Source organism: Nostoc sp. 'Lobaria pulmonaria (5183) cyanobiont' (genome assembly GCF_002949795.1).
Lineage (GTDB): Bacteria > Cyanobacteriota > Cyanobacteriia > Cyanobacteriales > Nostocaceae > Nostoc.
The window spans coordinates 1-115,343 of record NZ_CP026692.1 but is presented as its reverse complement, the minus strand read 5'-3'; the positions used below and the strand labels follow the sequence as shown (position 1 = coordinate 115,343).

The 115,343-nt window shown below is 42.3% G+C and carries 90 protein-coding genes, 1 other RNA gene and 4 pseudogenes; 47 read left to right on the top strand and 48 right to left on the bottom strand.

Translation table 11 applies throughout. From position 1 onward, the window contains the following. Window positions 1-410: 410 nt before the first annotated feature. Window positions 411-1,367, bottom strand: coding sequence for an N-acetylmuramoyl-L-alanine amidase (locus tag NLP_RS00470; RefSeq protein ID WP_104904678.1), 957 nt, complete (start codon window positions 1,365-1,367; stop codon window positions 411-413). A gap of 569 nt (window positions 1,368-1,936) precedes the next feature. Between NLP_RS00470 and NLP_RS00465 the strand changes: the two genes are divergently transcribed. The 5 genes from NLP_RS00465 (at window position 1,937) to NLP_RS00445 (ending at window position 11,629) form a co-directional block, all read left to right on the top strand. Beyond that, window positions 1,937-3,091 (top strand): L-histidine N(alpha)-methyltransferase, encoded by a 1,155-nt coding sequence (locus NLP_RS00465; protein ID WP_104904677.1) that lies wholly within the window; start codon window positions 1,937-1,939, stop codon window positions 3,089-3,091. 8 nt (window positions 3,092-3,099) lie between these two features. Beyond that, window positions 3,100-3,708 (top strand): hypothetical protein, encoded by a 609-nt coding sequence (locus tag NLP_RS00460; RefSeq protein WP_158680238.1) that lies wholly within the window; start codon window positions 3,100-3,102, stop codon window positions 3,706-3,708. 87 nt (window positions 3,709-3,795) lie between these two features. Next, window positions 3,796-7,485, top strand: a complete 3,690-nt coding sequence (gene bchH, locus NLP_RS00455; protein WP_104904675.1) for a magnesium chelatase subunit H — start codon at window positions 3,796-3,798, stop codon at window positions 7,483-7,485. Window positions 7,486-7,972: 487 nt separating this feature from the next. Continuing rightward, the gene (locus NLP_RS00450; protein ID WP_104904674.1) at window positions 7,973-8,413 is read left to right on the top strand and encodes a hypothetical protein; all 441 of its coding nucleotides are present in this window, start codon (window positions 7,973-7,975) and stop codon (window positions 8,411-8,413) included. Window positions 8,414-8,968: 555 nt separating this feature from the next. Further along, entirely contained in the window at window positions 8,969-11,629 is a 2,661-nt protein-coding gene (locus NLP_RS00445; protein ID WP_104904673.1) for a HEAT repeat domain-containing protein, read from the top strand. Between the two features lie 100 nt (window positions 11,630-11,729). Here the strand turns inward: NLP_RS00445 and NLP_RS00440 are convergent. After that, window positions 11,730-11,924: pseudogene (locus tag NLP_RS00440) on the bottom strand (Uma2 family endonuclease); the annotation flags it as partial. A gap of 567 nt (window positions 11,925-12,491) precedes the next feature. Here NLP_RS00440 and NLP_RS00435 point away from each other — a divergent pair. Continuing rightward, window positions 12,492-19,109: a HAMP domain-containing protein gene (locus NLP_RS00435; protein ID WP_104904672.1), complete on the top strand. Its 6,618-nt coding sequence runs from the start codon at window positions 12,492-12,494 to the stop codon at window positions 19,107-19,109. A 16-nt stretch (window positions 19,110-19,125) separates the two neighbouring features. Here NLP_RS00435 and NLP_RS32610 read toward each other — a convergent pair whose 3' ends face one another. Further along, entirely contained in the window at window positions 19,126-19,272 is a 147-nt protein-coding gene (locus NLP_RS32610) for a hypothetical protein (RefSeq protein WP_158680236.1), read from the bottom strand. Further along, window positions 19,269-19,547: a hypothetical protein gene (locus NLP_RS00430; protein ID WP_234017143.1), complete on the bottom strand. Its 279-nt coding sequence runs from the start codon at window positions 19,545-19,547 to the stop codon at window positions 19,269-19,271. Before NLP_RS00430 ends, NLP_RS32610 begins: the two co-directional genes overlap by 4 nt. A gap of 181 nt (window positions 19,548-19,728) precedes the next feature. On the opposite strand from NLP_RS00430, the gene NLP_RS00425 reads away from it, so the two are divergent. The 3 genes from NLP_RS00425 (at window position 19,729) to pstS (ending at window position 23,130) form a co-directional block, all read left to right on the top strand. After that, entirely contained in the window at window positions 19,729-20,469 is a 741-nt protein-coding gene (locus tag NLP_RS00425; RefSeq protein ID WP_104904671.1) for a cytochrome c biogenesis protein CcdA, read from the top strand. A 29-nt stretch (window positions 20,470-20,498) separates the two neighbouring features. Next, entirely contained in the window at window positions 20,499-21,896 is a 1,398-nt protein-coding gene (locus tag NLP_RS00420; protein WP_104904670.1) for a cytochrome c biogenesis protein, read from the top strand. Between the two features lie 154 nt (window positions 21,897-22,050). Next, a complete protein-coding gene (pstS, locus tag NLP_RS00415; protein WP_234017142.1) occupies window positions 22,051-23,130 on the top strand; it encodes a phosphate ABC transporter substrate-binding protein PstS in 1,080 nt (359 codons plus the stop codon). Window positions 23,131-23,167: 37 nt separating this feature from the next. On the opposite strand, the gene queF is transcribed toward pstS, so the two are convergent. The 6 genes from queF to NLP_RS00385 form a co-directional block, all read right to left on the bottom strand. Continuing rightward, window positions 23,168-23,581: a preQ(1) synthase gene (queF, locus tag NLP_RS00410; RefSeq protein WP_104904668.1), complete on the bottom strand. Its 414-nt coding sequence runs from the start codon at window positions 23,579-23,581 to the stop codon at window positions 23,168-23,170. Between the two features lie 80 nt (window positions 23,582-23,661). Further along, window positions 23,662-24,063: a hypothetical protein gene (locus NLP_RS00405; protein WP_094350338.1), complete on the bottom strand. Its 402-nt coding sequence runs from the start codon at window positions 24,061-24,063 to the stop codon at window positions 23,662-23,664. 159 nt (window positions 24,064-24,222) lie between these two features. Continuing rightward, window positions 24,223-24,606 carry a phasin family protein gene (locus tag NLP_RS00400; RefSeq protein WP_104904667.1) on the bottom strand — a complete coding sequence of 128 codons (384 nt, stop codon included), beginning with the start codon at window positions 24,604-24,606 and terminating at the stop codon, window positions 24,223-24,225. A gap of 25 nt (window positions 24,607-24,631) precedes the next feature. Then, window positions 24,632-24,728: signal recognition particle sRNA small type (gene ffs, locus NLP_RS00395), an RNA gene on the bottom strand. 37 nt (window positions 24,729-24,765) lie between these two features. After that, a complete protein-coding gene (locus NLP_RS00390) occupies window positions 24,766-25,032 on the bottom strand; it encodes a YciI family protein (RefSeq protein ID WP_104904666.1) in 267 nt (88 codons plus the stop codon). 141 nt (window positions 25,033-25,173) lie between these two features. Beyond that, entirely contained in the window at window positions 25,174-25,509 is a 336-nt protein-coding gene (locus NLP_RS00385) for a KGK domain-containing protein (RefSeq protein WP_104904665.1), read from the bottom strand. Window positions 25,510-25,625: 116 nt separating this feature from the next. Here NLP_RS00385 and NLP_RS00380 point away from each other — a divergent pair, with 116 nt between their 5' ends. Then, window positions 25,626-26,192: a 2'-5' RNA ligase family protein gene (locus tag NLP_RS00380; protein WP_104904664.1), complete on the top strand. Its 567-nt coding sequence runs from the start codon at window positions 25,626-25,628 to the stop codon at window positions 26,190-26,192. Here NLP_RS00380 and NLP_RS00375 read toward each other — a convergent pair. Further along, complete coding sequence (locus NLP_RS00375) at window positions 26,103-27,548, bottom strand: NB-ARC domain-containing protein (RefSeq protein ID WP_104904663.1); 1,446 nt, start codon at window positions 27,546-27,548, stop codon at window positions 26,103-26,105. The genes NLP_RS00380 and NLP_RS00375 overlap by 90 nt on opposite strands. A gap of 447 nt (window positions 27,549-27,995) precedes the next feature. On the opposite strand from NLP_RS00375, the gene NLP_RS00370 reads away from it, so the two are divergent. Both NLP_RS00370 and NLP_RS00365 read left to right on the top strand, forming a co-directional pair. Then, window positions 27,996-28,751, top strand: coding sequence for a hypothetical protein (locus tag NLP_RS00370; protein ID WP_104904662.1), 756 nt, complete (start codon window positions 27,996-27,998; stop codon window positions 28,749-28,751). 216 nt (window positions 28,752-28,967) lie between these two features. Then, window positions 28,968-29,792 carry a peptidoglycan-binding domain-containing protein gene (locus NLP_RS00365; protein ID WP_104904661.1) on the top strand — a complete coding sequence of 275 codons (825 nt, stop codon included), beginning with the start codon at window positions 28,968-28,970 and terminating at the stop codon, window positions 29,790-29,792. Window positions 29,793-30,151: 359 nt separating this feature from the next. Here NLP_RS00365 and cobO read toward each other — a convergent pair whose 3' ends face one another. The 3 genes from cobO to NLP_RS00350 form a co-directional block, all read right to left on the bottom strand. Further along, window positions 30,152-30,829, bottom strand: a complete 678-nt coding sequence (gene cobO, locus NLP_RS00360) for a cob(I)yrinic acid a,c-diamide adenosyltransferase (protein ID WP_104904660.1) — start codon at window positions 30,827-30,829, stop codon at window positions 30,152-30,154. A 357-nt stretch (window positions 30,830-31,186) separates the two neighbouring features. Then, the gene (locus tag NLP_RS00355; RefSeq protein ID WP_104904659.1) at window positions 31,187-31,642 is read right to left on the bottom strand and encodes a GFA family protein; all 456 of its coding nucleotides are present in this window, start codon (window positions 31,640-31,642) and stop codon (window positions 31,187-31,189) included. A gap of 138 nt (window positions 31,643-31,780) precedes the next feature. Further along, window positions 31,781-33,049: a plasmid pRiA4b ORF-3 family protein gene (locus NLP_RS00350; protein ID WP_104904658.1), complete on the bottom strand. Its 1,269-nt coding sequence runs from the start codon at window positions 33,047-33,049 to the stop codon at window positions 31,781-31,783. A gap of 194 nt (window positions 33,050-33,243) precedes the next feature. On the opposite strand from NLP_RS00350, the gene NLP_RS00345 reads away from it, so the two are divergent. From NLP_RS00345 to NLP_RS00330, 3 genes are all read left to right on the top strand, one after another. After that, entirely contained in the window at window positions 33,244-33,780 is a 537-nt protein-coding gene (locus NLP_RS00345; protein ID WP_104904657.1) for a nucleotidyltransferase family protein, read from the top strand. 1,053 nt (window positions 33,781-34,833) lie between these two features. Next, the gene (locus tag NLP_RS00335) at window positions 34,834-35,226 is read left to right on the top strand and encodes a carboxymuconolactone decarboxylase family protein (RefSeq protein ID WP_104904656.1); all 393 of its coding nucleotides are present in this window, start codon (window positions 34,834-34,836) and stop codon (window positions 35,224-35,226) included. A gap of 54 nt (window positions 35,227-35,280) precedes the next feature. After that, the gene (locus tag NLP_RS00330; RefSeq protein WP_104904655.1) at window positions 35,281-36,096 is read left to right on the top strand and encodes an alpha/beta fold hydrolase; all 816 of its coding nucleotides are present in this window, start codon (window positions 35,281-35,283) and stop codon (window positions 36,094-36,096) included. Between the two features lie 3 nt (window positions 36,097-36,099). On the opposite strand, the gene NLP_RS00325 is transcribed toward NLP_RS00330, so the two are convergent. From NLP_RS00325 to NLP_RS00300, 6 genes are all read right to left on the bottom strand, one after another. Continuing rightward, window positions 36,100-37,686, bottom strand: a complete 1,587-nt coding sequence (locus NLP_RS00325; protein WP_104904654.1) for a hydantoinase B/oxoprolinase family protein — start codon at window positions 37,684-37,686, stop codon at window positions 36,100-36,102. An 81-nt stretch (window positions 37,687-37,767) separates the two neighbouring features. Continuing rightward, a complete protein-coding gene (locus NLP_RS00320; RefSeq protein ID WP_104904653.1) occupies window positions 37,768-39,918 on the bottom strand; it encodes a hydantoinase/oxoprolinase family protein in 2,151 nt (716 codons plus the stop codon). A 59-nt stretch (window positions 39,919-39,977) separates the two neighbouring features. Continuing rightward, a complete protein-coding gene (locus NLP_RS00315) occupies window positions 39,978-43,271 on the bottom strand; it encodes a leucine-rich repeat domain-containing protein (protein ID WP_104904652.1) in 3,294 nt (1,097 codons plus the stop codon). Between the two features lie 279 nt (window positions 43,272-43,550). Next, window positions 43,551-43,778, bottom strand: coding sequence for a hypothetical protein (locus NLP_RS00310; protein WP_104904651.1), 228 nt, complete (start codon window positions 43,776-43,778; stop codon window positions 43,551-43,553). Window positions 43,779-43,838: 60 nt separating this feature from the next. Beyond that, window positions 43,839-46,649 (bottom strand): ATP-binding protein, encoded by a 2,811-nt coding sequence (locus NLP_RS00305; protein ID WP_199784733.1) that lies wholly within the window; start codon window positions 46,647-46,649, stop codon window positions 43,839-43,841. Between the two features lie 289 nt (window positions 46,650-46,938). Beyond that, the gene (locus NLP_RS00300) at window positions 46,939-49,212 is read right to left on the bottom strand and encodes a glycoside hydrolase family 65 protein (RefSeq protein ID WP_104904649.1); all 2,274 of its coding nucleotides are present in this window, start codon (window positions 49,210-49,212) and stop codon (window positions 46,939-46,941) included. Between the two features lie 524 nt (window positions 49,213-49,736). Between NLP_RS00300 and NLP_RS00295 the strand changes: the two genes are divergently transcribed. Both NLP_RS00295 and NLP_RS00290 read left to right on the top strand, forming a co-directional pair. Then, window positions 49,737-52,382, top strand: coding sequence for a sensor histidine kinase (locus NLP_RS00295; protein ID WP_104904648.1), 2,646 nt, complete (start codon window positions 49,737-49,739; stop codon window positions 52,380-52,382). Window positions 52,383-52,793: 411 nt separating this feature from the next. Beyond that, a complete protein-coding gene (locus NLP_RS00290; RefSeq protein WP_104909715.1) occupies window positions 52,794-54,002 on the top strand; it encodes a glycosyltransferase family A protein in 1,209 nt (402 codons plus the stop codon). Here the strand turns inward: NLP_RS00290 and NLP_RS00285 are convergent. The 10 genes from NLP_RS00285 to NLP_RS00230 all read right to left on the bottom strand — a co-directional run bounded on the left by NLP_RS00285 (window position 53,950) and on the right by NLP_RS00230 (window position 63,588). Then, a complete protein-coding gene (locus tag NLP_RS00285) occupies window positions 53,950-54,678 on the bottom strand; it encodes a Coq4 family protein (RefSeq protein ID WP_104904647.1) in 729 nt (242 codons plus the stop codon). The two genes, NLP_RS00290 and NLP_RS00285, sit on opposite strands and share 53 nt — an antisense overlap. 201 nt (window positions 54,679-54,879) lie before the next feature. Then, window positions 54,880-55,470, bottom strand: a complete 591-nt coding sequence (locus NLP_RS00280) for a class I SAM-dependent DNA methyltransferase (RefSeq protein WP_104904646.1) — start codon at window positions 55,468-55,470, stop codon at window positions 54,880-54,882. Beyond that, complete coding sequence (locus NLP_RS00275) at window positions 55,467-56,216, bottom strand: PIG-L deacetylase family protein (protein WP_234017141.1); 750 nt, start codon at window positions 56,214-56,216, stop codon at window positions 55,467-55,469. Before NLP_RS00275 ends, NLP_RS00280 begins: the two co-directional genes overlap by 4 nt. After that, window positions 56,206-57,330, bottom strand: coding sequence for an acyl-CoA dehydrogenase family protein (locus tag NLP_RS00270; protein WP_267894957.1), 1,125 nt, complete (start codon window positions 57,328-57,330; stop codon window positions 56,206-56,208). Before NLP_RS00270 ends, NLP_RS00275 begins: the two co-directional genes overlap by 11 nt. A gap of 724 nt (window positions 57,331-58,054) precedes the next feature. Next, on the bottom strand, window positions 58,055-58,750 hold the full coding sequence (locus NLP_RS00260; protein ID WP_104904643.1) for a helix-hairpin-helix domain-containing protein: 696 nt from the start codon (window positions 58,748-58,750) through the stop codon (window positions 58,055-58,057). 24 nt (window positions 58,751-58,774) lie between these two features. Next, window positions 58,775-59,116, bottom strand: coding sequence for an NINE protein (locus NLP_RS00255; protein ID WP_104904642.1), 342 nt, complete (start codon window positions 59,114-59,116; stop codon window positions 58,775-58,777). A gap of 675 nt (window positions 59,117-59,791) precedes the next feature. After that, window positions 59,792-60,187, bottom strand: a complete 396-nt coding sequence (locus NLP_RS00245) for a hypothetical protein (protein ID WP_104904640.1) — start codon at window positions 60,185-60,187, stop codon at window positions 59,792-59,794. A 184-nt stretch (window positions 60,188-60,371) separates the two neighbouring features. Beyond that, window positions 60,372-62,324: a tetratricopeptide repeat protein gene (locus NLP_RS00240; protein ID WP_104904639.1), complete on the bottom strand. Its 1,953-nt coding sequence runs from the start codon at window positions 62,322-62,324 to the stop codon at window positions 60,372-60,374. Continuing rightward, window positions 62,321-63,091 carry a hypothetical protein gene (locus NLP_RS00235; protein WP_104904638.1) on the bottom strand — a complete coding sequence of 257 codons (771 nt, stop codon included), beginning with the start codon at window positions 63,089-63,091 and terminating at the stop codon, window positions 62,321-62,323. The genes NLP_RS00240 and NLP_RS00235 overlap by 4 nt, the downstream gene beginning before the upstream one ends. Continuing rightward, window positions 63,088-63,588 (bottom strand): hypothetical protein, encoded by a 501-nt coding sequence (locus tag NLP_RS00230; protein ID WP_158680234.1) that lies wholly within the window; start codon window positions 63,586-63,588, stop codon window positions 63,088-63,090. Before NLP_RS00230 ends, NLP_RS00235 begins: the two co-directional genes overlap by 4 nt. 328 nt (window positions 63,589-63,916) lie before the next feature. Here NLP_RS00230 and NLP_RS32600 point away from each other — a divergent pair, with 328 nt between their 5' ends. Both NLP_RS32600 and NLP_RS00225 read left to right on the top strand, forming a co-directional pair. After that, complete coding sequence (locus tag NLP_RS32600; RefSeq protein WP_158680233.1) at window positions 63,917-64,054, top strand: hypothetical protein; 138 nt, start codon at window positions 63,917-63,919, stop codon at window positions 64,052-64,054. A 151-nt stretch (window positions 64,055-64,205) separates the two neighbouring features. After that, window positions 64,206-64,556 (top strand): hypothetical protein, encoded by a 351-nt coding sequence (locus NLP_RS00225; protein ID WP_104904636.1) that lies wholly within the window; start codon window positions 64,206-64,208, stop codon window positions 64,554-64,556. A 413-nt stretch (window positions 64,557-64,969) separates the two neighbouring features. On the opposite strand, the gene NLP_RS35735 is transcribed toward NLP_RS00225, so the two are convergent. Continuing rightward, complete coding sequence (locus NLP_RS35735; RefSeq protein WP_104904635.1) at window positions 64,970-69,493, bottom strand: DUF4347 domain-containing protein; 4,524 nt, start codon at window positions 69,491-69,493, stop codon at window positions 64,970-64,972. 626 nt (window positions 69,494-70,119) lie between these two features. Between NLP_RS35735 and NLP_RS00215 the strand changes: the two genes are divergently transcribed. After that, entirely contained in the window at window positions 70,120-71,472 is a 1,353-nt protein-coding gene (locus NLP_RS00215; protein WP_104904634.1) for a histidine phosphatase family protein, read from the top strand. Window positions 71,473-71,795: 323 nt separating this feature from the next. Next, window positions 71,796-73,100 carry a dihydroorotase gene (locus tag NLP_RS00210; RefSeq protein WP_104904633.1) on the top strand — a complete coding sequence of 435 codons (1,305 nt, stop codon included), beginning with the start codon at window positions 71,796-71,798 and terminating at the stop codon, window positions 73,098-73,100. Window positions 73,101-73,224: 124 nt separating this feature from the next. Here NLP_RS00210 and NLP_RS00205 read toward each other — a convergent pair whose 3' ends face one another. From NLP_RS00205 to NLP_RS00195, 5 genes and pseudogenes are all read right to left on the bottom strand, one after another. Further along, window positions 73,225-74,316: a hybrid sensor histidine kinase/response regulator gene (locus NLP_RS00205; RefSeq protein ID WP_104904632.1), complete on the bottom strand. Its 1,092-nt coding sequence runs from the start codon at window positions 74,314-74,316 to the stop codon at window positions 73,225-73,227. A 270-nt stretch (window positions 74,317-74,586) separates the two neighbouring features. After that, the gene (locus NLP_RS32595) at window positions 74,587-74,760 is read right to left on the bottom strand and encodes a hypothetical protein (RefSeq protein ID WP_158680232.1); all 174 of its coding nucleotides are present in this window, start codon (window positions 74,758-74,760) and stop codon (window positions 74,587-74,589) included. 328 nt (window positions 74,761-75,088) lie between these two features. Then, the gene (locus NLP_RS00200; RefSeq protein WP_104904631.1) at window positions 75,089-78,427 is read right to left on the bottom strand and encodes a PAS domain S-box protein; all 3,339 of its coding nucleotides are present in this window, start codon (window positions 78,425-78,427) and stop codon (window positions 75,089-75,091) included. Window positions 78,428-78,687: 260 nt separating this feature from the next. Beyond that, a complete protein-coding gene (locus NLP_RS35430; protein WP_267894902.1) occupies window positions 78,688-78,783 on the bottom strand; it encodes an endonuclease in 96 nt (31 codons plus the stop codon). Window positions 78,784-78,823: 40 nt separating this feature from the next. Continuing rightward, window positions 78,824-79,120 (bottom strand): annotated as a pseudogene (locus NLP_RS00195) (endonuclease). Between the two features lie 202 nt (window positions 79,121-79,322). Between NLP_RS00195 and NLP_RS00190 the strand changes: the two are divergent. The 4 genes from NLP_RS00190 (at window position 79,323) to NLP_RS00175 (ending at window position 82,258) form a co-directional block, all read left to right on the top strand. Then, complete coding sequence (locus tag NLP_RS00190) at window positions 79,323-80,084, top strand: DUF4886 domain-containing protein (protein ID WP_104904630.1); 762 nt, start codon at window positions 79,323-79,325, stop codon at window positions 80,082-80,084. Window positions 80,085-80,418: 334 nt separating this feature from the next. Further along, complete coding sequence (locus tag NLP_RS00185) at window positions 80,419-81,114, top strand: HupE/UreJ family protein (RefSeq protein ID WP_104904629.1); 696 nt, start codon at window positions 80,419-80,421, stop codon at window positions 81,112-81,114. Window positions 81,115-81,270: 156 nt separating this feature from the next. Further along, on the top strand, window positions 81,271-81,834 hold the full coding sequence (locus tag NLP_RS00180; protein WP_104904628.1) for a hypothetical protein: 564 nt from the start codon (window positions 81,271-81,273) through the stop codon (window positions 81,832-81,834). A 46-nt stretch (window positions 81,835-81,880) separates the two neighbouring features. After that, the gene (locus NLP_RS00175; protein ID WP_104904627.1) at window positions 81,881-82,258 is read left to right on the top strand and encodes a DUF2358 domain-containing protein; all 378 of its coding nucleotides are present in this window, start codon (window positions 81,881-81,883) and stop codon (window positions 82,256-82,258) included. 179 nt (window positions 82,259-82,437) lie between these two features. Here NLP_RS00175 and NLP_RS00170 read toward each other — a convergent pair whose 3' ends face one another. Next, on the bottom strand, window positions 82,438-82,632 hold the full coding sequence (locus tag NLP_RS00170; RefSeq protein WP_104904626.1) for a hypothetical protein: 195 nt from the start codon (window positions 82,630-82,632) through the stop codon (window positions 82,438-82,440). Between the two features lie 126 nt (window positions 82,633-82,758). On the opposite strand from NLP_RS00170, the gene NLP_RS00165 reads away from it, so the two are divergent. The 4 genes from NLP_RS00165 (at window position 82,759) to NLP_RS00150 (ending at window position 88,412) form a co-directional block, all read left to right on the top strand. After that, a complete protein-coding gene (locus NLP_RS00165) occupies window positions 82,759-83,136 on the top strand; it encodes a hypothetical protein (RefSeq protein WP_104904625.1) in 378 nt (125 codons plus the stop codon). 136 nt (window positions 83,137-83,272) lie between these two features. Further along, complete coding sequence (locus NLP_RS00160) at window positions 83,273-83,554, top strand: hypothetical protein (RefSeq protein ID WP_104904624.1); 282 nt, start codon at window positions 83,273-83,275, stop codon at window positions 83,552-83,554. A 106-nt stretch (window positions 83,555-83,660) separates the two neighbouring features. Continuing rightward, window positions 83,661-84,848 (top strand): TRC40/GET3/ArsA family transport-energizing ATPase, encoded by a 1,188-nt coding sequence (locus NLP_RS00155; protein WP_104904623.1) that lies wholly within the window; start codon window positions 83,661-83,663, stop codon window positions 84,846-84,848. 255 nt (window positions 84,849-85,103) lie between these two features. Beyond that, window positions 85,104-88,412, top strand: coding sequence for a GAF domain-containing protein (locus NLP_RS00150; RefSeq protein ID WP_104909714.1), 3,309 nt, complete (start codon window positions 85,104-85,106; stop codon window positions 88,410-88,412). Between the two features lie 155 nt (window positions 88,413-88,567). Here the strand turns inward: NLP_RS00150 and dnaN are convergent, their stop codons facing one another. The 3 genes from dnaN to NLP_RS00135 form a co-directional block, all read right to left on the bottom strand. Next, window positions 88,568-89,731, bottom strand: coding sequence for a DNA polymerase III subunit beta (gene dnaN, locus NLP_RS00145; RefSeq protein WP_104904622.1), 1,164 nt, complete (start codon window positions 89,729-89,731; stop codon window positions 88,568-88,570). Between the two features lie 521 nt (window positions 89,732-90,252). After that, on the bottom strand, window positions 90,253-91,260 hold the full coding sequence (locus NLP_RS00140; RefSeq protein WP_104904621.1) for an LLM class flavin-dependent oxidoreductase: 1,008 nt from the start codon (window positions 91,258-91,260) through the stop codon (window positions 90,253-90,255). 102 nt (window positions 91,261-91,362) lie between these two features. Beyond that, the gene (locus tag NLP_RS00135) at window positions 91,363-92,253 is read right to left on the bottom strand and encodes a type I restriction endonuclease (protein ID WP_104904620.1); all 891 of its coding nucleotides are present in this window, start codon (window positions 92,251-92,253) and stop codon (window positions 91,363-91,365) included. A gap of 173 nt (window positions 92,254-92,426) precedes the next feature. Between NLP_RS00135 and NLP_RS00130 the strand changes: the two are divergent. The 17 genes and pseudogenes from NLP_RS00130 to NLP_RS00055 form a co-directional block, all read left to right on the top strand. Then, window positions 92,427-92,712 (top strand): annotated as a pseudogene (locus NLP_RS00130) (IS1634 family transposase); the annotation flags it as partial. Window positions 92,713-92,905: 193 nt separating this feature from the next. After that, a complete protein-coding gene (locus NLP_RS34485) occupies window positions 92,906-93,745 on the top strand; it encodes a serine/threonine protein kinase (protein WP_234017139.1) in 840 nt (279 codons plus the stop codon). A gap of 54 nt (window positions 93,746-93,799) precedes the next feature. Beyond that, complete coding sequence (locus NLP_RS00125; protein WP_234017138.1) at window positions 93,800-98,221, top strand: AAA family ATPase; 4,422 nt, start codon at window positions 93,800-93,802, stop codon at window positions 98,219-98,221. A 135-nt stretch (window positions 98,222-98,356) separates the two neighbouring features. Continuing rightward, window positions 98,357-98,566, top strand: coding sequence for a sensor histidine kinase (locus NLP_RS32590; protein ID WP_158680229.1), 210 nt, complete (start codon window positions 98,357-98,359; stop codon window positions 98,564-98,566). Beyond that, window positions 98,563-99,192, top strand: a complete 630-nt coding sequence (locus tag NLP_RS00115; RefSeq protein WP_104904618.1) for a response regulator transcription factor — start codon at window positions 98,563-98,565, stop codon at window positions 99,190-99,192. Before NLP_RS32590 ends, NLP_RS00115 begins: the two co-directional genes overlap by 4 nt. Window positions 99,193-99,396: 204 nt before the next feature. Continuing rightward, window positions 99,397-99,942: a DsbA family protein gene (locus NLP_RS00110; RefSeq protein ID WP_104904617.1), complete on the top strand. Its 546-nt coding sequence runs from the start codon at window positions 99,397-99,399 to the stop codon at window positions 99,940-99,942. Window positions 99,943-99,995: 53 nt separating this feature from the next. Further along, the gene (locus tag NLP_RS00105) at window positions 99,996-100,502 is read left to right on the top strand and encodes an NAD-dependent epimerase/dehydratase family protein (RefSeq protein WP_234017137.1); all 507 of its coding nucleotides are present in this window, start codon (window positions 99,996-99,998) and stop codon (window positions 100,500-100,502) included. Window positions 100,503-100,602: 100 nt separating this feature from the next. Further along, window positions 100,603-101,253 carry a nitroreductase gene (locus tag NLP_RS00100; RefSeq protein ID WP_104904616.1) on the top strand — a complete coding sequence of 217 codons (651 nt, stop codon included), beginning with the start codon at window positions 100,603-100,605 and terminating at the stop codon, window positions 101,251-101,253. A 244-nt stretch (window positions 101,254-101,497) separates the two neighbouring features. Further along, window positions 101,498-101,905: a hypothetical protein gene (locus tag NLP_RS00095; protein ID WP_104904615.1), complete on the top strand. Its 408-nt coding sequence runs from the start codon at window positions 101,498-101,500 to the stop codon at window positions 101,903-101,905. A 126-nt stretch (window positions 101,906-102,031) separates the two neighbouring features. Then, a complete protein-coding gene (locus tag NLP_RS00090) occupies window positions 102,032-103,087 on the top strand; it encodes a catalase family protein (protein ID WP_158680228.1) in 1,056 nt (351 codons plus the stop codon). A gap of 245 nt (window positions 103,088-103,332) precedes the next feature. Then, complete coding sequence (locus NLP_RS00085; protein WP_104904614.1) at window positions 103,333-104,151, top strand: MIP/aquaporin family protein; 819 nt, start codon at window positions 103,333-103,335, stop codon at window positions 104,149-104,151. Window positions 104,152-104,369: 218 nt separating this feature from the next. Next, a complete protein-coding gene (locus NLP_RS00080; protein ID WP_104904613.1) occupies window positions 104,370-104,906 on the top strand; it encodes a universal stress protein in 537 nt (178 codons plus the stop codon). Next, a complete protein-coding gene (locus NLP_RS00075) occupies window positions 104,887-105,048 on the top strand; it encodes a hexameric tyrosine-coordinated heme protein (protein ID WP_234017136.1) in 162 nt (53 codons plus the stop codon). The genes NLP_RS00080 and NLP_RS00075 overlap by 20 nt, the downstream gene beginning before the upstream one ends. A gap of 45 nt (window positions 105,049-105,093) precedes the next feature. Continuing rightward, window positions 105,094-105,552 (top strand): transposase, encoded by a 459-nt coding sequence (locus NLP_RS00070; protein WP_104904612.1) that lies wholly within the window; start codon window positions 105,094-105,096, stop codon window positions 105,550-105,552. 117 nt (window positions 105,553-105,669) lie between these two features. After that, the gene (locus NLP_RS00065) at window positions 105,670-106,362 is read left to right on the top strand and encodes an alternative oxidase (RefSeq protein ID WP_104904611.1); all 693 of its coding nucleotides are present in this window, start codon (window positions 105,670-105,672) and stop codon (window positions 106,360-106,362) included. Between the two features lie 395 nt (window positions 106,363-106,757). After that, complete coding sequence (locus tag NLP_RS00060; protein ID WP_158680227.1) at window positions 106,758-107,312, top strand: hypothetical protein; 555 nt, start codon at window positions 106,758-106,760, stop codon at window positions 107,310-107,312. Window positions 107,313-107,397: 85 nt separating this feature from the next. Next, window positions 107,398-107,616, top strand: a complete 219-nt coding sequence (locus tag NLP_RS00055; protein ID WP_104904609.1) for a hypothetical protein — start codon at window positions 107,398-107,400, stop codon at window positions 107,614-107,616. Between the two features lie 426 nt (window positions 107,617-108,042). On the opposite strand, the gene NLP_RS32585 is transcribed toward NLP_RS00055, so the two are convergent. From NLP_RS32585 to NLP_RS00035, 4 genes are all read right to left on the bottom strand, one after another. Beyond that, window positions 108,043-108,186 carry a hypothetical protein gene (locus tag NLP_RS32585; protein WP_158680226.1) on the bottom strand — a complete coding sequence of 48 codons (144 nt, stop codon included), beginning with the start codon at window positions 108,184-108,186 and terminating at the stop codon, window positions 108,043-108,045. Window positions 108,187-108,257: 71 nt separating this feature from the next. After that, complete coding sequence (locus NLP_RS00045; protein WP_199784732.1) at window positions 108,258-109,223, bottom strand: quinone oxidoreductase family protein; 966 nt, start codon at window positions 109,221-109,223, stop codon at window positions 108,258-108,260. A gap of 55 nt (window positions 109,224-109,278) precedes the next feature. Then, window positions 109,279-110,157 (bottom strand): aldo/keto reductase family oxidoreductase, encoded by an 879-nt coding sequence (locus tag NLP_RS00040; protein WP_104904608.1) that lies wholly within the window; start codon window positions 110,155-110,157, stop codon window positions 109,279-109,281. 40 nt (window positions 110,158-110,197) lie between these two features. Then, the gene (locus NLP_RS00035; protein ID WP_104904607.1) at window positions 110,198-110,758 is read right to left on the bottom strand and encodes a DsbA family protein; all 561 of its coding nucleotides are present in this window, start codon (window positions 110,756-110,758) and stop codon (window positions 110,198-110,200) included. A 619-nt stretch (window positions 110,759-111,377) separates the two neighbouring features. On the opposite strand from NLP_RS00035, the gene NLP_RS00025 reads away from it, so the two are divergent. Beyond that, a complete protein-coding gene (locus NLP_RS00025) occupies window positions 111,378-112,316 on the top strand; it encodes an NADP-dependent oxidoreductase (RefSeq protein WP_104904606.1) in 939 nt (312 codons plus the stop codon). Between the two features lie 13 nt (window positions 112,317-112,329). On the opposite strand, the gene NLP_RS35900 is transcribed toward NLP_RS00025, so the two are convergent. From NLP_RS35900 to dnaA, 4 genes and pseudogenes are all read right to left on the bottom strand, one after another. Next, window positions 112,330-112,515: a LuxR C-terminal-related transcriptional regulator gene (locus tag NLP_RS35900; RefSeq protein WP_442946680.1), complete on the bottom strand. Its 186-nt coding sequence runs from the start codon at window positions 112,513-112,515 to the stop codon at window positions 112,330-112,332. An 87-nt stretch (window positions 112,516-112,602) separates the two neighbouring features. Continuing rightward, window positions 112,603-112,794, bottom strand: a pseudogene (locus NLP_RS35895) (AAA family ATPase); the annotation flags it as partial. Next, the gene (locus NLP_RS00010) at window positions 112,782-112,970 is read right to left on the bottom strand and encodes a hypothetical protein (RefSeq protein WP_158680225.1); all 189 of its coding nucleotides are present in this window, start codon (window positions 112,968-112,970) and stop codon (window positions 112,782-112,784) included. The pseudogene NLP_RS35895 and the gene NLP_RS00010, both read right to left, overlap by 13 nt. A 684-nt stretch (window positions 112,971-113,654) precedes the next feature. Next, window positions 113,655-115,037, bottom strand: a complete 1,383-nt coding sequence (dnaA, locus tag NLP_RS00005; RefSeq protein ID WP_104904604.1) for a chromosomal replication initiator protein DnaA — start codon at window positions 115,035-115,037, stop codon at window positions 113,655-113,657. Between the last annotated feature and the right edge of the window lie 306 nt (window positions 115,038-115,343).

The window sequence follows — 115,343 nt, the reverse complement described above, 5'->3', positions numbered from 1 at the left end:
TATGTTCAGAAAGGTGAAACCCGGAAAACATCTTCAGATTCAGCGCGTTCTTCGGAAGATTTTTAAGAATGCACTGCTTCGGGAAGGTATTGTAATTCCTGTGCGGGCTGAAAGTGTTGAATTTCCTATTTCTGAAAAGACAACGCACTCTTACTAATCATTTTTTATTGGGATTATTTAGCACATAGGCAATGATTTAAGAATTACAAATTGTGCCAGAATGATTGACAGTTTGGGTGCTTGCCAAAGATATAATTGTAAGTTTGCTAAAATTATCCCCTTCACTTATTCATTAAGCAAAACATTTCTGTTAGTGGATAGCTAGGGTTTAGCCCGTTCCGAGTTCTGAGTAAAGAAGTCAGATTCCCAACTTCTTTACTCAGCACTCCTACTACCCCAGTCTCTAGTCTCTAGTTCCCATCAGCCGAACCAATTAATTTCTGCCAGCTAGCAGGCCCGATAATTCCATCAGCATCTAAACCATTTTGCTTTTGAAAGTTCTTAACTACAACTTCTGTTTGCGGGCCGTAGACGCCATCATTATCAACACCTAAACGGTATTGCAAGTATCTGACAACTGCATTACCAGCATGGTTTGGTCTAAGTATTCGTTTTGCCAAAATTTGATTTATGGCATTCCATGTAGCTGAGTCAGCAATTCCAGTTGACTGAACCCCAACAATAGTCTGAAATTTTTCTACAGCAGATTTGGTGTTAGCCCCTGTGAAGCCATCTTCCATTAACGCCTTACCATTTTTATCAGTTATTTTTAGTTGATTTAAGGCTTTTTGCAGTCTGATAATCGTGGTATCTACATTATCTTCTTCATCTGGTACAGGGTTAACAGGAACACTTGCCACTTTACCAGTTAAGCCTTTGACAATCGCATTAGCCATTGCTTCTGGATTATAAAGATTCATATCTTTTTGCGAATCCACAAAGCAACCTTCTACAAGAATCGCAGGCATATCTGTATTTTTCAGAACAAACAAGTGGGAACCACTCTTAACACCACGATTAAAAAATCCTAACTTGACGATTTCATCTAATACAGGTTTAGCGATTTTTCTACCTGTCTCGCTAGTTGCAAATACTTCGGTGCCATTAGCTTGCCCGTTAAAGGAGTTAAAATGAATCGAGACGTAAATATCTACTTTACTTCCATTAGCTGTAGAACATCTTTTTGAGAGGGAGTCACGGACTGTACTAGCACTACTTGGTCTACATACTACGACTTCATTTCCTAAAGCTCTTAACTTGGCTATAACTCTATTACCTACATCTAGAGTTAAATTATCCTCAAATTTAATTCCTCTAGCTCCTGTGTCTGGTGGACAATTGTGCCCGCTATCAATTCCGAATTTCATGATTTCATCCTCAATTTACTTGTTTTTACACTAGTCCAAAACTCTTATAATTATATAAACAAAGTTTGGTGAATAGCTTTGTTTAAATACTTGTTAGCAATGGCTGCATTCTTTTCAGCATTCCTACGCTATTAAACCAAAGAAGTTTTTGTCCGAACCTGAACAGCAACTTTTATTTGGTAAAATCTACTAATTCAAAGCTATATTTTAACCAAAAACACAACTATTATAATTTATCAATATCGAGAATAACCAGTAATTTATTGCAATTATTGCAATAAATTGAAATCTAGCAATTGCCTACCATTCTTTAGATAATAACGCTTTCTAAAAGTGGAAAGCCATGACAAAAGTACTTAGTTAAATGCCCAAATCCCGAAACCGAACGCGCTCCCTGATGTGAAGCTGGGTTTATAAGGTCGTAAACCCTTGACAGACTCTAACCTTGGCTTCTTGTTAACCCTGAGCAGCTTAACACATAATGCTTTACAGTATTAATGAATACGCGATCGCTTCTAGACACCTGTGCGAGATTTATCAAATAAACTGCTCAAGAAACGAGGCTCAACATGGGATCTTTAAATTTTGTGAAGCTACTGGAGAATTCCATCAATGAACCCGGCTTAGGGTGGACTCTCTGCTTTATAGGGGAAGATCAATCTAACAAACTTGCAGAACTCACGCAGGAATTGAGAGGAGAATTTTCTGCGACAGGCGATGGAAAAGAGATTTTGTCAGGTTTTTCCTATTGGGGAATAGGCCCAACGATCGCCTGGGATCATGCCTGTAACGATCGATTCTATCTCGTGATGAAAGAGAGTATAGAATCTTTTAGATATCGATGGCATCAAATTAATGCTAATAATATCAAAGATCAAAAATATCATTATGTAAGTTTAGGCGTAGGCACGGGTGAAAAAGACCAACACATTTTAAGTTTATTGTTTCACGCAAATCCCGATTTCCTCTACTTTCCAGTTGATATGAGTTCGGAGATGTTAAGGTTAGGTGTACAACGGGCAACTAGAGGATCGCAATTGCAAGGTAGCCATGTGTTGCCAATTCAAGTTGACTTCTCAATTGAGAGAAATGTTGACGAGTTACGAAAACTACTAGATAGAGTTATCAATAACGGTTCCGTGCTATTTTCGCTATTGGGGAACACATTAGCTAATTTTCAACAAGACACAGAACTTTTGCGAACTATTTCTAAACTAATGCGAAGTGAAGATAGGCTACTCTTAGAAGTAGCTATCACTGAGGAATTAAGCGAAGAAGCGGCACAAAATGCAGCGAAAGAATATGCAAAAACTAAATCATTTAAAGAGTTTGTCACCAGCGCGTTGCTGCAAAATAGTGATTTACATATCGACTTAAATAGTGTATTTTTTGAAGGTATTGTAGAAGCTGATAGAGGAATTTTAATAAAAATCCTCTATCGCAATCTAACTGGAAACAAAATTGAAGTAACGTTACCTGATCGGTCGGTAATGAATTTTGAAGACCAAGATACGATTCGTTTATATCTGACTCGGAAATATACTTCTAATGGCATCGAGAAAACTATATCAGACTGCAACCTGGTGCTTGTTGATAGGCTACACACAGTATTAGAACCACGTTTAAAGAATGGATTTGGCATGGATTTAATCTTAATTGCCCCTGACTCTTCAGGAATTAACAAGAATCCTTCTGTAGCAAATGATATATGGTCTAAAAGGTAAAATGTGATATGAGTATGAAAAACCTAGTGAGTTTTATCACGTTTTTCCCTCTACTTCTGGGATTTCTTCTAGCCGCCGTCTGGTGGACTAGAGATGAAAAAAATTTGGAACCAATACTAACAGGTCTGGGATTATTAGCCACAATTACCGGGATTTTTGGCGAACGATGGGCATCAGCTAACGAAAAGAGGATAGAATTTCTGCGTGCCTTACTGAATGAATGCAGATCAAATGACGTAATTTTATCTGATGAGCGATTTAATCCAAACTCACACAGACCGGGACGACCGATAGTTTTTCCGCGATTAATTATATCAGTTACCGAAATAGCGATCGCTTCTGATGTCTTTGCAGAACGTCAAGATAGAGAGTTGTTTTCGCTTATACATCAATGGCGGCATACTGCTAATGAGTTTAACCGAAGATTAGATATTACCGAGTTGCGTACATTCACAAATTTGTCATCACAAGAAATTCGTTTGCTATACGAAGCGCTACAGCAGTCAAAAGAGTTCAATGATGCACTTAATTTAACTCAACATATCACAACTTTTTTGCAATCAAAATATCCTAAAGGCAGTGGTGATAGTGAAGTCCTAACTCCTTTGAGGAATTAATCACCGCAATCTCTGGGTAGATATTTAACAATCAGCCTGAAAGCACGTTTAAGATCAAAGTAAAGAAATATTTCGTAGCTTACAGGCATGAAACGCATCGTCTTGATTGCTGGGTTTGAATCATTCAACGCTGACTTGTACAGAAAAGCAGCCTTTTTGGCTAACTCTCGCTGTCCTGAGTTGGATATTCGAGTATTTAGCGATCGCGATCTTACCAACAAACGCACTGAGGTAGAAACAGCACTTGATGGCGCTGATGTGTTTTTTGGTAGCCTACTATTTGATTATGACCAGGTTGTGTGGTTGCGCGATCGCATTTCCCAAATTCCCATCCGTCTAGTCTTTGAGTCAGCCTTGGAATTGATGAGTTTAACCAAGCTGGGTGACTTTGCCATTGGCGACAAACCCAAAGGAATGCCCAAACCAGTTAAATTCATCCTCGACAAATTTAGCAATGGACGCGAAGAAGACAAACTTGCTGGTTACATCAGCTTCTTAAAAATTGGCCCCAAACTACTGAAATATATACCAGTGCAAAAAGTCCAAGACTTACGCAACTGGTTAATTATCTATGGTTACTGGAATGCTGGGGGTTCAGAAAACGTCGCTTCATTATTCTGGACACTGGCAGAAAAATACTTAGGTTTAAAAGTCGGCGATATTCCCCCGCTAGTCGAAACCCCTAACATCGGATTACTCCACCCCGACTATCAAGGGTTTTTTGAATCACCCCGCGAATATTTGGAATGGTATAAAACCTATTGTGGAGACGCGATGAATCGCGTCTCTACAAAACCGATTATCGGGATTTTACTCTACCGAAAACACGTCATCACCAAACAACCCTACATTCCCCAACTAATTCGCAGTTTTGAAAAAGCTGGGTTAACTCCTTTGCCCATTTTCATCAACGGCGTAGAAGGACACGTGGCGGTACGAGATTTAATGACAACCAACTATGAAATTCAACAACGACAACTAGGTAATATAGAGACTCCCTCACTATCTAATGAAGCAGTAAAAGTGGATGCGATCGTTTCCACAATTGGCTTTCCTTTGGTGGGTGGCCCGGCTGGTTCAATGGAAGCAGGGCGTCAGGTGGAAGTAGCAAAGCGCATCCTCACTGCCAAGAATGTACCTTATATTGTTGCCGCACCACTATTAATTCAAGATATTCACTCATGGACGCGCCAAGGTATCGGCGGATTGCAAAGTGTGGTGTTATACGCCTTACCCGAATTGGATGGGGCTATTGATACTGTTCCCCTTGGTGGTTTGGTAGGTGAAAATATTTATCTGGTTCCCGAACGGGTGGAGCGATTAATTGGTAGGGTAAAAACTTGGGTGGCTTTGCGGCAAAAACCTGCATCAGAACGCAAGATTGCGATCATTTTATATGGGTTTCCTCCCGGTTATGGTGCTGCGGGGACAGCTGCATTATTAAATGTGCCGCGTAGTTTGCTGAAGTTTCTCCATGCACTCAAAGAACAAGGTTACACCGTGGGGGATTTACCAGAAGATGGGGAAGAATTGATTCGCTGGGTGAAAGAAGCGGATGAAATTGATGATACAAAAAATATCCCTACGTCTGTTAACGCCCACACTCTAGAAAAATGGCTGGGATATCTGCAAACCTCCCGCATCGAAAAACAATGGAAATCTCTCACGGGAACTGGAATTAAAACTTATGGCGATGAATTCCAAATTGGCGGTGTGCAATTAGGCAATGTGTGGATAGGTGTACAACCACCTTTGGGGATACAAGGTGATCCCATGCGCTTAATGTTTGAACGAGATTTAACGCCCCATCCGCAATATGCTGCTTATTATAAATGGTTGCAAAATGAGTTTCAAGCTGATGCTTTAGTTCACTTTGGAATGCATGGGACGGTGGAATGGTTGCCTGGTTCTCCGTTGGGGAATACGGGTTATTCTTGGTCGGATATTCTGTTAGGAAATTTGCCTAATCTATATATATATGCGGCGAATAATCCCTCTGAGTCGATGTTGGCAAAACGTCGCGGTTATGGTGTGTTGATTTCTCATAATGTGCCTCCTTATGGGCGGGCAGGTTTGTATAAGGAATTGGTGGCGTTGCGAGATTTGATTTCAGAGTATCGTGAAGATCCACAAAAGAATTATGTCTTAAAGGAAGGAATTTGTAAAAAAATTGTGGACTCTGGGTTGGATGCTGATTGTCCGTTTGAGGATGCTAAACGGTTGGGTATTGCGTTTACGCCGGAGAATGTGCGGATGTTTAGTGTTCGTGCTTTTGATGATTATTTGGTGGGGTTGTATGAATATTTGCAAGTTTTAGAAAATCGGTTGTTTTCTTCTGGGTTGCATACTTTGGGGGAAAAGCCGAATGAGGAGGAGTTGGGGTCGTATTTGGAGGCTTATTTTGGGGGGGAGGAAGAAGTAAACGAACCGCAAAGGCGCAAAGAACGCAAAGAAGAAAGAGAAGAAGAAGGAAGAGTAATAAGGGATTTGTTGATGCAATCTACGGATGAGTTAACGAATTTGTTAAGGGGGTTGAATGGGGAATATATTCCGCCTGCGCCTGGTGGGGATTTGTTGCGGGATGGGGCTGGTGTTTTGCCGACTGGGAGGAATATTCATGCTTTAGATCCCTATCGGATGCCTTCACCTGCGGCGTATGAACGGGGACGAGAAATTGCTCAAAAAATTATTGTCCAGCATTTGGATGAATATGGTAAATATCCCGAAACGGTGGCGGTAATGTTATGGGGATTGGATGCGATTAAAACTAAGGGTGAATCTTTGGGGATTCTGTTGGAGTTGGTGGGGGCTGAACCTGTTAAGGAAGGAACTGGTAGAGTTGTTCGTTATGAGTTGAAGCCGTTGGCGGAGGTTGGACATCCCCGCATTGATGTGTTGGGTAATTTGTCTGGGATTTTCCGGGATAGTTTTGTGAATATTATCGAATTGTTGGATGATTTATTTCAACGGGCGGCTGATGCTGAGGAACCGGAAGATCAAAATTTTATTAGAAGACACGCCTTAGCTTTGAAAGCCCAAGGTGTGGAAAATGCATCGGCGAGATTGTTTTCTAATCCGGCGGGTGATTTTGGTTCTTTGGTGAATGATAGAGTGGTTGATGGGAATTGGGAATCTGGTGAGGAGTTGGGGAATACTTGGCAAAGTCGCAATGTGTTTAGCTATGGCAGAGAAGATAAAGGTCAAGCTAGACCGGAAGTGTTGAATACTTTGTTAAAAACTAGCGATCGCATTGTTCAAGAAATCGATTCGGTAGAATATGGTTTAACTGATATTCAAGAATATTACGCCAATACCGGCGGTTTGAAAAGGGCGGCAGAAAAACAAGGCGGGAAGAAGGTTACAACCAGTTTTGTGGAAAGTTTCTCGAAGGATACTACACCGCGCAATTTAGATGATTTACTGCGAATGGAGTACCGCACCAAGTTGGTAAATCCCAAATGGGCGCAAGCGATGGCAAATCAAGGTTCTGGTGGTGCTTTTGAAATTTCCCAACGGATGACGGCGTTGATTGGTTGGGGTGGTACTGCCGATTTTACCGATGATTGGGTATACGATCAAGCCGCAGAGACTTATGCGTTAGATGCAGAGATGGCGGAGAAATTACGTAAGGCAAATCCTGAAGCTTTTCGCAATATTTTAGGCAGAATGTTGGAGGCGCATGGGCGGGGTTTCTGGGAAGCTGATGATAAGAAGTTAGATAAGTTGCGCCAGTTGTATGAGTTGACAGATGAAGAGTTGGAAGGAGTGACGGTTTAGTAATAAAGCGATCGCTCTTACGCTTGAGACTGTGAAAATTTAAACGTTTAGTAATAAAGCGATGGCTCTTACGCTTGAGACTATAAAAATTTAAACCTTTGCAGCTAAGATTACTTCATGTATAAGAAAGGCTTAAGTTTTTCTTGTAAATGTATAAGTCATTGCTGCAAACGCTTAATACTTTGCAACAAATGCTTTTCCATGTATAAGAAAGGCTTAAGTTTTTCTTGCAAATGTATAAGTCGTTGCTGCAAATGTTTAATACTTTGCAACAAATGTTCTTCCATGTATAAGAAAGGCTTAAATCATTGCAGCAATTGTTGTAACAAACTTATGAATCTATTTATTACCTGGAATAAAATATAGTCTAAGTGAAATTAACTAAATTTTTTGAGATGCGATCGCAACTGATTTGCTATATTTTCCCATGACAATTAAAAAATAGTGGTATAAAACAGTACTACTAACTTAGTAGCAGAGATGCATTATGGCACGTCGTAAAAGAAATTCCACCGTTTTAGAACGAGCCGATCGCCGGATTGAAAGTTTACAATCTATCAGTGTAGAACTTGACTTTGGACAAGGATTGACTATACAAGCTTACACGGTGACAATTAACGATCTCCGGTCTAAGCTTGCTGCTTACAACACTGCATTATCTACCATTGACAAACTTACAGATGACGTGAATAACGCCGAAAAGGTTGTAATAGCGATGTCAGAACAAATGTTACTAGGAGTTGGCAGCCGTTATGGTAAAATCAGCCCAGAATACGAGATGGCGGGTGGTGCTAGACGAGGTAATACCAAGAAGAAGCGAAGCGTACTAGGCAATTCCAAACCCACCAATTCTTTAGCAGCCAATTCTGTTGAGGTTTCTTCTGCAAATGGATCTATGAATGGGGTATCGGGTGCGATCGTCAGTTGAGTAAAATCCAATAGGGTTTAGTGTCAACTTAAGCTCAAACACTCAATTTACCCTGGTTTGAGATCCCCCAACCCCCTTAAAAAGGGGGCACTAGTTCCCCCCTTTTTAAGGCTACGGTGTGTGTATACACAAGTTGAATTACCCCCCTTAATCCCCCCTTAGAAAGGGGGGAAACAAGAAAATCTAGTTCCCTCCCCTTTCCAAGGGGAGGGTTAGGGTGGGGTAATTTGAGAACTTGTAGTGATTCGATAACTTGTGTGTACACCGTAGCCTTTCCAAGGGGAGGGTTAGGGTGGGGTAAAACTGACGCGAAAAACCAGGTGAGTAAACTATTTCAGACTTGTGTATACACTGTAGCCTTGGCAAGGGGGGTTAGGGAGGATCGAAAATCTAGGTAGTACATCAAAAAATTTTGAAATGCTTATCAGATATTCTTCAAGTTGAGCGCAGCCCGCCAATTACTTCGTTTGTAGGACGGGCATCATAAAAAGGATTGAGCGTTTTATTGTGTAGTATATAAAAGAGCGCTTAAAAGTCCTCGGTCAATTGACTACTATGGTTGCAGACCACAGCATAGATTTTCAAACGTATCTAGAATCTCTGAGCGAGGATGACACATATAGAGATTGGCAAGATTTATACACGCCAACTGATGCCATAGACCGTCAAAGACTTGAACCCAAAAAATCGCGCAGACGCTTAGATTTGAGTTTGATGGTGCAAACAGTACCACAGCAACGAGAAGGTGAAGCACCAGACAGAGAAAAAATTGAACGGTTGAATATCCTCGAAGGGTTACTGAAGTATGCACCCGTCCATGTATTGCTAGTAGGAAGACCGGGTTCAGGCAAATCTACAGCTTTAGAACGTTTGTTGTGGGAAGAAGCCGAAAAGTGCAAGGGAGCATGGGAGCAGAGGAGCAGAGGAGAAGCGGAAAAGCTGACAAGGATTCCCGTGCTAGTGGAGTTAAGGCGCTACAAAACTTCGGTGCTGGATTTAATTCGGGACTTTTTGACTCGCTATAATTTAAACCTCAACAGGATAGAGATTGAAAATCTACTGTTTACAGGGCGATTTTTGTTAATTGTAGACGGTTTGAATGAATTATCCAACGATGAAGCTAGGCGAGATTTAGACGGATTTAGGCAGAAATACCGCCGAACGCCGATGATTTTTACTACGCGGTATTTGGGGGTGGGGGGTGATTTAGGTATTGAAAAAAAACTGGAAATGCAACCTCTCACAGAAGCGCAGATGCAGCATTTTGTCCGCGCCTATTCAGAGGTGGGTGATGAAATGCTGCGACAGTTGGCTGGACGCTTGCGAGAATTGGCGGAAACGCCGCTGTTATTGTGGATGCTGTGTGAAGTATTTAATGATGCTAAACAAATTCCTACTAGTTTAGGTGAGCTGTTTCGTTGGTTCTCTGGAGAGTATCACAAACTCAAGGAAAATGTACCAATTGCTGAAGGGTTACCTGAGTGGGAGGCTGATTTATTGCAGCATCTAGCATTTGTAATGATGCAAGGCGATAATTTGACTGAGTTGCGATTAACTATTTCTAAACAGCAAGCTAGGAATGTTTTAGCGGCATTTTTACAGAACAAAGTAGCTTTTAGTGAGAATTGTGCAAGAGAATGGCTAGAAGATTTGCTCAAGTATCACTTAATTCAATTGCGAACAGACGACCAGATTGAATTTCGTCACCAGTTGATTCAGGAATACTACGCCGCAGAATTTCTACTCCAACACCTTGATAATGTTAGTGATGAGAAGTTAAAACGGGATTATCTGAATTATTTGAAGTGGACAGAACCCGTGGCATTGATGTTGGGGTTGGTGAATGATGAAAGGCAAGCAGTGCGAGTGGTGAAGTTAGCCTTAGATGTGGATTTAAGGTTAGGCGCAAGGTTGGCAGGAGAGGTAAAGCGAGAGTATCAAGCTCAAACGGTTGGTTTAGTTGCTCAGTTAGAAGTTGACCAAGAACTCAAAATTCGGCTTTTATGCATAACACACTCTGACATAGCAAGATTACACTTACGCCAAGTGTTAATGACAAATGGACATGAAATCTACTGCCGTTATATTCTTCTTAATGCAAAAGGTGAAAGTAGTCATAATCCCATCTTTGTTCTAAATTTACAAAAACTTGCTGGTGATATTGAAGTTAGTATTACCTCTACCGAACAAATCCCAGAAGATGGGATTATTTGCAATACAAAAATAAATAAGTTTCAAGGTTACACGCAAATTAATTCCAACAATTCTGGTTGGTCTAAGTCATTCGCTGCATCTGAAGAAAGCATTAGGCACTCTGCAATTTCTTCTCTTGTTTATAAAGGAAGACCATTTGGATATGAGTTAGAAGACTGCTTTTGGTTTGGAGTGGATGACAGTGTAATAGAACGAGTTGGTATTGAACGGGCAAATTATTTACTATTTGAAGCTTTAGTAGATCAATCCCCTGATATTCGTAACTGTGCTGTGTCAATATTAGGTTTAATAGGCAATGAAGCAGCAATACCTACTTTATGTCAAACTTTAGAAGATGAAGATGATGAAGTAATTAGTAGTTCGGTAAATGCTTTAAAGCAAATTATTAAACCTGAGTTACTTACTCTCTTGTCGAAAAATTTATTAATGACTTCAACATGTACAAAAGAATTAATAGATGGTGTACTTACTAAAATTTCTCAAATCCAAGAGAAGCGTGGTTACTACAACGATACTATTGTGACTTCTTCACTTTCGGAAGAGAATCCGTCCAATAATTTACTCAATACTCTAAACACACTTAATCAAACACTCAAAAATATGTCAGAAACTCCTAAAAATGATTTCACAGGCGCTACCTTTGGCACTATCGTAGGCAGTGTTACAGGAAATATCCAAGGTGATAACATTGGCACTCAAAACAATTACGCGTCTACAAAAGATATTGCTAAATTAGAAACTGTGCTTGAGCAGTTGCTTGAGAAAATGGAGCAGGATAAACCGACTGTAATCGATGCTCAACCTATTGTTGCTCAAGCTGTTGAGAGTCATCCAGTACTTAAAAATAGGCAAGCGATTGAGCAAGTTATCAAAAATAATCCAATGCTCAAAGTACGTTTGCAAAGAGCAGTGACAGCAGCAGGTATTGAAACTGTAAAGATTTTATTTGCTCCTGCTGGTATTGCGATTGAAGCGATTAGGGCTTGGAATGAACCTAGCTAGTACCGCAAGGCGGAAGTCAAAAGTCAAAAGTCAAAAGTCAAAAGTCAAAAGTATTATGGAATAAGCTCTTTAGGGCTTTTCAATGGTCTGTTTATTTACGCGTTATCACCCGACTGTGGGGTTTGCCATGTTGCTCATGTCTTACAGGAGATGCGATGTAAACGATTCCTTCAATCAGTTCTGCTTTCTTGATATGAGGTGCAGCCGCATAACGCCGTTCAAATTCAGGGCGAGTTAGGCGATCGCCACTTTCAAGCGGAGGCAGATGTCTCTGGGGTGAGTACTCTCTAACCATTTGCCAATCCTTGGAGTTGCCGCAATACGGTTCGGTTAACCTGTTTTTCTCTCGAAGATCCCCCCAACCCCCCTTAAAAAGGGGGGCTTTTTCTAATCTTTACCCCCTTAAAAAGGGGGTCGCCGCAGGCGGGGGGATCTTATCCGAACCGTATTAGGAGTTGCCGGATACTTTTGACTTTAGCAAACCTCTGTTATCAGTTAGGATTTATTGATTTGCTGCTTTCCTCAAATTCCAAAAATCATAAAATGTAATGTTAATTGTCATCGTCTGTTCTACTGTGCGATCGCTTACTTGCCCAAGTTAGGCATCGCCGACAATTGATGCTGCATAACAGACGCCAACTCGCTATCATTGGCTAAGTGGGATGCCAGATACATCGATGGCAATACCATTTAGTTAGCAGTCTTTGTCAACTGCTTACACTCGCACCCATAAAAATTAGTTTGATCCACTTTCTATTCCCTGCTCTGTATTGTGATACGCATTACCTAAAAGTTATCTCACTAGGTACGGGGTGCAAAAAATACAAAAAATTCCTCAAGATTCAAGATTAAGGATAAGGCTATGGCAACCGAACAGTTAACTAGAGACAGCGACAATCTCGATTTAAATCAGCTGTTAAGAACGCTGAATGCTGTTAAACAGGGTGACTTCTCTGCTCGGATGCCCATAGACCATACTGGTGTAGCAGGAAAAATAGCTGATACGCTCAATAATATTATCGATCAAAATGAGCGGATGGCGGCCGAACTACAACGGATTGGTAACGTTGTTGGCAAAGAAGGCAAAATTGCCGATCGCGCCTCTCTCGGAGATGTTCGGGGTTCTTGGTCAGATTGTGTTACTTCTGTCAATACTCTAATTACAGATTTAGTTCAACCAACAGCTGAAACTACGCGGGTGATTCGGTCAGTTGCCAATGGTGACTTATCCCAAACGATCGCTACAGAAATTGATGGCAGACCCCTGCAAGGTGAGTTTCTCCAAACTGCTAATATCGTCAACACGATGGTAGATCGGCTCGGTTCCTTTGCATCAGAAGTTACAAGGGTTGCCCGTGAAGTGGGAACCGAGGGTAAATTAGGTGTCCAAGCCGAAGTGCAAGGTGTGGCTGGCACTTGGAAAGATTTGACTGATAACGTTAACTTGATGGCGGGTAATCTTACCGGACAGGTGCGAAATATTGCCGAAGTTGCAACTGCGATCGCAAATGGTGACTTATCCAAAAAAATCACTGTTAATGTTAAAGGCGAAATTCTCGAACTTAAAAACACCGTCAACACGATGGTGGATCAACTGAATTCTTTTGCGAGTGAAGTAACGCGAGTTGCGCGTGAAGTGGGAACTGAAGGGAAGTTGGGCGTGCAAGCCGAAGTTAAAGGAGTCGCCGGAACTTGGAAGGATTTAACTGACAACGTTAACTTGATGGCAGGAAATTTGACTGCTCAAGTCCGTAATATTGCGGAAGTAACAACGGCAGTAGCGAATGGCGACCTTTCTAAGAAAATCACTGTGGATGTCAAAGGTGAAATTTTGGAGTTGAAAAACACCGTCAACATCATGGTGGATCAACTGAATTCTTTTGCATCGGAAGTCACAAGAGTTGCGCGTGAGGTGGGTGCAGAAGGAAAATTGGGCGGTCAAGCAGAAGTTCGCGGGGTAGCGGGGACGTGGAAAGACCTGACCGATAGTGTGAATTTCATGGCGGGAAGCTTGACGGCACAAGTGCGGAATATTGCGGAAGTGACAACGGCGGTGGCAAATGGCGACTTATCCAAGAAAATCACTGTGGATGTGAAAGGCGAAATTCTGGAGTTGAAGAATACCATCAACACAATGGTGGATCAGCTTAATTCCTTTGCATCGGAAGTAACAAGAGTTGCGCGTGAGGTCGGAACTGAAGGGAAGTTGGGCGTTCAAGCAGAAGTCCGGGGAGTAGCAGGTACTTGGAAAGATTTAACTGATAACGTTAATTTAATGGCGGGTAATCTCACCGGACAGGTGCGAAATATTGCCGAAGTTGCGACTGCGATCGCCAATGGCGATTTATCTAAGAAAATTACCGTCGATGTCAGAGGTGAAATTCTTGAACTCAAGAATACCATCAATATCATGGTGGATCAACTCAGTTCTTTTGCAAGTGAAGTGACGCGGGTTGCGCGTGAGGTGGGCAGTGAAGGTAAACTGGGCGTGCAAGCAGATGTGCGTGGTGTGGCTGGCACTTGGAAAGATTTAACCGACAGCGTGAACTTCATGGCGGGAAGTTTAACGGCACAGGTGCGAAACATTGCCGAAGTGACTACGGCGGTTGCAACAGGCGATTTATCTAAGAAAATCACTGTCGATGTCAGAGGTGAAATTTTAGAACTCAAAAATACCATCAACACAATGGTGGATCAACTCAATTCCTTTGCATCAGAAGTAACAAGGGTTGCGCGTGAGGTGGGAAGTGAAGGTAAATTGGGCGTACAAGCAGAAGTGCGCGGTGTGGCAGGCACTTGGAAAGACTTGACCGACAGCGTGAATTTCATGGCTGGAAGCTTGACGGCTCAGGTGCGAAATATTGCGGAAGTGACTACTGCTGTGGCAAATGGCGACCTATCTAAGAAAATCACCGTTGATGTCAAAGGCGAAATTTTGGAGTTGAAAAACACCATCAACACAATGGTGGATCAACTCAGTTCCTTTGCATCGGAAGTGACGCGGGTTGCACGGGAGGTAGGAACGGAAGGCAAATTGGGTGTGCAAGCAGAAGTTAGAGGAGTAGCAGGTACTTGGAAAGACTTGACCGACAACGTAAATTCAATGGCGGGGAACCTCACTGACCAAGTGCGAAACATTGCCGAAGTTGCAACTGCGATCGCCAATGGTGACTTATCTAAGAAAATTACTGTTGCTGTCAAAGGCGAAATTCTCGAACTCAAGAATACCATCAATATAATGGTGGATCAACTTAATTCCTTTGCAAGTGAAGTAACGCGGGTTGCCCGTGAGGTGGGAAGTGAGGGTAAATTAGGTGTACAAGCAGATGTGCGCGGTGTGGCTGGCACTTGGAAAGATTTAACTGACAGCGTAAACTTCATGGCGGGAAGTTTAACGGCACAGGTGCGAAACATTGCCGCCGTCACCACCGCCGTAGCTAATGGCGACTTATCTAAAAAAATCTCCGTTGATGTCAAAGGTGAAATTTTAGAGTTGAAAAACACCGTCAACACGATGGTGGATCAACTCAATTCCTTTGCATCGGAAGTTACAAGAGTTGCGCGTGAGGTGGGAACTGAAGGGAAACTGGGCGTACAAGCAGAAGTTAAAGGTGTAGCCGGCACTTGGAAAGATTTAACCGACAGCGTAAACTTCATGGCGGGAAGTTTGACGGCGCAAGTACGAAATATTGCCGAAGTTACCACCGCCGTAGCTAACGGCGACTTATCTAAAAAAATCACCGTCGATGTCAAAGGTGAAATTCAGGAACTTAAAAACACCATTAATACAATGGTGGATCAGCTGAATTCTTTTGCATCGGAAGTTACCAGGGTTGCCCGTGAGGTGGGAACGGAAGGTAAATTAGGCGTGCAAGCTTACGTCAGAGGAGTGGCTGGAACTTGGAAAGATTTGACCGACAACGTGAACTCGATGGCAGGGAACCTCACCGGACAAGTTCGCAACATCGCTGAAGTTACGAAAGCAGTAGCTAATGGCGACCTTTCCAAGAAAATTACCGTCGATGCCAGAGGCGAAATTTTAGACTTGAAGAACACCACCAACACGATGGTAGATCAACTTAGTTCCTTTGCCAGTGAAGTAACGCGGGTGGCGCGGGAAGTGGGAACTGAAGGGAAGTTGGGCGGACAAGCGCAAGTTCAAGGTGTCGCGGGGACTTGGAAAGATTTGACAGATAACGTGAACTCGATGGCGGGGAACCTAACGGCACAAGTGCGCGGTATCGCCAGAGTTGTAACGGCAGTTGCTAACGGTGACTTGAAACGGAAACTGATGTTAGATGCCAAGGGAGAAATTGAAACCTTGGCAGAGACAATCAACGAGATGATTGATACCCTCGCAACCTTTGCCAATCAAGTAACCACAGTGGCGCGGGAAGTGGGAATTGAAGGGAAATTAGGGGGACAAGCGAGAGTACCTGGGGCGGCTGGAACTTGGAAAGATTTGACAGATAACGTCAACGAACTCGCTGCTACACTGACAACTCAGTTGCGATCGCTCGCCGAAGTTGCTACAGCTGTAACTAAGGGTGATTTAACTCGTTCAATTGCCGTCGAGGCACTAGGGGAAGTTGCCATCCTCAAAGACAACATCAACCAGATGATTGCCAATCTGCGAGAGACAACACAGAAAAACACCGAACAAGACTGGTTGAAAACTAACTTAGCCAAGTTTACCCGAATGCTGCAAGGGCAGCGAGACTTGGAAACTGTATCTAAACTAATTCTCTCCGAACTAGCACCCTTGGTAGGAGCGCAACACGGCGTATTCTTCCTCATGGAGTATGGGGAACATACACCCTATTTGAAATTAATTAGTAGCTACGCTTACCGCGAACGCAGACATCTAGCTAACCGCTTCCACTTGGGTGAAGGTTTGGTGGGACAATGCGCTTTAGAAAAAGAGCGGATACTGCTGACGGAAGTGCCAAGTGATTATGTCAGAATTTCCTCTGGTTTAGGAGAAGCCACGCCTTTGAATGCTGTGGTATTACCTGTACTTTTTGAAGGACAGGTGACAGCCGTGATTGAATTAGCATCCTTCCGCCGCTTTAGCGAAATTCATCTGACATTCTTCGACCAGCTTACCGAAAGTATTGCGATCGTCCTCAACACGATCGCCGCATCGATGCGAACTGAAGAATTACTCAAGCAGTCGCAATCTTTGGCTGAAGAACTCCAAACTCAGCAAAGCGAACTCCGCGAAACCAACAAGCGCTTAGAACAACAAGCCCAATCACTCAAAACCTCTGAGGATTTACTCAAAGGACAGCAAGAGGAATTGCAACAAACCAACGCCGAATTGGAAGAAAAGGCAGAGTTGTTGGCAATGCAGAAGAAAGAAGTTGAGCGCAAAAATCGGGAAATTGAACAAGCAAGAGTCTCTTTAGAAGACAAGGCTGAACAACTCGCCCTCTCTTCAAAATACAAATCAGAATTTCTCGCCAACATGTCCCATGAACTGCGGACACCGCTAAACAGCTTGTTGATTTTGGCGAAATTATTGACAGATAATATCGATCACAACCTCACCGCCAAGCAAGTAGAATATAGCCAAACAATTTACTCAGCCGGTACTGATTTGTTAGCATTGATTAATGACATTCTGGATCTCGCTAAAATTGAATCTGGAACCATGTCCATTGACATGACCCAAATGCCATTGGCAGAGTTGGGCGAACAAATTGAGCGTACCTTCCGACAAATCGCTCAGAGCAAAGGACTTGCTTTCGCAATTGAATTTACTCCCGAATTGCCAAATAGCATCTCTACAGATGTCAAACGCATACAACAAGTGTTGAAAAATCTCCTCTCCAACGCTTTTAAATTTACAGAGCAAGGGGAGGTACGCTTACGGATTGCGGTGGCCAAGCTAGGGTGGAGCAACGACCATCAAACCTTAAATAGTGCCGAGATTGTGATTGCTTTCTCAGTCAGCGATACAGGCATTGGCATTGCCCCCGAAAAACAGAAAGTGATTTTTGAAGCATTCCAGCAAGCCGATGGCTCTACCAGTCGCAGATACGGCGGCACCGGATTGGGCTTATCAATTAGCCGCGAAATCGCCCGTCTCTTCGGCGGCGAAATTAAATTAATCAGTCTACCAGGTGAAGGTAGTACCTTTACGTTCTATCTACCACAATTCAGTGCTGAGTTACGAGCGCTGAGTCCTGAGTTGACATCAAAACCACTCCTCACTCCCCACTCCCTACTCAGTACAGACGCGATTAATCGCGTCTCTACCCACTCCTCACTCATAAATGACGATCGCACTACTATTGAAAGAGGCGATCGCGTGTTACTAATTGTCGAAGATGACGTTAATTTTGCGCGTATCCTGCTAGATATGGCGCAACAACAAGGATTTAAGGTGATAGCTGCCCAAACCGGTAGTACAGGTTTGATGTTAGCGCAGCAATTCCTACCTTCAGCCATTTTGCTAGATATCCGGCTGCCAGAAATGGATGGTTGGACGGTATTAGATCGTCTCAAACATGACCCAAATACCCGTCACATTCCCGTACATATCATGACCGTTGAAGAAGGGAGACAACGCGGTTTACAACTAGGTGCGATCGCATATCTGCAAAAGCCCTTAACCAGCGAAACAATATCCGAGGCGTTGACCAAAATTAAAGGTTTTGTTGAGCGCCAGGTGAAAAATTTATTGGTAGTCGAAGATGATGATACTCAACGGCTGAGTATTGTTGAGTTGATTGGTAACAGCGATGTTTTGACCACAGCAGTGGCTAACGGTGCAGCAGCTCTAGAAGCTATTCGCAGCCAGCATTTTGATTGCCTGGTTCTCGATTTAGGGCTACCCGACATGACCGGGTTTGAACTGATTGAGCAGATAAAGCTTCTACCTAACGGCAAAACTTTACCAATTATTGTCTACACAGGTAGAGAAATTAGTAAAGCTCAAGAAACAGAACTCAGACGAATTGCCGAGACAATCATTATTAAAGATGTGCGATCGCCCGAACGTCTCCTCGATGAAACAGCATTATTTTTACACCGAGTCCAAGCAAATTTACCTGAACCGAAGCGCCAAATACTCGAACAACTGCATTCACAAGACTACTTACTCACTGGCAAAAAAGCGCTAATTGTAGACGACGATATGCGGAATATCTTCGCCCTGACCAGTATGTTGGAGCGTTATCAAATAGAGGTTATATATGCTGAAAATGGCAGAGAGGGGATTAACCTGTTAGAAAATACACCAGATATTGATGTCGTTTTGATGGACGTAATGATGCCAGAAATGGATGGTTACGAAACAACACGCGTAATCCGTCAAAACGATCGATTTAAGTCTTTGCCGATTATTGCACTGACTGCTAAAGCCATGCTAGGCGATCGCGAGAAGTGTATTGAAGCCGGTGCATCAGACTACATTACTAAACCCGTAGATACTGAACAATTGCTGTCGCTGTTGCGTGTTTGGCTATATCGTTAACCGGATCTGGAAAACCTCACTTCCATTCCTTTTCCCTAGTAAAAGAGAGGTTTAGAATTTCCTCCTTCACCAATTCCTCTGGATCTACAGGCTTAAAGATATGCTGTTGAAATCCCACAGCGATCGCTTGTTGACGATCTATCTCACCAGGATAAGCAGTCAAAGCGATCGCCCTTCAAAATCCTCCATAATTAAATAAGGGATTCCCCGATCTATCTCTAAGGCGTAGACTTTGAGTGCGGCGGCAGTATTTAACCTTTGAGCGATCGCATACTCATGTTTAAGTTGTTCGATATTATTGGGTGTACACTGTTCTGGACGTAGCCCTTTGATAATTACCGGACACCGATCTTTAACCTTAATTCCACGGTATATGACTGCTTTTACCCCTGCTTTTAACAAAGTGACAATTTTAAATCCGGGTAATGCAATCGTCATGCCAAATACTCCAGCCGTGCTTCTTCAGGGATAATCCGAGCTTAATTGTATTTTAGATACATTTCCTTGGGCAGATGAAATTTAGATAATATCAGGTTCGGATAATCACTTCTGCTGACTCCAAAACCAAAAGTAAGCTAAAATTCAAGCAGAGTAAGCATTTCCCGCTCAGAAACTCCCCATGTTTGATAACCTGCAAACCCAAATTTACCAACTAGAACAATTTGCCAACAGCCTCGTTTCTAACCAACTGACACACCTTAGCGTGGTGAGTATTGGTATCATCTTTGCAGCTGGTTTGCTCACCAGTCTCACACCCTGTATGCTTTCCATGCTGCCAATTACCATTGGTTACATCGGCGGTTATGAAGCCAAAAGCCGCCTTCAAGCAGCTGCCCAATCAACTTGGTTTGCTTTAGGTTTAGCAACTACACTAGCAGGGCTAGGAATATTAGCAGGTTTTGTCGGAAAAGTCTATGGTCAAGTGGGAATTGGTTTGCCGATTATTGTCAGCATTATCGCCATTCTCATGGGGCTGAACTTATTAGAAGCACTGCCTCTGCAATTTCCATCCTTGGGTGAAACCAATTGGATTTCGCCGGATTTGCCAGCAGGATTGCGTTCCTATTTGCTCGGACTAACTTTCGGCTTAGTCGCATCTCCTTGTAGCACACCTGTTTTAGCTAGCTTGCTGGGTTGGATTGCCAATACACAAGACTTAATTTTAGGTGCTATTTTGCTACTTTCTTACACAGCTGGTTATGTAGCACCATTGATTTTGGCAGGTACTTTTACAGCTTCAATTAAAAAATTACTGGAATTGCGTCGCTGGTCTGGTTGGATTAACCCAGTTAGTGGGGCGCTGTTGGTAGGATTCGGTGTATTTTCCTTAATTTCTCGGATTCCCCTCGGCAGTTTTTAATATCAATACTTTGTTATATTTTACACATAATGACAATAGATGATTCGGCGTCCAAAGAATTAAAATGGTGGGCGATACCTGGGCAGTTCTTACGCCAAGAGCTTTTGCCTGTACTGACTAACTTACGACTAGCGATCGCACTACTGCTATTGATTGCCATCTTTAGCTCCACCGGTACTGTAATCGAGCAAGGTCAGTCACCCGCATTTTACCAAGCCAATTACCCAGAACATCCAGCTTTATTTGGTTTCTTAACTTGGAAGGTAATTCAAGTAGTTGGATTAGACCACGTATATCGTACCTGGTGGTTTCTAGCATTACTCATCTTATTTGGCACTAGCTTAACTGCTTGTTCATTTACCCGTCAGTTACCAGCCTTAAAAGCTGCCCAGCGCTGGAAATATTACGAAGAACCCCGACAATTTCAAAAGTTAGCTTTAAGTACAGAACTAGATACTGGTTCCCTGAATTACCTCAGCGAAATATTACAGAAACACCGCTATAAAATTTTTCCAAATCAAGAAAAAGAAAATCTCCTTTATGCCCGCAAAGGAATAGTTGGACGCATCGGCCCAATTATCGTTCATATTGGCATCGTCGCTATTTTGCTAGGGGGAATTTGGGGGGCGATGACTGGGTTTCTCGCTCAGGAAATGGTTGCTAGTGGCGATACATTTCAAGTGACAAATATTGTCGATGCTGGCCCTTTAGCCGCAAAAATCCCGAAAGATTGGTCTGTGCGCGTCAATCGTTTTTGGATTGATTACACTCCATCTGGCGGCATTAATCAATTTTATTCAGATATGTCTGTCTTGAATAATCAGGGAAAGGAAATTGACCACAAGAAGATTTTTGTCAACGAGCCTCTGCGCTATCATGGCATAACTTTCTATCAAACTGATTGGGGAATTGCAGGTGTTCGCGTCCAATTTAACAACAGCCCGATTTTTCAGTTACCGATGGCGCAATTGAACACTAACGGTAACGGGCGCATTTGGGGAACCTGGGTTCCGACTAAACCGGATTTGAGTGAGGGTGTCTCCCTGTTAGCGAAAGACTTGCAAGGAATGGTATTAGTTTATGATGTTACTGGCAAACTTGTTGATACAGTCCGTGCGGGGATGTTCACTGAAGTTAATGGCGTGAAGCTGAAAATTTTGGATGTCATTGGTAGTACTGGCTTACAAATTAAAGCCGATCCAGGCATACCAATTGTTTACACAGGGTTTGGCTTGCTAATGCTGGGTGTGGTAATGAGTTACTTTTCCCACTCGCAAATCTGGGCATTGCAAAAAGGCGATCGCTTGTATGTGGGTGGCAAAACTAATCGCGCTCAAGTTGCCTTTGAACAAGAAGTTTTAGAGATTTTAGATCGGCTGAGTTCACAGCCAAAAGGTGAGGAGAAAGAGACGGCGATTGAAGTTTAAACGCAAAGGGGCGCAAAGGAAATCGCAGAGGTACGCAGAGGATTACTTTGCGTACCTTTGCTTTTCCAAGTTATTTACAATCAATTACGCCCACACAGCGACAAATTAGGAAATTAGTAGAGGTATTTATTAAACATTGGAACAAAAAATTTCTATGTCTGCTAAACTTCAATCTAAGGGACGGGTTTGCCTTCTACCTTTAATCGCTATCTTGTTAAGTATTGCTTCTTGCGCTGCCGAGCAGAAAAATATAAAGCGTGTTTCTCTTATTGGTACTGGGGCAAGTTTTCCCGCACCTTTGTACGAGCATTGGCTTTCAGATTACAACCAGCAAAATCCCAATGTAGAAATTAACTATCAAGCTATAGGAAGCAGTGCCGGAGTGCAACAGCTCATCGACGGTACTGTAGACTTTGCAGCTAGTGATGTGGGAATTACAAGCGAACAAGCAGCCAAGATAAAACGGGGAGTCATCGCTTTACCAATAACTGCTGGTTCTATTGTGCTAGCTTATAACCTTACATCAGTTGCACAGCAGTCGCCTCAAGTGAATGTGCCAACTGCTCTAAAGCTACCACGCCAAGTTTACGTAGATATCTTTCTCGGAAAAATTACGAATTGGAATCATCCTAGAATAGCCGCAGCTAATCCAGGTGTAAGTTTGCCCGATTTACCAATTCAAGTTGTACACCGAACAGATGGTAGTGGAACTACAAGCGTGTTAACGCAACACCTAAGCACTATAAGTCCAGAATGGAAAAGCAAAATTGGGGCTGGTAAATCTGTAGCATGGCGAGTGGGAATTGGTGGAAAGGGTAATGAAGGTGTTACCGCCCTGATTCAACAGATACCAGGAGCTATTGGCTATGTAGAATACATTTACGCCAAACAAAATAAGCTTCCTGTGGCTGCTTTAGAAAATAAATCTGGTAATTATATTACACCGACACCAAAATCAGTAGCACAAACTTTAGAAGCTGTGAAATTACCAGATGATAACTTGATTGCTTTTATCACCGATCCTATAGATGCTCAGTCATATCCTATCGTCACTTACAGCTGGCTTTTAACTTATCACCAATATCCTAACCGAGTCAAAGCTCAAGCGCTGAAAAATTTTATCGATTGGGCTGTGATTGACGGGCAAAAATCCAGTTTGGAACTTGGATATATTCCTTTGTCTAAAAAAGTTGTGCTTCAAGTGCAATCTGCTGTCAAGAAAATTGCTGAATGAAGCTGATTAATGCCATCTGCATTCATCAATGATAATGTTACTTTTGGTGACGGACTTCAACCACGGTATGTACATTCCCACGAGGCGTAAAATCTGCTTTCACCGTGACTTCCAAAGGGTCACAAGCAGCCACAAAATCATCTAAAATTTGATTAGCAGATTCTTCGTGGGAAATGTAGCGATCGCGGTAACTATTAATATAAAGTTTGAGCGCCTTCAATTCCACTACCCGTTCATCAGGCACATAGCTAACATAAATTGTCGCAAAGTCAGGATAGCCGGAAAACGGACATTTACAAGTAAATTCCGGCAAAGTAATGTTAATGTCATATCGCCTGCCCACACGCGGATTCGGAAAGGTAATTAGTTTACCTTCTGCAATGTCGCGTTCGCCATACTTCATTTCTTGGCTGGTTTGGGATGGACTTTCAGATAATTTATCAGTTGTCATTTGTCAGTTGTTAGTTTTTAGTTGTAATTTGTAATTTGTAATTTGTAATTTGTCATTTACTCCCCCTGCCCCTCTGTCTCTTAATACTCTTCCTTCTCCCAGTCTGGACAATTCTCATCTTCACAACCGTGGGGATGCATCGCACAAACTAACAAATTACCACCATAAACTTGGCCGTGGTAGTGACTACAACCGATACAGGCAGGATTTTTTTCAGATGTGGGTTCAACTGAATAAGGAAAACCCGGATCGACATCTGCGACAATGTCTTCCAGTTCCCAGTAAGCTTCCAACATCGGTTCAGCCAAATCTTGTAGATACTGATCGACTTCAGTAACAATATTATTGTGTACTTGCTCGCTGACTTCTTCCGTTAGCTCAAAAAATGCGTCTACCACTTCACTCATTCCCAGGAAGAAGCGCTCTACTTCATCAGCCACTGTTTCGACGATTTCTACTAAATCTTTTTGCCACTGTTCCATAAACTTGACATCTTTGCAGGCTATAAACAGGACGCTTTGTGTTATCTGGCTTGAAGCACTAAAATACACACTAAGCAATGTATCTTATCAAGTTTTTATCCGAAGTGTCATGTCAAAATGCCACTTATTACTGATATTTCGCTCAAAGAATGGTTTTTATTAATCGCGTTGCAATCGTTTTAACTCGTCTTGCAGGTTTAGCACTTCTTGGCGTAATTTATCTACATTTTCATCATTTGACGCCTCTTTCACCGTTGGCTCTTCATCTTCCTCTAAAATTTCAATGCGGCGAGGTTGAGAAGGGGGCGTTTTCTCAGAGGCTACACCAGATGGTTGGGCTTGTTGGGCTTGCTTCATCATATCTTCAACGAAACGGCGGGCTTCTTCTGTATTCATTTCGCCCTTGGCCACCATTTCATCTGCCAGTTTTTGGACTTGCGATCGCACTTCGGCTAATTTTCCCCCTGCTTTCTCACCTGCGTAAGAAGCTAATCCAACACCGAGGTAAAAAGCTTTTTGAACAATATCTCCAAAACCAGGCATGGTTGCTAACCGCTCCTAAAAATAGGGCGACCCGGAGACTACGCCTACCACAAGCCTCCCGTGTTGCTGCTACCTTCCGGTTCTGACAAGATTTGGGTGTTGCGATCGCATAGATCCAGGTCTTATATAAGCATAACATTAAAATTCAGTAAGTGTGTGTTATTCCATAACAATTCGCCATTCATAAAGCTGATAGTTGACGCAGCCGTATTTCACCAAGGGGTCATCAGCCACAATCACTTCTGCTTCCTCCTTTGAGGCTGCCTCAAACAGCAGCATCCCGCCTCTTTGTTCTGCCCAATAGCCTGTTCGCGCTTTGTGTCCTTTAGCAATCAAATTCTGAATGTAGGCTTTGTGAGCAGGTACATATTGGTCAAATGTAGGTTTATCGACTTTGCCTTCTTCAATTTTTACAAACCACGGCATTTGCTTCTTAACTCCAATTACAACAAACAACCTGCTTTAGTTATGACTATTTTTGAGTAGCAAATAAGTAGCAATATACACTAACTACACCGATTTACTGAAGATTTCACCAAAACAGCAGAAGCGACGCATCTGTGAATGTTAGACCTCTAAGTGCGATCGCAGATCATCCAGTGGAGATGCCGAATTCGTGGGAATCAGTGGTTTTGTTGGTGTGGGCTTGTCAGGAACAAATTCAAAGCAAATTCGGATTTTACCTTTCTGCCAGCCGCCACCCTGAGCCAGTAAAATCTTACAGTTCACCCCATTCGCAGCCCAGGCTTCAGCCTTGTCCTTTTGTAAACTGGTGTTATTAAATACCAAATTTGCCACAGTCTCCATCAATTCTTCACCTGTCGATGTTGAAGCCTCAGTAAAATTAGTATCCTGAGCCATAGAAACAACATCCTCATCGGACAGAATAATTTGATCGCTCATTTAATTTTCTTTTTCGGTAAACAACATGACGGAGCAAGCGCCAACTCGATCCGCCTTTCCTAAGTTTTCCCACTAACCACCAATTACTAAGCAATAAAAATAATTAATATAGATAGATGAGCCGTTTTTTTGTCGCCCTCCTACCACCGCAAGACATTCAAGACTACGCCAACGAGATTAAGCAGTACTTTGCCGATCGCTATGCTAGTAGCGGAGCGCTAAAGTCTCCGCCTCATATTACCCTGCAACCGCCCTTTGAATGGGCAGATGCTAACTTGCCACTGTTAGAAGCATCCTTGAAAGAGTTTGCCAGTGGACAACAGCCAGTGGCAATTACACTTAAAGGGTTTGATGGCTTTGTACCTCGTGTAATATACATTAATGTTGTCAGAAGTCAAGAGCTTTTAACTTTGCAAGCTGATTTAATGGTTCATACAGAAAGCAACTTGGGAATTGTTGATCAGGTTTCTAAAACCCGCCCTTTTGCACCCCATTTAACGGTTGCATTTCGGGATTTAACAAAGCAGAACTTTAAAGCTGCTTGGCCAGAATTTGAAAATCGTCAGTTGCATTTTGAGTTTACTGCTGACAAATTAACCTTGCTGCTTCACGATGGGAAGCGCTGGAATATTAAACGAGAGTTTAGTTTTTTCTCTGGTAGTAATCGAGGGATATTTTTGTGATGGACGCTGGCGATGTTGGATTTTGGATCTAATTTTGTTTTGGATTAATTGGTGATTTATATATTCTCTAGTCATGGGTGCTAGAGAGAAAAGATTAGCATTATTATCTACTAGAGAGCGCTCTTGTAAAGATTCCAAAGCATTTAGTAATTGTGGTGTTGGTATAGTAGGTGATATTTTCGATCGCAGTTCTGAAAGTGAGGCAGGCTGAGAATTACCTGCTAACCACTCAACAATCATATTTTCTGTAACTGACACGCGTTTAAAATGCTCTTTTAAAAGCTGGTGAATTTCTCCAAAAACTAATGTTTTTTGGGTTAAAAACTCCGAAATATTACCATCAAATAATTTATCAATTTTGTTAAAAGCTATATTTAATGCCAATGGATTACCGGCATAGCTTTCAACGAGTTGATGCAAATCACCAGTTGAACCCCAAAAAGCACCTTTAGTTTTAAAGATTTCTTCTACTTCTGTGATTTGTAAGCCTTTTAGTTGCAATGCCCTAACAGGTAAGTTTTCTCCTAGCAGTCGTCTAATTACTCTCGGCGTTTCCTGACTTGTAAGCACTAAGCAACTTTGATGAAGTGTTTGTGCCACTCGTCTGATAAGTTCGCTATAACCTTCATAACCTTGTTGATAGTATCCAATATCATATTTACCTGAAGCATCTTGTAAAATTGTCTCTAGATTATCTAATACCAATAAACAACGAGTATTTTTTAAATAATGAATCAACTGGGAAATTCTGTCGTCTAAAGTTTTTGATAAATTAGTTTCCTGCCCTTTGGATAAAAGTTTAATTAGATCGGCTAGCATATCTTTGACTGGTGGAGCATTGCGAAGACTGCGCCAAATCACAAACTCAAACTTATCTTGAATTTGCTCTGCTAGCTTTACTGATAAGCTAGTTTTGCCCATCCCATCCATTCCTAACAAAGTCACTAGTCGGCAGTGTTCTTCGATAATCCAGTGTTTTAGTGTTGTTAGTTCTGTTGTGCGTCCTAAGAATACAGAGATATCAGGTGCTTCGCCCCAATCAGTTAAATTTTGGATTGAATGCTGATTAGTGATTACTTCATCAGTCCGAGGTAGTTGATAATCACTTGATTCAAGTAATAAATTAAAAGCCCTGAAACAGATGTTTAGAGTTTGCTTGTCAACTCCTACTTGGCAATGAAATACCTTCATCAGTGTATCTGGATCTAAGCCAGTGCGATCGCTTAAATCTTCCAAAGTGTAACGTTTATCTAAGTTGTCCCAACTTTGTGCCTGACATTTCGCCGTTTGAAGTTTCTGAAATCCTTCAGGTGTAAGAATAACACCCCGTTTGCGCCTGCGTTGTAGTGGATTCATTACTGTCCCTTAAGTTTTGTACATACACTCATAAAGTAATAGTCAGTAGTTAGCGCCTGTAATATGCCGCCAAATATCTACTCCACTTAAGAGGGTGCTACAAAGATGAGATGTGCTTTTCCTGAAATCAGGTTTGTTAAATATTATGAATATTAGAAATATGAATGTAGAAACGTAGCGCTGTTAAGTTTCGACAAGGGTTCTGGATAACGCAGATTGAATTTCCCCAGATGTCTATATGTTACTGACGATGCATTTTTGGTAAAACTACTAGAGATGAGTCAGAAGTTTTGCTGAAGTTGTTGGTAGATGAAATCCTCACTGGGCAAAGCTTTGGAAAATTGCCGCCCAAAAAGTTTTAAATTTATTTCTTAAGTTCCTTAACTTCGGTTGTTAGCGCAGAGTTACACGTGCAAAATACAAAAAGTTTTCCAATTCAGAAATCCAGTGAAAAAGTTAAGTCGCATTTTAATAGTTATCCTCAGCTTTCTTCTTTGGCTAGGTGGGCTGAGTCCGGCTTTAGCTGATAACAAAACAGTATTAGGTATAACCACCCTTTACAGTACCCCGTCAGAACAAGGACAAGGAGTTACGGTCTATAAAGATATACTTCAATACGCAATTGCTACCCCTTTTGCTCCAGATTCACCGATTCCTGCTACTAAAGAAGAGTTTGATAAAACACTAGTACCACAACTGGTTAAAGCACTTGGAGATGGTTCTATTACGAAAGCTTGGTTCGACTTCCAAGCTGCGAAAGCTGAAAGTACTGGCAATAAATTATTTAGTGTTGATGCTCCTTCGGGAGAGAAACTATATAGTGTAGTAGCTGGAAAACCTTTGCAGCAATGTCCTTTAAAAATTCAAGATACTCAGATTGATTTATTTCTAGATTCAGACAATGCAGCTAAAAGAGCTAAAGAACTAGATGCCCAAGGTTACTTTATCTACGTTTCTCCTGTTGAGGAATTACGTAAAAAAGTACTTGATGCTCTGTACGATCAATATAGCAGTGGAAGTAATAATCCATCTTGTTTCTTAGTTAATGGCACTACTAAGAAAATTACAGTTGATTTCCAAAATATTTATACTTTACTTCCTTCTCAATTGCAGCAGCCAGCGAGAGAAAAACCACTCGTTTTCTTACCTAAGAATGAAAATGAGTTTTTATACGTTGTCAACGCCAGAGAGTCAGTTAGCTAGTACTTCACCAGATTAATTTTGATAACGTTTGTAGTGGGTAGAGCAGTAGGGGCGCGCAGATGTGCGCCCTGAACACGTAGTATCATTAATAGTTGAGAATAAGCGATCGCATCTCTTTCTTTTTCACTGTCTATAGTCGCATAGGTCGAACGTCTCAAAGAGTTGCAGCTTGTCGTCACACGTCGCTTAACTTTTAGAACGCCTTGCTAACAAGAAATGTTAGATTTATTTATTTCTACTTACCTAGTTTTTGTCAAACAAGATACATTAAATGGTAGTTTAGTCGCAAAGGAACCAAAACGTATGGCCGTTAGTAGCCCTGAAGTCATCCGTCATATATTGATTGGATTGGGATATTTAGCTCCTGAGATTGATCCTAAGCCGGATCTCACTAAATTTGCTCCCTGGAAGCGGAATAGCGACTTTTTGACAGACGATCCTACTGAAGAAGCGATTAAAAAGTTTCAGAAACAGTACTCACAAAAACTTACGGTTAATGGTAACGCTGATTCCGAGACTCGAACTGTAATGGAAGATACAGTCAAAGGGCTTCAGAATAGATTGAAGTTTCACGGTTTTGCAACCAATGCCGAAATTCCTCCAGACAAGCCTTTTTATGGACCAGCTACTTATACAGCAGTCAAGAAATTTCAGAAATCTCAGGGTTTGACTGAAAATGGTATTGCTACTTTTGAACAGCGCCAAATTCTACAGCAATCTAGTCTAAGAGATAAGCCTCAGCCCCAGTCACAAGTCAAGCTGATAGATTTGTGTGTCCAATTCAAAAAGAATCCTCAAAATCCTTCTTACATCGCAGCATTAAATAACTTACAACAAAATTTACCCAAGGATGTTTTACACAAAGTTACTAACAAATGGAGGGGGACAAACGATCAAAATCCTGAGATTGTCAAGCTGACGAATCTCTTTACTTATTATGATGACAATAATGCAAACCATCGTGATGCACTAAATCACTTACAAAGTCAGCTTACCCCAGCCATCTCTCAAGCATTTTTAAATCTTTGGAATAAGAAGTAACAAATGGGACTTACAGCAGAATTCAGAATTCAGAATTCTGAAGTAAAACACGCTTTCTACCTGGATAACAGACTTAGCTTGTGTACCTCATAACTTGAAATCTGCTGTATATAAGCGTAATCTGCTTTTCCACATCTGATACCAATTCAAAAAATGTTTACGACAGATAAGCCCACCCGCGCTGGCGCGCACCCCTTAGTAAGGGTAGGGTTGGTGAGATGTATTATCTATGTGTTGCATTCTTTTTTCAAATTGGTATGATATACGAGAATTAAAAACCAGGTTTCTGATCTCTGATGAGTAAGAAACCTGGTTTTTTAACAATTGTGAATTCTGAGTTCTGAATTCACAATTCTGATTTAATACTCAATTCCCGGTTGTGCTTTCACACCTTGATCGCGGAAAGGGTGCTTAACTAGGGTCATTTCGGTTACTAAATCAGCACGCTCAATTAAAGCAGGTGGTGCGCCTCTACCTGTGAGGATAACGTGTTTGTTAGCGGGTTTTTGTGCTAAACCTGCTAAAACGTCTTCTACTGGTAAGTAAGCCATTTTGAGGGCGATATTGATTTCGTCTAACAATACCAGTTGAAAGTCTGGATTGCGGATGTATTCTAATGATTTTTCCCAGGCGGCGCTAGCTTTGTCAAGATCGCGATCGCGGTCTTGAGTTTCCCAGGTAAAGCCTTCGCCCATTGCGTGAAATTCTATCTGGTCTTCCCAATAACTGAAAACCCTTTTTTCGGAAGGTTCCCAGCTACCTTTGATGAATTGAATGATCGCTACTTTATACCCATGACCGAGCGATCGCAACACCATCCCCAAAGCCGCAGTGGTTTTACCCTTACCGTTACCAGTATTTACAATAATTAACCCTTTTTCTGGTACAGCTTCTGCTATGCGCTTGTCTTGCACTTCTTTGCGTCGCTGCATCTTTTTGCGGTACTGTTCATCAGTCAGAGATGAAGACATTACCTGATCAATCAAGCGCCCAATTTGTTGGTCTGGGTTCAATTCTTGCGGTGTATCGTTTTTCATCAAGCTTGTCTAGAAATAACTGTTAAAAGTGTTGAAAATGAACCAAAATCGCCTTACTTATCTAATTTCACTTAAATTACTTGATTGAAAATATCCAGTAAGTTTTCATGTGAAATATTAATAGTGTGTTAGCTTTATTAATGATTTGCAGACAAGTGGAAATATATATGATACACAAGCTAAACTTATAATTTGAGTTTACTATTACTTTTTTAAATAATTTAATATGTTCATTAAAGCACTTTCCCAGTAAAATATTATCATTATCTTCTTTGGTACAGTCATGAGTTAGACTAACAACCAAGGGCATTGATTTAAGTATCAGGAAAATGATGTCTGATATCAGGAGTTATGCATTTATGGATGTTGTTGTTTCCATTTTTCCCATAAAGCCTGCGTATCTTCTGGTTGCCCGTCATAGTTGAGTAATTTGTCTGAAATTATCACCCATGACTGGGCACTACGTGTCCAAATATTACCCACTGGGCGTAACCAACTGGTATCATCTAAGGTTCCAGCTTTGACATTGATAGTATTTGCCTTGTAAGTCCTTTCATGGAACAATCGCGTTCCGCAGTCGCCACAGAACAGGTTGTTTACTTCACGTCCGCTATCATTTTTTCGAGTCCAAGCTTTCGGTTTTCCCTGAACAATCACAACAGCATCTCGTAATACTGTAAGAGACATACCAAAGGCACTAGAAGATTGTTTCTGACACTCTTTGCAGTGACATAAGTATAGAGTTAAAGGTTGAGCATGAATTTCATAACGAATATGTCCACATTGACAACCTCCAGTATATGGAAGATTCACAGCTTTTATCTCCTGACAATTTGTAATACTTTATTCTAACTAAAACTATTTCAATCTTAAAGCGGGTTTTAGTAGACACAAACAAAAGACACGGGGACACGAGGAAATTTTCATTATCTCCACTTTTCTAAATCTTCCTCATCCTTCATCTTCATCCAATTCATCATCCTCACTCCAATACTGTTGAGGTGCATTTCCGTAAACTTCTAAAATCTTCGGCTTCTTAATTTTGTTATCAGGTGGATTAATTGCTTCTAACTGCACATCAAATTTCCAGTTGTCACCAAAATCATAAAGATAGGTCATTTTCCCACCCGGTTCTAAAGACAAATCACCAATCTGCACTTGGTCGGCAAATGGCGGTGTTTCCATGTAGGCATGACCGATTTTTATTATGCGACCAAAATGGTCTTTATAACTAAACTCGTACAGGTGATCGTAATCAAAGTCAAAAGCATCGAGAATTATCTCTGCTAACCAGCTTAATGGTTTTTTTGCTGGTATGGCAATGCGTCGCCAAGCCTTAAAAAGGGATACTTTGAAAATATAAATACCATCAGTGAAGCCTTGCTTGGGAACAAGTAAATTATGCTCCCATTCAGGAAAAAATGGTTGAAAATGTGACTGCAATTTTCCAAAAGTTATATTTACATCATCCTGTAATTCTCCTCGTATACCTAATGGAAAGAGGAATTGCAACAGAGCATCACCAAAGGGTAAGCGTTGTAAACTAGTAATGCGCCACCCTTTGCCTTCTTGTGGTTTACCATGTTTGGTAGATAACAATCCAAATAACTCTAATAGAGCAACATTATGCAGTCCGGGGTAATAACTAATATTGTTTTGATCTTCATATTGAGGGAATTTTAAACCTTTATCTGGAACGCGAGGCCAAAGTTGAATACATCTAAATAAATTCCCTAAGGAATCTTGATGTTCGCCCAAAACTTCGTTATTTCCCCAAATCAACCAGGCTTCTAATAAGTTGAAATAGCGTTCTGTTGGATTGAGGTTTGACCATGATTGCAAAGTTACTGCGTCTAAAACTAAAACCTGCTTCTTCCCTTGGGATTTAATTTGGGCTATTCCAGAACTGCGTAATAACAGATATAGTCCATTAATGTAGGGATATGATTTTTGTACGGGGCGTTTGAGTTTAGTTTCAATTGGGTGACTTAATCGAGAATTAACTTCTGATAGTACTTTTAGCTGTAGAAGGTTATTAACACTACTAACTTCTACTCCATTTGGTTGTAAGAAATCTATCAGGGTTTGAAAGTCATGCAGAATCATACCGGGTTGATTTTCATCAATACTGAGTTCTTCTAGGAATTTTTGTTGTGACTCTGTTAGGGAAGGCAGTTCAGGATTGAGTGTGCGTTCTAGTCGCGCAAATAAATCTTCCATAAATAAAAATTCTAAATTCTAAATTCACAATTTTACCTTCTGTATAACCTGTTTTATTTATACTATTACTACAGAGTTTCTCCTGATAAACATTGAACTGCAAAGTGTCACAACAGGACTATCAACACCGTAAGTTTAATTAAATATGAATGATAATATTTTCACCTTTTACTTGACAATCCCATAAATTTGATATGAATAGTAACACTCGCTTACAAATGATTTTAGCTGATACACGTATTAATACAGTATTAACAGCGATCGCTCAACTAAATCTACCTAACTGGTGGTTAGCAGGGGGTGCAGTCCGAAACACCGTTTGGTCTTCAATTTTTGGCAATGACTGTGGGTTAGGTATTAAAGATTTTGATATTGCATTCTTTGATATAGAGGGAAACCGTTCCCAAGAACTAGCAGCAAAGGCGACTCTCACAGAACAATTTCCTGATGACGAGTTTGATGTCAAAAATCAAGCCAGTTTTGCTCGCTGGCGTTTTGGTAGCAGACCTTATACTAGTACAGAGGATGGCATTACAGATTGGCTGCACACCGCTACGGCTGTGGGAGTTCGACTAGATGCCCAAGGACAATGGCAATTTTTTACACCTTACGGATTGGATGACCTATTTGGTGGCATTATTCGACCTACGCCAACGCATACTCATAATTTGGATGCCCATAGTAAAGCATCTGGATTTTTACAAAAATGTCCTTATCTGCGGTTGGCGTAAAAGTTACAGTCAGATTTTAGCCACTAGTTTCCATTACAATGAAATGCTTTTTAATGTACAATCCCTGGATACAGAAGCGCAATGTTAATAATTTTCTAGCTACCCAACATTTGATGGGTACGATAAATATTTCAGTTCAAAACAATCAAGCAATGATGACTTCCTACCTCCATTAGCAAGTGTAAAAAGATAAGGGAAAAATTCAAATATCCCCCCCTTTTTATTTACTACTTAACCCAACAAATATAATGGAAAATAAAATATAGTTTAGCATTCAATAAGTTTAAGCTTGAGAAACTATTTTCATTCAGCCTTTATTTTGTTTGATGTATGAATAGAAAAGTTCGCGATCGCTCCGAGGATTTACAATTAAGCATGGACTATTTCCGCAACTTCCATTACTTACAAGAACAACAGTAATCCCGGATTTTGGACAAACTCCTAAGCAACTCGTGCTAACGACCCTAAATTCACCCCATAATCCCTCAAACTTTAAACGAGATTTCAACCAATTCTCTAGGTCTTCGGAAGCAGTTGAGCTTTTAGCAGTTCGATGAGAGCTATTTGAGCGCTCGTTTGCACATTGTGAACACACAAGCACCAAACCAGACTTCCATCGGGGAGAAACATTGGGAATAGAGGTGTCTAACAAGCGAGAATTTATTAAGAGCGATGGTTGCTGAGAATTGGATGAAAACCTTTTGAAGATACGTTTGAGTAATGCTTTGAGACGCTGGAGCAATTTCTTCATGGATAACCCTACCTATTTCTCTGACAGGATAGTGTAAATTTCCTGTTTAGTCTGTTCTACTAGAACGTCCAAGAAATGCTAGCCTATGCCAAGTCATTTATAGACCATATAAATGCCAAGGGGACATGATACAGCAGATTTTAAGGAAAGTGATGTACACAACGATTCGTCTGTTACCCAGATAGATATAAAGCGTGTTTTACTCCTGAATTCTGAATTCTGCTTATTACTATCTTTAATTGCAACTCAGTATTACAATCTAGGGGTTCCCACTCGCTGGGGAAACTATATGGAATTAAAACATGACTAACCTGATTGAATACGAACAAGCCAGCGATGAAGTACGTGCAGTGTATGACGACATCCGCGTTACACGTCAGAATGACTACATCAATAACTTCTGGAAAGCTATAGCCAACCATCCTCCCACGCTGCAACGAACATGGCAAGCGTTAAAAGAAGTGATGGTTAGCCCTGGTGAGATTGATCCACTGATGCGCGAACTGATTTATATTGCCGTGAGTGCGACGAATGGCTGTGAGTATTGCATCGCCTCGCACACAGCAGCAGCACGTGCCAAGGGTATGAATGATACTATGTTTGGGGAACTAATGGCGATCGCAGCCACAGCCAATATGACCAATCGCCTCGCCAACGGCTATCAAATTCCGGTGGATGAGAAATTCAAGACGTAGGAGTTTAGCTTAATCTATCCTACTTAAAAATAAGGTTTAGCAGAATTATTTACTATGCCCAAGGTTCAGATTAACGGAATTGATTTGTTCTATGACATTAAGGGAACAGGTGAGCCTTTGCTATTAATAGCTGGCTATCTTTGCGATCATGCTTATTGGTCGCTGATTATGCCATCGCTGGTTTCGCAGTATCAAGTCATTCGCTTGGATAACCGAGGTATGGGGAGAAGTTCTGCTCCCGAAAACCCCTATAGTCTCAAACAGATGGCTAGTGACGTTACAGCATTGCTCGATCGCATCGGAATTAATCAGGTACATCTAGCAGGCCATTCAATGGGTAGTCAGATAGCCCAAGAACTAGTGTTAGCACATCCTGAAAAAGTAAAAAGTCTGATGCTACTTTCATCTTTGGCAAAAGGTGATGCATTATTCAACAGCATCATCGAGACTTGGGGCGAACTTTCTAGTAATGTAGACCTAAAACTTTATGAAAAAGTCGTATTGCCGTGGATATTTACAGATGCTTTCTACTCAATTCCTGACATGATTGAAGGTCTGATTGAATTTGCCATCAGATATCCTTTCCCACCTGCACCTCATTCACTTTATCATCACAGCCAAGCCATTCTTAACAGTGACACAATAGACCGCCTCCAAAAAATTCATTGTCCTACCTTAGTTTTGGTTGGTAAACAAGATATTCTCACCCCGTTAAAGTTTTCCCAACAACTTGCTCAAGGTATTCCCAATGCTGAACTTGTAGTCATCGAACGTGGTGGTCATGGCTTCTTGATTGAGTCGCCGGATGCTGTGGTTTCAGCTATGCTCAATTTTATGGGGAAGTTGAAGCCAGCTTATACCAATTTTTGATTATTAAGATAATTTACCAAATCCACCGCCGCCAGGAGTTTCTATCACAAAAATATCTCCAGTTTTCATCTCTACTGTTGCTGTGCTATCTAAATTTTCTTCAATTCCATTTTGTCGTTGTATCCAGTTGCGTCCTACTTTTCCTGCTTCCCCACCATTTAATCCAAAGGGAGGAACCAGGCGATGACCAGAGAGAATATTAGCTGTCATCGGTTCTAGAAATCGAATGCGGCGGACAACTCCATTACCACCCGAATATTTTCCTTTGCCACCGCTATCGGGACGAAGACTAAAGCTTTCTAAAAGTACAGGATAACGGGTTTCTAAAACTTCTGGATCGGTCAAGCGGGAGTTAGTCATGTGGGAATGTACACCATCAGTACCAGCAAAATCAATTCCAGCGCCAGAGCCGCCGCAAATAGTTTCATAATATTGATATTGCTCATTACCAAAAGTAAAATTATTCATCGTTCCTTGAGAAGCAGCTATAACACCCAAAGCACCATATAAAGCATCGACAATAGTTTGAGAAGTTTCCACATTACCCGCGACTACTGCGGCTGGATAGGTTGGGTTGAGCATACAGCCAACCGGGATAATAATTTCTAGAGGATTAAGACACCCGGCATTGAGAGGAATATTATCATCAACTAAAGTACGGAAGACATATAAGACTGCTGCTTGAGTTACAGCTTTAGGAGCATTAAAATTACTATTTAGTTGTAGAGAAGTCCCTGTAAAATCAATAGTAGCACTACGGTTTTCTGGGTGAATAGTTACTTTAATTTGAATTTGTGCATCATTATCCATTTTATAAGTAAATGACCCATCCTTGAGAACTGCGATCGCACATCTAACAGACTCCTCAGCATTAGCTTGCACAAACTTCATATAAGCTTGAACAGTATCAAGCTTGTATTGGAAAACCATTTTACGAAGTTCTTGTACTCCCCGTTCATTGGCTGCAATTTGTGCTTTAAAATCAGCAATATTTTGGTCAGGGTTGCGAGCAGGATAAGTATGATTTGAAAGGTGCTGTCTGACTGCGAGTTCTCGAAAATTGCCCTCTTCAACCAACAGAAAATTATCAAAAATAATTCCTTCTTCTTCTACTGTGGTACTGTGTGGAGGCATAGAACCGGGAGTAATTCCACCAATATCTGCTTGGTGTCCGCGAGAAGCAACAAAAAATAGGGGTATTGGGCATTGGGCATGGGGCATTGGGGATGGATTATTTTCACTACTTTCCAAAAAAACAGGGGTAATTGCAGTGACATCAGGGAGATGTGTTCCACCGTTATAGGGATTATTAGATAGATAGACATTTCCTAGTTTGAAAGTGTCGCATTTATGATTAATTAAACTGCGGACACTTTCACTCATTGAGCCTAAATGTACAGGAATATGGGGAGCATTTGCTACTAATAATCCCGATGAGTCAAAAATAGCACAGGAGAAATCCAGCCTCTCTTTGATATTCACCGATGTCGCCGTGTTTTGTAACACAATCCCCATTTGTTCGGCGATAAATTGATAGAGATTTTTGAATATTTCTAAGCGGACGGGATCGGGTTGAGGTGTTATGTACATTTTTAATTCCTTAAAAAATTGTGTAGTAATCGCTTAAGCACTTTTTTAAACACTTGAGTGTTTACTACTAGCTATCACTGTCTACTTCGGCGGAAGCGAAATGTGCAAAATTTCGCCTATTGTAGAGAATCCGGCGCGGGTGTAAAGGCGTTCTAAAATTAGATGATTTTGTAAAGTTAATCTTGCTTGCCAATTAGGTTCCACTACAATTGTGCTAATTTTTTCCACAACGATCGCAGGCCCATTAATACTATCTTCTGGTTGTAAATCTTCCCGCCGATAAACAGGAGTATCGTGCCATCTATCAGCAGTAAACATCCTTACTGTCTCAACAGACACAGGGACTTCATTTAAAGGGCGAGTACGAATAATTAAAGGTTCTTCGGGAGTATCCATTTTCTGAATTACTTCCACTGAAGCGGATTCAACAATTAAGCTTTTCTCTAATTGAATAAAACCATAGCGAGATTGATGTTCACTCTCAAATTCTTGTTGCATCAATACCAAATCATCGGCAAAATTAACGGTCAAGGTAGAGTTAGTACCCTGATATTTTAAGTGAGCTTTTCGGATTACTTCTACTTGACTCAGTGCCTCATGTATTTCGCTTCTAGCTTGATTTTCTAAATATTCCATTAACTGCTGTAGTTGAGAGATTAGTGCTTGAGTTAAAGGTTGCTCAACTCCTCCTTCTCTAATCGCCCGGACATCAGCTAATCCCATTCCATAAGCAGATAAAACTCCAGCATAAGGATGTAGAAATATTTTTTTCATTCCCAAGGTATCGGCAATTAAACAAGCAACTTGCCCACCTGCACCGCCAAAACAACAAAGCACATATTGGGTAACATCATAACCGCGTTGCAGACTGATTTTTTTAATTGCGTTCGCCATATTTTCCACTGCGATCGCCATAAATCCTGCGGCTACTTCTTCAGGAGTAGAATGATTTAATGTAGCGGTTTGAATGTCTTGGGTTAATTGGGTAAATTTTTGAATAACAATATCTTTATCTAAAGGTAAATTACCATCAATGCCAAAAACTGAGGGAAAATATTGTGGGTGAATTTTACCTAACATTACATTGGCATCAGTAACCGCTAATGGCCCGCCACGTCGATAACAAGCAGGCCCAGGATTTGATCCAGCAGATTTAGGGCCAACACGATAACTAGAACCATCAAAAAAGAGAACAGAACCACCTCCAGCAGCAATGGTATTAATTGCTAATACAGGAACTCGCATCCGCGCCCCAGCAATTTCCGAATCTAGTTGTCGTTCATACTCTCCTTTAAAGTGGGCGACATCTGTACTTGTCCCTCCCATGTCAAAAGTAATAACTAACTCGAAACCTGCCCTTTTACTAGTTTGAACTGCGCCAACAATACCGCCAGCCGGGCCACTTAAAATACTATCTTTCCCTTGAAATTGTTCGGCTGCGACTAAACCGCCATCAGATTTCATAAACATTAATTTGACGCTGGGTAACTGACTCGCTACTTGGTTGACGTAGCGACGCAGAATCGGAGTTAAATAAGCATCGACTACTGTTGTATCTCCTCGGCTAACCAACTTCATTAATGGACTAACTTGATGGGATACAGATATTTGAGTAAAGCCAATCTCTTGGGCAAGCTGGGCTATTTGTTGTTCGTGTTCGGGATAGCGATCGCTGTGCATAAAAACAATAGCACAACTCCGAATTCCTGTATGGTAAACTACTTGTAAGTCACTTTTGACTTGTTCAATCTTTATAGGTATTAATTCATTTCCGTTAGCATCGTAGCGTTCATCTATTTCAATCACCTGTTCGTAAAGCATCGTTGGTAAAATTATCTGGCGCGCAAAGATATTAGGACGATTTTGGTATCCAATTCGCAGCGCATCTTTAAACCCTTTGGTTATCAGAAGAACAACCCTGTCTCCCTTTCTTTCTAACAGCGCGTTTGTTGCTACTGTTGTCCCCATTTTCACTACTTCTATCGCTTCAGTTGGAATGGGTTCGTTGCGAGCAATACCCATGATATCTCGAATACCTTGGATGGCTGCATCTTGATATTGTTCGGGATTTTCTGAAAGTAGTTTATAGACTATAATCCATTGCTGATTAGGCAGAGTCACAATTAAAAAACGTTCGGGATGTTTTGAAAGTCTATCGATAATTGCTTGATTATTAGTAACAGCAACAATATCTGTAAATGTACCACCTCGGTCAGCAAAAACCTTCAACATTTCTCTGTTTCCTCTATAATCATAAAAAATTACGAAATAGCTTTAATATCCGTTATCAATTAATATTCACCTACAAATTGAGGATGAACCCAGAGAAATTCACGGCGTTTGTTTTGCACCCGCACTAAACCACCAAAACTAGGATCTTTTTCTTTCAGAAGGGCGTGTAATTCTCGCAAAATCGAGCCTTGAGCGCGGATTGCATCGCCTTCCAAGAAGGAGGCATCGCTCTTGGACTTTCCAGCCAAAGCCATATCACTTCCCTTTAAAGTAGACTCAATGCTTTTCTGTCCTAAATCGAGTTGTTCTTCAATGGCTTTGTAGGTGGTATCATCCAGTATTAATTTAGTTGCCGAACCTGCCACAGGTAAGACTAAGCTTAGGGTTCCGGTCAAAATTCTGAGATAGGGGATTGCCTTGGTGAACCACTCACGCGGCAAGTCTAATTCATAGACTCCCTTTTTATTGTCATTGGGATTTAAGGCTGGAAGTGGCTGACGTGCGTGTTCGCACCAGAGGGTGAGTTGAAACTTCGCACTAATCCATTTGGGGCGATCGAAAAATTTCGGATCGATAGGCTGAAAGCTAAACAGGCGCGGGCCGTCTTTTGCTTCATCAGTGAGCATCTGCATTAGTTCTGCAAACTGCTGATCGACCTGGCTTAAAATGGTGCGTTGCTCCTGAGATAATACCTGAAAACGTGCTTGATCTAGACGATCGTACATAACCAAATCTTTGCGGATGACGTTTAACTCGTCTTTCACAATGTATCGGAACTGCTCAATACCAATTTCTTGGGATGGGGGTTGAGCAGTCGGCGCGTTATTCAGCAGTCGATCTATGTTTTGCCATTCACCGCACCCGGAAATGGGACATGGATACTCATCACGATTTTTCTTTTTACTTTCAATTAGTTTCTGCACCTCAAACAGTCCGGTTCCAGGGGCATTCATGCTGCAAGGTGCAATGCAGGGAACCATGACGTTACAACGCAACCCTTCCCAGAAATTCTCGACTAGCCATTTAATCTCTTGGGTTAGATAGGATAGGAACCTTTCTGGATAAGCTGCCCGCACTGTAATTTTTACATCTGTACTACCATACTCCAGCAATGCCCGACCGTTGTAGTCATTGTCAAGCATTAAGCCGCGTTGCCAGTGAATGCTGTTTTCGTAATTAGTCCGCCCCAGTGAGTATTTGTGCAACCGGACAATCAACTGGTAAAATAATCCTTCTGCCACTGCAAACTGTCCGCGACTGTCTACAATGCGGCAGATTTGTATCTGTTGTCTGTCTCCCGCTTCCGCTTGCTCTCCCCAATTGGGCAATGGCTCCGGGCGTGTGTCGGGAACGAGTTGAGCAATGAGGCTGGTATTGCTAGTTTCTGACCGATCTAATACCACTTTGTAGGATAAATCAAAGCGTTCCATCAGCCGCAGAAAGATTGGATGCAATTGTGAGGGGTAGCCTTCTTCGCCTGCAAACGGCGGATGGCTCCACAACTGGCCCAGATGCTGAAATTCTACCAAACCGTTGCGTTTGCGTGTCATTTCATCATCTAGCACGAAGCTGATCGCCTTTGCCAGCCAGTCGGGTTTGAGGATGACGATATCGCGTAGTGTTGGGTCGTAATGGTAATGGATGAAATGCCCTAGTGTATGGGAGATGCGAAGGAACAGTTCTGCTTGCTCCTCATCGATTCCCTGTTCAGCGCAGATGGCAATGACATCATCGTAGGGTAGATAGGCTTTGTCACTTGTCTGTAAGGTTTCCCGCACTCGTTGCCACTTTGCGGGAACGGAACGCCCCATTTCGGGAAGAGATGCAGCGACACGAGCAATAGTATCTTTTAATTCTGCAAGACCAGTGCAATGTGTCGTATCCTGGTTGGGTTTGCTGTCTATATGGAAAAAATCGATTACCGTATCTTTGCCGAATTGATCGAGAATTTCTTGTCTGTCAATGTCTGGTTGTCGCTGTCCGGGGCCACCGTGAGTTGCGACAACTAGCACCTTTGCCTCCGGTTCCCGATTCTTGATCAGCGTAATCCACTCTTTGACAAAGCCCTGCTGGGGGCCTTCTCGTGGTTTCCACACCACCAGATACACGGCTGGCGCACTGAAAAACAACTGGTGCGTTGGTCGATAAACCCGTTGACCGCCAAAATCCCAAGCATTAAGTGATATCTCTGTACCACTGTCGGGAGCGGTGACGATTACAGGCTTAATCTCAATTCCGTGAGTTGTGGGGCGACCATCCACCCATTCATCTCCCCGCAACGCACCTAACAGACAACTCTTGCCCACTTCACCCTCGCCAATTAGGATGAGCTTGGCTTCATTCAGCGTCACCTGGGCTTCTGCCTTTGCCCGCAGGTATTGGAAGACTGCTTCTGTGCCTTGTTCGTAAGCGGCTGCAAGGTCAGGGTTAAGAGGGTTGTCGCCGAGGTAAAGCCGTTGCAACCCAGTCAGGGATGCGATCGCTTCTGGCAGTTCGCTCAGTTGGTTATTGTTGAGGTAAAGCTCTTGCAACCCAGTCAGGGATGCGATCGCTTCTGGCAGTTCGCTCAGTTGGTTGTTGCCGAGGTCAAGCCGTTGCAACCCAGTCAGGGATGCGATCGCTTCTGGCAGTTCGCTCAGTTGGTTATTGCCGAGGTTAAGCAGTTGCAACCCAGTCAGGGATGCGATCGCTTCTGGCAGTTCGCTCAGTTGGTTATTGCCGAGGTTAAGCAGTTGCAACCCAGTCAGGGATGCGATCGCTTCTGGCAGTTCGCTCAGTTGGTTATTGTTGAGGTTAAGCTGTTGCAACCCAGTCAGGGATGCGATCGCTTCTGGCAGTTCGCTCAGTTGGTTATTGTTGAGGTTAAGCTGTTGCAACCCAGTCAGGGATGCGATCGCTTCTGGCAGTTCGCTCAGTTGGTTATTGTCGAGGTCAAGCCGTTGCAACCCAGTCAGGGATGCGATCGCTTCTGGCAGTTCGCTCAGTTGGTTGTTGCCGAGGTAAAGCTGTTGCAACCCAGTCAGGGATGCGATCGCTTCTGGCAGTTCGCTCAGTTGGTTATTGTCGAGGTTAAGCTGTTGCAACCCAGTCAGGGATGCGATCGCTTCTGGCAGTTCGCTCAGTTGGTTATTGTCGAGGTTAAGCTGTTGCAACCCAGTCAGGGATGCGATCGCTTCTGGCAGTTCGCTCAGTTGGTTATTGTCGAGGTTAAGCTGTTGCAACCCAGTCAGGGATGCGATCGCTTCTGGTATCTCAGTGAGTTCTATGTTGCTGAGATTGAGTTCTATTGCTCCCTCTTGCCGTGCCTTTTCAATGCGCTGCTCTGCTTCTTGATAAGCTTTATCTCTTGCCATGAGCAAATCCTTTCTCTCACTACCAAAATCGGAGTAATAGCCAGACTCTTATTCTAATGTCAAAAGTAGATTCAGCTTAGTACAGAATTTTGTTAATTTATAGCGAATTAAATTTGGCGATACCAGGACTTACGCAAAATAATGAAAAAACGAACCGCATTCGCGCAGCGTCTCGTCAGAGAAGGACGCAAAGGAGAGGCAGCGCGGTCTTGGGGGTTTCCCCCATGAGCGACTGCCGTCACAAAGGAATAAGAGTTTCAGAGAGTTATTGCGTAAGTCCTAGATACCTTGGATTGTTAATGCGTTGGCTTGGATTGTTAATGCGTTGGCTTGGATTGTTAATGCGTTGGCTTGGATTGTTAGTGCGTTGGCTTGGATTGTTAATGCGTTGGCTTGGATTGTTAGTGCGTTGGCTTGGATTGTTAGTGCGTCGGCTTGGATTGTTAGTGCGTCGGCTTGGATTGTTAGTGCGTTGGCTTGGATTAAAAACGCTACGCTTTTACGCAAGACTGCACCTGTTTATTTTATTTTAATTAAAAATTTAACTACGTCAGATGATGTTGACAATTAGATAGCTTCCTGATTTAGCGGAATTACAATGACAAATTCTGTCCCCTTTCCAAGAGCAGAAATACATTCTAATTTTCCCTGATGTTTTTGGGTGATAATCTGATGACTAATAGATAAACCTAACCCAGTACCTTTATCAACTGGTTTAGTCGTAAAAAATGGTTCAAATAATTGTTTTTGTACCTTTTCTGGAATGCCTGTACCATTGTCGCCAATGCAAATAACTACCTGATTTTCGCTAGTGAGTTTAGTCTGAATGCGTATCTGGGGAGTAGAGAGCGCTTGTTCCCTTACTTCCCACTCACCATTTTCTACTACTTCTTCTAAAGCATCGATCGCATTTGCGAGAAGATTCATAAATACTTGATTCAGTTGTCCAGCATAACATTCTAATAATGGCAGGTCGCCGTACTCTTTAATCACCTCAATTGCTAGATTGTTAGATTTAGGTTTGAGGCGATGTTCCAGAATCATTAACGTATTATCTAGACCTTCATGGATATTCACAGCTTTCATTTCTGTGTCATCTAACCGAGAAAAGTTTCGCAAAGATAAGACAATTTCTGTGATTCGTTCCGCACCAACTGTCATCGAAGTTAGCAAGTTTGGCAAGTCTGCAATCAGAAAATCTAAGTCGATCGCTTCTGTTTCTTTTTGAATTTCCTTTGCTGGATTAGGATAGTTTTTCTGGTATAATTGCAGCAATTTTAATAAATCTTGCATATATTGATTGGCATAGCCGACATTGCCATAAATAAAATTGATTGGGTTGTTGATTTCATGCGCTACACCTGCTACCAACTGTCCCAAACTCGACATTTTTTCACTATGCACCAATTGAGATACTAGCTGCTTTGCCTCTTGGCGCAATTGTGCTTCTGAGTATCGCAATATCTGCTCTGCTTGTTTGCGCTGGGTAATGTCATGAAGAATAACGACATATTCCTGAAAATCCCGATGGGGTCGGTCTGAGATGGAAACTTCCAGAGTTCTGTTTTTCCCATTACTAATTAAAATTTGTTCGCTCCGCTTTGTCCACTGCTCTGGATAGTAGACTAATGCGGGTAGCCATTTGTTGAGGTGATTTCCTGGCAACTCAGATGGGTTAACACCAAAAAACGATTCGGTGGCTGGGTTAGCTTGGCGGATAATGCCTCGATCGTCTACGACTAAAATACCATCTTGGGCGACAGTAAATAGGTGTTCGGCAGCAACTCTAGCTTCTGCGATCGCTACCACTTGCGGTAAACTTGTCCAACAAGCGATCGCTACTCCCACAAATGCCACGCTCATCAGTAGCACCACAAATATATTCTCACCGCCCGCAGTCGCCACTTTATTAAGTTTGACGCCAAATAACCAGCCAACTGCCACGGCGCTGCACAGTAAAAAAATTAGGATGCTCACCTGAAGAATTACTGAATCTTTGATAATTACTACAGGGCGCGTGCGATATCGCCGCATCCACCAATCAGGATGGAAAGCAGGGAAATCTATACGGCGAATTACTGCATCTATTCCCATAACACCAATGGGAAATAATAACCCAATCAGCAAGTTGAGCCAACCCCAAGCAAATCCGCCCACCAACAGCACCACAACTTCTAACAGCAGAATGCCCAAAGATATGCGTGGAAACAAAACTTCCGGGCGATCGCGCCGAAGCCAAAGCCCCAGATGCAGTAACATAAAGGATATAAACCAGCCAATGTTACCAACAGCCACGATTCGCGCCACATCTCCCCAAATCAGATAGATTAAGCACAACACCAGTGTTAATGTCAATGCTGGAACAAACACACCCCGACGGGAGACCACAGAAAATACTGGTGAAATGTGGTTATCTAACGCCAGTTGGTACAAAATTCGTGGGCAATTAGAAACCACCGTTGCCGAACCTAAAAGACTTGCAGCTACTAGCAAAAAAGAAACACTTACACCAGCAAATCTTCCCCAAAAGGGCTGGGAAGCTGCCACCAGATTCAGGAAAGCATTGTCTTTAAGGTTGGGATTTGTTGCTAACCGCATCACTACCCAAGACCCTCCCAAAAAGATGGGTGGCATCATCCAAGCGGCAACGTCTAGAAAGCGCAGCGTTTGAGTGGGGTTGCGGCTATCGGCGACAAAGGAAGAAGCTGTTTCACAACTGTAGGTTGCATAGGTAACGAAAAAGAACCACTTTGCCCAATCCACGAAGCTCAAAGATGACCAACTGCTAGGAAAAAACCCAGGACTAACGGGAGAAAACGCTAACCAGTCAAGACCTTGGATACAGAAGGTCATTAGTAATGCAAAGGCTGGAATTACAAAAAACAAATGTAAAATACTCAGGGCGCGAGTCCCACTAAACGCCACAATAAAAGGCAACAGTGTAAAGCTAATATCCAGAAATATGTCTGGACAGGTAATACCCAGCGCCTCCAAATTTACTTTAATTAAATCTCTGAGTACGATTGTATTCACTGACAGGTAAGAAACCCAATTGAGGAGATATCCAATTGCTGCATAGCGAGCTAGTCCTGGGTAGTTATGCAGTAGCTTGGTAACATAGTTAGGTGTTCCTCCAGCTACATTGATGAAATGCATACCTAAGCGTTTTACCTGATAGTTGAGCAGCATTCCAAAAATCACCGCAGGTATCCAGACAAAAATAGCTTGAGAACCGAGAGCAGCATGAATCGCTGGAACCAATGCTGTCCAAGAAATATGAGCTGTCAAACCAAAGCCCCAACTTTCAACAGCACTCAAGCTTCTAGTTAAGCGAGGGTAAGAAGATTGACCCAAAGTGGGATGAGGAGGATGGGACATGATTGGCAGTGTTCGGTGGGATAATGTAATTAAGCTTATTAGCTAGAGTTCCCATCTCTTAAATATTCAGAATAAAAACTTTGTGTACGGAATCATACTTAGATGTTACAACATCTAATCTTTCATCGGAGAAAATTCACTTTACAAGACCAGCGTTTATTGCCCTCATCCCCCAACCCCTTCTCCCAATTTGGGAGAAAGGGAGCCAAACCAATTTCAAAGTCCCTCTCCCAAGCTTGGGAGAGGGATTTAGGGTGAGGGTTTTTGATTCACGCAAGAAGTCTATTAGCTAATTTCCGAGCGTGTATTCTGCCAAGGTGGGAATTTTAACTTCTGTTTCGGCTTGTAAGTCGAAGTCATACCACTCGTTACGCCATTGCAGACGAAACTTCAAACGCGTCCAGTTAGGTGGTAGGTTGGGACAGGCAACGGGGCCAAATTGAGTCATCCGAATGCCGCCAAACCCGAAAACTACTGCTTGCCATACTCCTCCAGCACTGGCAGCGTGAATTCCTTCGGCTGCGTTATGCCTCACATCCTCCAAGTCTACCAAGGCCGATCGCAGAAAGTGTGTATAGGCTTCGGTTGGTTGATTGAGGTCGCAAGCTAAGATAGCGTTAATGGCTGGGCCTAATGAAGAACCATAACTGTGGTCGGTGCGTTGGGTGTAATAGTCCCAGTTGGTGGCGAGGGTGTTATAGTCGTAGCGATCGCGCAATAAATACAAGAGCATCAATACATCTGGCTGCTTGAGAATCTGCTTTTGGTTTGTGGCTTCAATTCCCAACAAACCTTGCAGAGATTTGCTGCGCGGTTCGTAATCAGCGAGGTTAACGTCTTCTAGCTGGAAAAAGCCTTCAAATTGCTCAATTAAACCCGTTTGAGCATCTTCATTGACAAATAGACGCTCTTGGATTTCCACCCAACGATGCAGACGCTCTGTGGTTAAGTTGAGTTTTTGCATCAGTTGTGCTGAAGTTTCAGGATAAGCTTGTTTGAGCCAATCCCACAGTGCCAAAGCTGACTTCAAGTGCCACTGTACCATAAGATTGGTGAAGGCATTATTATCGACGCGATCGTGATTTTCATCCGGACCAATTACATCTAGGATGTCATAGCTGTGGCGCTCTTGGTTCCACTGCACCCGACTTTCCCAGAAAACAGCCGTATCAAGGATAATTTCCGCGCCATAATCGCGCATCCAGTCATCATCATTAGTAGTCTGCCAGTAATGCAAAATTGCATAAGCGATATCAGCAGTGATATGCACTTCAATGTCACCGCACCAGATGCGAATTAATTCACCGTTGGCAGCCGGAACCCAGCGCGGAGTGACTTCATCGCCAGTAGTGGCACTTTCCCAAGCAAACATCGCTCCTTGATAACCTGCTTCTTGAGCTTTGCGTCTAGCTCCTGGTAGGGTGTGGTAGCGGTAGGTAAGTAAGTTACGTGCTAGGGCTGGTTGAGTTAAGGTGAGGAAGGGCAGGATGAATATTTCTGTATCCCAAAAGATATGTCCGCTATAGGCAAAACCAGAGAGGGTTTTGGGAGGAATGCTCACGCGGTTGTCGTGACGCGGTGTCACCGCTAGTAATTGGAAGAGATTGTAACGGACGCTCAATTGAGCCAAGCGATCGCCTTCTATAATAATGTCACTGTCTTGCCACACTTGCTCCCATGCAGCAATGTGAGCTGCCAATAGGGTAGTATATCTGGGTTCATCAGCAAGTCTTTCTAAGGCGGCTGCAATCGGGATTTCTGTCTCTCGTGAAGTAAACAAGGTGACAATTTTTTCTACAGTTACCGTTTTTCCGGGATATAACTCTAAGGTGGTTGTCAAAATGGGAGAACTAGAAGCATTTTCGATGCTCACGAGTGTAGTCTCGTCACTATCTACCACTAACTTGGCTGCCATCCCAAGTTGAATATTTGAGTGGAGAGTTTGACTGTTTAACCAGATAATCTGATCTATGCCACCTTGGTTTAAGGTTCGCCAATGTTTGACGCCTTGGGTATCTGGTTCGCTGTCAAATCCTGCTTCGACGGTAATTTCACCCTCAAAGTCTACCGATGTGATTTGAGCGCGAATCGCCAAAACGTGTTGGTCTGCTAAACTGGTGAAACGCTCGAAGTGAAAATCTAAAGTATGACCACTAGGACTACGCCACCGCACATCACGGCTAACTAAACCTAAACGTAAATCGAGCCGACGTTCATAGTTGAGAATCTCACCACTGTCCATAGTAAAGCGTTCGCGTAGCGTCTCCGTAGGAGATTCGCCTGCAAATTTTACCACTAATGGCAGCCAGTTGGGACAGTTTACAAGTTGAGTATAAGTAATTGCCACATCATCATAAACACCGTGGATGAGTGTGGCTGGAAAATCTTGGGAATACCCTTCCTCAAACGTACCTCGCACTCCTAACAACCCATTACCAAGAGTGAAGACAGTTTCTTTATGATGTAACTGCGTCGGATTAAACTCCGTTTCAATAACGTTCCAGTCAGTATTGTCAATTAATTGCTGATTTTGTTGAGAATCGTAAGTGGATACGTTGAGCATGAGCGATCTAAACCTCTGTCTTGGGGATGGCTGTGGGCAGGATGCAGTAAAATTAGGAGCAATCTTGAAGTGATTAACTCCTTTTCTTTAGCGCGTAGATTAAAAGATAGTCTTAACGCCAAAAAATACGCTTCTGATAACAGTAGCGTTTCAAATTTCATCTGTCTACAGTTAGATTTCTTTAAAAGTGCCAGTTAGAACTCATAAATCTTAATTAGCTACGAATTGATTCGGCTTTTCATCAATTTCTTTCATATTTACAATTAAGGCAAAACGCGATGAATCGCCGTCTCTACAATAATCAGCCCTTTGTAGAGACAGTGATTTACCGCATTTTTGTCTTTGTGATGGACGATTTGTGACTGGTAAAATTTACAGGTGCAGTTAAGTAACGTTTTGTTCTTTTACCAGAAGTGATATATTGGCACTTGACCCGACCGAGTACAAACTATGCATAAGCCCACAGGACAGCAAACTCTAGGTGTTGTACTCAATACTACACAATAGTGAGGGGGAGTGGGCAGATGAATAAAAATACTGGGCAAAGTAGTGTTTTTTCCCTGTTTAAAGGCGTACCTCTAAGTCGCATCTTGGTAGCGTTGTTTCTGCTGCAAATCTTGCTAGCTGTGGGATTGACTGCATACTTATCAATCCACAACGGGCAACAAGCAGTCAATGAGGTAGCTAGCGAATTGCGTCATGAAGTTGCCAATCGAGTCGAGCAGAATTTACAAACTTATTTGGCAACTGGGCGTCAGGTACTAGGCAGTAATCAAAATGTGATTAACATGGGGTTGCTGAAAATAGAGAATCTGGCAACTTGGGAGTCATACTTAATAGAGCAGTTAAAGATTTATCCAGATGCGTTGGCAATAACTGCAAGCAATGAGCAAGAATATCTAGCGGTGGAGAAGTTCAACGATCGCCAATCTTTACTCAGAAAAGCCGGAAAGTCAACTGGATACGATCTCTACACCTACATAATTGACTCTCAAGGTCAACGTACTCAATTACCAGAGGTGATAAAAAACTATGATGCGCGATCGCGTCCTGATTATCAAACAGCAGTTACCGCCAAAAAATTCAGCTTTAGTCAAATTTTTACACCCCGCACTGAACCAACACTCCTGATTAGTGCTTCTCTTCCCATTTATAACTCCCAAGGTGAATTACTCGGAGTCAACAGCACTCTCACTCACATATCACAAATTGGGGATTTGTTGCAAAACATCAAAGTTGGCAAGTCTGGGCAAATTTTTATTATCGAGCGATCGGGGCTATTAGTGGCAAGTTCCACAAGCGAAGAACCATTCCGCTTTCAAAATGGTAAACCTATTAGGTTAGCAGCTTCCCAAAGCGGGAATTCTTTGACTCAAGCAACCGCTAAATACTTAAAAACTAAATTTAGTAACTTTGACCAAATTCAAAGTTTACAGCAACTGGATTTTTCCTTGGACGGCAAACGGCAATTTTTAGAAGTTAGACCCTTCGAGGGCGAACCAAATGTCAACTGGTTGATTATCGTGGCTGTCCCAGAAGCAGACTTTCTGGGACAAATTAATCGCAACATTCAAACTACAATTTTTCTCTGTTTAGGAGCGTTGGCACTAGCTATTATATTGGGGATTATCACCGCCCGATGGGTTACTGTGCCAATTTTGCACTTTAGCAGGGCGACAAAAGATTTAACTGATTTTACCAACAGCGAAGACTCAGTGGTGATACAAGGCATTCAAGAACTAGAGGTGCTGGGTGGATCTTTTAATGAAATGGCGCAAAATTTACGCAAAACCTTTGCTGCACTGATTAGCAAAAATGAGGATTTAGAACTGCAAATTAAGCAGCGAACTCAAGAATTACAGCAAGAGATTCAAGAACGCATTAACAGCGAGCAAAAACTGGAAAAGCATCATCAAGTACTAGCAGAACTGACAAATCACGAAGCAGTTTTTGAAGGAAATTTAGAAACAGCATTCAAAGTTATCGCAGAAAAAGCAGCCAATGCCTTAGAAGTAGAGCGAGTAAGTGTGTGGTTATTCAATAGCGATCGCACCAAACTACAATGTATAAGTCTCTATGAACGTAGCAATCAGAGACATTCGGCAGGTTTAGAACGCAACCTTGCAGATTATTTAATCTACTTTAAAGCCCTGGTGGTTTCTCGTACCATTGCCGTTTCTGACACTCGCACCGATCCACGAGTACAAGAATTATGGGATAAATTGCTCGAACCAAATAATATTGTATCCCTACTTGATACCAGCCTTTGGGTTGGAGGCCAAATGGTGGGAACAGTATTATTTGAACAGGTTGATATTCCCCGGAAATGGGAACTGAGCGAGCAAAACTTCATTAGCTCAATCGCGGAAATTGTCGCCCTAACTTTAGAAGGATGCGATCGCAAACGTGCAGAATCCGCTCTGCGTGAGGCTAAAGAAGCTGCCGACGTGGCAAATCGTGCCAAAAGCACCTTTTTAGGAAACATCAACCACGATTTAAGGACTCCTTTAAACTCAATTCTGGGAATCACAGAGGCACTCCTCAAAGAGCAAGTGTATGGCCCTGTGAGTGAAGAACAGCGCCAGTCTCTAAATATGCTCGAATCCAGCGGTAAAAACTTACTAGAATTAATTAACCAAATCCTTGACTTTACCGACACCGAATCCAGCAAGATAGAGCTGCAACTAGCTGCTACTTCGATTCAGGGATTATGTGACTCCAGCCTAAGTTTTGTCAAACATCTGGCATTCCAGAAAAATATCCGGCTGAGGGTAGAAGTACCTGAAGAACTCGAACCCATTCAAGTTGATGAACCCCGCATCCTCCAAGTATTTATCAACTTATTGACTAACGCGATCAAGTTTACTAAAGAAGGAGGCGAAGTCTGGATTGAAGTTCAGCCAAGTTCCACCAATGAATATATCTTTTTTAGCGTGGTAGATACGGGTATTGGAATGCTTTCTGATGACCTTTTCAAATTATTTCAACCTTTTGTACAGGTTGAAACTGCCTCTAACCCTCGTTCTCCAGGCACTGGTTTAGGATTAGTAATGGTGCAAAAAATTGTCGAGTTGCATGGTGGAACTGTCCATGCCGAAAGTCAGTTAGGTAAAGGTAGTCGATTTACAGTCAAACTTCCTTGGAAAAAGGCGGGAGAATGGGGGGGTTAGGGACTTCCCAATCTAAAAATAATTAATCGCAAAGTGAGATGTTGTTAAGCTGTTCTTGAGCATGGCAAGAAAATATCTGCATAGTCGTCTTGGATGGAGGAATTGAGTAATTTAATTTTTGGAGTTACCTGAGAATTAATACTAATTCAAATGTACTTAGAATCTATTTTTCGAGTAACTCTGTTGTAAATGGACTCTTCTGCGATCGCAAACCAACGCTTTTGTCAGTCTAAAAGCATTTGCCCAAACCTTTCTGATTTCGTCAAACTCTAAAAGTTTTCGATCTACTTACTGTAGGTAGATTCCAAGTAAATCAAAGAACATTCAAAATAGTATTACAAATTACTAATAATTTCCGATTGTAGATGAATATCCTGTGTCGCTGTTCCTGGAGATGGAAAAATGGTTTTTATGGAAAGTAAGCGCTCACTCCTCGTTGCTGACTTTCCATCTGTACAACTTGATAAAGATTCTTCTCAAACTTTAGTACAAGTACCACCTTCACCACATTGTGAAGTTTGTGTAATTGTTCCAGTTTGCAATGAAGCTCAGACATTGGTAGCAACCCTTACTGCCTTGATACATCAAGTTGATCTCGAAGGACAGCTTTTAGATCCCAAACGCTACGAAATAATTTTGTTGGCAAATAATTGTAGCGATGATTCAGCAGCTATAGCCCGGAGTTTCGCGGGGCAACATCCAGATATAGCACTGCATGTAGTTGAAAAAACTCTGCCACCTGCACAAGCCTATATTGGTCGAGTGCGGCAGATTTTGATGGATGAAGCATACCGCCGTTTGTGTAGTTTAGGACGTACAAGGGGGATAATTGCTTCAACTGATGGAGACTCGCAAGTAAGCCCAACTTGGATTGCTGCCAACCTGTACGAAATTAACTGTGGTGCTGATGCTGTCGGTGGGCGAATTATCACTGAACGTGCTGGTCGTGCGGCTTTAGACCCTTACGCCAGAGCTTGCTTTCTGCGTGAAGTGGGCTACCGCTATTTAATTAGCGAATTAGAAGCTTATCTCGATCCCGACCCCTATGACAGCTTTCCCCGCCACTATCAACACTATGGAGCAAGTTTAGCAGTAACAGCAGAAATGTATGCACTGGCAGGAGGCTTACCGCCAGTGCGGACTCCTGAAGATGTGGCTTTTTATCGTGCCTTGGTACGGATAAATGCCCGTTTCCGCCACAGTTTGCTAGTGCGGGTAGTAACTTCGGCAAGACAAATCGGACGTACTAATGTCGGTTTAGCAAATCAACTGAATGAATGGATAGAAATGGGACGGCAACAGCAAGCATTTGTAGTCGAGCCAGCAGCGGCTATCGAAACTCGTTTTGTTGCACGTCGCCAATTACGACTGATGTGGTGGTGCGCTCTCAATGGCTATCAGCCATGTTATCCCAGTGTCACGTCCTTGGCAGAGATGCTGGGAGTTTCAGCCCAATGGCTTGTCGAGAAATTAACGCAATCTTATACCTTTGGTGAGTTGTTTGAACTAGTCGAAGAACGCCAGCAGGAAGAAGGAACTTGGACTTCGCGCTGGAAATACGTGGATATTAAACAAGCAATTGGGGATTTGCGCTTGCGTCTTGAGAGTTTGCGTCAGTAATTAGAGGAGTGACATTTAACTCCAATCGCCAGTCTGCTAGAGGCTTTTCCCAAGCCTCTTCCCACTTCTGCGCCAGAAAGGGTTTTGCCTGATACCCCAAATCGTAGCCCTGCTGAATGACACGTACAAGCGGGTTTAAATCGCTGTTCATCTTGATCGTATTCAGGGTTATTGCGGCAATCAACATCACTGCTAGCGGAGAGCGATTTTGCGCGAGCTGAAATGCTTGCAGGCCAATTTCCCCAACAGAATCGATGCCAAATCCTGTAACAGTATGCCAAATATCATGGGTTTGTCGCATACGCAGAGCTAAATAGCTCGCGTCATCAGTTAGCTCGACTTTGCGATAAAACTCTGGATGGAGGTTCCCTGCTCGCATATGAGAGGCATAGGCAAAGCCTAACGAATCAGATGGCAGCTTGAGTAACGCTTCTAGATTGGGAGTCGGTGCAATATATTGTTCTTCAAAAAGTTGAGCGATTTCAGGATGGGATTTGAGATAGGTAATCGCGGCAGCAGAGACTTCATGGTTGACTAAGGCAGCAGCAATATCAAAAACTGCGTTGATATCTATTCCGTTATCGATAAAGGCAACGAAACCTTGCAGACCTAAGAGAAGTTCTGGAGTAACTGATCGACTTATATCAGCATCGATAATGGAGGGAGGTTTTGACATCGGGAAACCTTAGATAATCAAAATGAATAATGAATTATAACTGGAGCGCAACTCCCACATTTGTTTTTGAAGATGCACTTAATTTTTATTAAACGAACCGCCATCTCTACCAGAGGCTTCCGCCAACGCGCAGCGTCTCGTAGAGAAGTACGCCAAGGAAGAAGCAATAATCATTAAGTGCAAGTTTACGGAGAATTTTTATCAGACTCGCTCGAATAAATCAAGTCGATATTCTTCCTCGCGTTGACCTTTTAAATGTCGCAGTTTATTGGGGGTCAACTCTAAAAACGAGTCATGAACTTCATCCCCACTCAACGGATAATCACGGGCATAGAGTGTCCAATGAACTAAAAGTAGATGTCCTCCAGGTTCTAAGTGTTCTAAAATGTACTGCTGCGATTTTTTCAGGTCTTCCCAGCTCCAGTAATAGCCAACTTCCGAGACTAGAGTCAAATCAAATATTTCATCAGGATATTGCGCTGGGACACGCAGAATCTGGAACTTGACATTGGAGAGATGCTGACAGCGCTCTTTTGCTCTATCCTGAGCTAGTTTTGATACATCAACTGAGAGGAGTGAGTCACAACGCTGTTGGAGTTTCTCAGTTAAAACGCCAATAGAACCGCCGATTTCAAAGGCAGACCGATAGCGCTCTTTGGGTAAAGCTGCGATTGTGGCAGCATATTTGTTAGCTTCGTATTCGCTTGTCTCAAATCTCCACGGGTCGAGGTTTTCGGTGTAGAGTTTATCGAAGTAGCTGGGTGGTAAGGAGTCGGATTGTGACGGGTTCATAGGTTTTCCTCTATATAAACTTCCCAAGGATGAGTGAAGTTCGCTAACATTTCGGAAGTCAGGCGAAAGCCTTCTGGGTCATCGTCAATTAAGTCTGTAATTTGGGAACGATAAGCAGCGATCGCTTGTTGTTTCAACTCCACTACTGCGCTAATATTTAACCGCCAAGTTGTCACCTCAAGAGATGCTGGCAAACTCCCGCGTTGCTTCCAGTCCCAATCCCAAATCGGATATTCAATCAATCGGGGGGATAAGCGCAAATCATCCAGTGCTGCTTTAATTAACTTCCAGGTTGCTCGATGGTCTGCGTGAGGGTCATATCGCCACGGTAAAAAGATAATTTCTGGGGCGACTTCTGTGATATAAGCACGACAACTAGCTACTGCACTTTGATACTGTGTTGTTATTGACCCATCTTGGATTCTCCAGAAGGTGACAGCATTTCCCTCTACACCTAGCAATTTCATGGCTGATAGCGTTTCCGCTTCCCGCAATTCCCGGAGTTTATTTGCGGGATATTTCAGAGAATGAGGGTGTGAAAGTGTACCATCACTGATGACTAATACTTGCAGATGACAATTTAAAGACCGTAACAGCGCGATCGCACCCCCACAACCTAATGTCTCATCATCAGGATGGGGTGCGACGATTAGTGCTGAACTACAAGCAATCTCGTTAATTGAACGCCAGGGCAAACCACTCGGATTGCTTAGTGGTAATCCAATCAAGCCAGATTTATTCATCATTCCAAAGCAAATCAGCAGGATTACTTTCACGCAGGACATACTGCCCTACATTTGCCAAGGATGCATCAAAAGCAGGTTGACGCAGATACAGAGTCAAATCTCGGATGATGCGTTCCATCGGATTTGGTGGCATTAAGCCACGAGTTCCAACAGAACGTTCGCACAACTGCATGACATCAATGCAAATTTGTTCAATTGCTGTCCTCACCATGTTTGCATAGGCAACGAGTTGGTCTGCTTGCGGCTGGGGAACTGTGGGATAGCCACCAAATATCGGTGCATACGCTGCTACTTTATCCGCAGCTCCCCGCAGCCAGAGATTACCATTTTCAATAGCGATCGCCATTCTGCCCAGCCGTTCTTTTTGATATGGATCGTTCGTATATTCCAACTCTTGGAGATACTGGCGAGTCAGGTTAAACAGTGCTTCTGCCCCACCTAATTGCACAGCCGCAAACCGAATCACCCCAACAGATAACCAAGGCTGTCGATAGTAATCTCCTGGCTGGCCGATTAAAGCGCTCCCATCCAACTCTACACCGCTAAAATCTACTTTATAACTAGCAGTAGCTCGCATCCCAGAAGGTTGCCACCAAGCTGGATCGCTAACTGTTGTCACTTCGTCCATCGGCACAATGCATATTTGCCAACCGCCATCTGGCAATACTCCATTCACGAAAGGACGTTCCACATAGCCTGCGCCAGTACAAAACGTTTTAGAACCTTCCAACCGATAACGTCCATTTTCACAAGGAATTACCTTCACACCATCTGAGGCTTCGGCATTCCAAACGCCAAATATTTTATGACGATCGCGGGCATCACGAGCGTAGCTTGTAATTTGTTCTCCAGTCCCAAAAGTCTGAATCAGTTGCAGGGCGTTGATATGTCCTTCATAAATTCGCCCAACTGCTAGATTGCCATGCCCTATCTGTTTTAATAGTCTTAGAAGCTCGTAGGTAACACTAGCATCTATTCCTGCACCCCATCCGCCTAATTCTTTCGCCAATGGTGCAGCCAACAACCCAGCCTTAGCAATTAACTCAAACTCCTGCTTGGGAAAAGCACCATTGTAATCTATTACACTGGCATTATTTGCACAATAATCAGCAATTTCTGTGGCACGTTTGAGATCCAGAGCAATGTTGGAATCATGCCATTTAGGAATGACGACATTCTGTGATAGTTGGATGCTAATAACCGACTCCTTTGTATAATCTTTATTTATGCATTGTTGATAATAATCAAATTAAGTCGTTTAATACCTCTATCTTTTGTGTGATTATATACTTAATTAAAAGAAGCAAAATTTCAATAACAAACTTTTTACTTATTCACAACTGATACAACGCCTCAACCGCGTCCTGACCGCTAGGACGTTAGTTGAACATGGGTATATTTATCAACCGAATCCAAGACAAGGTAATAAACTTATCAACATTGGTCATCTTTACTCGCTACTCTCGATTCTACCAAAGAAAGAGACTGATATATAACGCAGCTTAGAGGTTGTTTGAAAAGTATTTCATTGTGATTTTAGGCACTTTTAAATCCCCCCTAACCCCCCTTCAAAAGGTGGGAACCGGAATAAAAGTCCCCCTTTATAAGGGGGATTTAGGGGGATCTAGAACTTTTTATACCGACAATACGACTTTTCAAACATCCTCTTAGACAGTTCCCTTGTACAGTCAGGTTCAAAGGCAACGAAGTAAGTACAGAGCGTGATTAAAAAGGGACAGAAATCAAGCCGCAGTTATCAGGTTATGTGAAGAGGAATCATTAAGTATTTGAGTTCGGCTTCTTGATAAAGTTTTCACCCTTTTTTCTGACAAGCTGTACTAAGCTATATGACGATAAGTAGTAAACGGTAATCCAGTGCGCTGCTTGACATCAATCAAGGATTTATACTCACCTCGTTGTTTCCTTTCTGCTACAATTTGTTCTGCGATCGCACCATCTAATCCACAGGTAATTAATTCATCGGTTGAATAGGTGTTTAATCGTTTCCAAGAAAAATCAGCTTCTTTTTTGTAGTTGTAGCCAAAAGTAATTAGTGGTGTAATTCGAGTTACCTGCTTTTCGGGAATTCCGGCTATTTCGATTAACTCTTCTACATGAGTGAAAACATATCCCTCATTCATCAAGGATTCGATGTTATTTGCATAAACTATCGGTAGCCCTAAATAATTAACTAGTTCATGTTTAGAGCATTCATTAATATCTACTTTTTCACGAGTATTCGCAACTAACTTTGCTAACTCTTGTTCTTCAGGAATTGGTAAATTCTTTGGATAGGTTTTGATTAAATAAGATTTTTTGAGATAAAAAGCAATACCAATTTGCGCCATCCAGATTGCGAAGGCTAAACTATTTACAGATAAAGCTAAAACAGAGGTGCTAATCCCGATGACAATCCAAGTATTAGTCTTGGATTTATAACCTGCATAGGCAATAGCAAATCCTCCCAATGTCGGAATTAATGATAACCACACCCAAGCAGGAGTTTGTTGGAACCAAGATTTAGATTGGGACATCACAAATCGACTGATAATTTTAATTTACAAATGTTTCAAAAGCTTTTGGCGCTTTTCTTCATACTCTTCTGCGGTAATTATCCCAGAATCAAAAAGATTTTTTAAATCTGCTAAGGCACTGGTTGCATCTTTTGCAGATACTGCTCCACCAGCGCTTGCTATACTGTGATTATATTTTGTGTTGAATTCGGTATCTGACATTAAAACTAGAACGAAGAACTCAACAAAGGCGATTAAAGATGGAATACAAGTCCAGAAAAATAATAAGTACAAAATACCTGCTACATTTTCTCCTAAATAAAATTTGTGAACTCCCAGCCACCCGCCAAAAAAGCAAAGTATAATTGCTGTAGATTTAGTTTTCATGGTATTTACTTCTTTAATTAACTCTCATAAATGTCTATTGGCATATAATACAAACAAAGTTTTTGACCTTTCCTGATTATTTATCTGGTTTATTAGTGAACTTTGCTGTCAACAAATAAATAACAATTATACATAGCTGAGATTCCATTAAGACTAAATATCCTTTAACTATGTAGTTTAAATCTAGATTAGAATTTAAATAAAAAATCAGAGAACCAATTGCTAGATATGGAACTAAACGCAACTGATGAAGTTTAAGTTTGAGTCTTTGGTTATTCAAGTTGCTCATCAGTAGATAAAGTGATGTTGAGCAATAATTGCTTATAAACAATCGAGCGGTTATGACAAATTTGTTTGGTTTAACAGATATTGAATGTGATTTAAAGCTAATTTTAGTTAATTTATATCTGTTAAACCTCACGAATTTTACCGACTTTACTTATAGTTACATCAATAGAGTTACGTAAAGTTTCTGATGACTAAAGTAAAATACACAGCAGAAAAAATTACTTAAGTTTTGCCTTATTTGCTGTTTTAGACAAGAGAACAATCTAAAATTCAAGCACGACAGCGATTAGCAGTTCTTGTTTTACTTTGGATAATTCCTATTTGTGCCTAAAAACCTGCTAAAAACAGGTTTTGTTTCAATAGTGCAGACTTAAGTCTGAGACGGTTTTATGCAGTTGTAGCACTCTTAGTAGCTGCTTGCTCTAAAGTCGTTTTCAAGCGGGTTGCTCTGCTTTTACGGATGCGATCGCTTTTACGAACACCACCCGCCATCTGATATTCATAGCTGTCTTTGCCGTATTTAAAAGCAACTCCCAGGAGCATTTTTTCAGTTAGATCGCCTAAAGTTCTCTCCAATTCGTCCATCTCAGTTTTAGAAGAGTCGATCGTGGCTAGAGCAGTATTATAAGCATCTATCTTGGTACGGTATTGCTCAATTAATTGTGTCATGCTTTCTAAGTTGCGCCCATCCCCAAAATCTATAGTCGGATCGATGGCTTTAAGTCCCGCCGTTCTGAATTCAGCTTTTTCTAGAACGCGGTATGTACGTTTTTGACGCGACATAAATATATCCTTTTTATCTGCTTTAAAGCTAGTTTGCCTCACTAAAGCGGGATTTTAGTTCAGTGAAATCCTCAAAATTTAGTATTTAATATAACGGTTAATTAAGTATTTTTCGCAAAAATCGTGATTTTGTTAACGAAACTCGTGAGTTTGTGAATGAAAACCGTGATTTTGTGAATGAAACTCATGATTTTATTAATGAAAACCATGATTTTATTATTGAAAACCATGATTTTTTTTGTTGGATTTCTCGGAGTTTAGCTGTCGCATCTTCTACAAAGATTTGATAGGGAATCTCTCTAGCAAGGTCAATAGCCCGATTGAGCGCATCTACAGCCTCTTTTTGCCGTCCCAGTTTTAAGAGAATTTCAGATGTGAAGTAAATTAAATTACGACTTTGGCTATACTTATCACCAATTTGGGTATACAGTTCTAACGCTGCCTGACAATACTCTAAACCCAAAGTTAAATTTTCTTGCAAGATGCCGATTGCTTGTAATGTATTAGCTTCACCCAAGCGATCGCCAATGTCGCGGTAGAATGCCAAAGCTGCTTCGTAGCGCTCTAAGGCTTCGCTGCGTCGGTCTAGGAACTGCAAGACATCGCCGATAGCTATTAATGTATTAGCTTCACCCAAGCGATCGCCAATGTCGCGGTAGAATGCCAAAGCTGCTTCGTAGCGCTCTAAGGCTTCGGTGCGTCGGTCTAGGAACTGCAAGACATCGCCGATTGCTCTTAATGTATTAGCTTCACCCAAGCGATCGCCAATGTCGCGGTAGAATGCCAAAGCTGCTTCGTAGCGCTCTAAGGCTTCGGTGCGTCGGTCTAGGAACTGCAAGACATCGCCGATAGCTTTTAAGGTATTAGCTTCACCCAAGCGATCGCCAATGTCGCGGTAGAATGCCAATGCTGCTTCGTAGCGCTCTAAGGCTTCGGTGCTGCGTTTGAGGAACTGCAAGACATCGCCGATTGCTTTTAATGTATTAGCTTCACCCAAGCGAGCGCCAATGTCGCGGTAGAATGCCAATGCTGCTTCGTAGCGCTCTAAGGCTTCGGTGCGTCGGTCTAGGAACTGCAAGACATCGCCGATTGCTTTTAATGTATTAGCTTCACCCAAGCGAGCGCCTATGTCGCGGTAGAATGCCAATGCTGCTTCGTAGCGCTCTAAGGCTTCGGTGCGTCGGTCTAGGAACTGCAAGACATCGCCGATAGCTTGTAAAGTATTAGCTTCACCCAAGCGATCGCCTATGTCGCGGTAGAATGCCAATGCTGCTTCGTAGCGCTCTAAGGCTTCGGTGCGTCGGTCTAGGAACTGCAAGACATCGCCGATTGCTATTAATGTATTAGCTTCACCCAAGCGAGAACCTGTGTCGCGGTAGAATGCCAATGCTGCTTCGTAGCGCTCTAAGGCTTCGGTGCGTCGGTCTAGGAACTGCAAGACATCGCCGATTGCTTTTAATGTATTAGCTTCACCCAAGCGAGCGCCAATGTCGCGGTAGAATGCCAATGCTGCTTCGTAGCGCTCTAAGGCTTCGGTTGCTCGATAAACTCGAAACTTCGCTTTCCCTGCCCAATAATAAACTTCTGCTTTAGCTGGTGTTGCCACTTGCTCTGCTGCAATCTGTTCTAATAATGCTGTAATCAGCGATTCTAGTTCGGCAACACGAAAATTATTATTCCACTTTTGGGCTAAATCCCAAAGCTCCCTGCCTTCCCACTCCCGGTCAACTACAATCAAGTGATACAGCCATTCAATTTGAGTTTCTGGCTGTTCATTAGTGTTGCCAAAATACTCAACTGCCCGTTGCGACAACGTGATAAACTCATCCCGACGTTCAAGACGCAGATGTTTTAACATCAGATTTCGCGTCAAATCATGAACATTATGCCCTCTATCAGGAAACTCTTCCACAAAAGGTAAAGCTTGCAATTCTGTATAAAGCTGAGATGATTGTGTTTGCAATTCTGGGCGCAGTGCTGCCAAAATCTCTGCATTAAACCAATGTGGCACTACCGCCGCCCATACAGCCGCAGCTAACTCAGGCGAAAGCGTTTCCAGAAAACTCTCCGTGACAATCCAAGAGCGTTCCTCGTCTGTTTGTGCCTTTGCCAGCTTCTCTAAAAATAAATTATTCACAGCCGTTTCCTCGGCGTCGCGTGTAGCGTCCTTAAGGCTGTCATAGTTTTCGCAGGTTGACCTTGACACAGTATCATTGCGGACTGGACTTCAAATTCATTCAGCGATAGTCCTTCATTTTGGGCATAGTCACACCAAGCTTTCAATTCCGAAATCGCTCCCAAAGGACAAAAGTCATGTAAACCCATCCACTCAACTGTTGGTTCAGGAATCTCCTGTCCGGCAATTACCACAATCAGCTTTTTTATCTTGACAACTTGTCTTAAAAATTTGCCACTTAACCAGTTTGCCAGTTCAGTGGGAGCTTTTTGGTAAGAATCAAACAAAAATACTAGCTTTTCAGGAATTTGCTCCAAGTCCTGAAAAAATGCTTCCTGTAGTTTAGCAAAGCGAAGATCGAGTGCCAACTTATCTTCACCAGAGAAAACCACACTTAACTGGTTATCTTTGCCAATCATTGTTGTGTCAGAGACTTCTATCCCTGAACTGAGATATTGCTCCATAGCAGCATTTAACCTGGGAAAACGTTTCTTTCCTAAATAGTCAGGTACACAGTCAAAAATGTAGGCAATCCCTCGCTCTGCTGATTTGATATCTATGTCCACACACAATACATTTTCTTCAGGTAATGTGTGCTTAAACCTTGTTAGTAACCAAGTTTTGCCAAAACCAGATTCGGCTTTAATTAAAAGTATACGTTTGGCAACGCTTCCCTCCACCATCCGATTAAAAAGTAGAAGTTCCTGTGTGCGATTGGCAATAATCATGGATTCGGAGGATTATTTTGTTGAGGAGAAGATGGAGGATTGGCATCATCTGTCACAGAAAACTCTTGGTTCTCACCGTCTATATCAGTATTTTCTACCCAAACGTCTCCTTTAGTAACTTTTGCTTTATTTCCGCTCCCTTTCATCCGTGTCCCTTTGACAACAGTTCCCCGATTTGTATCTGGCTGAGGGGGAGTCGGTTGTGCAGACTGTCTACCCCAAGCGTTACCCAAGATGAGTTGGAGAATATTCACTAAAAAAGCTCCCACCAAGGCAGCACCAATCATTTGAACCAATCCTCTGACATTTGATGTTTTAGCAACTTCTCCAGACAACCATGCCCAAATGCCTGACAAGAGAGCAAGTTCAATTACTACAGCAGTAACCAAGAACCAGCTACCCCGAAAGGTTCTGAGTGGGGGTAATTGATTAATCAGATACCCAGAAGCAGCACCGATAAATGCAGCTACTAAAATTTGTAAAAGCTCATTTGGCATAGCAAAATAAACTAATTCGGTTGCGATTCCGCTTACAGCAGAATTCAAGTATTTGAACCACATCTGTTGTAGGGGCGCAAGGCCTTGCGCCCCTACTGCGTGGTCTATTTACCTGAAAATAGCTGTAATTACGCTGAATTTACTATACACCCTAGATACTTAACGGCATACTGAATATCTAGATTGGTATCGCTGGCAGTGAGAAAGCACCTGTTTGTTAGCAATGTCTACGATGGGCTACGCTGACGCAATCTTAGGGCTTTCTGTGCTGAGTGCGTTGGCGTAGCCCGCACTTCTCTACGAGACGCTGCGCGAACGACAAAGCTCAGTGACCACCGTAGGCATCGCTCTACTGCGACTGTTAAATATCCTTAATTTAATGCTGGCATATCTCAACGAACTTAACTGCGATCGCAAAGAAACTGAACCAGATAATCCAACTTCCAAAGAGATGCCAAAGCTATAACTTGTTAATACCTAAAATAGCAAAAATCATTGACACGATAAGTATATACGCAATAAAATTATTATAGTTGAACCTAATGATAGAGTTAATCAAAATATTTTTCCCAGAGAATAATAGACAAGCAATATTAAAAATAATTTGGATCTAACAAATGAACGCCAAAATTATTGCTCTCTTGGGGATTACGGCAGCTTTTGCAACCTTAGGAACCCAAGTCTACGCTCAATCACCAGCATCAAACTCAAATCCCGGACAATACAGATTAACTGGTGATTCTCTAGTTGGAATCGCTCGGAAAACAGCCCAAAATGACTTTAAAAGTTTTTTTGAGCAAACGAATCCAGCAAGTATTTCCAACAATAGAAGAGATAATAAAACTCCAGCCCAAATCCGCTTTAACGAATCATTATCACAGCCAGACACTTCGGTTTTCTTAACACCGGCTCAGTCAGGCAATGACAATGATGGACTACAAGTACAGTTAGATATAAGGAGAGAATAATCAGGTATAAAATCTGACGCTGTAGTTTTAATTAATTATGCGTTTCCCAAAATCCTTGCTAATAATCTGTCAATTTGAAATTGATGGGTAAGCAAGTTTGTAGTAAGGACTAAACCTTACTACAAACCCTTAAAACTAGGTTAGACATTGTACTAGTACAGCACGGCGTAAATAAACATATTATTTCAAATGGTGTAAAAGCCTGAAATACAATTCTTTTGACTTTTGACTTCCGCCTTGCGGTACTAGTGGTCTGTCCCAGTACCATGCGGCGTAAATACACATACCATTTTTAAGCCTTGCAGTCTGCCAAATTTTTGTAGCTTTTAATGGTCTGCTTACTTTTGCCAAACTGTACTAGTTATGATGTCCGACAAAAGTGTATTCCCGCCATACCATGCTAAATCTAAACGCTAGACAAGGACATTACTACCGACTACCAGATTTGTCGCGGTGAAATTATCCAAAGTTACAAAGGTGTCAGTGTAATCCTTACCGTAACTAACTTGTGTAGAAGTACCCAATTGCACAAAATGTAGGTAGCCATCACCGATGGGATTGCTGCCAGTGTAGCCCTGACTCTTAAACAGGTTAGTGAGGACTAACTTATCCTCGCTCTGATGAAAGTCAGTGATTGTATCACTGGGAACGGTCAAGGTTTGGTAGATGAACTGGTCATGACCGCTACCACCAGTTAGGATATCTTTACCTCTACCACCAATAAGAATGTCATCGCCAGCACCACCAATTAGGGTATCGTTACCTGCACCACCGCGTAATAGGTCATTGCCACTCTTGCCGTCGATGCGGTCATCACCCCCCTGACCATTAATGACATCATCTGAGTTATCAAAGCCATTGACATTATTGTTCAGGTCATTGACAAAGGTGACTGTGTTTTTGTTGAAGATGGTGCTTTGGGTGGAGTTGGCATTAAAGACATCAAAACTATCACGAATGCTGCTTTGCCCATCAAACAGGATATTGCCGATGCTGGAAAGGTTGTCTAAGTTTTCCAGGGCAAAGTTTTGCAGGATAACTTTGTCATCAACTACGCCTTCAAAAGTGATTTCCAGATTGTTACTATTCTGGGTAAGTAGCAGATTTCGGGCAGTCAATTCAGTACCTTGGAATTTGAGTGTATCCAATTCGCCAACGATTGCTGCCGATGGATTTGAGCCTTTTCCTAACTCACCAAAATCGCTAATGGTATCAACACCGTCACCTAAATTGTAAACAAATTTATCTTTACCACCGCCACCAGTTAGGAAGTCATTGTCTTGATTACCTGTGATGATATCGTTCCCGACTTCAGCATCAATTATGTCAGCGTAGTTGTTGCCCACTAAATTATCAGCGCCACTGGTTCCAATCAAACCGTTGAACTCTAATGCACCAATATCAACTGTACCCTCAGATACTCTGTCAAATCCGACGCTGCGTTGGTCAGTGGTGATACCTGCTGGAATCAGGGCATTATTACCAGCATTAATGGCGCGACTATCCACAAGTAACGCATGGGTAAGGGTTGCACCACCGTTATTTTGCAGTGGGCTAAGTTTGGGATCGATAGGGTTGGCGCTGCTGCCAACGATGCTGCTGGTAGTAAAACCAGCGCTACCAGTGTTATCTCCAATCAGGTTATTACCGTCGTCGGTGAAGTCGCCGGAAACGTCGGGGTTGATGTCGCCGCCGTAGAGATTCCTGTTGTTGAAGTTGCCTGCAATGATGGTGTTCGCAACAATCACAGTCCCGCCACCAGAAACACCTCCACCAGTGCCGCCTCCCCAGTTGTAAAGGTCTTCTGCGGTGTTATTGGTAATCGTGGTACTGTTCAGATTGAGGATACCTGAGCTAGAGATGCCGCCACCGTCCCCTCCACTTGCCGTATTGCCAGAGACAGTACTGTTGGTGATGTTAAGGATGCTTGAGTTAGATATGCCGCCTCCAGAAAGTGCTGAATTACCAGAGATAGTACTATTACTCAAGCTGACACTGCCAGAGTTATAGATACCACCACCATAGGACGGGTAAGGGTCAGGTTCATAACGAGACTGACCACTGGCGGAAACCCCATTACCAGAGATAGTGCTTCCTGTCAGGCTGAGAGTACCTATATTAAATATGCCACCACCGCTGGCAGAGGAGTAATTGGTAGATGCACTATTGCCAGAGACAATGCTGTTAGTGAGGCTGAGGTTGCCTTTGTTAAATATGCCTCCGCCTAACGATGACCCCCTATTACTAGAGACAGTGCTGCTTGTCAAGCTGAGAGTGCCTTTGTTAAAAATGCCGCCTACCGTCCCCCTACCATCAGAGACAATGCTTTGCGTCAAGTTGAGGCTAGTATTGTTATTAAGCAAAATACCGCCAAAGGGATCGTTAGCATTAGCAATCTTCAAGCCATCAATACTGGCATCTGTCCCTGTCCCCGATATCTCAAACACGCCTGAGGCATTATTTCCACTGACGATGAGGTTTGCTGCCCCAGTCCCCAAAAGGGTAATATCATCGGTAATCGTCAATTTACCAGAGGTAAGGGTAATGATATCTGGAGTGGCATCACTAAATACGCCTGCAAAGGTAATCGTATCTGCCCCAGCAAAGGCATTGGCATTGAGGATAGCCTGTCGCAACGACCCGTCTCCGGAGTCGTTGGTATTAGTCACTACGAAATCATTGGCTGCGATCGCTACTGTGGCAATATAATCCACATTATCGATTTGGTAAGCTGAATCTGCTGCCAAGCTGAGAGTAAGATTTTCTGCCGCTTCTGCCTGAATATCATTGACAGGCGTCAGGGTGATATCTACATAGCTTTGTCCATCAGCAATTACGATACTGTTGTCAATGACAGGGTTGCTACCCACGCTTAAGTTGTAATCTGCGATACTTGCATTACCATTAGCAGAGAAGTTGACTGTTAATGCCCCACTGCTATTACTGCGGCTGATGCGGTAAATACTAGTATCGCCACTGTTTTCATCGGCAGTGTTATCAGTTGCGATGATCCTGATAGTGGGTACGAGGGGATCAGGATTATCAGGTGGCGTAATTATGGTAGGGTGGACTTCATAAGAACCAATATCAATTGCAACGCTGGATAGCCTGTCAAATCCAGCTCCCCTTTGATCGGTGCTGACACCAACAGGAACTAGGGAATTATTGCCAGCATTAATAGCGGGACTATCTGCAAGTAAGGCATGAGTAAAGGTTGCCCCACCGTTATTTTGCAGTGGCCCGATTTTTGGGTCAATGGGGCTGGCGATTGTGCCAACGAGAGTGCTGGTGGTAAAGTTAGTACTACCAGTATTATCACCAATTAAATTATTGCCAAAGTCAGCGACGCTACCAGACACGTCAGAATGTATATCACCGGAGGTGGAATTGTCAAAGTTACCTGCAATAATGGTGTTACTAACATTCATGGGGCTACCATAACTTGCAACACCCCCACCGTTGCCAACACCATTGCCATCTGAGTCGGCTATGTTGCTAGTAATTGTGGTGTTGCTCAGAGTGAGGTTGTCGCCTGAGTAGCTGCCAGAATCATAGATGCCACCACCTTCATCATTCGCCGTATTGCCAGAGATAGTGCTATTAGTTAGAGTAGCTGAACCGCCACCATAGCCACCATCATCTCCATTAACGACACCACCGCCGTTATAGTTTGCCCTATTACCAGAGACAGTACTTGCCGTTATGTTGAGAGTACCGCCTTTATTGTATATGCCGCCACCGTAGTTTGCCGTATTGCCCGAGACAGTACTTGCCGTTATCTTGAGAGTACCGACCCTTGCGTTGGAACCGTCATTATAGATGCCACCGCCAAAGTCACCCGTATTGCCAAAGACACGACTTCCCGTAAGGCTGAGGATGCTACTGTTATAGATTCCGCCTTTCGTATTACCAAAGACAGTACTTCCCGTAAGATTGAGGATACCGTTATTAGAGATGCCGCTTTCCTCTGTATTGCCAGAAATACTGCTTCCTGTCAGGCTGAGGATGGAATTTGAATTGATTTGAATACCGCCGCTAGCGATCGCCAGCCCATCAATAGTAACACCTGTCGCTAGTCCCGATATCTCGAATACTCTAGAAGTATTATTCCCACTCACAGTAAGCTGAGATGTGCCAGTTCCCAAAATGCTCACATCATCGGTAATGGTCAGTTTTCCAGAGGTGAGGGTTATTACATCTGGGGTGGTATCAGTAAACACTCCCCCAAAGGCGATCGCATCATCCCCAGTAGTAGCATTAGCTAAGTTAACTGCCTCCCGCAGTGTAGTGATACCATTATTCGGATCGCCATCATCTGCGTCCCCGGTACTATTTACCGTAAAGGTTGCCAGTACTCCCGCGTAAGCTTCCCGCGTCGTTTCTGAAAACGCTAGAGTCAGTTCCATATCACCGATGCAAACTTCCAGATCCCAATTGCCGCCTAATGCCACACTGCCTATCAGCTGACGCGAAGCAGCAATATTCGCTCCTGTAAGTTGGTGCAGTTTGCCAATAAATTCTGACCCCAGATCACCGTCAGCTACGTTGCAACCATAGATGAGTAAGTTGGTTATAAATGATTTAGCGGTTTTAGATGAGGCGGAAAATATCTTCTGCCATTGTTGCAGTTGCTGGCTATGGCATTCGAGGGTATCAAGTCCCAAGTGAGTGTTACCCAGTTGCAAGCTACCAGGGGCACCGTGGCAAACAATATGAATGTTGCTAAGATTCTGGTCAGCGCAAGTTGCCAAAATCTGCGTAATTTGCTCAACACCGTTCTGTGTCGGGTCAATAACGAATACTTCGGTGCTGGGGATAACACCGTTAATTAAACTCTGGTAGTCTTCAACTGCCGTGTCAATGAAAACCAGGTTATGCGTATATAAGGTGGGAATTACGGAATTTAATTGGAAGTGTGGAGTATGTAACCTTGCCATTTTGTTACCTTAAACTAAGGTTATGAGTTAAACTCAAACTGACTGAAGCTTTGTCATTACAGGGTTTTCACACAATTATTAACAGTAATGATGAATTATTTGTTACCATTAATTTCCTTTTTTTATCATCAGGCCAATTCCTGTTTTTGTAAAGCAGTATTTCAGGAGTGCCCATAAATAAACTAGTACAGCACGGCGTAAATAAACATACCATTTCAAATGGTGTAAAAGCCCGAAATACAATTCTTTTGACTTTTGACTTCCGCCTTGCGGTACTAGTACCATGCGGCGTAAACACACATACCATTTTTAAGCCTTGCAGTCTGCCGACTTTTCGTAGCTTTTAATGGTCTGCTTACTTTTGCCAAGCTGTACTAGGCATAATTCCTAAATTGTACCTATTACTTTGTCACTGTTATGTGTAATAGTATTCAAGGGAATATTTTTACTTAAATCAAAATAGCTTTATTAGAAAACATTGTTTAGACAACGGCAGTTTTAGCCACTCGTCCTGCCTCCTCTAGCAGAATAAAGTTTTGCACCTGACTCAATCCGCCTTCCTGAGTCGATAATTATGCAATCGTTTTGCAGTAAAATTAATCGTCAAGATAGAGGAGGGCTTTGAGATGACTCGTGTCATCATTGTGCGCCACGGTCAAAGCGGTTATAACACCGAGCGGCGTATCCAAGGACGCACTGATGCGTCAACATTAACCGAAAAAGGTCGTAACGATGCCAGTAAAGTAGGCAAAGCCCTCAGCAATATCTTATTTAATACGATTTACAGCAGTCCCTTACAACGAGCAAAACACACAGCAGATATTATCCATAGTGAGTTAGCTACTCAGGCTAAACAATCTGATGTACTCCAAGTTTCTGATTTGCTGCTAGAAATTGACCTGCCTTTATGGGAAGGATTGCTGACTGCTGAAGTTAAGCAAAAATTTGCTGAAGATTACCGCACTTGGCATCAACACCCCGACAAACTGCGGATGCTGCTTAATGATGCAGAAGGAACAAGAGAACATTTTCCTGTTCTTGCTTTATACGAACAAGCACGGCAGTTTTGGCAAGAAATTTTGTCCCAACATCAAGGCGAAACTATTCTCATTGTCGGACATAACGGAATTAATCGCGCCTTGATTAGCACAGCGTTAGGAATCCCCCCCAGTCGTTACCACTCAATACAGCAATCTAACTGTGGCATCACCGTATTAAATTTTGCTGGAGGATTGGGCGAACCAGTCCAGCTAGAATCCTTAAATCAGACGCAACACACTGGAGAAACTCTACCTTCATTGCGACCGGATCATCAAGGAGTACGATTGTTACTAGTGCGTCACGGTGAAACCGACTGGAATCGCCAAACCAGGTTTCAAGGACAAATTGATGTCCCCCTCAACGATAACGGTAGACAACAGTCACAAAAAGCAAGCAAATTTCTCCAAGAAGTAGCAATTGATAATGCTTGCAGCAGCACAATGCTGCGCCCTAAAGAAACAGCAGAGATTATCTTAAAACAACATCCTAATGTAAAGTTAGAATTGCAAGATGGCTTAAGAGAAATCAGTCATGGTCTCTGGGAAGGAAAATTAGAAACAGAGATAGAGCAAGAGTTTCCGGGAGAATTGCAGCGATGGCGGATGATACCAACGCAAGTGCAAATGCCTGAAGGGGAGAATTTGCAACAGGTGTGGGAGCGCAGCGTTGCAGCTTGGCAATCAATTCTGCAAGCAGCATCAAATAATCAATTCAAAACTGTATTAGTAGTAGCTCATGACGCTACTAACAAAACCTTGCTTTGTCACATTCTGGGTTTATCGCTGGAAAACTTCTGGAGTTTTCGCCAGGGTAACGGTGCAGTCAGTGTTATCGACTACCCTGCTGGCATCGATGGTTTACCAGTACTGCAAGCGATGAACATCACCTATCACTTTGGTGGAGGCGTACTAGATAAAACAGCAGCAGGGGCATTGTGAGTGCTGAGTTAGGAGTTAGGAGGAGTTAGGAGTGAGGAGTGAGGAATAAAGTTAGAAGCAATGGCTGAAGAACAAATAACTCATAAGTAGCTAGACGTAAATAAATTGAAGTTTGTAGTGAGTTAGCGCGGTCTTCTCCCAAGGGGAGACGCCAAAGGCGATGGGGGTTTCCCCCATGAGCGACTAACTTTCCCGTTGGGTAAGGACTTTAGTCTTAATAATCCTTGCTTTGAGGGATGAATCGCTCGCTACGAACTAGGATTTTACTTTATGTTTAATTATGCTTACCGACTTAAACTCCTAACTCATAACTAAAAACTTTTATGACTGAACTGCTGCAAAAAGTACGAGTGATTGATCCTGTTTCTGAAATCGATGAACTCTTTGATGTGCTGATTGCTGATGGTTATATCCGAGAAGTGGCTTCGCACATTTCTGATATCAGTTCCGATACTCAAATCAAAGATTGTCAGGGATTAGTTCTCGGCCCTGGATTAGTGGATTTGTACAGCCACTCTGGTGAACCTGGCTTTGAAGAACGGGAAACCCTCTTGTCTTTCTTACAGGCTGCTGCTGCTGGCGGCTTTACTAGAGTTAGCATTTTACCCGATACATCCCCAGTTATTGATAACCCTGCACTTGTGGCACAGTTGCAGCAGAAGAGGCCAGAGGGGCACAAAAGCAAAGGAGCAGAGAAGAGTTTGTCTTTCCTGCTCCCCTGCTCCCCTGCTCCTCTGCTTCATCTCTGGGGTGCTATCACCGTAGATATTGCTGGGAAGCAGATGACGGAATTGGCAGATTTAGCGTCTGCTGGAGTTGTTGGTTTTACTGATGGTAAGCCCTTAGAAAATTTGGCGCTGGTGCAGAGAGTGTTAGAGTATCTCCAGCCATTGGGTAAACCAGTAGCATTTTGGCCTAGCGATCGCCAGTTAACAGCGAATGGTGTGATGAGAGAAGGGACAGATGCTCTCCGTTTTGGTTTACCCCCAATACCCGCCAGCGCTGAAACTACTGCGATCGCAGCAATGCTTGAATTGGTTGCAGCCATCGGCACACCAGTCCATATCATGCGTGTCTCTACAAATCGCAGCGTGGAATTAATTGCTTCAGCGAAAGCGGCTGGTTTACCCATCACCGCCAGCACCACCTGGATGCACCTTTTACTTGATACAAAAGCAGTTAAGAGTTATCACACCAGCTTGCATTTAGATCCGCCTTTAGGCAATCCCAGTGATATGGCGGCATTGCGTGCAGGGGTACGTGCGGGTGTAATCGATGCGATCGCTATTGATCATACACCCTACAGCTACGAAGAAAAAGTCCAAGCCTTTGCCGAAGCACCCGCTGGGGCAATTGGTTTAGAGCTAGCATTACCTTTGCTGTGGCAATATCTCGTTGAAACTGAGGAATTTACAGCTTTAGAATTATGGCGGGCATTGAGTACCAATCCAGCAGAGTGTTTGGGGCAAAAAGTAAGTGCGATCGTACCTCATCAACCAGCAGAACTTACTTTATTCGATCCCCAGCAAACCTGGAAAGTCGAACGTAAAAGTCTCTATACACTTTCACAAAATACACCTTGGTTAGGACAACAGTTGAAGGGTCATGTTGTGCAAACTTGGTGTTGAAAAAGCATACTTAAAACTACGGAATATAACTAATCCCCTAAAAGATTAAGATAGATTCCCCTTACTCTCTGAATTACTATTTTGTAAATTTATATTTTCCTGTAGTTATATTTGTAAGCATCCCCTAGCAAGGCAAACTAACACTTACAGTAGTTCCTTTTTCAGGAATGCTAGCAATTGTAAATTCACCACCATATAATTTAACTATATGCTGAACAATAGCCAGTCCTAAGCCAGAGCCTTGTTGTTCCCATAACTTTCGATTAAATTGTACAAAAGCTCCAATTTTATTAATCTCTTCTATTGCCATCCCTTTGCCATTATCAATTACATATAAATTAAATTTATTACCTTCTCTCTTACTCATAACTTGAATTTCGCTGTTTGGTAAAGAAAATTTAAAAGAATTCTCAAGTAATTCTTCAATAAGAATACTCAAATTTTCTTGTGGTAATTGTACTGGAGATTCTTGGATATCTAGCTTTAAATCTTTTTCTCTACAGTTTTCTATAGCTTTTTTGAGAGCGACTTCACTAATAATTTTTTCAGTAAAACATCTATCTTTTTTTTCTTTTATTTGACGAGTTTTTTCGGGACTTTTAGTTATTATTTCCAGATTACTATATAATAAAAACCTTTGAACGAGTGCATTCAAGCGATTGGCGGATCTGTAAATTAATTCGGCAATTTCGACTTCTTCAGAGTCAGGTATGATGCCACAACTTTCTATTAACAACTGTGACATACCGAGAATACCATTTAAAGGTGTATTCAGTTCGTGAGGTAATGAGTGAGCAATATTCATTCTGAGTTCGTCTAGTTTGGCTTGGGCTTGGCGCTCAACCAAAGCGTGTTTATGAAGACGAGAAGCAATCGCATTGAGTAGTTCTTCAGGAGTAAATGGTTTAGTCAAATAATCATCAGCCCCAAAATCCATTCCCTGACGAAAATCTGAACGCTCTGATTTTGCAGTAACAAATATTAAAGGAATATTGATAGTTGCTTCATTGTGGCGTAAAGCAGACAGCACGCTATAGCCGTCTAATTCAGGCATCATAATGTCACAGATAATTAAATCTGGTAATTTTGATTGAGCAATTTCTAATCCAATCTTACCATTTGCAGCTATCAAAGTTTCAAAATCAGAAAGTTGTAAAATTTCTTGAATGTTTCCTCTGACTTGGGGTTCGTCTTCTATAATTAAAATTGTGTTCATCTATGATTAGTGAAAATAAAAATATCAGTTTTATTTTATTGGTCTAGGATGATATGCTATAGCAATTTTCGACCTAGTGAGATACGTTTTCAAAGGTACTAACCTTGGTAAAGAAGATTTGGATATACTTCAGTTGCTTAGGAAACGCTATATCCATATAAAGCTTATCTTGCTAAATAATAAAAATTAATTATCAATAATATCGTATAATCATATTTATACTTTAAGTACAAACGCTGAAATATTTAAATATGTTTGTTGTAAAACTAACTATTTGCTCTGCTTCAGCAAATTGAAATTTTGCAAAACTTTGGCATTTTCTGGGGTTAGTAGTGTTTGTGAGTTCTTCATTTCATTCAAAAACATCATTTCTCTAGCATACTCTTGTTGTAAGATACTCAAGTAGCGATCGCACTCAACATCTGATTGAGCTTTTTTCAGCATATATAGGACTCCGATTTGATTTCTGAAAACATACTGAGACTGAAAAGCCCGTTTTATCAGGGTTGTATCTGAAATCTTGTTCAGAAATCAGATATGAGTCCTATAGATTGCTATATTGATATTTGAAAGCGGATTACCTAAGTCTTGTAAAATTTTTTGTAAAACCTTGTTGCATATTTATGCTAGGTGTTGGCTATCTTGCAGTTTTTGTGATATCTATAGACGCAGTAAATGCAGCTGCTAAAACTGATTATTCAGCTTAAAACTTGGGAATTTACATTAGATTCCAAACAATATCCTGCAATTTATTGTTCCCTAAAATTATTTACTAATAACACATTAGAGATTTTTCATTGAGGAAATCACTTATAATTAGTGGTAGTTCTACCCTAAATGTCGTACCGACTCTGACCTGGCTAGCAAAGGTAATTCTTCCTCTATGAAGGTCTATACAATTATTGACTATTGCCAAACCTAATCCAGTTCCTGGCATATTACCAACATTACTAGCTCGGTAGAATGGTTCAAATAATTTCTGTTGATCCTCTGGTAAAATACCAATACCCTCATCTTGAATTAGAAAAACTGCACTTTTATCTTGAACTAATAAATCAATTTGAACATTGCTACCATCTGGTGAGTATTTAACAGCGTTTGAAAGCAAATTGCTCAGTATTTGTCGCAAAAGCTTCTTGTCTATACAAGCCATAAAGCGATCGTGTGTTGATGAATTACCCAAGTACTGGGGAGAAAAAGCTAGGGTATGTTTGGGAGAACTGAGTTGAATTTCCTCTACCAAAGAACAACAGAAATTAATTAAATTAATATAAGTTGGTTCAAATGCCAATTTTCCAGCTTCAGCCTTATTAATTAGCAAAATATCATCTAATAGTTGAGTAGTGTGTTGAACATAAGTCTGAATGCACTGGAGATGTTTATGTTTTTGTTGTTCATCTAGTTTATGGCTAAAACTTTTTAAGATTCCAGCAGAGGAAGCAATCACAGCTAAAGGAGTTCGGAACTCGTGGGAGGTCATAGAAATAAAACGAGATTTCAACTCACTGAGTTCTTTTTCTTTTACTAAAGCTTTACAAATATTTTCTTCAGCTTGTTTGCGCTCACGTATATCTTTAACTACACCGATCACATAAATGGGTTTACCAATCGGATCTCGAATTAGCGAAACCGTTAGATTTATCCAAATTACATCAGCATTTTTATGTAAATAGCGCTTCTCAATAGAGAATGTTTCTACCTCTCCTACTATTAGTTTTTGCAGATGATTTAGATGGATTTCTATATCCTCTGGATGTGTGATATCTCTAAAGTTTTTCTTTAATATTTCTTCTTGGCTATAGCCTAAAATTTCACACAACTTTTGATTAGCTTTAAGAAAATGACCATCTAAAGTTTCTAGTTTAATTCCCACAGCTGCTTGATTAAAAATAGCTCTAAGTTCTGCCTCACTTTGTTGTAAGTCTAAAGTGCGTTGCTTAACCCTGACTTCTAAATCTTGATTGAGTTTTTGTAGAGCTTCTTGTGCTCGTTGCCTTTGCAGTTCAGCAGATGCTCTAGCTGCAAATACTTTGAGAATTCCTTCAAATTTATGTTGGTCAGGTATGGGTTTGTCATCTACTATGCATAGTGAGCCAATTGGTTGACCAAAATCGTCACTTAAAATAACTCCCATCGAACTTTCAGCTTCCATAGCAGCTAATCTTTTAGCATTAGGAAAGAACTGCTGAATTCCCGAACTACAATGGTAAAATCCTTGCTTAAGCAAAATTTCACATAGAGTTGATTTTGGGTCATAGCAAATATTCAGTTGTAACTGCCCATCAGACCAAAATCCTAAAGTGTGAGCTTGCCCATCAACTAACTCACTTACTAAGGTGTTACGGACATCTAAAGTAGAAGAAATATGCTCAACTAATGCTGGGAAAAAGTCACGTCCAGTCGTAGAGGCTGTACTTTCTATCAAACTTTGTAAGGCTATTTCAGCTTGTTTGCGTTTTGTAATATCGATTCCAATTGCAACGGCAGCTGTGTTTTGTTGATATTTTTGAGCTACAAGCAAATAATTACATGTTTTACTATTAATTTTAACATCAATAACCTTAGAATCTGCTACATCTTGTCTATTTAAAAATTCTTGCATAAATTCTGTAAATTGCGGGCTGTTTTCCATAAAGCCCAATTCTTGACCAACAAAAGCATCGGGAGTCAAGTTAAAACTTTCAGCTAAATGGCGATTAACCCCTAAATAATATCCATCATCATTTACCCAAGAAACAAACCCAGGTACTGCATCTAAAACCGTTTGTAATTGCTCTTTTGCTTGTTGCAGATTTTTTTCTGCTCGTTTATATTCTGTAATATCCTCAGAAATACACAACAGGTATTCGGGTTGTTGGTTTTTATCATACAAGGGAATTTTAGTCGTGTGTAAAATTCTTCTACCAAAACTAGGGCTGTCAATAGGTTCTTCAGAAATATCTTGAGGTAAACCGCTAGCAAAACTTTCTAGGTCTTTTTGGCAGAATAAGTCTGCTTGTTCTTTCGGGAAGAATTCATAATCTGTTTTGCCAATAGCCTGCTCTGCTGTAATACCAAAAATATTTTCGCAGGTATGATTCCAGAGCTTGACTGTCCCAAAACTTTCTGGTTTCGCATCTTTAACAAAGACGGCTACAGGCAGATTATTAATCATCGACTGTAAAAAGTTGCGAGTCTGTTGGAGTTCCTCTTGTGCTTTTCGGCTTTCAGTAATGTCAATGCCTGTACAGACGATATAATCAACTTGATTATCACGATTAGGTAAGACTTTATTTGACCAAGAAATTAAGCGGCGATCGCTATCTTTAGTAACTAAAGAAGTTTCGTAACGTTGAGGAAATTCTTTATCAGCTAAATTTTTAAAAATATCTTTGATACATTGTGTGATTTCAGGTAACAGCAGCACATCCCAAACAAATCTTCCTTTAACTTCATCAAATGTGTAACCCGTAGCTTGCTCGCAAGTATGATTAAAGCGAACAATTTTCCCTTGAAAATCTAGTACTATAACTAGAGCGTCTGCTAGATTCAAAACGGTAGCAACAAAATTACGCTCCAATCGCAATTCTGCCTCGATTTTTTGGCGTTCTACAAGTTTGACTCGTGTATGATTGTAAAGTTCGGCTTGTAGAATAGAAACTGCCAGCAGACTGGTAGGAGTCACTAATCCAATTAATTCTCCTCGATCCCCAATAATAGGCAGATGGCAAATCCGATTTTGTCTCAGCAAATGTAACGCAGTAAAAACGTCTTTAAAATCTCTTAACTTCAATGTTATTAACTCTCTGGTCATCACTTGGGCAACACTGATACCCTCTAGATTTTTACCTTGTGCTGTCAGCTTAATTAAATCTCGTTGCGTAATTATCCCTACCAACCGCGAGTTTTCTATAACTAAAACACAACTGGTGGCTTGAGATGTGTTGCTAGCTATATCTTTACTTGAGTTGGTCAAAGAATTGTTATCTTTGATTGGCAAGCTATCATGATTACCTGATGCCTCATTGAGTAGTGCAATCACATCTGGAAGCATAATCTTAGAGCTAACAATGAGTGGATGACGAATGATAGTCTGTTGTAAATTATCAGAGATGAGAGAGTTAATGAACATTATGTATAGAATTATCTTTAATAAATAAGTAAATAATATTTTTGCTCATAATTAATTAAAAAGCATCAGTGTTTTCTATGATTAATTTTCTTATATTTTTATAAAGATTTTATATTATTTTTAATAAATCCCATTTACTGTAAAAGCTGGTTTTTTAGTAGAAGTATATTATTTGTTCATGGCTTGAGTTCTGAGCTTTTTCTTGATTTCAAAAAATAACGGTTTTTAAGGTAGATGCAGCTTAACCGTAATCAAAGTAATTAGAACGGATTGTCATTACCTTGAAATATAGCGATCGCACGATTCCGTTCTATTTCAGTAGGATCGGGTAGGTCTTGCTGATTCCATTTACACAAAGTCTGACGCTGATTCTGAAAGTAATTTGGGTCTACTGTCTCAGCTTGTTGTCGATATAATAGTGTAAAAGTAAAAAATTGCCCTGGCTATATCCCCTTTTACCTTCTCTCTAGGCTCAAATTTAGAAGATCCTAATTTGCTAAACTCATTAATTTCACTGCTAGTAATTGTAGATTAAACAGTATCATTTCGATACCATTTCTTAGTAGTTGTGTCGGCTATATCGTCAGAAGCTTTATTACCTCGCTCGCTATTAATATCTGCTCGTGCAGGAAATAGATGGTGAAGGTCACTTCGAGAATTACCTTTGTCAGCCCCTTTACTTTGTGGCCAAATATGTTCGGTATTCAGTCCTATAGGTTGGGTAAAATTTGCAATTTGTTGGGAAAACTTTCATATACTCATCAAGAGTCAGAACTATTTCCAAAAAAATCCCATCCAAGAATTAAGTTATACTGCAAAGGTTTCAGGGATGATGAGCAACACCAACATAGTATATGTATGTTTATTCCTCTTTCTGATAATTGTCTTGTTTAAGATGTTAGGAAGGCAGATTCAGGCAAATTCCTTCCCAGTAGGCGAACAGCAGGCAATCAGAGTTTTATTTATTGGCAACAGCTATACCTATTTCAACGATCTTCCTTGGTTGACGCAACAGTTGGCGGCTTCAGCGAAAGAACCTAAAACGCTGGAAACTGAAATGGTTGTGGTTGGTGGAGCTACACTCAAAAACCACTGGAAACGTGGTGAAGCACTCAAGCTTTTGAAAGCGAAACGCTGGGATTACGTAGTACTGCAAGAGCAAAGTACTTTACCAATTACCAATCCCAAGGAAATGTACAAGTATGCTAGTCTGTTTGATGCTAAAATTAAACGAGTTAATTCCCAAACAGTGTTTTACTTGACTTGGGCAAAGCAAGATCAACCAGAAACGCAACAGATATTGACTGATGCTTACATGACCATTGCTAAAGAACTGAATGCTAAAGTTGCACCTGTGGGAATTGCTTGGCAAAAAGTTCAAGAAGCGAATGTGAAATTAAACCTTTACAGCTCCGATCAAAGCCACCCTAGTCCGATTGGATCGTATGTTGCAGCGTGTGTATTCTATACAACATTTTATGATAATAGTCCCATAGGCTTGAGTCGTCGTATATATAGTAGCGATTCTAGTACCCCACAAGAAAATAACAGAATTGAGTTGGAAAGTTTAAGTGAAACAGATGCCCAAATTATTCAAAATTTAGCTGAGCATATCGTCAGAAATCATTCAGAAGTAAGTATTCAGGAGTCAGAATAAATTAACGAAAATTAAAAAGTAAAAACAGTGCTACACATATATACTGCTTTAAGATAATGCGATCGCAAATAAAGTAATTGTTAATTATTCAAATTATAGAAGCAGTTTTATAAAAATATTTTTTTATTTTAGAGTCGATTCTTGATTAGCGAGCGATCGCATCTTAAATCTCAATATCAATAGCCCGATCCTACTTGCTTATGAGAGAACTTTTTCTACCACTGCGGCTTTACATCACTTTATGAAGTTAATACGATTTAGGGCAATTACCACGTTAGTTTTTTGGGGTAGGTGGGTAGTATAAATTACCTAAAAACTAATTTGGTATATAGCGATGTTCAAGACTAAATTATCACAATCCCATACTTGGGGGGAACTTAATACCTCAAAGTTCATGGATCGCCATGTTGGGGCGATCGCAGCTTTAATTTTAATTAGCTTACTGAGTTCATTGAGTGGAACACCATTTGACCATAGCATTTCTAACGGCTGGGAAGCCTTTCTCTGGGGATTGGCAGATCCAGTAATTAGTTTAAATTGTTTAGTTGGTATTGTTGCTATTGGCTTACTCTCATCTGTGTTTGTTCATGGCGCTGCGATCGCTGGATGTTTTGTCTTCGCAACAGTTTTGGGCATTGTAATTCATATATTCCAGCTAAATTTACCAGGCACAGAAATAGCGATCGCTGAAAGCGTTGGCGCAGCCATCGCCATTTCTACCATTATTTTTGGTACTATGCTGATGATGCCAAATCAACTAAACTTTCTGGTGCTTGCTCTGCTGGGCATCAGTGCTGGTTTATTTCAGGGTTACGCTAATGCTGAATCTATTGTTGCGGCAGGAATAATACCAGTAGTTACCTATATACTAGGTATTACCTTAACTCTGTTTGCGGTTGCGATGAGTGCCAGAAAAATTGGTGTTGCGATGGGTATGGGAGAAATAAATCGAATTTTACCTTGGATCAGCCTTGCTGGCTTCGCTTTTTGTGCGATCGGTATTGTGTTTTTAAGCAATTCGCTTATTTAAATCAGATATTTCAATTCGGTGGAATACATTCATTCGTGGGGGCGTACACCTAGCTGTGCGCCCCCACTGCGTTTTCAGACTGGACAAGCAAGCATTCTAGTGAATAAGTTGATGCACCTCTGCGCTAATCTAGAGGCTATATCTAGATAAAAAGTTATGACACCTGAAGAAATTGCGGCTACGCTCACAGAATTATTTGACACATCGGCTGTTGCTACGACTGCTCCTGGCTCGTGGCAAATAGACACTCCTACTTTTCGGCTGTTGGTGCTGCTTTCCGAAGATAATACTTGGCTGCGAGTTTTACTGCCTATTCTGCCCATTCAAGAAGCCCAACCATTTTTAGAACAGTTCCTAGAAGCCAACTTTGATGACACTCAGGAAGTACGTTACGCTTTGTATGAAAGGGTAATTTGGGGGGTATTTCAACATCACAGTGGAACTTTAGTGAGTGCAGATTTGTCCAATGCAATCAACCGGCTTTTATCTCTCCATCAGGCTAGATTAGAGAATGTCTTTAATCAACTAGTTGAAAGCCGCATCCGACAAATTATTCAGGCAGCAAAACAGCAAGGACAATCTCTACAAGCTACTATGCAAAGCTTAGATCGCTTTTACGCCGAAGGAATGATGGGCGAAATGAATCAAACTTCACAAGGGCGAGAAGAAGTCCTAACTGCTTGGCGGCGTCAGTTAGAACGTTTATGGAATGAGGGTTGATTTTCAGTTTTCATATTAAACCAATTTACAGATATATTTATCTATCATGGATATCATTGAAATCCTCAAAGAAGACTATCAAAGATTCCCAGTCAATCAAACTTACAGTATTTACACTCCAAACGTTTATTTTCAAGACCCACTGAATAAATTCCGTGGTGTTAAACGTTACAAAGTAATGATTAATTTTATCCAAACTTGGTTTTTAGATCCCAAGATGGACTTACATAATATTCAACGTTTAGGAGACACAATAAAAACTGAGTGGACACTCAGTTGGAATACCCCTCTCCCCTGGAAGCCACGGATCTCTATTCCTGGTTGGAGTGAATTAGGTCTTAACTCTGATGGTTTGATTGTCTCTCATATCGATTATTGGAATTGTTCACGCCTAGATGTGGTGAAGCAGCATTTTTTCTCTTGAAAAAGTTAATAATTGATATATCTGAACAGGTGATTGCTATTACACTAAACGTAACAACAAAAGCCATTAATCTTTATGAACGAGAAACTTAAATAGCACACCAGCAAGTGGAAGAACTGAAGGCTAGATTGAAGGAATTGGGAATTGATCCAGAAGAGTTAGAGTAGGAAAAATAAGCACTACTTCTCTTTCTCTTCATCTAATGCTTTTTGGATAGCACGACGGCAAAATTCTGGAGGATCGTCTTTAGCTTTTACCTCTTCCTTCATTTCCTTTGTGACTCGCAAATTTATGTATTCAGTCAATGGTTTATCTCTGTCAGTTTTAAAACCATGATTTTTAATTTCTGGATTTCCACGATTATCTTTAGACACTTTACGTTACTTAATATATCTGGACTAATTGATATACGTATTGAATAATGATTTATTAGTGGGTATTTCGCCTGAGAAACTAGATACCCACCAAATATCCCATTAGAAACGAGACACTTCTATTTTATGTTTACGCGTTCCGAACTTGAAATCAAAACCATCCAAGAGTTACGCGATTTATGCCGACGCTACGGTATCAAGCCGACAGGAAACTCAGGATACAAAGTTTCTTACATCACTTCTCTAATGGCATTCCCACAACTAGCCCTACATCAGATGCAAGAGGGAAGAGGGTTAAAGGCTCCCACTTTCACGACTTTTCAGTATATTGGCGCAGCAATCGATGAGATGAGTTCACCCACAGATGAGCAAATAGCACTGATTCGCCTAACGCTGGAAGGTAGGAAAATGGCTTATCCAGATAGATTTGAACAGGAAAAGCTGTTGAACTTGCACAAAGCTAAGATGCTTGTTGAGCAAGCTTTTGCCATGTTGAGCCAGTAAACAGCCCCGATCGCAATTTTCAGGTAATTAGGCCATAGTGCAGGTTAGCACAGTTGTGCTGCTCTACGGGGGATTGAAACAAAATCCCCCAATACTTTAGAGTGAATAATAAACTCAATTCCAAAGCGCGATCGCAATGACTGATAAAGAACTCAAACATCTACTTGAGAGTAATGCTAAAACAGTCCAAGCTATGTTAGATGAAATGGCGGAAGCACGTCAGGAACGCCAAGAACTCCGAGAAGGAATGCTTCAAATCCAGAATGCAGTAGCACAATTAACAAACATACAAGAGAGAATAACCAATTTACTAATTTCTCTTGATGGCGATCGCCCCACAATTCTTAAAAAACTCTCAGCACTGGAAACTAAACTCGATCGGCTATTGCAGCAAAACCCAACGGATGAGTTAGGGTAAATACTCATAATTAATGCCTAGACGTGTTTAGACAACATTTATTTTCCTTAAACAGTCGATAATGTAAATAAATGTAATAAAATCCTCAGGCAGGAAAAAAGCATCTATGCGTGTAATTTTGATGACTGGTAAAGGCGGTGTGGGCAAAACTTCCGTCGCTGCTGCAACTGGACTCCGTTGTGCAGAACTCGGCTATCAGACATTGGTTTTAAGTACAGATCCCGCCCACTCCCTAGCAGACAGTTTTGACATGGAACTGGGACATACACCCCGAAAAATTCGCCCAAATCTGTGGGCTGCTGAACTGGATGCGCTGCAAGAACTGGAGGGAAACTGGGGTGCTGTGAAACGTTATATTACCCAAGTTTTACAGGCAAGGGGTTTAGATGGCGTACAAGCGGAAGAATTGGCAATTTTACCAGGCATGGATGAGATTTTTGGCTTGGTAAGGATGAAACGCCATTACGATGAAGGTGAGTTTGATGTTTTAATTATCGACTCAGCCCCCACTGGCACAGCACTGCGCTTGCTGAGTTTACCTGAAGTCGGTGGCTGGTATATGCGCCGTTTTTACAAACCATTTCAAAACATCTCGGTGGCACTTCGACCTCTGGTTGAACCTTTTTTTAGACCAATTGCTGGTTTTTCGCTACCAGATAAAGAAGTAATGGATGCACCTTATGAGTTTTATGAACAAATTGAAGCTCTAGAAAAAGTATTAACAGATAATACTCAAACCTCAGTGCGTCTGGTAACTAATCCCGAAAAAATGGTGATTAAAGAGTCACTCCGCGCCCATGCTTATCTGAGTTTGTATAATGTTGCAACAGATTTAGTCGTGGCTAATCGGATTATTCCCAATGAAGTCCAAGATCCATTTTTCCAACGTTGGAAGGAAAGTCAGGAGCAATATCGTCAGGAAATTCATAATGATTTTCACCCTCTGCCTGTGAAAGAAGTTCCCCTATTTTCTGAGGAAATGTGTGGATTAGCTTCATTAGAACGCCTGAAAGAAACTCTTTATAAAGATGAAGATCCGACTCAGGTTTATTACAAAGAAACAACTCTTAGAGTAGTACAAGAGGAAAACCAATACAGCTTAGAAATTTACTTACCTGGTATCCCTAAAGACCAAGTTCAACTCAGTAAAACTGGAGACGAATTAAACATTACTATTGGCAACCATCGTCGTAACTTAGTTTTGCCACAAGCCTTAGCAGCACTACAACCAGGCGGAGCAAAGATGGAAAATGACTATCTAAAAATCCGCTTTGCTGACAACACAAGAGTTTAATTTTGTTGAACGTTACTCTGTCAACAAAAAGTCAAAACTAAAAAGCAAGAATTTTCTCTTGCACCTAGTACAGACGCAACTTTTTTAGCGTCTGTTTTTATGATTTTTTGGTGAATTTTGATAAAAGGCAAATAAATATTTTTACTAGTGATTTGACCGTAGTTTTACTGAAGACAAAATGATGAAAAAAAAATCACAATGTCTTTAGATTTAATTATGTCAGTTTTCAAATTATTAATTTATTTTGCTATAACAATGACCTCCAATTCTGAACAAGATTTGCCTTTATATCGTAATGAAGAAAGTTTACTACGCCGCATTACAAACCGTATCCGACGAAGCTTAGAGTTGGAAGAAATTATCACAGTCACAACGGCAGAGGTGCGATCGCTATTAAAAACTGACCGAGTGATGATTTACAAATTTCATCCTGATGATAGTGGTCAAGTGATTGCTGAGTCAATTTACGAAAATCGTTTGCCATCACTACTAGGACTGAATTTCCCTGCTGATGATATTCCACCCACCGCCCGTGAACTATTTATTAAATCACGGGTGCGTTCTGTTGTAAATGTTGATACTAAAGAAATTGGTCAAATTCACCTGCATGACTTGGATAATGGAGAAACTATATCAGAGGAGATCCGTTACCGCCCTGTAGACCCCTGTCATGTTGAATATTTGATGGCAATGGGGGTAAAATCCTCTGTGGTAGTGCCTATTCTCTATCAAGATCAACTTTGGGGGCTGCTGGCGTCTCATAATTCTGAAGCGCGTTTGATTTCAGAATATGAACTAGAAGCAATACAAATGGTAGTCGAGCAGCTATCAATGGCGATCGCTCAAAGTACCCTTCTGACTCAAGTCCGCAAAACAGCCGAACGAGAAGCGATCGTTAATCGCATTGCGACTCTGCTACATTCACTGCCAACAATTGTATTACAGCCAGCCCTAGAAGAGGCTGTTGCTGCCTTTAATGGTGTTGGTGGCAGGCTTTGCCTTAGAAATGAAGCTTTTGATTTCCACAATGGCAACGCGATCAGCTTAATAGAATGCTTAATACCAGGAAATACTTGTATCAAGCTTTATATCTGTGGAGAGCAACCTGTGATGCCAGAACAAACTATATATCCACTCATAGAACAGTATAGCGTCTGGCAAGAACACTACAAGTTTAGTAAATACGATGTTTGGGCAATTTCAGATATATATAAAATTTCTGACTTGCGAAGTTTGCAAGTTGCTTTTCAACCAACTAGAATTCGCAGTATGTTGATGATCCCGCTCCAATATCGTCAGCAATTACTGGGCTACTTAAGTATTTTCCGCAGCGAAATAGATACAGAAACTCTCTGGGCGGGGCAATATGATAGCGATCAAAGGCAACAGTATCCCCGACAATCCTTTGAAGTTTGGCGCGAATTTAAAAAAGCACAAGCTCAAAAATGGACGGTTGAAGATATTGAACTGGCTAGAAACCTCAGTAAACACTTTGCTTCCGCAATTCAGCAGTATGAATTATATCAACAAGTACAAATCTTCAATGAAAACTTAGAAAAACAAGTTAAAAGACGCACCGTAGAGTTACAACGGACAGCTGAACAACAACGGGCTGTGTTTAAAGTTATTGCCGAAATTCGGGAATCTCTGGACACAAATACGATTTTTCAAACCACAACTAAAGAAGTTTGTCAATTAATCAAAGCCGATCGCGTTTCTGTTTATCGTTTTGATTCTAATTGGGGTGGTGAATTTGTCGGAGATTTCGAGGCTGCTAGTCCATATTGGTCGAATGAGTCAGAACTAGGTATTAATACAATTTGGAATGATACCTACTTACAAGATACACAGGGAGGACGTTACCGCCACAATGAAACATTTGCAGTCGATGACATCTACAAGATGGGGTTTGCTCAATGTCATATCGACAATCTAGAGCAGTTTCAAATTCATGCTTTTGTGCTTGCTCCGATTTTTGTTGGGCAAAAACTTTGGGGTTTACTAGCAACTTATCAACACACTGGCCCCCGGCAATGGAAAACTTCTGAAGTTAACTTTCTCAGTCAGATTGCCGCCCAAATGGGCGTAGCACTCCAGCAAGCTGATTTACTCTCTCAAACACAACAACAGACATTAGATTTGCAACAAGCAGCAGAACAACAACGGGTATTGTTTGAAGTTGTGGCGAAAGTTAGAGAATCTCTCGATCTAGATGCGATTTTTCAGACAACCACCCAAGAAATTTGTAAATCATTACAAGCAGATCGAGTTGCAGTCTACCGCTTCCAGGCTGATTGGAGTGGTGAATATATCGCCGAGTTTGTGGGCGATGGTTGGATAAAGTTAGTAAATTCTAATACTAATACAGTTTGGCAAGATAGCTATTTGCAGGAAACCCAAGGTGGGCGATATCGTCACAATGAAACTTTTGCAGTTGATGATATCTATGAAGTTGGGCACTCTCAATGCCACGTTGCAGTTCTAGAGCAAATTCAAGCAAAGGCTTATGCGATCGCACCTATATTTATCGGGCAACAGCTATGGGGCTTGCTAGCAGCTTACCAGAATTCTGCACCCCGCCATTGGGAAGCCTCAGAAATTAAATTTATTACTCAAATTGCCAATCAACTTGGGGTTGCACTCCAACAAGCTCAATTACATAATCAAACCAAAGAGCACACCCAAAAGCTGGCTCAAGCTTTGCATGATTTAAAGCAAACTCAAACCCAACTGATCCAAACTGAGAAAATGTCCTCACTAGGTCAACTGGTAGCTGGTGTGGCTCACGAAATTAATAACCCCGTGAACTTCATTTATGGCAACATCAATCATGTCAATGATTACACCCAAGATTTACTCAGTATCCTAGACCTCTATTTCCAAAATACTCCCAACCCTAGTCCTGAGATTAGCGATCGCGCCTTCGAGATCGACTTAGAATTTATCATAGAAGATTTGCCCAAAACTCTATCTTCCATGAAAATTGGGGTCGATCGCATCCGTCAGATTGTCTTGGGTTTACGGAACTTCTCTCGCCTTGACGAAGCAGAAAAAAAACCAGTTGATATTCATGAGGGCATTGATAGCACCTTGCTAATTTTGCAGCATCGCTTGAAAGCAAAACCAGAAAGTCCGGCGATAAAATTAGTCAAAGAATATACTAACCTTCCTTTAGTAGATTGCTATGCCGGGCCACTAAATCAGGTATTTATGAATGTTTTAAGCAATGCGATCGATGCTTTAGAAGATTACACGGAATCTCAATCAAAACCTCATAGCAGTCAAATTACTATCCGTACTGCTTTTGGAGAACTTGAAGGCAATATCAAGAGTGTAGTCATTCGCATTGCAGACAATGGGCCAGGAATACCCGAAGCTCTCAGAGCAAGAATCTGCGATCCCTTTTTCACAACTAAGCCAGTGGGAAAAGGCACTGGCTTGGGGTTGTCAATTAGTTACCAGATTGTCGTAGATAAACATGGTGGTGTGTTTAGATGTGATTCTGTGCCAGAGTTAGGTACAGAATTTTGGATTGAAATTCCGATTAAACAAATTAGTCATTAGTAATTAGTCATTGGTCATTTGTCATTGGCAAAGACTTTTACCTTTAACTGAAGCGTATTGCCGATCTCCGACTTTTTAAAGAAGTTGGGGATCTAAATCAGGGTTAAATGACATTTGATCTTACAGGAATTGGATTTTTAGTTGATAAATCACCTCTAACTTCTAAGTTGCACAGGCATAGCTAAATAGGTCATTTTCAAACCACCCAATGGCGTAAAAATTACTGGAGTTAGGCTTTGATTTAAATGCATTTGAATTTCGGTAGATGGTAATTCTTTTAAGCCTTCCATCAAATATTTAATGTTAAAAGCAATTTCAATATTTTCCCCAGAAATTTCTGCTGGCATTGACTCTCTACCATTGCCTACATCTTGAGCTTCACAAGATAAGGTAATTTCTTGAGCTTCGCTATCAATGCTGAGCTTGACAATATTATTTTTTTGATCGGCTAACACAGCAATCCGCTCCAAAGTGCTAACAAATTGTCGCCGTTCAATTGTTACTTGTCGCTCAAATTGGCGCGGAATTAATTGTCGATAAGCAGGATATTGCCCTTCTAATGTGCGACTAGTCAAGCGTTGATTTTGCCATGCAAACACAACTTGACCTCGATCGAAATATAAAGCTACAGGTTCATCTGATGAGGCGCTATGAGCTAACATTCGTTGGAGTTCACGTAATGCTCTAGCTGGTACTGTTACTTCTAGTTGACTAGTTCCGCCTAGAGGACGCTCGTTGCTAGTTTCTACGACTGCGAGGCGATGTCCGTCGGTAGCTGCAAATTCTAGAGTATCTTGTTTAACTGTTAAATGCACACCGGTGAGTACTTGTTTGGTTTCATCAGCACTGGTAGCAAACAATGAACCGCGTAATCCCTCAATTAATGCGGTGGTGGTGAGATGAATTACTTCTGTATTTTCAATTACAGGAAGTTCGGGAAATTCTTCTGGCCCCATTGCTTGGAATTGGTAATGTCCACTCTTAGGTGTGAGTGTGACAATTAAACCTTCTCCACCAGATGTTGCACCTGTCAAGGCTGATTCATCATCGAGAGTGATTTCACCTTCTGGAAGACGAGAAGTGATGTCTACAAGTAATTTAGCAGGAAGTGCGATCGCACCACTTTCCCATACCTCTGCGTTAAAGCTGGTGCGGATTCCTAAGCTGAGATCGAAGGCTGTTAAGCTTACTTGGTTAGTTTCAGCATCCGCTTGTAACAGCACATTGGCAAGTACTGGATGAGTTGGTCGTGAAGGTACTGCACGACTAACGAGTGAGAGGTTTGTACTGAGATCGCTTTGGGAGCAAACTAATTTCATAAGTCAGATTCAGCTGGTGAAAGATATCCTAACACCCTTATTGTTCAGTATGCGATCGCTGTTTTTTAGTTAGTACGTAGGCGTAAGCATCGCTGACGAAGTTGCTTAAGCGTAGAAAACTCGTTTAGAGGATGTTTTAAAAGTTCTTGGGTCGGTAGCAAAAGGTTTTAGATCCCCTTAAATCCCCCTTAAAAAAAGGGACTTTGATTCCGGTTCTCCCCTTTTGAAGGTAGGACTGTTTCATTCAACAAGATTATCTTTAACCGCAATTACGTAATCGTTGCCACTCAAAGTAGGGGCGCAAGGCCTTGCGCCCCTACTCCGATGATTACACGTCGGATTGTTGAGACAGAGAAACTTGTTTGCCCTCTCCAAGCAGCGATTACTAGAGGTCTTTTCGCCCTCCGATCTCACATGGCGTAATCAGGTTTTATTACATCCAATAACAGTTTATAAACAAGCTTGTGTAATGTTAAAGAATTATAATTAAGACCATTAAATAATTAGCGATCGCAGTCTCTTCAGACGTAACTTTGCACCTCCTGGTTATAAAATGTCAAACTTTCTAGTTTTTTTTGCAGGTCTAACGAGCAAGGATTGAGTGCTAAAGTCTCTAAATTAAGCTCATCCTGAAATCGTTTGATTTTATCACGACAGGTAATTACATCACCAATAATTGAGTTTTTCAGCAAATAGTCTTCATCAAAAGAACTTTTTTGATCGCTAATCGACATCGGATGTTTACTGTCATTACCACAACTTTTGGCTCTATGTTTAAAAGCTTTCATTCTTTGGCTAAAAGTGCGAAGAAAAGGCAATGCCTCACTTACTGCTTCTTCATTTGTGCGAGCAACAAAAAAGAACCGTGCTAGCATCAAGCGATCGCAACCACTGGAATTAATCGCACGATATTTAGTAACATTGCTCTTAAGAGTATCCAGAGAAAACGGCGCTCCTCCCATTAAGCCAAGGGAATTAATAGCGGTAAACTTGAGCGCTTCATCATCGCTGGTTGCTACATATACTGAAATCGGTTTCTGCAAAGGTTTTGGATAAATAGTCACTCCTTCGCACTGATAGTATTTGCCACTAAATGACACGTCAGTATCATATAGTAGTTTATGAATCAATGCCATTGCCTCTAGAGTTTTAGAGCGAGATTCACTCATGGGAGTGCCAAAGTGCTTGTTTTGTTCGGGGAACGGCCCACCCTTAGCAATTCCAATGGAAAGTCGTCCGTTGCACAGATTATCCAGTGTAGCAATGCTTTCAGCAATAGCGATCGGGTTGTGAAATGCCAGCAATAATGCTGCTGAACCTAATCGGATTTTGACAGTTACGGCTGCTAAGTGTGCCATCAACATTAAAGTCGATGGGCTAACACTGAAATCGTTAAAATGATGCTCTGTTACCCAAGCTTCTTCAAAATCCAAGCTTTCTGCACGTTTTACCAACGCAACTTGCTCCTCGATGGCACGACGAGCATCTTGGTGATGATTTTCGTAATTGCAGAACAGTCCAGTTTTCATAGCAAGTGTTCTTATTTTTGTGTTGCAAGCCGTCGCAGTTTTAGCCACAAACAGGTGGGGAGCGAAACGTTTTATTAGAGAGTTTGGTTCTGTGCAAAAAGGTTAGCGAAGCAATTTTTTACTGATGTCGGTTCCGTTGGACTCAAATACTATCAAGTGCAATACTTGCTCTAGGAAACGCCGTTTATCAAAAATACCTTGAATCAGCACCTCTAGTTCAGTTGCACCTTTGAGAGAAAAATCTTCACCTTCAATAGTGTGCCAGGGTAAAAACTCCTGCAAGTCTGAGGTTAATGTACCGACTCGTGCTTGATTTCCGCAAGTAAGAAATAGGAATGAATTATAAAAAAACAGCTTCGGTATCTGTTGAAGGTAAGTTTGGATTCGTTGATAACCTGCTTTGAATGTGGCATGTTCATCACTTGGATAAATCGAGACAATAACTGCCAATGGTAAACCGTTGATAAAGACAACTACATCAGGACAGTGAGCATGATTCCCTTCAACTACAGTCAAAGGATGAATAACTAGCCAATCATTATTTAGCAAATTAAATGGATCGGTGAGCCACACTTTATCATGAACTATTTCATCGTTCAAGAAATATTCAACTTCAACACCATCGGTTAGAAGTTTGTGAAAGCGGCGGTTATTTTCCAACAAGTCAGAACTCTCTGTGGAGGTAACTTGATAGATAGCCTTGGCGATCGCTTCAGGCGGTTTTGTTGGGTTAATCTTTTGTAAAGCGCTATGAAGGCGATCGCGCAAAACCACTTCTTTATAACTACTGCGCCCGATGCGATGCTTACCTAAAGCAACATCTGGCTCTAATAAAACTGTGTAGCCAATGACCTCGAACCAAGTAAGCAAAGATGGTGCGTAGGCGTAGCCCGTCGCAGCCATCGCAGATTGTGTGAGATCAAAACGGCGGCGAAGTTTTCTTATAACACGACTCGCCTTCACAGTTGTTTGCCTTAGCTGTGCTGGATTCATGAGAGTGGAAGACTTAATTTTGAGTCAATGCAGAAGCTGCGCATAGCTTGCTGACATTGGTTGGTATATTCACAGATGGCGTATACGGCTTGATAGTAACTATCAAAGCTAAAATTGTTCAATAATATTGTATCTAGTGCTACATTCTACCAATTTTATTGGTAATGATATTTCTATTTCTGATACTTTCAATTGGTTTGCGAGTGTTAACCCTTTTAGAGTTTCAGGTTTGTCGCCATCTAAGAAAAATCAAGAAAAGCTTGCTGGACTTTATGTTGGTAATCCGAAGCGAGAAACAGCACGTCCCACTGCTGAATTACTTCTTGCAGCATTTAAAGAAATTACCCTGCTGTTGATTGAGGTGAAAAATGAAGTATTATGCCCACTTGAGTGCTATGCACACCCTTACAGCAGCGTATTCTTGTTTTCCTTGGGTTCTCGACTACTATTTACACTTAACTTGGTGGTCAATCTTTTACTCCTGAGTAGTCTTTTTTCTAACTCCCGAAAAAATGGGCGAATCGGGAGTTAGAAATCCATCTTCGGAAAAACCAAGTAAAAATACTTACTAAGTCGGCAAAGAAAAAGTGAGACAATCAAAAAGCAAAAAAATATACTACCTGTCGCAACTATATAATTGGTGATGTGGCTCATGACACTCATCTGGAGAGAGAGTTCAATGATTGCTCTAGCCGGAGTCGCTATCCAAAGTAAAATTTATGAGAGTTCTAATTCTCTGGTATATCGGGGTATCAGAGTACAAGATGGTCGAGCGATCATCGTTAAAATGCTAAAGCTTGATTATCCCTCACCTCAAGAATTAACGCGCTACAGACAGGAATATGAAATTACCCGTTCCCTTAACATAGAAGGAGTAGTCAAGGCATACAGCCAGCAGGACTATCAACGTACGCTCGTTATTCTCCTAGAAGATTTTGGCGGAGAGTCCCTAGAACGATGGATGCAGGAACGCTCAGACTTTTGCCCGATGCTCTTACCTGATTTTTTACCATTAGCGATTAATATCACTGATATTCTGGGCAGAATCCATGCTGCCAATATTGTTCACAAGGATATTAATCCTGGCAACATCGTTTTTAATCCGGAGACTGGCATTGTCAAAATTATTGACTTTGGGATAGCCACCCGCTTTAACCACACTAATCCAACATTCAAAAGTCTTCATGTGTTAGAGGGCACACTTGCTTACCTCTCACCGGAGCAAACCGGGCGCATGAACCGTTTGCTCGATTACCGTACCGATTTTTACTCCCTCGGTGTGACTTTTTATCAACTGCTCACCGGACAGTTGCCGTTTCCAACAAAGGATGTGCTTGAGCTAGTCCATTGTCATATTGCTAAACAACCACCTCCAACTTACGATTTGAATGCAACCATTCCTAAACCCATTTCAGATATCATTTTGAAACTGATGGCGAAGAATGCGGAGGATCGCTATCAGAGTGCTTGGGGCATCAAAGCGGATTTATAAATCTGTGCTCACCAATTTGAGATATCTGATCAAATTTCTCGCTTTCGACTGGCTGTGCAAGACGTTTCTGAACAGTTTCAAATTTCCCAAAAACTGTATGGAAGAGATCGGGAAGTTGCAATGTTACTGGCGGCTTTTGACCGCGTTGCTTCTTCACAAAACTACACAGAAAAAACTTCAGAACAGGAACAAAGATCCAACTCAACATCCCAAGTTGAAATGATGTTGGTATCTGGCTATGCTGGAATTGGGAAATCAGCATTAGTGCAGGAAATTTATAAACCGATCACCCAAAAGCGTGGCTATTTTATCTGGGGTAAATTCGATCAATTTCAGCGTAATATTCCCTACAGCGCGCTCGCAAATGCCCTGCAAAAATTGGTGCAGCAATTGCTCGGTGAACCAGATAATCGGGTGCAACAGTGGCGATCGCTCCTGCTCACAGCATTAGGAACCAACGGACAAATTATCATTGATGTAATCCCAGAAGTTGAGTTAATTATTGGCAAGCAGCCCCCCGTACTAGAAGTTGGAGCAATTGAAGCTCAAAATCGCTTTCATCGCATCTTTAAAATGTTTGTGCGGGTGTTTTGTTCAAAGGAACATCCGCTTGTAATTTTTTTAGATGATTTGCAATGGATAGACTCAGCAACGTTGAAATTAATTGAGTTGATGCTGCTTGATGAGCAAACCCAATCCCTATTTTTAATTGGAGCTTATCGAAATAATGAGGTCAATCCAACCCATCCGTTGATGTTAACGCTCTCAAGACTGCGAAAACAAGGGGCAGTGTTTCAGGAAATTATCCTGACACCTTTAACGCTGGAGCCATTAAGCCAGCTGATTGCCGAGACACTGCATCACAATACTGACACTGTTCGTTCTTTAGCTGAGTTAGTGTTGCGTAAAACCGAGGGCAATCCTTTCTTTGTCAATGAATTTTTGAGGACGCTGTATAGCGAAAATCTGTTGACCTTTGATGCTGAAGACTTAAGCTGGCAGTGGAACATTGCTCAGATTCAAGCTCAAAATATCACTGATAATGTTGTGGAGTTGATGCTTCACAAGTTGAAGAAACTGCCAGAGAACACACAGCAAATTCTTCGGTTAGCTGCTTGCGTCGGTGCTGAATTTAATTTAAATACTCTATCGATTGTTTATGAGAAACCACTTGAAACGGTTTTCCAAGATTTACTGGCAGTAATACAAGTTGGATTAATTCAACCCCTATCTGAATTAGATGAGAACTTGTTAATTCAAGAGTATAAGTTTTTGCACGATCGCGTGCAGCAAGCAGCATACGCCTTAATTGATGACTCGCACAAGCAAATTGTTCATTTACAAATTGGTCGTAATCTGCTGGAAAAAATTTTGCCGGAGCGAAGATCAGAGCGGCTGTTTGAAATTGTCGATCATCTTAATTATGGGATTGAGCTTGTTAGCGATCAAATTGAACGCAATGAAATTGCTCAATTAAATTTAATTGCAGGTCAAAAAGCAAAAGCAGCGATCGCCTATAGTGTGGCGAAAAAATATTTAGCTACAGCAAGATTTTGGCTAGCAGCTTCTAGCTGGCAAACCAACTATGACCTGACTTTAGATTTATATACAGAAACAACAGAAATCGCCTATTTATGTGGTGATTTTGAAGATGTAGAACACTGGTTGTCGATTGTACTACAAAAAGCTAAGACAGTTATCGATACCGTAAAAGTTTACGAAGTCAAAATTCAAATTTATGTCGCGCAGGAGCAGTTGTCAAAAGCGATAAATACTGGATTGCAAGTTTTGTCGCAACTGGGGATCGCTATTCTTAAAACGCCTAGCCAGTCAGATATTCAGCTTGAACTCGATGCAATCGCATCACTCTTCAATGAGAGGTCAAGTCAAGAGCGGGTTCATTCACCGAAAATAGCCGAGCCAAACCAGTTGGCGGCGATGCGAATCCTATCTAGAATAACGCTTGCTGCTCATCTTGCCGCCCCTGATATACTGCCACTATTTGTCTCTAAACAGGTCAGCCTCTCAATCCAATATAGCAATCTGCCAGTGTCTCCCTTTGTGTACGCTCTGTATGGATTCATTCTTTGTCGGACGGGCAAAGACATCGAGTCTGGCTACAAGTTTGGGCAGTTGGCTCTCAAACAGTTGTCACAACCAAATACTCAGCCACTCAAAGCTAAGACATTACTGAGCGTCAACATATTCATCGTTCATTGGAAAAAACATTCCAGAGAAACATTGCAGCCATTCATAGAAGGCTATCACAGTGGTTTGGAAACTGGAGATTTAGAGTTTGCTGCCTACTGTGCTGAAGTTTACTGCTTACAATCCCTCTGTGTGGGCAAAGAACTCGTGGAACTCGAATGCGAGATGAGAACCTACAGTGAAGCCATCCGTCAACTGAAACAAGAAGCAGCACTCATTTGGACTCAGATGCATCATCAGGTTGTCTTAAATTTGATGGAACGCTCAACCAATCCTACCCGTCTAAACGGTGAAGCCTACGATCAAGAGAATAGATTGCGGCAACATGAAACAGAAAATAATGGCACCTCAATCTTTTTCTTATATTGCTACCAGCTTTTTCTTTGCTATTTATTTTCTGAGTATTCCCAGGCAGTTGAAAACTCCAGTTTAGCGGCACCGTATGTGAGCTACCTAGAATCGACACCTCCTGTTCCTGTGTACTATTTTTATAGCTCTCTGGCACAACTCGCAACCTATTCTAGAAGCAGCGATCAAGCGCAAGGAAAAATCCTGGAAGCAGTTGCAGTTAACCAGAGTAAGCTCCAGGTATGGGCAGATAGTGCGCCGATGAATCATTTGCATAAATACCAGTTGGTGCAAGCAGAGACAGCGCGAGTTCTGGGTCAGTTATTTGAGGCAGAAGAATTTTACGAACAAGCTATTCAAGGAGCCAGAGAAAATAAATATATCCAAGAAGAGGCGTTAGCTTATGAATTGGCTGCAAAACATTATTTAGCCAGAGGTAGAGAAAAATTTGCCCAAACCTATATGAAGGAAGCTCACTACTGTTATGAGCGTTGGGGAGCGACTGCCAAGGTTAGAGATTTGGAAACTCGCTATCCGCAGTTCTTTCCTCACTTGTCCGACATAGCTCCACCAATCCGCACCACTGCTGGAAGTATCTCTAATACCTCACACATCGCTTTCGATTTGACGGCGGTTCTGAAAGCATCACAAGCAATTTCCAGTGAAATTGAACTGGAGGTGTTGTTAAATTCCTTGATGAAAATATTAATTGAAAATGCTGGCGCACAAACAGGATTTTTAATTTTGGAAAACGCAGGAGAATGGGTGATTGAAGCTTCTGGCGAACTAAATGATGGTGATAATGATAATGTGTATGCAACACAAGTGCTGCAATCTATCCCAATTGCAAATCACCTGCCTGAATCAATTATTAATTATGTTATTCGTACTCATGAATCTGTTATCCTAAACGATGCAACTGGTGAAGGAAATTTTGTCAGTGAACCATACGTTCAGCATAACCAAACGAAATCAATCTTCTGTTTGCCACTGCTAAATCAAGGTAAGCTCGTCGGCATATTGTATTTAGAAAATCAGCTAGCAACTAGAGCATTTACACCGGAGCGATCGCAAGTTTTGAATTTGTTATCAACTCAGGCAGCCATTGCCATCGAAAATGCCAGACTCTACTCAAAGCTGCGCGCCAGCGAAAGTCAAATGGCTCAGTTTCTAGAAGCGGTTCCGGTAGGAATTGGAGTTGTAGATGCGCTGGGTCGCCCTTGCTACGCCAATCAACAGGCAATTCAGCTATTGGGCAAAGGAATTGTGCCTTCCGCAACGCCGGATCAACTCGCAGAGGTTTATCAACTTTATCTGGCGGGAGGGGAGCAACCATATCCAATTGAAAACCTGCCAGTGATGCGGGCATTGAGTGGTGAACGCACTAGAATTGACGATTTAGAAATTCACCAAAACAATGCAATCATTCAAGTTGAAGGGTGGGGAACTCCAATTTTTGATGAACAGGGCAAGGTGGCTTATGCGATCTCAGCTTTTCAAGACATCACAGAGCGCAAACAAGCCGAGGAACTGCTAGCCGATTACAACCGCACCTTAGAGCAACAAGTAGCTCAACGAACGGCAGCTTTACAAGCAAGCGAAGCTGCATTGCGCGATGTCTACGACGAGCTTCGCTTACGAGAGGAAGAATTACGACTGATCGCCAATGCTCTACCCGTTTGTATCTGTTATGTGGATGCCAATCAGCGCTATCGATTTGTCAATCGCACCTATGAGGTCTGGTTTAGCTGTAGTCGAGATGAGATTATAGGCAAGTCTGTCCGTGAACTTCTGGGTGAGCCAGCTTATCAGGTTGCCCAACCGTACATCAATCGAACGCTAGAAGGACAGATAATAACCTATGAGGCAGAAATTCCCTACCCGTTTGGTAAAAAGTATATCAGTGCTGAATGGCACTAAGAAAAGCTATTTGTTGGGGTGAGGCAGGAGGCAGAGGGCAGGAGGCAGGAGTTTTAAATCCTTGTGCTGCAAGACTTCCAGGTTTTTCTTTTCTTTTCCTTCTGCCTTCTGCCTCCTGCCTCCTGCCTTATCTTCGTGCCATTGGTCTATCAGCCATCGCACTTCATCCTCCGGATCAAAGATAACGGTCAAGGATTTATGATGAACAATGACACAATCGGCGGGTTTGGTTTACTGGGAATGACTGAACGAGCGGAGCGCATCGGCGCACAACTCACCATTGGGAGCGCACCAGGACGAGGAACAGAAATTGTCGTATCTGTCAATCCGAGGGAGCCATCATGAGCCAATTTCCTCTCATTCACGTTCTGATTGCGGACGATCATGTGATGGTGGCACAGGGGTTAACCATTTTGCTTGAATCTCAAACAGATATCAAGGTGATTGGACGAGCAAGCAACGGGCGTGAAGCGATCGCACTCTTCCGTCAATATCAGCCTGACATTGTGTTAATGGATTTACGAATGCCTGAAATCGGAGGAGTTGAGGCAACGATTACGATTCGTGCTGAATTTAAACAAGCTCGAATTATCGTACTGACTACTTACGACGGAGATGAAGACATCTATCGTGGACTGCAAGCTGGGGCAAAAGGATATGTCCTGAAGGATGCTGGGGCTGAGGAACTTTTGAGCGCTATTCGTGCGGTTCATGCGGGTCAACAGTACATTCCACCCGCAGTGGGTGCGAAACTGGCCGAGCGCATGGGCATTTCTGAACTGAGCAATCGCGAGTTAGAAGTGCTGAACCTGATGGCACGCGGCAAGAATAATCAAGAGATTAGCACTGAACTATTGATTAGTGAAAGTACCGTCAAGTTTCACACCAAAAATATTATGAGTAAGTTGGGAGCCAGCGATCGGGCACAAGCGCTCATTACTGCTCTAAAGCGAGGTGTGATCGCTATTTGATAGCTAGGCTATGAGCAAACATCTATGCTTTAGGATAGCAATGACCTGTCTGTGAGACAGGTTATGACTGCTCGGTTTGTATAGGTAAAAAACTCTGTTTGAGCAGGGCGACAATTACAGGGGATTTCCATACACTAAATTTACTTGCTGTAGCAGAGATTTAGCAAATCCATAATACAGCAACCCTTTTTCTAACCCGCTCGCATGGAGCAGCCAAGTTACCAGGATCGATCGCTACTTACGATCAATCCCCACGATCACCTGCAAGGCGCGATAGATGCACCTGTCATCCTGATTGAGTATAGCGACTACCAATGTCCTTATTGTGCAGAGGTTCACAAGATGATTAAAACCATTCAACAACGACTCAATCATCAACTCTGCTTTGTGTGCCGTCACTTTCCCCAAAAGCAACTTCATTTCCAAGCACAAAAAGCAGCTGAGGCAGCCGAGGCAGCAGCAACACAGGGTAAGTTTTGGCAAATGCACAACATTCTGTTTGAGCGTCAGAAATTCTTGAGTGATGGCAATTTATTGGAGTACGCCAACGAATTAGGGCTGGATCTACATCAGTTTCTAAGAGCGATCGCCGAACACCAGTATGCTGATCGAGTCGCCCAAGATATGTACAGTGGAAAGCAATGTGGTGTCACCTATACACCAACTTTGTTTATCAACGGAAATCGTTACGACAATGCCTGGGAAGTTGAGCGACTGATGACAGCTATTTTGAGCCAAGGTGAGCCTTAACAGAAGTTAAACAAAATGTAAATGTTTTACATGCTTCAACAGGAGGTTAAGAGATGAAGATTTTTGTCGCAGGTGCAACGGGCGCGATCGGTCGTCCATTGATCGCGCAATTGCTGGCGAAAGGAATTGCTCTGCGTTATGGCTTCTTCTACGGGCCTGGCACTTGGTTTGCTGCCGATGGCGACGTTGCTCAACAGGTGCGACAGCAACAGTTTCCCATCGTTGGCAATGGCGAAGGTGTCTGGTCGTGGATTCACATTGAGGATGTGGCGATCGCGACAGTTGCGGCAGCGGAGCGGGGCAATCCTGGCATTTACCTGATTACGGACGATCGCCCCTTAAAGGTGCGTGAGTGGCTCCCTGCCTTTGCTCGTTGGCTGAATGCGCCACCACCGCCTCAGATATCCGTTGAGGAGGCGCTGAAAGTAGGTGGTGCGGATGCCATTTACTACGGTACTCAAATGCGAGGAGTATCGAATGCTAAGGCAAAACGGGAACTCAATTTTCAACCTCGGCCTTTGCAATGGGTGGTTAACACTGCCGTACCAAGTACAAGCTAACTCATAAATGACTTATGATACGTGAGTTTTTACTTATAAGCAGCTAAACCAAATCATTATTTCCTGGAACTCTCTTTAACTACTAAAGGTTGATAAAGTTATGTTTGATCTCGATCAAACTATCAAAGACCGACACTCAACACGCAAATTCTTATCGCAACCAGTGCCACGGGCTTTGCTCGATGAAGCCCTCGCTCTAGCGCAGCTTGCGCCGTCAAATTCAAACATCCAGCCGTGGCGGTTGGTGTTTTCCCAAGGCGAACGCCGAGATCGTCTGCAAGAGGCTTTACTAAACCAAGCCAAGCAGCAGCCGCCCTACAGCTTTGGGCTGCCGGAAGCTTTCCAGCATTACCGCCAAGAACTGGGCGTGCAAGTCTATGGAGCTATGGGGATTGCTCGTGACGATAAAGTTAATAGACAGCTAGCCCTTCTGCGTAATTACGAATTTTTTGGCGCACCAGTAGTTGGTATCGTCTGTATGCACCGAGATTTGGGCGTTGCAGATGCCTTGAGTGTGGGGATGTATTTACAAACGCTGGTGTTGTGCCTAACCGCTCGTGGCATTGATACCTGCGTAGAGGTTTCGCTAGCAGCTTATCCGGAAATTATCCGCAGTGAGTTGAACATTCCACCGGAATTATTAATCATTTGTGGTTTAGCTGTTGGTTATTCCGATCCTGATTTTCCCGCTAATCATTTGCATATAAGCCGTGAAACGGTGGAGAAAAACGTCTCGTTTCAGGGTGATTGAAAAAGGCTGTCTTTTCTTCATAGAATCGTCAGCCCCTTTGGGGAAGTCAAAAGTCAAAAAGAAATTCGTTTTGCCTATGATAGACAGGTTCATCTGTGCAAAACAAATTAATCTAACAGACCTATCGAGAATTTTCCATCGCCGTAAGTTCAGTTAAGCTAATCAGCATTGCATATTTGCGGTTGCGCTCCCACTGCCATCAATGAATGATGTCTGTGAAGTTTTCTACTCAGGAGGAATAAAGATGAAAATTGCTCAATATGGAACAACGATTGCGGTCATCCATGCGATCGCCAACGGAATGCATGGTTTAGCACATGTGGAAATCCCTGTTGGCCTATCTTTGCTTCAAAGTTCGTTCGTGGTTGTTGTAATTTTTCTGACTCCGATCGTTGCAGCCGTTTTACTTTGGACACAGTTCTACCACCTTGGTAGCTGGCTATTACTGGGTTCAATGGCAGGATCGCTCCTCTTTGGAATTTACAATCATTTGATCGTAATTAGCCCCGATCATCTTTCTCAAGTTTCCTTTGCAGGTTGGGGTTTGCTATTCCAAATCACAGCTATCCTCATATTAATTGTAGATGGATTGGGATGTTGGATTGGTGGATGGGCATTGAAAACAATCCAGCAACCAGAGGAGATATTATGAGTTTGTACTCATCATCATTCCCAGAGATCGCAACACTAAAGAAAGCAGCGCTGTGAACTAGCAATCTATCTGTAAACCTTATTTTCTCAGTCTTGAAACACTCACAATCAATAAGGAGAAAGAACTATGAGCCAATCTAATCTATCCACTCCTGTTCAAGAAGCGGCTACTGATACCATCTTGAACACTACTGCTCAAGAAGCGGCTATTGACACCATCGTGGACATCGATCTCAAAGTTCAAGCCGAGAAGGGTCCAGACCTGCGAAAAGACCATCCAAAAAGTCATGCCTTAGTTTGGGGAGAGTTCAAAGTTGAGGATAATATTCCCGAATCGTTGAAGGTGGGTATCTTTGTCCAACCCAAAACCTACCCAATTTGGGTCAGACTATCCAATGCTTCCCCCGCACAAAAGCGCGGTAAACTCGCGTCAGACCTCGATCCCGATGTTCGGGCACTTGCTATTAAACTTTTACAGGTAGAAGGTGAAAAAGTTCTGGATGATGAGCAGGAAACCCAAGACTTTTTGCTAATTAATCATCCGGTGTTCTTTGTCCGCGATGCCCAAGGATTTGCCAACTTGACCAAAGCAAGCGTCGGTCAGGCAAATGAAGAAGAACTGCGATCGCTACAACCCACGTTTGAAGTCCTCAAAGCGGTTACGAGCAAACAAGTTGCAAATCCACTGCTGATCCAATATTGGAGTACGACTCCCTATAAACTTGGCTCTGTGTCTATCAAGTTTTCTGTAAAACCTCATCAGCAAGATACTCCTGGTTCGCTTCCCACTTCCGAGACTTACTTGCGCGAAGCAGTCGTTGATTACTTGTCGGAAAACGGCAAAGATGCAATCTTTGACTTCTTGGTGCAGCTGTATGTCAACGATGAAAAAACTCCAATTGAAGATCCGATGCAGGAGTGGAAGGAGGAAGACTCACCCTTTATGAAGCTTGCAACTATCACAGTTCCCGCTCAGAAATTTGACTTCAAGGAGCGGAAGCGACTGGATGAGGGGCTATCGTTCATGGCTTGGCACACTCTGCCCGAACACGAACCTTTGGGTAGCGTCAACTTAGCTCGCAAGAAGGTGTATCAGGAGATCGTCAAGGCTCGACGGAAGTACGCACAACACCGCATCGAAGAGCCACAGGCATACAGTTCAATTTTGGACGATCCTCAATAACTGTTCTCGTCTACTACTTCCATCAACCACTCTTGGGTACAGTCCAATCAAATTCTGAGAGCGGGACTGCACAACCCTACCTGGCACTACTAATATTTTATTTTAGAAAACAAAACCTACCAAACTTAATTAATCCGTTACAGACGACTAAAGAAGGAATTACTTCCATCAATTGTTGGCGGAAGTAGTGTCGCTCTTTTAATTGATCTGCATTAACGCAAGCTTCTTGACAACACTCACAAACTATGAATTCTAGCGTTCAGAATCAGTGGCATTGGCGCGAATACTTTGCAGAATTCTTGGGAGCTGCTTTCAATATTTTCATTGGCTTGAGTGCAATCGTCTTTAACTTTGGGCACGGTTTGCCAATAGAAAAGCTTGTGCCTGATTCAAGCATTCGGCGGCTGATTACGGGACTAATTTTTGCTGGAAGTGGAGCGCTTATAGCCGTTTCTCCAATCGGTAAACTGAGTGGCTCTCACATCAATCCTTCTGTCTCACTCGCATTTTGGATACATGGCAAAATGCACCTGAGAGATTTTGTTGGCTTTGTGATCGGACAGTTTCTAGGAGCGATCGCTGCGGTGTTACTGCTCGTGACTTTATGGGGAGATTATGCCATTCGCGTTAGTAACGGCATGACGCTGCCTGGGTTGAATTATCCACTATGGATTGTATTTTTATCAGAAGTCACAATTACATTTGTGTTGGTGTTGACGATTTTTATCTTTGTCAGTCATCATCGGCTGATGCGCTGGACACCTTTGGTCGTTTGGCTGTTAATTGCCGGGATGGTATGGCAAGAAGCTCCAATTTCGGGAACAAGCCTCAATCCGGCGCGGAGTTTCGCTCCAGCACTGATAACAGGAAATTGTCATCATCAGTGGATTTATTGGATTGCTCCGCCAATGGGTGCTGCGATCGCAGTGGGGGCGTTTCGGCTAATCGCGCTAGGAGAACGGGATGTTATGACTGGAAAGCTGTATTACACTTTTGATTACCCCAGTATTTTCAAAAATGTTAAACTGCCTCATTTCCAGCACCACCCTCACTCGCACAAATGAGCTTAGATGGGTATGTCAGTTGATACTTTGGATAGCCAATTTCCAGTATGAGCTAGCTTCTAGAAGCGATTGAACTGCTATTGCATGATTAAAGCAGATGAACTTCTACTAGAACTCTCTCTAACCGCAGGTGAAGCCAGTCTGATTAAGTATTGTGATTTTGCCTTGTAAAACGGTAATCATTCGGTATTTAGAAATTTTTTAACTCAGGAGATTCCATGTTTAGCAAAATTATAGTTGCAATTGACCGTTCCCCAAATGGTAAAGCTGTTTTTGATGCAGGGCTGGCTCTAGCGAAGGCAACCAAAGCAAACTTGATGGTATTACATATCCTGTCTAATGAAGAAAAGAATAGCCCCCAAATACCTACACTAGTTACTCTCGAATACCACCCATTACATAAAGAACTTCTAGAGGATTATTGGAAGCAGTGGCAAACTTATAAAGAACAGGGTATCGACTTATTGCGATCGTATATAGAGCAAGCAACCAATGCAGGCGTGAGTACTGAATTCACCCAAAATTCTGGCAACCCTAGTCGCAATATCTGTGAAGTTGCTCAAGGTTGGGGTGCTGACTTAATTGTAATCGGTCGTCGCGGACATTCTGGCTTGAGTGAGTTGATTTTAGGCAGCGTCAGTAATTATGTGTTTCACCATGCACCTTGTTCTGTGCATGTTGTTCATACTCCAGCTGCTCTCAAATCTGAAGCACCTGTAGTCAATCAAGTCCAGGTTGGCCCGTCTAATTATTAAACTTACTCAACCGGATGAAGAAAAACGGAAACAACTGCGAGATGTATATGGTAATGATGCCATGATGCTGATTGCAGTTGGACAGACAGTTGCCACAGAGTTTGCCACGATCGCAGCTGCTAATAACTACTGGCAAAAGTAATATCTCGAAAGCGTCAATTCAGTAATTTACTCAGAGGTGATTTCAATGACACCCAAAGTAGATACCCTTGCCAAACTCTACCTGGAAGGAGAATCTGTCGAAATCTCAGACATAGCTCAACTAGAACTCTGTGACTGGCTGATGAGCGAGTTCCAACAACTTCCGATTAATCCCATGTTCTCTAATTACATGCGCTATCACACAGCTACCCAAATGTGTGCGGATATTGCCCAACAGCAGCTTTGGGTGTCGGCTGATAGTTACGATAGCGAGATTTATCCGAATCCTTTTTATGGTTTTGCTTTCCTGGCAATTCACGATTATTACCACTGTGTAGCAGATGCTGACTTTAGCCTTGAAGGAGAAATCACTGCTTACCGCATACTTGCAAATCGAGTCCCTAGCTTAGAGATTCAAAAAATTATCTACTCTGAAATTGTGCTGAAATCGTCTGCTCACATTTACCTGGGTCATTCACCTGCATCCAAACTTGTGTTTCCCTAAACGTTTATATATTGGGGTAGAACTTATAGCTATAAAAGGGATTGGCGATTAGGGATTGGGGGCTAATAGTTTGTCCCTTAAATTTAGTAATCTGTTCTAATTTTGGAGAAATGCACCATGAAAGTTTTAATTCAAGCGATCGTTAGTTTTTTCGTATTCATTGTAGATGTCGTATACGGAAATCGTTCCTACGCTCGGTTTTATATGTTGGAAACCATTGCCCGTGTTCCTTACTTTTCTTATCTATCGGTGTTGCATTTTTACGAGACGCTGGGTTACTGGCGCAAAGCCGACTTGTTGAAAGTTCACTTTGCTGAAACTTGGAACGAATTGCATCATTTGTTAATCATGGAATCACTGGGGGGCGGTCGCCTCTGGATCGATCGCTTCATCGCTCAACACGTTGCTGTGGCTTACTACTGGGTGGTTGTACCAATTTACATGTTGTTTCCCGCTTACGCCTACTACTTGATGGAACTGATTGAAGGTCATGCCTACCACACCTATGACGAATACTTGCAAACCAATGAAGCCGAACTGAAAGCTCAAAAAGCGCCCCAGGTTGCAATCAACTTCTACCGCGATGGCGACCTCTATATGTTTGATGAAGTTCAGACTGCACCAGGTCATGAATTTCGCCGTCCCAAGGTAGATAATTTATACGACGTGTTTGTAAACATCCGTGATGACGAATCCGAACATGTGAAAACTATGGTGGCACTCCAGAAACCAGAAGCACGGCTAACCTTCAAAAGTCCCCATACAGTTTTTGAAGTCACAAAAGTTTTATCGAGTGAAGCAGAAGTTTGACCAAATAAACCTCATCTATGTTGAGAACCGTAGTTTTTGCCCTCACCCTAAATCCCTCTCCCTACTTGGGAGAGGGACTTCTTTCCGGCTCCCCTTCTCCCAATATTGGGAGAAGGGGCTGGGGGATGAGGGTTTTTCTATTCATACAGAACTACGGTTTTCAACGTGGACGCAGTTTAATTACTAATTCGTAATTAATAGGGATAAGCCCCTGACTTGAGTTTTAAGGAACAGCAATGCAAAAATATATTCTAATCAATTGTGACTTTAACTTTAAAGTAGGTTGACTTGTCGCAGTAGAATTTGCCACGATACTACCGACAAAAAAGCGGAAGTAGTTTGACGCAAAATCTTTGAAAAGCACTCACTAGATTTGCAAGGAGGTATTTTTGTCAATGATGAATTCTTTATGTATCAGGTTAAAACAGCACTGTATGACGGTTGGAGGAGTACTGCTTGCGATCGCCATCACAGGCTGTAATGCCTCTGTTAAATCGCAGCCACCTTCTGCGAATACTCCATCGGTTGCAAATCTCATTGCGACCAGTCCAACCCCAGCACCAGTCTCTCCCACGCAAAGCTCTGAGCAGCAAGCAGTTCAAGTCATTCGTGACTATTATAGTGCGATCGCCCGTCAAGACTATAAACAAGCTTATTCAGCTTGGGATGGAAATGGCACTGCTAGCAAGCAGTCGTTTGAGCAGTTCAAGCAGGGTTTTGCCAACACCACATCCGTTGCTGTAGAAGTTGGAAAACCCGGTAGACCAGATCCAGGTGCAGGCTCAATCTACATTGAGATTCCGGTTACTGTGACTGCGATCGCCACGAATGGAACTCCGCAGCGATTTCGCGGCAGCTATGTGCTGCGACGAGTCAATGATGTTCCTGGCTCCACTCAAGAGCAGCGTCAATGGCATCTCTACTGGGCGAAAATTACTCAAGTCAAGTAGCCTGCGGCAAAACGCTGTTTTACCAGGATTCAAAGCTTAAAGCAGCGTTACTTCAACGCCAAGAAAATCATAGAGGTGATTTAAAATGATTACTTTATATACTGCCCTTTCTCTATGGGGGCTAGCGAGCATTAGCCCAGTCTGTATGGAGCTTGAAACCTGGCTTCGCATGGCAAAGCTGCCTTACAACGCGATCGTCGTCACAGCAGACAATCTTAAGTTAGCTCCTAAGGGTAAAGTTCCGAATGGCACTAAGAAAAGCCAAAATGCTTGCCAGATAAAGATTACGGTTTTTAATCAATAAGTGGTGAGTGAATGGTCAAGCGATCGCTCCCGCATAAACAGATTCGGGCGCAGAAACGTATACGCTATCCCGAACGCTTGGATCGCCGCTTCAACTGCTGCGTGATACTGTAAGAAGCGCACGGGCGAGTTGGCATTGGCAGCAAACTGTGACAGCTTGATAAGGTGTGCAACGCCGCTTGCCTAAATTCTCAATGCGTAATTCCTGGTGGCTTAAACGCAAAAGAAGACTACACTCCTGCGTAAACTTGTAGGAAAGAGGCACAAGTTCAGCTACAATACCTTCTTTTTTGCGGACAAAGTTTGTAGAGGTGATGATTTTGCGTGAAGGACACGCAAAATCATCATTTAACGCTCACGATCAACTCCTTAAAATGCTAAAAATCAATGCGATCGCAAAGAGATATCTGCCAAGGCAAATTGTGGTTTAACTTGCTGTGACATCATGTGAACTTCGCTGGTTGCGACGGGGATCGGGACTACTAACCATCAGCCCCACGCCAACAAACGCCACACCCGCAGATGCCGCTTTTGTCCAGGTGAGCGGCTCATTGAGGAGTAGGGCAGCCAAGCCCAGCGCAATCTGTCTTTGTCCATTTGAAAGGGATTTAATTGGTGATTGATGGGTGATTGATCAGGCTCTTATTCGCCGCTCACGCGCAACACGATTTTGCCTAGATAATGCTTTTTCATCGCTGACTGCGCTTGTGCGGCTTCTTCGAGCCCAAACGTCTGCGCGATGAGAACTTGAAACTCACCCATGCTCACCAATCGGTTGAGTTGGTCGAACAACATCGGGTCGGCGAAGCCATTTGCCTTCTTGAGTTCCACACCGTCGGGCGCTTTGGGTTCGGGCATCACGCCATTAGGAAAGGTGATGATTCCGCCCTGTCGCACCAAACTCAGCGTGGATTGAACATCATCGCCGCCCACTAGCACTAGCGCAGCATCGAAGCCGTCAGGTGCAAAGGCACGGGCGCGTTGTGCAACGTCGTTGCTGTGTCCGTCCACCGCTTCGTCGGCACCCAACTGCTTGGCTAATTCTACGCCGTCTGCACCCGATGCGATCGCGAAAACGCGCGCCCCCATGCGCTTGGCCAGTTGAAGCGCGACGTGACCGACACCGCCGCTCGCGCCCCACAGCATCAATTTAGTTTCGTTGATCGTCCCCAGCGCCTGCAAATTGCTGAGCGCCGTCGCACCGGCAATGGGCAGTCCGCCTGCCATCAGCATATCGAGACCATTGGGCACCGGTGCAACCGTCTTTTCGGATACAACGACGTATTGGGCATAGCTACCGCCCTTATCGTTCATGAAGCTCTGTGCGTAAACGCGATCGCCGACGGCAAACCGTTCAACGCCGTCGCCGACGGCAGCAATGGTGCCCGCACATTCGCCGCCCAGCACACGCGGAAAGTGGACTTCGTTATACATCAGCTTACCTTCGCGCTCCATCGCGTCCCAGATGCCAACTCCAGCGATCTCGATGCGAATCAAAACTTCGGCTGCGTCCACGGTAGGTACGGGTAAGGTGTACAAAGTCAACTTGTCTGGGCCGCCGAACTCATCCACAGCCATTGCTTTCATTTGTTGGGGAGTATTTTGCATGAGTAGGTTCTCCTGTAATTACTTCAGCCCCTTGAAGGGCAAAAATTGTTTCGTTTCAACCTTTGGTTGTCGCGATCGCGTCCAGGTCGGTAATTGTTTGCGATGGAAGTTGCAAATCTGCGGCTTTGAGGTTCTCGTGCAGATGCTCAACCGACGATGTACCCGGAATCAGCAAGATGTTCGGCGAGCGCTGCAACAGCCACGCCAGCGCCACCTGCATCTTGGTGGCTCCGATCGACGTCGCCACTGTGTCCAGCGTCGAGGACTGAAGCGGGTTGAAGCCGCCGAGCGGAAAGAAAGGCACGTAGGCGATGCCCTTAAGCGCCAGATCGCCCACTAGCGCCTCGTCGTCGCGGTGGGCGAGGTTATACTGGTTCTGCACACAGACCACCGGTGCGATCGCGCGCGCTTCCTCGACCTGCGCCGCCGTCACATTGCTAAGTCCCAAGTGCCGGATCAACCCCTGCTGCTGCATCTCGGCGAGTGCGGTGAATTGCTCTGCGATCGACCCCTCGTTCGGCCCGTCCCCCCACCGGCGCAGGTTGACGACATCAAGAACGTCAACGCCCAGGTTGCTCAGGTTGTCGTGCACCGCTTGGCGAAGCTCGGTCGGACTCTGCGCTGGATTCCACGATGCGTCCGCGCCGCGCACTGCGCCCACCTTAGTGACAATCGTCAGATTTTCGGGGTAAGGATGCAGTGCTTGTCGAATGAGCTGATTGGTGATGTGCGGACCGTAAAAGTCGCTGGTGTCGATGTGATTGATTCCGAGTGCGATCGCTTCGCGCAGAACGGCAACGGCAGCATCCACGTCGCGCGGCGGTCCCCAAACACCTGATCCAGCAAGCTGCATCGCACCATAGCCCATCCGCTTCAGAGTCACAGAGGTGCCTGAGAGCGTGAAACTACCGCCAAGGTTCACTTGAGCAATCATGTTTTTGTTCCTCCTAGATGTTTATCGGTTTCTGAAAAAATCAATGACTTGCAGTGGTAATGGCCGCCTTCAACTGCTCCATGTTCCAGCGATCGCGATAACGAATTCCATTAATAAACAAAGCTGGGGCAGCCATTACTCCGCTTTGGTTTCCGCTTTCGGTGTCTTCCTCGATTCGGGTGATGTGTACTTGACTGGATGGATCTCGCAGAAACTGGAAAATATCGAGTCCTAACCTATCGGCATACTCCACGAGATAGCCGTCTTCCAAGGCTTGTTGATGGGTAAACAGCAGATCGTGCATCTGCCAAAATTGACCCGGCGCTGCTGCTGCTTCCGCCACTTCTGCTGCCTTTTGGGCTTGAGGATATGAACTCTGAATAAAGTGACGAAACACGACACACACCCGATTCTTCTGGGAAAGCACGAAATCAAAATCCTGCTGAATTGCCTGAATCAACCTATACACTTCCCCAGACTGAAGACACTGGTAATTTCCATATTCCACAAGCACGACTGGGGCATTGAGAATTCGCTGGTAGCGATCGCGTTGTGAGGGTAGAACAAGGAGTTGATTGAAATTACTACCTGCTTGATTCATGGTACTTTGGCAAAAAACGGTTCTCACGGCATAAAGTGATTACATGGTTGAACCTCACACTGTCATTCGTATGACTTTAGCTTATAAAACGAATGCAGCTTTGTCGCCAACCCACAGTTTAGTGTTTGAAGGGACGAAATGACAGCCACTACCTATCTCTGCAACCAAGCCTCAACTGAACTTACAGCAATTTTTAGGTAAATAGACCACAGTGGTTGAACCAACCGAAGGCATCATCTTCGGTAATATAATTTACAGCATCAGTCATTGCTTGAGCGAGTAATTCCAGTGATTGCACGGCGTATTAGTTATGGTACACGTACCTCGGAAGGCTGTTTGGCTTACTGTTCTCTATGGCACGTGATTGAAACTTGTCGCTTGAGAAAAAGTAGATCCTTGGTCTTACATTGCCCAAGTGATTGCTCAAGGTCGTAAGGAAATATTACCCCCTCCCATTCCCATTGCTTTTCAAGTTGTTGCTTGAGAGGGGGAGTGAAAAGTTACTATAGAAAAGCTAAAAAGTAAGTATGGGGTTTCTATATGTCGGTAAGCGCCGCAGATTTTTATGAGTGATCAGCCAATTCTGCCATATCCATTGAATTAAACAGGGGCGAGGAAAATGAAAGCAATAGTAATCAAAGAATACGGCAATGATGAGGTTCTAAATTATGCTGATGTCGAACGCCCAGAGCCGAAAGCGGACGAAGTTTTGGTGAAAGTTCACGTCGCGGGGGTTAATCCGGTTGACTGGAAAATCCGTAACGGTTTGGGCGAAAGGCTCGGTCTGAAACTACCCATCATGCTCGGCGGCGAGATTGCCGGAACAATCGAAAGAATTGGCGATGATGTCAGAGGTTTCAAAGAAGGCGATGCGGTTTACGGGATCATCCGCTCTGGAGGTTTCGCCGAATACGCGGTTGCCAAAATGGGGGATATTGCCTCTAAACCCCAAAGTCTCGATTTCGAGAACACAGCGGCGGTTCCACTCGGCGCGTTGACTGCATGGCAGGCAATTTTTGATTTAGCCCATCTCAGCAGTGGGCAAAGAATTTTGATAACCGGCGCCTCAGGCGGAGTCGGTTCGCTGGCTGTTCAACTTGCCAAAGCAAAAGGCGCATACGTCATCGGTACGGCTTCGGGACGCAATGAAGAGTTCATCAGAGATTTAGGCGCGGATGAATTCGTTGATTACACGAAGCAAAACTTTGAAGAAGTCGTTAAAGATGTTGATGTCGTCTTCGATGCGGTCGGCGGCGACACGTTTGAAAGAGCGTTCCAAACTTTGAAAAAAGGTGGCTTTCTGGTAACGTCAGTGGAGTTTCCGTCCGAAGAAAAAGCGCAGGAATTTGGCGTCAAGTCCGCGCGGGTCCATTGCAAGCCAAACGCAAAACAATTAGCTGCCATCAGTGCATTGGTTGACGAAGGCAGATTAAAAGCGCACGTCGCAACCGTTTTGCCGCTCGTAGAAGTGAAAAAGGCATTCCAACTTTCCGAAAGTGGGCGCACACGCGGCAAAATTGTTTTGCAAATTAGCACAGGAGCGGTTCGCGAAAGCTGACACCCCGGTGCTGTTACCTGAAAATTGCTGTAAGTTCAGTCACAATTGAGATAAACCCCGTTTCAAGGCTGTGACTACTGCTTGAGTGCGATCGCTCACACCTAATTTGCTCAAATATTCGGTTGATGTGAAATTTGATGGTACTTTCAGTGATATGCAAAGCTGCACCAATGTCATGATTGTTTAAGCCGTCCACCATTAGATGAATCACTTCTAGCTCGCGATCGCTTAACTCTGGATTGTTCATCCGTTGAATTAGCTTGGCAGCAACTTCAGAAGGAATATATTCACCTAGCAGTTGTTGGATCAATTTTTGCAGAGCATTTGCGATCGCGCTGTAGGGAATATTGCGCCCAAATTGATCGAACTTACCCCAGATAAAATAGCCGTGCTTTGCTGCGATCGGCTTGTAGAGTTCCTGTACTAATGCTGATTTACCAATCCCAGCATAGCCGGTCACTAGTATCATTTCGACTCTAACTTGATAATTTCATATTCCTGTCTGTAGCGGGTTAGTTCTTGAGGTGAGGGATAATCAAGCTTTAGCATTTTTACGACGACTGCTAGTCCATCGTCTCTGATGCCCCGATACACTAGAGAATTAGAACTTTCGTAGATATTATCTTGGATGGCAATACCAGGTAGAGCAATCATAGAGCTTCTTTGGAGAGTATAATCTGGCATACCTCAAACTATACAGGAATTCTCATTATCAGAATAATTACTCACTATTTGCCTAATCGAGAATGAGTTTGATGAAATTAGAGATTAATAACTAAACTCTAATTTCAGCCGGACACAATCTCCCCCAGGTATTCAAACTCAGCCGTTTGATTTCGACACTGCCACCATAACTGTAAAAAACTCAGGATTATTCGGCTTAGGAAAAACCTGTGAAATTAATCGCAATCGCAAACGAGCCGAATTTTTCTCAGAAAATTTGGGTAATGGCGTAGTTCTGGAAATGGTCAAAATTTCTGGTGGAAAATTCTTGTTTTCGTCTCTCTGTGTTCTTTGCGTCTGGAGTGGTAGCCTACGGGAAGCCTCTGCACGTCTACGTTTTTTTTGCTCGTTTATTTCTTGAAAATTCCTAAGTTAACTACCTGTGGAAAACTTGTGGAAAAACTTATGTACTTTTCCACAAAGTAATTATACTTAATTAAGTTTTGTCAGCAAAATCTCAAGTTTTTCAGAGATTTTTCCCCAAAAAGTTAGATTTTTCCACAATCTAAGTTAGATTTAATCAAATTTTATACGTTACTTAATATTTTTGACTAATTATTCAGCCGTCAAGGCTAACGATCGCACTGCTGGTTGTGGAAAACTTAAAAGACATCTTCAGGATGGTTTTTGAGAACGGCTGTTCATATTGATGCGATCGCTCAATTCACGTAGAGTTTGTACTAAGGTGCGATCGCTCTCTTGAAGTTGAGTAATTTTATCGCAACTATAGATTACCGTTGTATGGTCTTTACCACCAAACTCCTGGCCAATTCTCGGCAAACTCAAGGCCGTGTGTTGGCGCATGAGATACATTCCTAATTGACGCGCCCAGCTAATCTCTCTTCGTCGTGAGTTACCTTTGAGGTCGTCTATTGAAACATCAAAATTATCCGCCACCACCTTTAAAATTGCTTCTGGGGTAGCTGCCATTTTTTCGTTAGGCGGTTCTAAAACTGGTGTAATATTTTCTACCGTCATCGGTAAGCCCCAAATAGAAATATAAGCCACCGCCCGAATTAAAGCTCCTTCTAATTCTCGAATATTAGAAGTATAGTTAGAAGCAATATACTCAATCACATCGCGGGGAAGATTAATATTTTCATCCTCAGCCTTTTTCTGCAAAATTGCCATTCTCGTTTCTAAATCCGGTTTTTGGATATCGGCAATTAAGCCCATAGAAAAACGAGAACAAAGACGTTCTTGCAAGCTAGGAATTTGGTTAGGCGGACGGTCGGAAGCAATGACAACTTGTTTACCAGCTTCATGTAAAGTATTAAAAGTATAAAAAAATTCTTCTTGGGTATATTCCTTCCCTTCCAGAAACTGAATATCATCCACTAATAAAACATCAGCAGCTCGGTAATGCTCTCGAAAACTTTGCATACTATCCTTACGGATGGCTGTAATTAAATCATTCGTAAACTGCTCCGTAGAAACATAAAATATTTTACAATTAGGAAAAACTGCATAGCGATAATGACCAATAGCTTGCATAAGATGAGTTTTACCCAAGCCGACACCACCGCATAAAAATAAAGGATTAAACTCTTTCCCTGGAGATTCTGCAACTGCCAAAGAAGCAGCGTGAGCCATCCGATTGTTGGCACCAACTACAAACCGCGAAAAGACATATTTAGAGTTTAAGTCAGTAGTTTTATGATTGTGATTAGCAACAGCTTCAGAAATACTGCTGGAAATTGGTGATTCCCAAGCAACCTCTCGTTCACTAAAATGAGAAACTTCATCACCTTGAGCAACCGTAATGTAAATTCCCACAGGATGACCGAGAATATCTTGTACTACATGAGCAATGGTATTGATGTAATACTTCTGTAACCAATTACGAGCAAATGGGTTAGGAGTGCAGATAACCAAGCAATTATTTTCTAATCGCTCTGCACTAGCAGTTTTGATCCAAGTTTCAAAGGTAGGTCGGGATAGTTCAAGCTTTAGGCGCTCTAGTACCTGACTCCACAGACTTTCTATGGGAATTTCCATTATCCACCACCTTTGCTGCTAATCGTCACAATAGAAGAGAAAGCACTAATTTAGCATTGAGACACGCTAGACCTAAAATAAGCTTTTAAGTTGTAATCATTTTGGGACATATTTAGTAGGCAAGATCCTAACACCCACTGACCAAACCGAGTACTGAGTGGTAAGTACTGAGTGCTGAGTAAAGCAAAAAATTATCAGAGCTTTAGTACTCAGTATATGCCTCGTCCCTTATTATGAGTGGTCTTTTAACTCAGCACTCGGCACTTTTAACTCAGCACTCTCATTGACACGGAGAAGCAACGACAC

What these genes read in the sequence shown, in the direction of transcription:
- NLP_RS00470 (WP_104904678.1), bottom strand. Translation starts at nt 1,367, where the DNA reads ATGAAATTCGGAATTGATAGCGGGCACAATTGTCCACCAGACACAGGA.
- NLP_RS00465 (WP_104904677.1), top strand. Translation starts at nt 1,937, where the DNA reads ATGGGATCTTTAAATTTTGTGAAGCTACTGGAGAATTCCATCAATGAA.
- NLP_RS00460 (WP_158680238.1), top strand. Translation starts at nt 3,100, where the DNA reads ATGAGTATGAAAAACCTAGTGAGTTTTATCACGTTTTTCCCTCTACTT.
- bchH (WP_104904675.1), top strand. Translation starts at nt 3,796, where the DNA reads ATGAAACGCATCGTCTTGATTGCTGGGTTTGAATCATTCAACGCTGAC.
- NLP_RS00450 (WP_104904674.1), top strand. Translation starts at nt 7,973, where the DNA reads ATGGCACGTCGTAAAAGAAATTCCACCGTTTTAGAACGAGCCGATCGC.
- NLP_RS00445 (WP_104904673.1), top strand. Translation starts at nt 8,969, where the DNA reads ATGGTTGCAGACCACAGCATAGATTTTCAAACGTATCTAGAATCTCTG.
- NLP_RS00435 (WP_104904672.1), top strand. Translation starts at nt 12,492, where the DNA reads ATGGCAACCGAACAGTTAACTAGAGACAGCGACAATCTCGATTTAAAT.
- NLP_RS00430 (WP_234017143.1), bottom strand. Translation starts at nt 19,547, where the DNA reads ATGACGATTGCATTACCCGGATTTAAAATTGTCACTTTGTTAAAAGCA.
- NLP_RS00425 (WP_104904671.1), top strand. Translation starts at nt 19,729, where the DNA reads ATGTTTGATAACCTGCAAACCCAAATTTACCAACTAGAACAATTTGCC.
- NLP_RS00420 (WP_104904670.1), top strand. Translation starts at nt 20,499, where the DNA reads ATGACAATAGATGATTCGGCGTCCAAAGAATTAAAATGGTGGGCGATA.
- pstS (WP_234017142.1), top strand. Translation starts at nt 22,051, where the DNA reads ATGTCTGCTAAACTTCAATCTAAGGGACGGGTTTGCCTTCTACCTTTA.
- queF (WP_104904668.1), bottom strand. Translation starts at nt 23,581, where the DNA reads ATGACAACTGATAAATTATCTGAAAGTCCATCCCAAACCAGCCAAGAA.
- NLP_RS00405 (WP_094350338.1), bottom strand. Translation starts at nt 24,063, where the DNA reads ATGGAACAGTGGCAAAAAGATTTAGTAGAAATCGTCGAAACAGTGGCT.
- NLP_RS00400 (WP_104904667.1), bottom strand. Translation starts at nt 24,606, where the DNA reads ATGCCTGGTTTTGGAGATATTGTTCAAAAAGCTTTTTACCTCGGTGTT.
- NLP_RS00390 (WP_104904666.1), bottom strand. Translation starts at nt 25,032, where the DNA reads ATGCCGTGGTTTGTAAAAATTGAAGAAGGCAAAGTCGATAAACCTACA.
- NLP_RS00385 (WP_104904665.1), bottom strand. Translation starts at nt 25,509, where the DNA reads ATGAGCGATCAAATTATTCTGTCCGATGAGGATGTTGTTTCTATGGCT.
- NLP_RS00380 (WP_104904664.1), top strand. Translation starts at nt 25,626, where the DNA reads ATGAGCCGTTTTTTTGTCGCCCTCCTACCACCGCAAGACATTCAAGAC.
- NLP_RS00375 (WP_104904663.1), bottom strand. Translation starts at nt 27,548, where the DNA reads ATGAATCCACTACAACGCAGGCGCAAACGGGGTGTTATTCTTACACCT.
- NLP_RS00365 (WP_104904661.1), top strand. Translation starts at nt 28,968, where the DNA reads ATGTTAGATTTATTTATTTCTACTTACCTAGTTTTTGTCAAACAAGAT.
- cobO (WP_104904660.1), bottom strand. Translation starts at nt 30,829, where the DNA reads ATGAAAAACGATACACCGCAAGAATTGAACCCAGACCAACAAATTGGG.
- NLP_RS00350 (WP_104904658.1), bottom strand. Translation starts at nt 33,049, where the DNA reads ATGGAAGATTTATTTGCGCGACTAGAACGCACACTCAATCCTGAACTG.
- NLP_RS00345 (WP_104904657.1), top strand. Translation starts at nt 33,244, where the DNA reads ATGAATAGTAACACTCGCTTACAAATGATTTTAGCTGATACACGTATT.
- NLP_RS00335 (WP_104904656.1), top strand. Translation starts at nt 34,834, where the DNA reads ATGACTAACCTGATTGAATACGAACAAGCCAGCGATGAAGTACGTGCA.
- NLP_RS00330 (WP_104904655.1), top strand. Translation starts at nt 35,281, where the DNA reads ATGCCCAAGGTTCAGATTAACGGAATTGATTTGTTCTATGACATTAAG.
- NLP_RS00325 (WP_104904654.1), bottom strand. Translation starts at nt 37,686, where the DNA reads ATGTACATAACACCTCAACCCGATCCCGTCCGCTTAGAAATATTCAAA.
- NLP_RS00320 (WP_104904653.1), bottom strand. Translation starts at nt 39,918, where the DNA reads ATGTTGAAGGTTTTTGCTGACCGAGGTGGTACATTTACAGATATTGTT.
- NLP_RS00315 (WP_104904652.1), bottom strand. Translation starts at nt 43,271, where the DNA reads ATGGCAAGAGATAAAGCTTATCAAGAAGCAGAGCAGCGCATTGAAAAG.
- NLP_RS00305 (WP_199784733.1), bottom strand. Translation starts at nt 46,649, where the DNA reads ATGTCCCATCCTCCTCATCCCACTTTGGGTCAATCTTCTTACCCTCGC.
- NLP_RS00300 (WP_104904649.1), bottom strand. Translation starts at nt 49,212, where the DNA reads ATGCTCAACGTATCCACTTACGATTCTCAACAAAATCAGCAATTAATT.
- NLP_RS00295 (WP_104904648.1), top strand. Translation starts at nt 49,737, where the DNA reads ATGAATAAAAATACTGGGCAAAGTAGTGTTTTTTCCCTGTTTAAAGGC.
- NLP_RS00290 (WP_104909715.1), top strand. Translation starts at nt 52,794, where the DNA reads ATGGAAAGTAAGCGCTCACTCCTCGTTGCTGACTTTCCATCTGTACAA.
- NLP_RS00285 (WP_104904647.1), bottom strand. Translation starts at nt 54,678, where the DNA reads ATGTCAAAACCTCCCTCCATTATCGATGCTGATATAAGTCGATCAGTT.
- NLP_RS00280 (WP_104904646.1), bottom strand. Translation starts at nt 55,470, where the DNA reads ATGAACCCGTCACAATCCGACTCCTTACCACCCAGCTACTTCGATAAA.
- NLP_RS00275 (WP_234017141.1), bottom strand. Translation starts at nt 56,216, where the DNA reads ATGATGAATAAATCTGGCTTGATTGGATTACCACTAAGCAATCCGAGT.
- NLP_RS00260 (WP_104904643.1), bottom strand. Translation starts at nt 58,750, where the DNA reads ATGTCCCAATCTAAATCTTGGTTCCAACAAACTCCTGCTTGGGTGTGG.
- NLP_RS00255 (WP_104904642.1), bottom strand. Translation starts at nt 59,116, where the DNA reads ATGAAAACTAAATCTACAGCAATTATACTTTGCTTTTTTGGCGGGTGG.
- NLP_RS00245 (WP_104904640.1), bottom strand. Translation starts at nt 60,187, where the DNA reads ATGTCGCGTCAAAAACGTACATACCGCGTTCTAGAAAAAGCTGAATTC.
- NLP_RS00235 (WP_104904638.1), bottom strand. Translation starts at nt 63,091, where the DNA reads ATGATTATTGCCAATCGCACACAGGAACTTCTACTTTTTAATCGGATG.
- NLP_RS00230 (WP_158680234.1), bottom strand. Translation starts at nt 63,588, where the DNA reads ATGCCAAATGAGCTTTTACAAATTTTAGTAGCTGCATTTATCGGTGCT.
- NLP_RS00225 (WP_104904636.1), top strand. Translation starts at nt 64,206, where the DNA reads ATGAACGCCAAAATTATTGCTCTCTTGGGGATTACGGCAGCTTTTGCA.
- NLP_RS35735 (WP_104904635.1), bottom strand. Translation starts at nt 69,493, where the DNA reads ATGGCAAGGTTACATACTCCACACTTCCAATTAAATTCCGTAATTCCC.
- NLP_RS00215 (WP_104904634.1), top strand. Translation starts at nt 70,120, where the DNA reads ATGACTCGTGTCATCATTGTGCGCCACGGTCAAAGCGGTTATAACACC.
- NLP_RS00210 (WP_104904633.1), top strand. Translation starts at nt 71,796, where the DNA reads ATGACTGAACTGCTGCAAAAAGTACGAGTGATTGATCCTGTTTCTGAA.
- NLP_RS00205 (WP_104904632.1), bottom strand. Translation starts at nt 74,316, where the DNA reads ATGAACACAATTTTAATTATAGAAGACGAACCCCAAGTCAGAGGAAAC.
- NLP_RS32595 (WP_158680232.1), bottom strand. Translation starts at nt 74,760, where the DNA reads ATGCTGAAAAAAGCTCAATCAGATGTTGAGTGCGATCGCTACTTGAGT.
- NLP_RS00200 (WP_104904631.1), bottom strand. Translation starts at nt 78,427, where the DNA reads ATGTTCATTAACTCTCTCATCTCTGATAATTTACAACAGACTATCATT.
- NLP_RS00190 (WP_104904630.1), top strand. Translation starts at nt 79,323, where the DNA reads ATGTTAGGAAGGCAGATTCAGGCAAATTCCTTCCCAGTAGGCGAACAG.
- NLP_RS00185 (WP_104904629.1), top strand. Translation starts at nt 80,419, where the DNA reads ATGTTCAAGACTAAATTATCACAATCCCATACTTGGGGGGAACTTAAT.
- NLP_RS00180 (WP_104904628.1), top strand. Translation starts at nt 81,271, where the DNA reads ATGACACCTGAAGAAATTGCGGCTACGCTCACAGAATTATTTGACACA.
- NLP_RS00175 (WP_104904627.1), top strand. Translation starts at nt 81,881, where the DNA reads ATGGATATCATTGAAATCCTCAAAGAAGACTATCAAAGATTCCCAGTC.
- NLP_RS00165 (WP_104904625.1), top strand. Translation starts at nt 82,759, where the DNA reads ATGTTTACGCGTTCCGAACTTGAAATCAAAACCATCCAAGAGTTACGC.
- NLP_RS00160 (WP_104904624.1), top strand. Translation starts at nt 83,273, where the DNA reads ATGACTGATAAAGAACTCAAACATCTACTTGAGAGTAATGCTAAAACA.
- NLP_RS00155 (WP_104904623.1), top strand. Translation starts at nt 83,661, where the DNA reads ATGCGTGTAATTTTGATGACTGGTAAAGGCGGTGTGGGCAAAACTTCC.
- NLP_RS00150 (WP_104909714.1), top strand. Translation starts at nt 85,104, where the DNA reads ATGACCTCCAATTCTGAACAAGATTTGCCTTTATATCGTAATGAAGAA.
- dnaN (WP_104904622.1), bottom strand. Translation starts at nt 89,731, where the DNA reads ATGAAATTAGTTTGCTCCCAAAGCGATCTCAGTACAAACCTCTCACTC.
- NLP_RS00140 (WP_104904621.1), bottom strand. Translation starts at nt 91,260, where the DNA reads ATGAAAACTGGACTGTTCTGCAATTACGAAAATCATCACCAAGATGCT.
- NLP_RS00135 (WP_104904620.1), bottom strand. Translation starts at nt 92,253, where the DNA reads ATGAATCCAGCACAGCTAAGGCAAACAACTGTGAAGGCGAGTCGTGTT.
- NLP_RS34485 (WP_234017139.1), top strand. Translation starts at nt 92,906, where the DNA reads ATGACACTCATCTGGAGAGAGAGTTCAATGATTGCTCTAGCCGGAGTC.
- NLP_RS00115 (WP_104904618.1), top strand. Translation starts at nt 98,563, where the DNA reads ATGAGCCAATTTCCTCTCATTCACGTTCTGATTGCGGACGATCATGTG.
- NLP_RS00110 (WP_104904617.1), top strand. Translation starts at nt 99,397, where the DNA reads ATGGAGCAGCCAAGTTACCAGGATCGATCGCTACTTACGATCAATCCC.
- NLP_RS00105 (WP_234017137.1), top strand. Translation starts at nt 99,996, where the DNA reads ATGAAGATTTTTGTCGCAGGTGCAACGGGCGCGATCGGTCGTCCATTG.
- NLP_RS00100 (WP_104904616.1), top strand. Translation starts at nt 100,603, where the DNA reads ATGTTTGATCTCGATCAAACTATCAAAGACCGACACTCAACACGCAAA.
- NLP_RS00095 (WP_104904615.1), top strand. Translation starts at nt 101,498, where the DNA reads ATGAAAATTGCTCAATATGGAACAACGATTGCGGTCATCCATGCGATC.
- NLP_RS00090 (WP_158680228.1), top strand. Translation starts at nt 102,032, where the DNA reads ATGAGCCAATCTAATCTATCCACTCCTGTTCAAGAAGCGGCTACTGAT.
- NLP_RS00085 (WP_104904614.1), top strand. Translation starts at nt 103,333, where the DNA reads ATGAATTCTAGCGTTCAGAATCAGTGGCATTGGCGCGAATACTTTGCA.
- NLP_RS00080 (WP_104904613.1), top strand. Translation starts at nt 104,370, where the DNA reads ATGTTTAGCAAAATTATAGTTGCAATTGACCGTTCCCCAAATGGTAAA.
- NLP_RS00070 (WP_104904612.1), top strand. Translation starts at nt 105,094, where the DNA reads ATGACACCCAAAGTAGATACCCTTGCCAAACTCTACCTGGAAGGAGAA.
- NLP_RS00065 (WP_104904611.1), top strand. Translation starts at nt 105,670, where the DNA reads ATGAAAGTTTTAATTCAAGCGATCGTTAGTTTTTTCGTATTCATTGTA.
- NLP_RS00060 (WP_158680227.1), top strand. Translation starts at nt 106,758, where the DNA reads ATGATGAATTCTTTATGTATCAGGTTAAAACAGCACTGTATGACGGTT.
- NLP_RS00055 (WP_104904609.1), top strand. Translation starts at nt 107,398, where the DNA reads ATGATTACTTTATATACTGCCCTTTCTCTATGGGGGCTAGCGAGCATT.
- NLP_RS00045 (WP_199784732.1), bottom strand. Translation starts at nt 109,223, where the DNA reads ATGCAAAATACTCCCCAACAAATGAAAGCAATGGCTGTGGATGAGTTC.
- NLP_RS00040 (WP_104904608.1), bottom strand. Translation starts at nt 110,157, where the DNA reads ATGATTGCTCAAGTGAACCTTGGCGGTAGTTTCACGCTCTCAGGCACC.
- NLP_RS00035 (WP_104904607.1), bottom strand. Translation starts at nt 110,758, where the DNA reads ATGAATCAAGCAGGTAGTAATTTCAATCAACTCCTTGTTCTACCCTCA.
- NLP_RS00025 (WP_104904606.1), top strand. Translation starts at nt 111,378, where the DNA reads ATGAAAGCAATAGTAATCAAAGAATACGGCAATGATGAGGTTCTAAAT.
- NLP_RS35900 (WP_442946680.1), bottom strand. Translation starts at nt 112,515, where the DNA reads ATGGTGGACGGCTTAAACAATCATGACATTGGTGCAGCTTTGCATATC.
- NLP_RS00010 (WP_158680225.1), bottom strand. Translation starts at nt 112,970, where the DNA reads ATGATTGCTCTACCTGGTATTGCCATCCAAGATAATATCTACGAAAGT.
- dnaA (WP_104904604.1), bottom strand. Translation starts at nt 115,037, where the DNA reads ATGGAAATTCCCATAGAAAGTCTGTGGAGTCAGGTACTAGAGCGCCTA.